Origin of the sequence: Arthrobacter sp. M4 (assembly GCF_020251205.1) — a bacterium.
Taxonomy (GTDB): Bacteria; Actinomycetota; Actinomycetes; order Actinomycetales; family Micrococcaceae; genus Arthrobacter.
Window position 1 is genome coordinate 1 of the sequence record NZ_JAIWYX010000008.1, and the last position, 114,280, is coordinate 114,280.

At 63.4% G+C, this 114,280-nt stretch carries 105 protein-coding genes and 2 pseudogenes (1 of these 107 cut by a window edge); 39 read left to right on the forward strand and 68 right to left on the reverse strand.

Annotated elements, in window-relative coordinates:
- Positions 1–352: 352 nt before the first annotated feature.
- Positions 353–547, reverse strand: coding sequence for a hypothetical protein (locus tag LD110_RS14635; protein ID WP_225499572.1), 195 nt, complete (start codon positions 545–547; stop codon positions 353–355).
- Positions 548–710: 163 nt separating this feature from the next.
- On the opposite strand from LD110_RS14635, the gene LD110_RS23930 reads away from it, so the two are divergent.
- Positions 711–1,517 (forward strand): IclR family transcriptional regulator, encoded by an 807-nt coding sequence (locus tag LD110_RS23930; RefSeq protein WP_225499573.1) that lies wholly within the window; start codon positions 711–713, stop codon positions 1,515–1,517.
- Between the two features lie 88 nt (positions 1,518–1,605).
- Here the strand turns inward: LD110_RS23930 and LD110_RS14645 are convergent, their stop codons facing one another.
- From LD110_RS14645 to LD110_RS14655, 3 genes are read right to left on the reverse strand one after another with little or no spacing between them, the layout of a single operon-like run.
- A complete protein-coding gene (locus LD110_RS14645; protein ID WP_225499574.1) occupies positions 1,606–2,385 on the reverse strand; it encodes a maleylpyruvate isomerase family mycothiol-dependent enzyme in 780 nt (259 codons plus the stop codon).
- A 1-nt stretch (position 2,386) separates the two neighbouring features.
- On the reverse strand, positions 2,387–3,304 hold the full coding sequence (locus tag LD110_RS14650; protein WP_225499575.1) for a fumarylacetoacetate hydrolase family protein: 918 nt from the start codon (positions 3,302–3,304) through the stop codon (positions 2,387–2,389).
- Positions 3,301–4,383, reverse strand: coding sequence for a cupin domain-containing protein (locus LD110_RS14655; protein WP_225499843.1), 1,083 nt, complete (start codon positions 4,381–4,383; stop codon positions 3,301–3,303). Before LD110_RS14655 ends, LD110_RS14650 begins: the two co-directional genes overlap by 4 nt.
- A 388-nt stretch (positions 4,384–4,771) precedes the next feature.
- Between LD110_RS14655 and LD110_RS14660 the strand changes: the two genes are divergently transcribed.
- The 4 genes from LD110_RS14660 to LD110_RS14675 all read left to right on the forward strand — a co-directional run bounded on the left by LD110_RS14660 (position 4,772) and on the right by LD110_RS14675 (position 8,329).
- On the forward strand, positions 4,772–5,473 hold the full coding sequence (locus LD110_RS14660; protein WP_225499576.1) for an alpha/beta fold hydrolase: 702 nt from the start codon (positions 4,772–4,774) through the stop codon (positions 5,471–5,473).
- Between the two features lie 11 nt (positions 5,474–5,484).
- Positions 5,485–6,417 (forward strand): ABC transporter ATP-binding protein, encoded by a 933-nt coding sequence (locus tag LD110_RS14665; protein WP_225499577.1) that lies wholly within the window; start codon positions 5,485–5,487, stop codon positions 6,415–6,417.
- A 3-nt stretch (positions 6,418–6,420) separates the two neighbouring features.
- Positions 6,421–7,668 carry an ABC transporter permease gene (locus tag LD110_RS14670; protein ID WP_225499578.1) on the forward strand — a complete coding sequence of 416 codons (1,248 nt, stop codon included), beginning with the start codon at positions 6,421–6,423 and terminating at the stop codon, positions 7,666–7,668.
- 361 nt (positions 7,669–8,029) lie between these two features.
- A complete protein-coding gene (locus tag LD110_RS14675; protein ID WP_225499579.1) occupies positions 8,030–8,329 on the forward strand; it encodes a hypothetical protein in 300 nt (99 codons plus the stop codon).
- A 182-nt stretch (positions 8,330–8,511) separates the two neighbouring features.
- Here the strand turns inward: LD110_RS14675 and LD110_RS14680 are convergent, their stop codons facing one another.
- The 6 genes and pseudogenes from LD110_RS14680 to LD110_RS14700 all read right to left on the reverse strand — a co-directional run bounded on the left by LD110_RS14680 (position 8,512) and on the right by LD110_RS14700 (position 14,923).
- Positions 8,512–8,721, reverse strand: a complete 210-nt coding sequence (locus tag LD110_RS14680) for a dodecin (protein ID WP_225499580.1) — start codon at positions 8,719–8,721, stop codon at positions 8,512–8,514.
- 618 nt (positions 8,722–9,339) lie between these two features.
- Positions 9,340–10,212: pseudogene (locus LD110_RS24095) on the reverse strand (HNH endonuclease); the annotation flags it as partial.
- A gap of 882 nt (positions 10,213–11,094) precedes the next feature.
- Positions 11,095–12,357, reverse strand: a pseudogene (locus tag LD110_RS24100) (DUF222 domain-containing protein); the annotation flags it as partial.
- A gap of 202 nt (positions 12,358–12,559) precedes the next feature.
- A complete protein-coding gene (locus LD110_RS14690) occupies positions 12,560–12,937 on the reverse strand; it encodes a VOC family protein (RefSeq protein ID WP_225499582.1) in 378 nt (125 codons plus the stop codon).
- Positions 12,938–13,115: 178 nt separating this feature from the next.
- Positions 13,116–13,862, reverse strand: a complete 747-nt coding sequence (locus LD110_RS14695) for a FadR/GntR family transcriptional regulator (protein ID WP_225499583.1) — start codon at positions 13,860–13,862, stop codon at positions 13,116–13,118.
- A 50-nt stretch (positions 13,863–13,912) separates the two neighbouring features.
- Positions 13,913–14,923, reverse strand: a complete 1,011-nt coding sequence (locus tag LD110_RS14700) for an alpha/beta fold hydrolase (RefSeq protein ID WP_225499584.1) — start codon at positions 14,921–14,923, stop codon at positions 13,913–13,915.
- A 140-nt stretch (positions 14,924–15,063) separates the two neighbouring features.
- Between LD110_RS14700 and LD110_RS14705 the strand changes: the two genes are divergently transcribed.
- From LD110_RS14705 to LD110_RS14725, 5 genes are all read left to right on the forward strand, one after another.
- Positions 15,064–16,569 (forward strand): four-carbon acid sugar kinase family protein, encoded by a 1,506-nt coding sequence (locus LD110_RS14705; protein WP_225499585.1) that lies wholly within the window; start codon positions 15,064–15,066, stop codon positions 16,567–16,569.
- 44 nt (positions 16,570–16,613) lie between these two features.
- Positions 16,614–17,513 carry an NAD(P)-dependent oxidoreductase gene (locus LD110_RS14710; RefSeq protein WP_225499586.1) on the forward strand — a complete coding sequence of 300 codons (900 nt, stop codon included), beginning with the start codon at positions 16,614–16,616 and terminating at the stop codon, positions 17,511–17,513.
- Between the two features lie 174 nt (positions 17,514–17,687).
- Positions 17,688–19,154, forward strand: a complete 1,467-nt coding sequence (locus tag LD110_RS14715; RefSeq protein ID WP_225499587.1) for a GntP family transporter — start codon at positions 17,688–17,690, stop codon at positions 19,152–19,154.
- The gene (locus LD110_RS14720; protein ID WP_225499588.1) at positions 19,154–20,017 is read left to right on the forward strand and encodes a class II fructose-bisphosphate aldolase; all 864 of its coding nucleotides are present in this window, start codon (positions 19,154–19,156) and stop codon (positions 20,015–20,017) included. The genes LD110_RS14715 and LD110_RS14720 overlap by 1 nt, the downstream gene beginning before the upstream one ends.
- A gap of 61 nt (positions 20,018–20,078) precedes the next feature.
- Positions 20,079–20,471, forward strand: a complete 393-nt coding sequence (locus tag LD110_RS14725) for a DUF1304 domain-containing protein (protein ID WP_225499589.1) — start codon at positions 20,079–20,081, stop codon at positions 20,469–20,471.
- Positions 20,472–20,486: 15 nt separating this feature from the next.
- Here LD110_RS14725 and LD110_RS14730 read toward each other — a convergent pair whose 3' ends face one another.
- A complete protein-coding gene (locus LD110_RS14730) occupies positions 20,487–21,491 on the reverse strand; it encodes an Lrp/AsnC family transcriptional regulator (RefSeq protein WP_225499590.1) in 1,005 nt (334 codons plus the stop codon).
- 137 nt (positions 21,492–21,628) lie between these two features.
- Here LD110_RS14730 and LD110_RS14735 point away from each other — a divergent pair, with 137 nt between their 5' ends.
- From LD110_RS14735 to LD110_RS14745, 3 genes are all read left to right on the forward strand, one after another.
- The gene (locus LD110_RS14735; protein ID WP_225499591.1) at positions 21,629–23,050 is read left to right on the forward strand and encodes an MFS transporter; all 1,422 of its coding nucleotides are present in this window, start codon (positions 21,629–21,631) and stop codon (positions 23,048–23,050) included.
- Positions 23,047–24,303 carry an amidohydrolase gene (locus tag LD110_RS14740; protein WP_225499592.1) on the forward strand — a complete coding sequence of 419 codons (1,257 nt, stop codon included), beginning with the start codon at positions 23,047–23,049 and terminating at the stop codon, positions 24,301–24,303. The genes LD110_RS14735 and LD110_RS14740 overlap by 4 nt, the downstream gene beginning before the upstream one ends.
- 123 nt (positions 24,304–24,426) lie before the next feature.
- Positions 24,427–25,752 (forward strand): acyltransferase, encoded by a 1,326-nt coding sequence (locus LD110_RS14745; RefSeq protein ID WP_225499593.1) that lies wholly within the window; start codon positions 24,427–24,429, stop codon positions 25,750–25,752.
- A gap of 147 nt (positions 25,753–25,899) precedes the next feature.
- Here LD110_RS14745 and LD110_RS14750 read toward each other — a convergent pair whose 3' ends face one another.
- Positions 25,900–26,238, reverse strand: a complete 339-nt coding sequence (locus LD110_RS14750) for a DUF1508 domain-containing protein (RefSeq protein WP_225499594.1) — start codon at positions 26,236–26,238, stop codon at positions 25,900–25,902.
- 316 nt (positions 26,239–26,554) lie between these two features.
- Between LD110_RS14750 and LD110_RS14755 the strand changes: the two genes are divergently transcribed.
- From LD110_RS14755 to LD110_RS14775, 5 genes are all read left to right on the forward strand, one after another.
- Positions 26,555–26,914 carry a GNAT family N-acetyltransferase gene (locus tag LD110_RS14755; RefSeq protein ID WP_225499595.1) on the forward strand — a complete coding sequence of 120 codons (360 nt, stop codon included), beginning with the start codon at positions 26,555–26,557 and terminating at the stop codon, positions 26,912–26,914.
- Positions 26,915–27,153: 239 nt separating this feature from the next.
- A complete protein-coding gene (locus LD110_RS14760) occupies positions 27,154–27,927 on the forward strand; it encodes an SDR family oxidoreductase (RefSeq protein ID WP_225499596.1) in 774 nt (257 codons plus the stop codon).
- Between the two features lie 2 nt (positions 27,928–27,929).
- Positions 27,930–29,066 (forward strand): L-idonate 5-dehydrogenase, encoded by a 1,137-nt coding sequence (locus LD110_RS14765; protein WP_225499597.1) that lies wholly within the window; start codon positions 27,930–27,932, stop codon positions 29,064–29,066.
- Positions 29,066–29,338 (forward strand): hypothetical protein, encoded by a 273-nt coding sequence (locus tag LD110_RS14770; RefSeq protein WP_225499598.1) that lies wholly within the window; start codon positions 29,066–29,068, stop codon positions 29,336–29,338. The genes LD110_RS14765 and LD110_RS14770 overlap by 1 nt, the downstream gene beginning before the upstream one ends.
- 163 nt (positions 29,339–29,501) lie before the next feature.
- Complete coding sequence (locus LD110_RS14775) at positions 29,502–29,819, forward strand: hypothetical protein (RefSeq protein WP_225499599.1); 318 nt, start codon at positions 29,502–29,504, stop codon at positions 29,817–29,819.
- A gap of 36 nt (positions 29,820–29,855) precedes the next feature.
- Here the strand turns inward: LD110_RS14775 and LD110_RS14780 are convergent, their stop codons facing one another.
- The 10 genes from LD110_RS14780 to LD110_RS14825 form a co-directional block, all read right to left on the reverse strand.
- Positions 29,856–29,996: a hypothetical protein gene (locus LD110_RS14780; protein WP_225499600.1), complete on the reverse strand. Its 141-nt coding sequence runs from the start codon at positions 29,994–29,996 to the stop codon at positions 29,856–29,858.
- Positions 29,983–30,591, reverse strand: a complete 609-nt coding sequence (locus LD110_RS14785) for a TetR/AcrR family transcriptional regulator (RefSeq protein ID WP_225499601.1) — start codon at positions 30,589–30,591, stop codon at positions 29,983–29,985. Before LD110_RS14785 ends, LD110_RS14780 begins: the two co-directional genes overlap by 14 nt.
- A gap of 25 nt (positions 30,592–30,616) precedes the next feature.
- Positions 30,617–31,225, reverse strand: coding sequence for a TetR/AcrR family transcriptional regulator (locus LD110_RS14790; RefSeq protein ID WP_225499602.1), 609 nt, complete (start codon positions 31,223–31,225; stop codon positions 30,617–30,619).
- A gap of 6 nt (positions 31,226–31,231) precedes the next feature.
- On the reverse strand, positions 31,232–32,473 hold the full coding sequence (locus LD110_RS14795) for a pyridoxal phosphate-dependent aminotransferase (protein WP_225499603.1): 1,242 nt from the start codon (positions 32,471–32,473) through the stop codon (positions 31,232–31,234).
- On the reverse strand, positions 32,470–33,267 hold the full coding sequence (locus tag LD110_RS14800) for an SDR family oxidoreductase (RefSeq protein WP_225499604.1): 798 nt from the start codon (positions 33,265–33,267) through the stop codon (positions 32,470–32,472). The genes LD110_RS14795 and LD110_RS14800 overlap by 4 nt, the downstream gene beginning before the upstream one ends.
- 91 nt (positions 33,268–33,358) lie before the next feature.
- Positions 33,359–34,387 carry a biotin-dependent carboxyltransferase family protein gene (locus tag LD110_RS14805; protein WP_225499605.1) on the reverse strand — a complete coding sequence of 343 codons (1,029 nt, stop codon included), beginning with the start codon at positions 34,385–34,387 and terminating at the stop codon, positions 33,359–33,361.
- Positions 34,374–35,168, reverse strand: a complete 795-nt coding sequence (locus LD110_RS14810; protein WP_225499606.1) for a carboxyltransferase domain-containing protein — start codon at positions 35,166–35,168, stop codon at positions 34,374–34,376. Before LD110_RS14810 ends, LD110_RS14805 begins: the two co-directional genes overlap by 14 nt.
- Before the next feature lie 61 nt (positions 35,169–35,229).
- Complete coding sequence (locus tag LD110_RS14815) at positions 35,230–36,033, reverse strand: LamB/YcsF family protein (RefSeq protein ID WP_225499607.1); 804 nt, start codon at positions 36,031–36,033, stop codon at positions 35,230–35,232.
- Between the two features lie 96 nt (positions 36,034–36,129).
- Positions 36,130–37,479, reverse strand: a complete 1,350-nt coding sequence (locus tag LD110_RS14820) for an MFS transporter (protein ID WP_225499608.1) — start codon at positions 37,477–37,479, stop codon at positions 36,130–36,132.
- 50 nt (positions 37,480–37,529) lie between these two features.
- Complete coding sequence (locus tag LD110_RS14825) at positions 37,530–38,162, reverse strand: RraA family protein (protein ID WP_225499609.1); 633 nt, start codon at positions 38,160–38,162, stop codon at positions 37,530–37,532.
- Positions 38,163–38,619: 457 nt separating this feature from the next.
- On the opposite strand from LD110_RS14825, the gene LD110_RS14830 reads away from it, so the two are divergent.
- From LD110_RS14830 to LD110_RS14850, 5 genes are all read left to right on the forward strand, one after another.
- Positions 38,620–39,561 (forward strand): 2-hydroxyacid dehydrogenase, encoded by a 942-nt coding sequence (locus tag LD110_RS14830; RefSeq protein WP_225499610.1) that lies wholly within the window; start codon positions 38,620–38,622, stop codon positions 39,559–39,561.
- A gap of 103 nt (positions 39,562–39,664) precedes the next feature.
- Positions 39,665–39,898 (forward strand): hypothetical protein, encoded by a 234-nt coding sequence (locus LD110_RS14835; protein WP_225499611.1) that lies wholly within the window; start codon positions 39,665–39,667, stop codon positions 39,896–39,898.
- A 190-nt stretch (positions 39,899–40,088) separates the two neighbouring features.
- On the forward strand, positions 40,089–40,376 hold the full coding sequence (locus LD110_RS14840; RefSeq protein WP_225499612.1) for a hypothetical protein: 288 nt from the start codon (positions 40,089–40,091) through the stop codon (positions 40,374–40,376).
- 219 nt (positions 40,377–40,595) lie between these two features.
- Positions 40,596–41,375, forward strand: coding sequence for an SDR family oxidoreductase (locus LD110_RS14845; RefSeq protein WP_225499613.1), 780 nt, complete (start codon positions 40,596–40,598; stop codon positions 41,373–41,375).
- A gap of 9 nt (positions 41,376–41,384) precedes the next feature.
- A complete protein-coding gene (locus LD110_RS14850; RefSeq protein ID WP_225499614.1) occupies positions 41,385–42,212 on the forward strand; it encodes a glycoside hydrolase family 16 protein in 828 nt (275 codons plus the stop codon).
- Here the strand turns inward: LD110_RS14850 and LD110_RS14855 are convergent.
- Complete coding sequence (locus tag LD110_RS14855) at positions 42,185–43,243, reverse strand: FUSC family protein (protein WP_225499844.1); 1,059 nt, start codon at positions 43,241–43,243, stop codon at positions 42,185–42,187. The two genes, LD110_RS14850 and LD110_RS14855, sit on opposite strands and share 28 nt — an antisense overlap.
- 187 nt (positions 43,244–43,430) lie before the next feature.
- Here LD110_RS14855 and LD110_RS14860 point away from each other — a divergent pair, with 187 nt between their 5' ends.
- The gene (locus LD110_RS14860; protein WP_225499615.1) at positions 43,431–46,223 is read left to right on the forward strand and encodes a carboxypeptidase regulatory-like domain-containing protein; all 2,793 of its coding nucleotides are present in this window, start codon (positions 43,431–43,433) and stop codon (positions 46,221–46,223) included.
- A 57-nt stretch (positions 46,224–46,280) separates the two neighbouring features.
- On the opposite strand, the gene LD110_RS14865 is transcribed toward LD110_RS14860, so the two are convergent.
- Together LD110_RS14865 and LD110_RS14870 are read right to left on the reverse strand one after the other, a co-directional pair.
- Positions 46,281–47,324: an NAD(P)-dependent alcohol dehydrogenase gene (locus LD110_RS14865; protein ID WP_225499616.1), complete on the reverse strand. Its 1,044-nt coding sequence runs from the start codon at positions 47,322–47,324 to the stop codon at positions 46,281–46,283.
- Between the two features lie 267 nt (positions 47,325–47,591).
- The gene (locus LD110_RS14870) at positions 47,592–48,290 is read right to left on the reverse strand and encodes a FadR/GntR family transcriptional regulator (protein WP_225499617.1); all 699 of its coding nucleotides are present in this window, start codon (positions 48,288–48,290) and stop codon (positions 47,592–47,594) included.
- Positions 48,291–48,422: 132 nt separating this feature from the next.
- Here LD110_RS14870 and LD110_RS14875 point away from each other — a divergent pair, with 132 nt between their 5' ends.
- Genes LD110_RS14875 through LD110_RS14885 form a run of 3 tightly spaced genes read left to right on the forward strand, consistent with a single transcriptional unit; the run spans position 48,423 to position 52,653 of the window.
- Complete coding sequence (locus LD110_RS14875; protein WP_225499618.1) at positions 48,423–49,817, forward strand: SLC13 family permease; 1,395 nt, start codon at positions 48,423–48,425, stop codon at positions 49,815–49,817.
- A 51-nt stretch (positions 49,818–49,868) separates the two neighbouring features.
- The gene (locus tag LD110_RS14880; RefSeq protein ID WP_225499619.1) at positions 49,869–51,113 is read left to right on the forward strand and encodes a CaiB/BaiF CoA-transferase family protein; all 1,245 of its coding nucleotides are present in this window, start codon (positions 49,869–49,871) and stop codon (positions 51,111–51,113) included.
- Between the two features lies 1 nt (position 51,114).
- Positions 51,115–52,653, forward strand: coding sequence for an acetyl-CoA carboxylase carboxyltransferase subunit alpha/beta (locus LD110_RS14885; RefSeq protein ID WP_225499620.1), 1,539 nt, complete (start codon positions 51,115–51,117; stop codon positions 52,651–52,653).
- A 173-nt stretch (positions 52,654–52,826) separates the two neighbouring features.
- Here the strand turns inward: LD110_RS14885 and LD110_RS14890 are convergent, their stop codons facing one another.
- Complete coding sequence (locus LD110_RS14890; protein WP_225499621.1) at positions 52,827–54,440, reverse strand: MFS transporter; 1,614 nt, start codon at positions 54,438–54,440, stop codon at positions 52,827–52,829.
- Between the two features lie 415 nt (positions 54,441–54,855).
- Here LD110_RS14890 and LD110_RS14895 point away from each other — a divergent pair, with 415 nt between their 5' ends.
- Entirely contained in the window at positions 54,856–56,037 is a 1,182-nt protein-coding gene (locus LD110_RS14895; protein WP_225499622.1) for a Fic family protein, read from the forward strand.
- A gap of 186 nt (positions 56,038–56,223) precedes the next feature.
- Here LD110_RS14895 and LD110_RS14900 read toward each other — a convergent pair whose 3' ends face one another.
- The 7 genes from LD110_RS14900 to LD110_RS14930 form a co-directional block, all read right to left on the reverse strand.
- On the reverse strand, positions 56,224–56,988 hold the full coding sequence (locus tag LD110_RS14900; RefSeq protein WP_225499623.1) for a ThuA domain-containing protein: 765 nt from the start codon (positions 56,986–56,988) through the stop codon (positions 56,224–56,226).
- Positions 56,988–58,103 (reverse strand): Gfo/Idh/MocA family protein, encoded by a 1,116-nt coding sequence (locus LD110_RS14905; protein WP_225499624.1) that lies wholly within the window; start codon positions 58,101–58,103, stop codon positions 56,988–56,990. The genes LD110_RS14900 and LD110_RS14905 overlap by 1 nt, the downstream gene beginning before the upstream one ends.
- A 48-nt stretch (positions 58,104–58,151) precedes the next feature.
- Positions 58,152–59,093 (reverse strand): ABC transporter permease subunit, encoded by a 942-nt coding sequence (locus tag LD110_RS14910; protein ID WP_308012445.1) that lies wholly within the window; start codon positions 59,091–59,093, stop codon positions 58,152–58,154.
- Positions 59,090–60,127, reverse strand: a complete 1,038-nt coding sequence (locus LD110_RS14915) for a carbohydrate ABC transporter permease (protein ID WP_225499625.1) — start codon at positions 60,125–60,127, stop codon at positions 59,090–59,092. Before LD110_RS14915 ends, LD110_RS14910 begins: the two co-directional genes overlap by 4 nt.
- 2 nt (positions 60,128–60,129) lie before the next feature.
- The gene (locus LD110_RS14920; RefSeq protein WP_225499626.1) at positions 60,130–61,521 is read right to left on the reverse strand and encodes an ABC transporter substrate-binding protein; all 1,392 of its coding nucleotides are present in this window, start codon (positions 61,519–61,521) and stop codon (positions 60,130–60,132) included.
- Positions 61,522–61,931: 410 nt separating this feature from the next.
- On the reverse strand, positions 61,932–62,930 hold the full coding sequence (locus LD110_RS14925; protein WP_225499627.1) for a LacI family DNA-binding transcriptional regulator: 999 nt from the start codon (positions 62,928–62,930) through the stop codon (positions 61,932–61,934).
- A gap of 180 nt (positions 62,931–63,110) precedes the next feature.
- Complete coding sequence (locus LD110_RS14930; protein ID WP_225499628.1) at positions 63,111–64,520, reverse strand: PLP-dependent aminotransferase family protein; 1,410 nt, start codon at positions 64,518–64,520, stop codon at positions 63,111–63,113.
- Between LD110_RS14930 and LD110_RS14935 the strand changes: the two genes are divergently transcribed.
- Positions 64,519–65,559 (forward strand): DMT family transporter, encoded by a 1,041-nt coding sequence (locus tag LD110_RS14935; protein ID WP_225499629.1) that lies wholly within the window; start codon positions 64,519–64,521, stop codon positions 65,557–65,559. The genes LD110_RS14930 and LD110_RS14935 overlap by 2 nt on opposite strands.
- A gap of 90 nt (positions 65,560–65,649) precedes the next feature.
- Here the strand turns inward: LD110_RS14935 and LD110_RS14940 are convergent, their stop codons facing one another.
- The 10 genes from LD110_RS14940 to LD110_RS14985 form a co-directional block, all read right to left on the reverse strand.
- A complete protein-coding gene (locus tag LD110_RS14940) occupies positions 65,650–67,008 on the reverse strand; it encodes a hypothetical protein (protein WP_225499630.1) in 1,359 nt (452 codons plus the stop codon).
- A gap of 205 nt (positions 67,009–67,213) precedes the next feature.
- Positions 67,214–67,582 carry a nuclear transport factor 2 family protein gene (locus LD110_RS14945; RefSeq protein WP_225499631.1) on the reverse strand — a complete coding sequence of 123 codons (369 nt, stop codon included), beginning with the start codon at positions 67,580–67,582 and terminating at the stop codon, positions 67,214–67,216.
- Positions 67,583–67,652: 70 nt separating this feature from the next.
- On the reverse strand, positions 67,653–69,068 hold the full coding sequence (locus tag LD110_RS14950) for an MmgE/PrpD family protein (RefSeq protein WP_225499632.1): 1,416 nt from the start codon (positions 69,066–69,068) through the stop codon (positions 67,653–67,655).
- Positions 69,065–69,967 (reverse strand): polysaccharide deacetylase, encoded by a 903-nt coding sequence (locus tag LD110_RS14955; RefSeq protein ID WP_225499633.1) that lies wholly within the window; start codon positions 69,965–69,967, stop codon positions 69,065–69,067. Before LD110_RS14955 ends, LD110_RS14950 begins: the two co-directional genes overlap by 4 nt.
- A complete protein-coding gene (locus LD110_RS14960; RefSeq protein ID WP_225499634.1) occupies positions 69,964–70,905 on the reverse strand; it encodes a polysaccharide deacetylase in 942 nt (313 codons plus the stop codon). Before LD110_RS14960 ends, LD110_RS14955 begins: the two co-directional genes overlap by 4 nt.
- Entirely contained in the window at positions 70,902–71,771 is an 870-nt protein-coding gene (locus LD110_RS14965) for an ABC transporter substrate-binding protein (protein ID WP_225499635.1), read from the reverse strand. The genes LD110_RS14960 and LD110_RS14965 overlap by 4 nt, the downstream gene beginning before the upstream one ends.
- 113 nt (positions 71,772–71,884) lie before the next feature.
- Entirely contained in the window at positions 71,885–72,679 is a 795-nt protein-coding gene (locus tag LD110_RS14970; protein ID WP_308012446.1) for an amino acid ABC transporter ATP-binding protein, read from the reverse strand.
- Positions 72,676–73,596 (reverse strand): amino acid ABC transporter permease, encoded by a 921-nt coding sequence (locus LD110_RS14975; RefSeq protein WP_225499636.1) that lies wholly within the window; start codon positions 73,594–73,596, stop codon positions 72,676–72,678. Before LD110_RS14975 ends, LD110_RS14970 begins: the two co-directional genes overlap by 4 nt.
- Positions 73,597–73,693: 97 nt before the next feature.
- On the reverse strand, positions 73,694–75,136 hold the full coding sequence (argH, locus tag LD110_RS14980; protein WP_225499637.1) for an argininosuccinate lyase: 1,443 nt from the start codon (positions 75,134–75,136) through the stop codon (positions 73,694–73,696).
- Positions 75,137–75,618: 482 nt separating this feature from the next.
- On the reverse strand, positions 75,619–76,695 hold the full coding sequence (locus LD110_RS14985; RefSeq protein WP_225499638.1) for a LacI family DNA-binding transcriptional regulator: 1,077 nt from the start codon (positions 76,693–76,695) through the stop codon (positions 75,619–75,621).
- 526 nt (positions 76,696–77,221) lie between these two features.
- On the opposite strand from LD110_RS14985, the gene LD110_RS14990 reads away from it, so the two are divergent.
- Positions 77,222–77,482, forward strand: coding sequence for a hypothetical protein (locus LD110_RS14990; protein ID WP_225499639.1), 261 nt, complete (start codon positions 77,222–77,224; stop codon positions 77,480–77,482).
- Positions 77,483–77,682: 200 nt separating this feature from the next.
- Here LD110_RS14990 and LD110_RS14995 read toward each other — a convergent pair whose 3' ends face one another.
- Positions 77,683–78,777: a YhcG family protein gene (locus LD110_RS14995; protein ID WP_225499640.1), complete on the reverse strand. Its 1,095-nt coding sequence runs from the start codon at positions 78,775–78,777 to the stop codon at positions 77,683–77,685.
- Positions 78,778–79,173: 396 nt separating this feature from the next.
- On the opposite strand from LD110_RS14995, the gene LD110_RS15000 reads away from it, so the two are divergent.
- Positions 79,174–79,473 carry a DUF4193 domain-containing protein gene (locus tag LD110_RS15000; protein ID WP_225499641.1) on the forward strand — a complete coding sequence of 100 codons (300 nt, stop codon included), beginning with the start codon at positions 79,174–79,176 and terminating at the stop codon, positions 79,471–79,473.
- Here LD110_RS15000 and LD110_RS15005 read toward each other — a convergent pair.
- The 15 genes from LD110_RS15005 to LD110_RS15075 all read right to left on the reverse strand — a co-directional run bounded on the left by LD110_RS15005 (position 79,470) and on the right by LD110_RS15075 (position 95,287).
- Entirely contained in the window at positions 79,470–80,027 is a 558-nt protein-coding gene (locus LD110_RS15005; RefSeq protein ID WP_225499642.1) for a hypothetical protein, read from the reverse strand. The genes LD110_RS15000 and LD110_RS15005 overlap by 4 nt on opposite strands.
- Positions 80,020–81,495: a hypothetical protein gene (locus LD110_RS15010; RefSeq protein WP_225499643.1), complete on the reverse strand. Its 1,476-nt coding sequence runs from the start codon at positions 81,493–81,495 to the stop codon at positions 80,020–80,022. Before LD110_RS15010 ends, LD110_RS15005 begins: the two co-directional genes overlap by 8 nt.
- Positions 81,496–81,527: 32 nt before the next feature.
- Entirely contained in the window at positions 81,528–81,818 is a 291-nt protein-coding gene (locus tag LD110_RS15015) for a hypothetical protein (RefSeq protein WP_225499644.1), read from the reverse strand.
- Positions 81,811–82,611, reverse strand: a complete 801-nt coding sequence (locus LD110_RS15020) for an ABC transporter ATP-binding protein (RefSeq protein ID WP_225499645.1) — start codon at positions 82,609–82,611, stop codon at positions 81,811–81,813. The genes LD110_RS15015 and LD110_RS15020 overlap by 8 nt, the downstream gene beginning before the upstream one ends.
- Before the next feature lie 22 nt (positions 82,612–82,633).
- Positions 82,634–82,879, reverse strand: coding sequence for a hypothetical protein (locus LD110_RS15025; protein WP_225499646.1), 246 nt, complete (start codon positions 82,877–82,879; stop codon positions 82,634–82,636).
- A 98-nt stretch (positions 82,880–82,977) separates the two neighbouring features.
- Positions 82,978–84,615: a GEVED domain-containing protein gene (locus tag LD110_RS15030; protein ID WP_225499647.1), complete on the reverse strand. Its 1,638-nt coding sequence runs from the start codon at positions 84,613–84,615 to the stop codon at positions 82,978–82,980.
- A 294-nt stretch (positions 84,616–84,909) separates the two neighbouring features.
- Complete coding sequence (locus LD110_RS15035) at positions 84,910–85,866, reverse strand: DUF4862 family protein (protein WP_225499648.1); 957 nt, start codon at positions 85,864–85,866, stop codon at positions 84,910–84,912.
- A gap of 300 nt (positions 85,867–86,166) precedes the next feature.
- A complete protein-coding gene (locus LD110_RS15040) occupies positions 86,167–87,264 on the reverse strand; it encodes a sugar kinase (protein ID WP_225499649.1) in 1,098 nt (365 codons plus the stop codon).
- Positions 87,261–87,935 (reverse strand): bifunctional 4-hydroxy-2-oxoglutarate aldolase/2-dehydro-3-deoxy-phosphogluconate aldolase, encoded by a 675-nt coding sequence (locus tag LD110_RS15045; protein ID WP_225499650.1) that lies wholly within the window; start codon positions 87,933–87,935, stop codon positions 87,261–87,263. Before LD110_RS15045 ends, LD110_RS15040 begins: the two co-directional genes overlap by 4 nt.
- A gap of 88 nt (positions 87,936–88,023) precedes the next feature.
- On the reverse strand, positions 88,024–89,418 hold the full coding sequence (locus LD110_RS15050; RefSeq protein ID WP_225499651.1) for an MFS transporter: 1,395 nt from the start codon (positions 89,416–89,418) through the stop codon (positions 88,024–88,026).
- An 82-nt stretch (positions 89,419–89,500) separates the two neighbouring features.
- Entirely contained in the window at positions 89,501–90,553 is a 1,053-nt protein-coding gene (locus LD110_RS15055; protein WP_225499652.1) for an NAD(P)-dependent alcohol dehydrogenase, read from the reverse strand.
- Positions 90,550–92,097 (reverse strand): mannitol dehydrogenase family protein, encoded by a 1,548-nt coding sequence (locus LD110_RS15060; RefSeq protein ID WP_225499653.1) that lies wholly within the window; start codon positions 92,095–92,097, stop codon positions 90,550–90,552. The genes LD110_RS15055 and LD110_RS15060 overlap by 4 nt, the downstream gene beginning before the upstream one ends.
- Before the next feature lie 3 nt (positions 92,098–92,100).
- The gene (manD, locus tag LD110_RS15065) at positions 92,101–93,318 is read right to left on the reverse strand and encodes a D-mannonate dehydratase ManD (protein ID WP_225499654.1); all 1,218 of its coding nucleotides are present in this window, start codon (positions 93,316–93,318) and stop codon (positions 92,101–92,103) included.
- Positions 93,315–94,295: a 2-hydroxyacid dehydrogenase gene (locus tag LD110_RS15070; RefSeq protein ID WP_225499655.1), complete on the reverse strand. Its 981-nt coding sequence runs from the start codon at positions 94,293–94,295 to the stop codon at positions 93,315–93,317. Before LD110_RS15070 ends, manD begins: the two co-directional genes overlap by 4 nt.
- Positions 94,292–95,287 carry a LacI family DNA-binding transcriptional regulator gene (locus LD110_RS15075; RefSeq protein WP_225499656.1) on the reverse strand — a complete coding sequence of 332 codons (996 nt, stop codon included), beginning with the start codon at positions 95,285–95,287 and terminating at the stop codon, positions 94,292–94,294. Before LD110_RS15075 ends, LD110_RS15070 begins: the two co-directional genes overlap by 4 nt.
- Before the next feature lie 226 nt (positions 95,288–95,513).
- Here LD110_RS15075 and LD110_RS15080 point away from each other — a divergent pair, with 226 nt between their 5' ends.
- Together LD110_RS15080 and ggt are read left to right on the forward strand one after the other, a co-directional pair.
- Complete coding sequence (locus tag LD110_RS15080; RefSeq protein ID WP_225499657.1) at positions 95,514–96,854, forward strand: MFS transporter; 1,341 nt, start codon at positions 95,514–95,516, stop codon at positions 96,852–96,854.
- A 117-nt stretch (positions 96,855–96,971) separates the two neighbouring features.
- Entirely contained in the window at positions 96,972–98,795 is a 1,824-nt protein-coding gene (gene ggt / locus LD110_RS15085) for a gamma-glutamyltransferase (RefSeq protein ID WP_225499658.1), read from the forward strand.
- Positions 98,796–98,889: 94 nt separating this feature from the next.
- On the opposite strand, the gene ligD is transcribed toward ggt, so the two are convergent.
- Complete coding sequence (gene ligD, locus LD110_RS15090) at positions 98,890–102,159, reverse strand: non-homologous end-joining DNA ligase (protein ID WP_225499659.1); 3,270 nt, start codon at positions 102,157–102,159, stop codon at positions 98,890–98,892.
- A gap of 39 nt (positions 102,160–102,198) precedes the next feature.
- Here ligD and LD110_RS15095 point away from each other — a divergent pair, with 39 nt between their 5' ends.
- Complete coding sequence (locus LD110_RS15095; protein WP_225499660.1) at positions 102,199–103,218, forward strand: Ku protein; 1,020 nt, start codon at positions 102,199–102,201, stop codon at positions 103,216–103,218.
- A 266-nt stretch (positions 103,219–103,484) separates the two neighbouring features.
- Here the strand turns inward: LD110_RS15095 and LD110_RS15100 are convergent, their stop codons facing one another.
- A complete protein-coding gene (locus LD110_RS15100; RefSeq protein ID WP_225499661.1) occupies positions 103,485–103,751 on the reverse strand; it encodes a Rho termination factor N-terminal domain-containing protein in 267 nt (88 codons plus the stop codon).
- Between the two features lie 108 nt (positions 103,752–103,859).
- Here LD110_RS15100 and LD110_RS15105 point away from each other — a divergent pair, with 108 nt between their 5' ends.
- Positions 103,860–104,180, forward strand: a complete 321-nt coding sequence (locus LD110_RS15105; RefSeq protein ID WP_225499662.1) for a hypothetical protein — start codon at positions 103,860–103,862, stop codon at positions 104,178–104,180.
- 18 nt (positions 104,181–104,198) lie between these two features.
- On the opposite strand, the gene LD110_RS15110 is transcribed toward LD110_RS15105, so the two are convergent.
- A complete protein-coding gene (locus tag LD110_RS15110) occupies positions 104,199–104,375 on the reverse strand; it encodes a CsbD family protein (protein ID WP_225499847.1) in 177 nt (58 codons plus the stop codon).
- Positions 104,376–104,648: 273 nt separating this feature from the next.
- On the opposite strand from LD110_RS15110, the gene LD110_RS15115 reads away from it, so the two are divergent.
- Together LD110_RS15115 and LD110_RS15120 are read left to right on the forward strand one after the other, a co-directional pair.
- Entirely contained in the window at positions 104,649–105,128 is a 480-nt protein-coding gene (locus LD110_RS15115) for a Dps family protein (protein WP_225499663.1), read from the forward strand.
- A 9-nt stretch (positions 105,129–105,137) separates the two neighbouring features.
- A complete protein-coding gene (locus LD110_RS15120; RefSeq protein WP_225499664.1) occupies positions 105,138–106,088 on the forward strand; it encodes a DNA topoisomerase IB in 951 nt (316 codons plus the stop codon).
- Positions 106,089–106,236: 148 nt separating this feature from the next.
- Here the strand turns inward: LD110_RS15120 and LD110_RS15125 are convergent, their stop codons facing one another.
- The 6 genes from LD110_RS15125 to LD110_RS15150 form a co-directional block, all read right to left on the reverse strand.
- The gene (locus LD110_RS15125) at positions 106,237–106,512 is read right to left on the reverse strand and encodes an HPr family phosphocarrier protein (protein WP_225499665.1); all 276 of its coding nucleotides are present in this window, start codon (positions 106,510–106,512) and stop codon (positions 106,237–106,239) included.
- A 32-nt stretch (positions 106,513–106,544) separates the two neighbouring features.
- Complete coding sequence (gene ptsP / locus LD110_RS15130; protein ID WP_225499666.1) at positions 106,545–108,263, reverse strand: phosphoenolpyruvate--protein phosphotransferase; 1,719 nt, start codon at positions 108,261–108,263, stop codon at positions 106,545–106,547.
- Between the two features lie 23 nt (positions 108,264–108,286).
- A complete protein-coding gene (locus LD110_RS15135) occupies positions 108,287–110,380 on the reverse strand; it encodes a fructose-specific PTS transporter subunit EIIC (RefSeq protein ID WP_225499667.1) in 2,094 nt (697 codons plus the stop codon).
- Positions 110,381–110,382: 2 nt separating this feature from the next.
- Complete coding sequence (locus LD110_RS15140) at positions 110,383–111,369, reverse strand: 1-phosphofructokinase family hexose kinase (RefSeq protein ID WP_225499668.1); 987 nt, start codon at positions 111,367–111,369, stop codon at positions 110,383–110,385.
- Complete coding sequence (locus LD110_RS15145; RefSeq protein ID WP_225499669.1) at positions 111,366–112,157, reverse strand: DeoR/GlpR family DNA-binding transcription regulator; 792 nt, start codon at positions 112,155–112,157, stop codon at positions 111,366–111,368. Before LD110_RS15145 ends, LD110_RS15140 begins: the two co-directional genes overlap by 4 nt.
- Positions 112,158–112,507: 350 nt before the next feature.
- Positions 112,508–112,714: a DUF6458 family protein gene (locus tag LD110_RS15150; protein WP_225499874.1), complete on the reverse strand. Its 207-nt coding sequence runs from the start codon at positions 112,712–112,714 to the stop codon at positions 112,508–112,510.
- 166 nt (positions 112,715–112,880) lie between these two features.
- Between LD110_RS15150 and LD110_RS15155 the strand changes: the two genes are divergently transcribed.
- Both LD110_RS15155 and LD110_RS15160 read left to right on the forward strand, forming a co-directional pair.
- Positions 112,881–113,498 carry an alpha/beta hydrolase gene (locus LD110_RS15155; protein WP_225499670.1) on the forward strand — a complete coding sequence of 206 codons (618 nt, stop codon included), beginning with the start codon at positions 112,881–112,883 and terminating at the stop codon, positions 113,496–113,498.
- 232 nt (positions 113,499–113,730) lie between these two features.
- Positions 113,731–114,280, forward strand: the 5' portion of a protein-coding gene (locus LD110_RS15160; RefSeq protein WP_225499671.1) for a LacI family DNA-binding transcriptional regulator. The gene runs 503 nt beyond the window's last position; only the first 550 of its 1,053 coding nucleotides appear in the window; it begins with the start codon at positions 113,731–113,733; its stop codon lies off the right edge, out of view.

The following is a 114,280-nucleotide window of genomic DNA, read 5'->3' on the forward strand; positions in this document are numbered from 1 at the left end:
ACTCGAGTCACGCCGCGTCCGAACCTGGACCAGACTCCGGCAGCAATCGAGACGACAGCCGCTTGGGACGGCGCCCGCGGCTAGGCGCTGGACTCGAGTCACGCCGCGTCCGAACCTGGACCAGACTCCGGCAGCAATCGAGACGACAGCCGCTTGGGACGGCGCCCGTGGCTAGGCGACCGCTTAAAACGGCGCCCGCGGCTAGGCGCTGGACTCGCGTCAGGCCGCGTCCCAACCTGGACCTTGGCCCCGGCAGAAATCGAGACGACAGCCGCTTAAGACGGCGCCCGAAAACAAAGGGAAGGCCTCGCCGGTATATGGCGGGGCCTTCCCTTTCTGTGGGTTTGCGTTCCTAGCGCGTGTCCTGGTTTTCCTTTTCCCTGTCCTGGCTCTCCCGGTGGCGGGCGATAAATGTCCAGAACCTGGCGTCGTCGGTCTTGGACCACACAGTACGCTCATCAGGTTCGGTGTCGCGACGACCCTCGGTCTTCCTCTCGGTATCCTTGCGGTACCACCGACGGTAGTCCTCGTACGATCCGTAGCACATAACAGACCTCCTAACGGTCTCCCACCCGTTAATCGTCCCCCTAACGGCGGCGTAAGTCGATGGGCCAGCGGTGCTTTGCGTCGATGGCCGCGGTCAGGCCACGGATGGCTGGGCCTGATGCCCTTCTGCGCCCGGCGGCGGAGAGGGGCGCTAAGATTCTGCTGTGCAGAAGTTCCAGATCGTCAAGAAACCCACGTATGCGATCGAATCCGTGGACAACGCCCTGCAACTGATCCTGCTGCTCCAGGAGAGGGAGGTAATCCGCGTCAATGAGGCTGCCGAGCGGCTCGGTGTGGTTCCTTCGACGGCGCACCGGCTGCTTGCGACCCTGGTTTACCGCGGCTTCGCCATCCAGGACGAATCCCGCCGCTACACGGCAGGGCCTTCCCTTCGCGGAACCCCAAAGCAGGGCAGGCTGCAGGATGTTGCCGCCGCGGCCATACCGCACATGGAATCCCTCTCAGCTGCCGTGGGAGAAACGGTCAACCTGGTAGCTCGCTTTGGGACTAGCGTGCGCTTCCTGGCGGGCGTCGAGTCCTCCCAGATCCTTCGCGTGGGCAACCGAACGGGCACGGTACTGCCCGCTCGGCTGTCTTCCGGCGGCAAGGCAATCCTCGCCACGTTCAGCGACGAGGCCCTCCGACAGCTGTACACCGGCCGCGGCGCCCAGCTGTCGGGCGACCTGCTCGGTCCAGACGAGTTCGATTCCCTGCAAGCCGAAATCGCAGTCATCCGGAAGAACGGCTACGCCATGAACATCGGGCGCACGGAGTCGGACATCGCCGCAATTGGCTGTGCCGTGAGGAGCGTGGGAGGAGCGGCTCCGCAGGCGTGGCTGGCAGTCTCGATCAGTGCACCTCGCTCACGCTCCGCGGATCTCGAACGCGCCGAGACCGCCGCGCTGCTTCGAAGCTGCTGCGAGGCGGTTTCAGCGGCCTTGGAAGCCGGCAACTTGGCGGCTCCGCAATAGTTTCTTCAGGGCAGAATCGGGGCTTGTGGGTGTGGGTCGGTTCGTTCCTTCGGGATTCCGCGCACCCAGCTCCGTTCAAGCGCGTCGCCTAGATCCAGCGCGGTGGCGTCGGCACTCCAGCCGGGCTGCCGTCGTCGAGCGTTACCGTCAGCGGTGCGCCGGGCTCTTCACCCTTGCCAGAAGTCCAGCGGCCAGATGCCCAACGGACGACGGCGGCAAGCGGCCCCGCGATGACCGTCACCCCAGGCCTGGGCTCAGCCAAGGTGAAGCCGCCTTCGCCGTCGTGAACCCGAAGTGCCAGCGCTGCTGCGTCTCCGCGTGATTCCCAAGCACCCCAAATGTCGCCGAGAATTCGACGCAGGACCTCCGCAGGGATGTCCGCGAAGCGCGCACCATTGTTGAGGTCGACGGCGTGGAGCCATACCTCACGCGTCCGCATCCACACCGTCTCGGACACCGGCACCGTGCGGCCCTGTGCTGTCCGGACCAACTCGCCCCAACGCTCTGCTGGCAGGTCGCGCCACTCAACCGAGAGATGGATGGCGGAGTGGTCGAACAAGTTCTGCAGCGCGATGGCCGGCAGCGTGGCGCCGAAATCGATTTCCTGGTTCCGTGCCCCGGGCGACGCATACATGGGGTTCTCCACACCCGTGGCGGCCCATTCGACGAGTCGGGCGATGGCCCGGGCGTTGTAGCCCACGTGCGCTATGACGTGCCGGCGCGTCCACCCGGGCAGCAGCGATTGATCGTCGAGGTCCGCATAGGACAGCTCGCCGAGTTTCCGCGCGAAGAACGCGGTACCGCGCCGTGCGGTGAGGAGTCCCGCGGCCACCACGGGATCTTCGACGAGGTCGTGGCGGGCAACCATGTCAGGCCGTCCCGCCGGAAGCGGCCGCGGAAAGCTCGACGCCGGCAGGAACCACGGCGGGCAGTTCGGCTTGGGCACGGGCAACGTTGCGCAGTTCGCCAATGCCTTCAATCGCGACCGTCACCGTCTGACCATCCGTGATGTACACCTCGGGTGTCCGGGCGCGGCCCACGCCACCCGTCGTTCCGGTGAGGATGAGGTCGCCCGGGTTGAGCGTGATCATCTCCGAGATATAGGAGACGAGGTACTCGGGACCGTGCACCAGGTCCCCGATGGAACCGTGCTGCATCTCCTGACCTTCCACGGTGGTGGTGATCGTGGCGTTGCGGTCCAGTTCGTCCGGGGTCACCATCACCGGACCCACAGGAGTGGATGCTTCCCAGACCTTGCCCTGCAACCATTCCTTGGTGCGGAATTGGTACGAGCGCATTGAGATATCGTTCGCCACCGTGTAGCCGGCGATGTACTGTGCGGCTTCGTCTTCTGAGACGCGGCGGGCACGCTTGCCCACAACCACTACCAGTTCGGCCTCCCAGTCGATCGCATGGTCCGAGGCAGGCAGTTCGACGTCGTCGTAGGGTCCGGTGAGCGTTTCGGCGAATTTCGCGAAAAGAGTGGGGTACTGCGGGAGGTCGCGCCCCATCTCCTTGATATGGGATGCGTAATTGAGCCCGACGCACAAAACCTTCGACGGCGAGGGGACCACCGGCGCAAGGTCGGCTCCGCTTACGGGGTGCTTGCCGCCGTCGGCCGCTGCCGCGATCTGCTGCCAGTCCTCGACGGCGAGCAGCGCCCCGAGGTCTGCGTAACCCGGAATCTCGGTGAAAGTGCTGCCATCCTGACGCACGGCGACTGTTGTGGCGGGGGCGCCGGCCGGCGAGCCGTCTCCGGACGGCAGTCGGAGGGTGGCGAGCTTCACTTGGTTTCTCCTTCGATGAATGTGCGGTTGAAGTGCAGGCGCTCGAAGATCGGCTGGTCGCCGAACTTGAACAGGTCGAACTGCGTTACTGCCTCAATGGACCACGCGGCCCAGGACGGGACGACGATCATGTCGCCCTTCCCGACGACGGTCCGCTCACCGTTGAGAACGAAAGCGCCTTCGCCCTCAAATACCTGGTAAACGGACGATCCGACTTCGCGGGTGGTTCGGGTCTGGACGCCCGGGCGCAACCGGTGGTATTCGGCGCGGATGGTCGGCATGACGTCCCCGCCCGTGGTCGGGTTGACGTACCGGATGGCCGCGTGGCCCTGCCCCACCGTGGCGGGGTGGCCTTCATCCTCAAGGGCCAGTTGCTCCGTGAGCGCACGGTCTGTGTGCTCCCAGCGGTAGGCGCCGATCGGTGAGTTGACCGTGTTCTCAAGGCGGGACAGCGGGCGCAGGCCAGGATGGCACCACAGACGCTCAGAGCGGGAGATGTCCGGGGTGGCCTCGTCGGTAACCCGCTCGGTGCCAAATTCGAAGAAACCCGCATCCATGCCATGCACGAACGGGATGTCCAAGCCGTCGATCCACGCCATGGGCTGGTCTGTCTCGTTGTGGTGTCCGTGGAAGTTCCAGCCCGGGGTGAGGAGGAAGTCTCCGCGGCTCATGCGGACAGGGTCGCCATTGACCACCGTCCACACGCCTTCGCCCTCAACCACAAAACGGAAAGCGTTCTGGGAGTGACGGTGCTCGGGGGCGACTTCGTGGCCGCCGAGGTACTGGATCGCGGCCCACAGCGTGGGTGTCGCGTAAGGGCGGCCGGCGAGGCCAGGGTTCGCGAGGGCGATCGCCCTGCGCTCGCCGCCGCGCCCCACTGGCACCAGGTCTCCGGCTCGCTCGGCCAGGGGCAACAGCGTGTTCCAGCGCCAAACGTGCGGAACAGCTGCCGGCGTCGGGACCATGGGCATGAGCTCGTCCAGCTGCGTCCACAGCGGGATCATGTTTTCCTTGGCCATGGTGGCATACATCGCCTCGAGCTCAGCAGCTTCCTCCGGTGTGGGGTCGCTTGCCACCATCGCGTTTGTGCCTGCCGCGTGGGCGTTGGCGCCGTGGGAGTTTGTGGCGTTGCCCGCTGCCGTGCGAACGGCGTCCTCCTGAATGCTCATCGTGGCCTCCTTGCCTATTTTCTGGTCCTGTTTCCGGTCGCCAGCCTGACCTGGCAGTTCCCGCGGTGACCGGTAATTGGTGCATTACGCTAGGCACGAAGGTAATGGGGTGCGAGGTTGGGACGACACTGCATTCTGCGTTGCAGAATTCCCGGAGCTGACTCGGCTTGTTTCTGACCTCACCGCACGTGGCCGGCTCATCGACACTTTCGCACCGCAGCGGCTGGGCAGTCATTGTCTGTGTTGGTATTCGGTGTGAGACTTTGAGTGCCGGGGGACGTGCGTGGATGGGAGGACCATGAGCACCTTCGTTCTCGTCCCCGGTGCCGGGGGAATGGGCTGGTACTGGCACTTGCTTGTGCCGGAACTGGAACGCCTTGGGCACGAGGCAATTGCCGTTGACATCCGGGAGGACGATCCGCGACTGGGACTGCCGGAATACGCCGACATTGTTGTTGACGCCATCGGTGACCGGTCCGACGTCGTACTCGTGGGCCAGTCCCTCGGGGCGTTCACCGTTCCGGTGGTTGCCTGGCGAGTCCCAGTGCGGATGATTGTCCTGCTGAATGCAATGATTCCCTTGCCCGGAGAGACGCCTGGCGAATGGTGGGGAGCTACTGGTCAGCCGCAAGCACGTGAGCTCAACGACAAAGAGGACGGGCGAAGTGGTGAGTTTGACGAGGAAGTGCATTTCCTCCACGACGTCCCGCCGGACGTAGTAGCCGCAGGTGCCGGGGAGCAGCGTGAGCCTTCAGATACCCCGTTCGGCCAACCCTGCGAAATGGAGCGTTGGCCAGACGTCCCCACCAAGGTCCTGATTGGACAGGACGATCGATTCTTTCCTTTGGATTTTCAGCGGAGTCAAGCAAAGGAGCGCCTCCGATTGGTGGGTGATGAAATCCGGGGTGGACACTTAGTCGCCCTCAGCAACCCCGTGGAACTTGCTGCCCGGCTGGATGAATATTCGCGCGAATCCGACCCCGGATCCCGCGTCTCCTAGGGGCGACGGCCATGACTTCGAGTGACGAGGCAAGCGAGCCTTTGGTGCACATCAAGAATTTCAAGATGGATTTCGGGGACAAAACGGTAATCCGCGACCTGTCTTTCGACGTCAGAGCGGGAGAGACGTTCGGCTTTTTGGGCAGTAATGGCTCTGGCAAGACCACAACTCTCCGGGCGCTCCTCGGAATCCACCGTCCCACCGGAGGAGTCCTGCACATTGGTGGGAGGAACTTCGAACCCCGTGATGGATCCCGCTTGGGCTACCTCCCTGAGGAAAGGGGCCTCTATAAGAAGGAGAAGGTCCTGGACGTTATGGTCTACTTCGGCAGGCTCAAAGGATTGGCGAAAACACATGCCCGGGCGTGGTCCCTCAACTATCTGGAGCGAGTCGGGCTAACGGACAAGGCAGCGGTCCGTCTGGACAAGCTGTCGAGCGGGCAGCAGCAAAAGATACAACTTGGCGTAACCATCATGAACAACCCCGAACTGCTCATCCTCGATGAGCCCACGAAGGGATTCGACCCCGTCAACCGACGGCTGCTGATGGACATTATCGAGGAGAACAAGGAAGCCGGAGCCACGGTCATTATGGTGACCCACCAGATGGAGGAAGTGGAGAGGCTTTGTGACCGAGTGATCCTCCTCAAGGACGGTGTTTCCCGCGCCTACGGAACCGTCGAAGAAGTTCAGGAACAATTTGGCGGAACCACGTACCGGGTGGCATATAAGGGAACGTTGCCACGATCGCGGCTCTACGACCTGATTCATGAGGGAAACGGCCATGCCGAGCTGTCACCTCGCCCAGGGGCGGACGAAGCGACAGTGCTAGAGGAACTAGTCCGCGCAGGGGTCGCTGTGCGAAGCTTCACCACCGCGCGGGTTTCCCTGGATGAAATCTTCGTCCAGGTCTACGGCGAGCAGCACGAGATCGCGGAGGTTTGAGCGATGGCGCGCCGTACATTTGGGCAGCACAACCTTGGGACCGTAATTGGGTTTGAATTCACCCGGACCATCAAACGACGGGGCTTTGTGATTGCGACCCTCGCGATCCCCGTGATCATCGGAATCGTGTTCTTACTCATCTACGTCAGCAACAGCACCTCTGCGGCTAATGCCAACGCCCAACGAAACGCGTCCATACGGTTCACCTACACGGATGCGTCCGGGATCATCCCCGACCAGATGGCCGCGCTTATCGGTGGGTCCAAAGCACAGGACCCGCAGGCGGCGCTTAACAACGTCAAGGAGGGGCGCAGCGAAGCCTATTTCGCCTACCCAGCCAACCCTGCAAAGGAACCAGTGAAGGTCTATGGCATCGACAAGGGCATCTTCGAGAACGGTAAGTACGAAGCCGTAGCCAAGCAACTTCTCGAACGGGCCGCGCAAGCGCGGATCGACGCACCGCAATTGGCAGCCGCGATGAGCGGAGGCGTCAAGTTCGAATCAGAGGCATTCAAGGACGGACGGGTGTCAGGTGGAATCGGCTCGGTGATTCCGCCGCTTCTATTCCTAGTCATCTTCTACATCAGCATCATTCTGCTCTCCGGCCAGATGCTGAACAGCACCTTGGAGGAAAAGGAAAATCGTGTCACGGAGATGATCCTGACAACCTTGAACCCAACCACCCTGATCGTCGGGAAGATCGTTTCCCTTTTCCTCGTGGGGCTGGTTCAAATGGCGGTGTTCCTAACCCCCTTTGCGTTGGGTTACGCCTTTTTCCGCGACCGAGTTGCCCTCCCTAATGTGGACTTTTCGTCGCTGACGTTCGACGCCGGACGGATGGTGGTGGGAGGACTGCTGCTGCTGGGCGGTTTCACGTTATTCACAGGCACCCTGGTCGCGATCGGAGCGATCATGCCAACTGCAAAGGAAGCAGGTACGGTTTTCGGGCCGTTGATGGCACTAATCTTCATTCCGTTCTACGCAGTAAGCCTGATCATCAGTGACCCCAGTGCACTGATAGTGCAGGTCTTCACGTACTTTCCGCTGTCGGCACCTGTGACGGCCATGCTCCGTAACGGCTTCGGCACCCTTAACCCAGTGGAGGCGGTGATTGTGATCGCCGAGTTATTCATCACCGGGGCCCTTGTTCTGCGCTTGGCCGTGCACTTCTTCAGGTACGGATCCATCGAATACGGACGCAAGCTGTCCATAGCGGGAACTTTCCGGAGGCGGGAATCGGCGGGAAGATAAGGTCTCCCTGGCGACTGTGCCAATGCATAGCCATTTCTTCAGAATTTGTTTACCTGCCCATAGGGCCGCCTTCGCCGTGCCCAATACGCTGATTCCAGACCCCTGTTCCAATTGCCAGAATTTTCGAAGGATGAGATTCAACGATGAAGCGCATCGCACTTTTGAGGGAGCGCGCAAGCGCTTCCGGTTCCGTAGGCCGAACCGGCTCGCACTGCCCGTCGTCGGGCCTTTGGAGCCCCGAATCGGAACCGCAGGCGCTTCACACGTTTTTTGAGGGCCACGTCTTCCCGGCACACAACGGCTCCGCTACAGTTTGGCGGCGTCAGTTTAGTTCCCCGGAAACGCAGTGATGCAGTCACCGATGACCGCGCAGAGAATGATCCCGGGCGCTGCAAGTCACCTCGCCTTCCTCCAACGAGAGGACCTAAGAACTGAACTTGGCGAGCGGCCAGAGATCGCTGCAGAAGAGTTGTCGCCGTCGCAATGGCCTGAATTGAGCCGTGGCGAAGAGGTTTGGATCCATGAGGACGGATGGGGCTTCGACACCGGTCGGGTGGACGAAGTATCCAAGTACCAGGAAATGATCTGGATCGACCTCGCAGGACGTGGACGGCGACTAATCTGCGGCGGTGACCCCGTCCAAATCTGGACTCGCGGATGAGTCCAACCCTCGCAAAAGACAGTGGCCGCGCCTACAGGTGCGGCCACTGCCATTTATTGGTGCTTGGTTCCTGGGTCGTTTGAATTGGAGGGCATTGAATAAACGGTGCGTCCTCGACGGTCTGAGTTCGGAGTGTCGATTTGGCGATCCGCGCTCAGGCTAACTGGCTCAGAGTCGTAACTTCAGCGTTCTAGGCGGAACCCGAGCTTAATAGTGACTTGCCAGTCGGCAACTTCACCGTCCTCCAGATGGCCGCGTATCTCTTTGACTTCGAACCAGTCAAGATGGCGCAGCGTCTTCGAAGCCGCCCCAACGGCATTCTTGATAGCGGCGTCGACACCCTCGGACGAGGTCCCGACAATCTCGGAAATGCTGTATATGTGGTCAGCCATGGTGCTCCTCAAATCGTCGTTGATACTTGGACAGCAGGCCCTCGGGCAGGCCGTGCAAGCAGACTAGCCGACTACACGTGCGGGGACTAGGGCACCACGCAGCAACTTCGATGCTTGCGATTTTGAATTACTGAAAGCTGGCGCGCTTCGAATCTGCGCCCTACTCGTCGTCGGCTTGATGGTGGCTGCGTTTGTCGGCCCGCGCTGGTGCCCGATCGTTAGTGGCGCGTTTCTCGGTGTTTGCTGTGGCGGCTGGTTTTTTGCGCCGGGGCCGGGGCCGGATCGTTTAGTGGCGCGTTTCTCGGCGTTCTGTGGCGGCTGGTTTTTGATCCGGGGCCGACGCCGACGCGGTCAGCAAGCTTTCGCTCCCCCCGTCGGTATTACCTCGCGCATGGTGGCAGGTGCGGTGCCTCAGGAGGTGCGATTTCATCGTCAGGCACGCTTCAGTTTCCTGGTCTCGGTCCTTGTGGGGCGGGGCCGGGTGGGGCGCGTTCGGACTGTGTGCCGCATGTCAGACCGTGGCTGTCCGCGCTGGATGCGCGGTCTTTGTGTTGCCGGGCCGGGGTGGGGACGCGTTGTGGGTGGTGTTGAACCCGTCGGGGCGCGCGTTCGGGGTTCCTATGTCCTTAGGGGTTGGAAGTAGTGGTTTCGTCGGGGTGTTTGGTGGGGGTCGATGTGGGGTGGCGGGATGAACCAGGGTATGCCGGTTTTGACGTGGATGCGCCATTGTTCCTTGTGCATGAGTTTGTGGTGGTGGGAGCACAGCATCACGCCGTTGTCGGTGCTGGTTTTTCCGCCGCGGGACCAGTAGGTGATGTGGTGGGCCTCGCACCAGTGCGCGGGGCGGATGCAGTCCGGGAAGGCGCAGCCCATGTCGCGGGCGGTGATGGCCTTGCGGATGTGCGGCGGGAAGATCCGGCTGGCCCTCCCGATGCCCAGGACCTGGCCCTCGGAGCCCATCAGCACCGGGATGATCTCAGCGTTGCAGGCGATCTTGCGGATCGTGGCGGCGGTGATCGGGCCGGTGAACATCGCCGTCCCAGTGCCTGAACCCAAACCAGTGGCGGCACCCGCACCAATCGCCGTGCCCGAACCAATGGCGGCGCCCAGGCCGCTGGCCGTGCCGCCGGTGGTACGCGTGTCGGTGGCCGTACCCAAGCCAGCGGCTATGCCCGAGCCGGCGCCCGTGCCTTCGGCGGTGTCGGAGAGCGTGCCCGTCCCCAAGCCGCCGGTGGTGCGCGTGTTGGTGGCGGTGCCCAAGCCTCCGGTGGTGCGTGTGCCGGTATTGGATTTGGTGGCGGTGTTCCCGGTGGTGCCGGTGAGGGTGCGGTAGAGGTCGGGGTAGCTGATGGTGACGCTGACCTGCGGGCGGACCCCGCCGTGGGCGGGCAGCTTTCCGGTGGCCAGGGCCAGGGCGCAGGCATCAACAACGGCGTCCAGCGCTTTCTGGGCCTGAGTGCGCCGGTCCAGCACCGGACCGCCACCATCGCCGCGACCCGCCGCGCCGCTCTCGTTGGCTGACGCCGTCACCGCACCGTGCGGGGCGATCGCGGACGGAAGTACGCTGTTCACCCCGGCTGCCTGCCCCTCCCGACCCGCGGAGGCCCGGCCCGCCTCCAGACAGTCCGAGGCATCCCAGCCCGCGGCCGCCGTGTCCGCGGGGGTCCGGTCAGTAGATTCAACGGCCGCCGAAGCCCTGCCAGCGGATGCATGGTCTGCGGATTCGCTCCCCGCGGAAGCTCTGTCCGCCGAATCCCTGCCGGCGGATGCGTGGTCTGTGGATTCAGGGCCCGCCGAAGCCCCGCCGGTGTACGCATGGCCTGTCCATTCGCTCCCCGCGGAAGCACTGCCGCCGGCCGCATGGCCTGTGGATTCGCAGCCCGCGGCCGCTGTGTCCGTGGTGGCCCGGCCCGCGGATTCAAAGGCCGCCGAAGCCCCGCCGGCGGATGCCCGGCCCGTGAATTCAGAGCCCACGGAAGCTGTGTCCGCAGAATCCCTACCGACGGATGCGTGGTCTGTGGATTCAGAACCCGCGGAAGCCCCGCCGGCGGATGCCTGGCCCGTGAATTCAGAGCCCGCGAAAGCTGTGTCCGCCGAAGCCCCGCCCGCTGAAGCTGGGCCCGCGGATTCAAAGCCCGCCGAAGCCCCGCCCGCGGGAGCTGGGCCGGCGGATGCATGGCCGGAACCATCTGCCGCTGCCTGATCCTCTGCCGCAGTGGCTGCCGTGTCCCCGCTCCACGCTTCCTGACCCGCCCAGGCGTTGCCCGCCGCGACCTTCCCCGCCGCGGCCTTCCCCGCCGCGGCCTTCCCCGCCGCGGCCTGGCCGGGCCCGCCGGTGCTGCCGGTGCTGCCGGTGCCGTTCGCGCGGAGTCTGGGATTGGTGGCGGTGCTGATCACGGTGGCAAGGGTTTCGAACTGCTCAGGCGTGGCGAAGATCTCGATGTGCTGCAAACCCCGGTACGACCGGCGCAGGAACCAGCCCTGACGGCGGCGCAGTTCCTCCTCACCAGGCTCGGCACCATCCTGGTCCACCGCATCCACCCAGCGCTGAGCGACACGGTGCACAAAATCCGGGTCGGACTCCGCCGCGGTGCGCGTCAACGCCCGCTCCATCCGGGCCAACAGAGCCGGTTCGGCCACATGCCTGACCTTCTCCAACGCCATGCTCACAGCAGTCGCCGACGCCGAGGGCACCTCCGCCGCGGCCACCGCCCCGGCGAGCTCACCAAGCCGCGCCGGAACCAACTGCCCCGCGATCCCCCGCGAATCCAGCACCGCCCCGGCAAGAGCCAGACGCCGCTTGGCCTCCCTGATCCCAATCCGCAACCGCACCCGCAAAAACTCAGCCGCAGTCCGAAACCCGTCATCCGCCACCACCCTCACCGCAGCAGACACCACCGCAGCAGACACCGGACCCGGCGACGACACCGAGGAAACCGGCCCAGACAGGCCAGGCCCGTCCCCGGAGACCTCCCGCAGCCCCGGTCCGCTGTTTTCTGCCGCGGCCCGGCCCGGGATGTCCCCCGACGGTCCGGCCGCCCGCGAGCCGGAATCATCAGGGCCGTCGGAATTATCAGCGTCCACGGAATCATCAGGGCTTGCGGAATCATCACGGCCGTCGGGATTGCCGGGGCCGTCGGGATTATCGGGGCCGTGGGCCTCGGTCCACCCCGTCCGCCAGCCCGCAGGCGCATCCAGCCTCGACGCAGCCGCCAGCGCCTCCCGCCGGGTCCTGTCCACCGCCTGCGCGGCAACCAACTGCAGGAACTCCACCGACCGGGACAACTCCTCCACCTGCCCGGCGAAATCCGCGGCCGCAAAGACATCAAACACGGCCGCCTCCGCCACAGCCTGCCCCCGAAGCTCCACAGAATCAGCAAGCAACCGCCCAAGCAGCTCAAAACCAACCCCCGAACCAAGCGGCGCGAGATGTCCAGCACCGAAACCGGACCCCACGCCGTCTCCAGCGCCGGACCCTGCCGTACCTTCAGCACCGGAACCAACCCCCAACCCGTCCGGCGCAACCAACCCAGCACCCGAACCCGACGCAAGAACCCCGTCCGCATCCGGAATCCGCGCACCACCCAAACCAGGACCAGAGCCCCGGGAAGAGTCACGCTGCACGAACGGTTCCATGCATCAACCCTCACACCCACACGAACGGATCCCAGCACCCAAAAACCCGTATGTGCGCAAACCCCGCTATGTGCATAACTTCCCAGCGCGTGGACTCGGCTCAGCGACGCTGGAGGACCGACCTGGGGCGATATGGAGATTCACGGGCAGTTCGTTGTGCCGGACAAATCGTGGGTGGCGCGCAAACCGGCACATCATGGGATCAGGGCTCGAGTCGCCTGCGCAGTAGGCAGAATTCGTTGCCCTCAGGGTCGGCCAGGACGTGCCATTGTTCGTCGCCGGTCTGCCCGACATCGGCGGGCCGGGCGCCCAGGGCGAGCAACCGTTCCAGCTCGGCGTCCTGGTCCCGGTCGACGGGGTTGACGTCGATGTGCAGGGGCAGTCTCCCTGTGCGCGGGTCGTTGCTGGGGCTCAGGATGATGGTGGGCTGAAGGCCGCCGAACCCGGCGTCGGGCGGGCCGATCTCGATGGCACCGTCCTCCCGGTCGAGCTCGACGTAGCCAAGGACGTCGCTCCAGAACCGCGCGAGCAGTTCGGGGTCGGCGCACTTGAGGACCAGTTCGCTGATACGGGAAGTCATGTGACCCAGTGTACGGAGACGCCCGGTACGAATTCAGTCGACATCCGCATCCGCGTGAGATGGCACCGTCCCGCCGGAACCGTAACCATGAACCCCCAACGAGGACACCTCCCGCCTGCCGCCAATGCACCTGCCAGGTCAGACCCGGATCCCCGTCCCTGACCCACCGACGCCGTTCCTATGCGCTTTTTTCGCTTCTTTCCCGCGTTTCTCTAAGCGCAGAAGCCTCGTGCAGCACGTACGACTTCAGATCGTCCAGGGTCTGCTGCATGTGCGCATCCATGGCCGTTCGGGCGCTGACGGCGTTGCGGGATTCCAGTGCCTTCAGAATGGCCGCGTGGTGCCAGATCGCGTGTTCCTGGATGTCGGGAACTTCGGAGGTCTGTGTTCGGCGTGATTCCAGCACCCGGTGCAGCGGCTCAAAAAGTACCGCCACAAAAACGTTGCCCGAGGCGTGCAGGATGATGTCGTGGAAGGCCAGATCAGCCTCTACAAAGGCGGCCACATCGTTGATTTCGTGCGCGGACCGCATGCGATCAACGCGGCTGCGCAACGCTGCCAGGTCGTCGTCGGACACCCGCTCTGCGGCCAGTTCGCAGGCTCCCACTTCCAGCATCCGGCGCAGTTCGATCAGCTGAATCGCGGCTGCGGCGTCGTTGGTGCCTTCAGATGCCGCCCGGAGGACGGCCTCCAGGGAAGCCCAACGATTAAGTGGGTTGACGAAGGTTCCGCGGCCGCGCTCCACACTGAGGATGCGCTGGGCTTCCAGCGTCTTCATGGCTTCCCGCACGGTCATGCGGCTTACCTCATGCCGCGCGCTGAGTTCGAGTTCGCCGGGCACTACAGTTCCCGGCGGGAACTCCCCGGCGACGATCCGGTCCAGCAACTCATCAGCGACGACGCCGACCAGCGATTTGCGTGCCATCGTAAACGTTCTCCCTTGGTAACCGCCGTCGCCCCTTCGCGGCCGCGGCTTTAGATGTCTGACATCTTACGCGTCGCGGCGCCTGATTGACTCCAAAATTCCACAAGTGCTGCCGCGCAGGCCGCTGGCTGTTCCCAGTGAACGCTGTGTCCGGATTCGGGGATTGCGGCCAGCCGCCGCGACGGCGCGGCCGAAACGAAATCACGAACCTGATCGGGAGTCCGAACTTTGTCGCCGGTCCCCACCAGCACCAGCAGTGGCGCCTGGACCCGAGCGGGCAAATCAGCGGGGACGCCCTCCATCGCGGCCAGCCCGCTGGGCCCCAGCACGCTGAATGGCACCTCGAAGCCACGGCTGAGCAGTCGCCGGTCGTCCGGGGAGAGGGTGCCGTACCAGGCATCCATGCAGCGGTTTTTGGTGTCGTCGTCGACGAATCCCTGCGTGAGCTGGTGAAGCAGCATCGACCGGAAATTCTCGTTTGGGGGAGCGGGCACCATGCCCACCAGCGTCAAGGTCTCGACGACATCTGGGAAATTAGCGGCAATCGTCAAGGCAACACTTCCGCCTAAAGAATGGCCAACCAGGTGCACGCGGCCCGCGGCCTGTGCCCTCATGGAACCGACGACGGCGGCAGCGGCGGTTTCGAGCGTCCAACGGAAGCCCGCGGGGAGTTCATCGGAGACGTGATAGCCGGGCAGCGAGCAAATCCAAACTTCGGATCCGCGGGCTGTAAGCACGTCCGCAAGTGGCCTCCAATAGAGAGGGTCTGACGCCCAGCCATGGAGGAGTACAACGGGCGTGAGTTTCGCGCGCCGGCCGGCCGGAGGCTGTTCAACGAACGACGACGGTCCGTCGGCAGCCGCGGTGTCCGTCGCCCTTGGCGCGTCGTGCGAACCAGAACCAGTTGGAGCAGGAGGACCTGCCGCCGTCGGTACCTCAGCCATTGAGTCAGAAAGTTGCGCGCTTGGAACTGTCCCGGCAGGCCGCAAAACGTCCACGTGAACCATCGGAATGGCGCCGTCGTCCGCGTCGGAGCCAAAGTCGGGAGCGTGTTCTGGCATGGGCCCAGCGTAAGCCGGGCCCCGCACAAAAGGACGTGTTGCACCTTGCCGGGAGCTGTGTCACACTAATGGAAATGTTAGATGTCTGACATCTTACAAATCGAAGCCAGCAACAGAGATTTCCCACGATGGAGTGCCCCGTGATCCTTGAAGCCGACGTTCTGTCCGCCTTTCCCGCGGAAGTCCGGATCCCCGCCCAGCTGGTTGCCGACGCTGTAACAGCGTCCTCGGCAGAATCGCCTCGCATCCTGGTGGTCCTGGACGACGATCCCACCGGTACCCAGTCGGTCGCCAACCTGCCGGTGCTGACCCGCTGGGATGTCCAGGACTTCGAGTGGGCCTTCACGCACATCGCTGAGAGCCAGTCCAAGCCGGCCGTTTACGTTCTCACGAACACCCGCAGCCTGGACCCGGCAGAAGCCGCAGACCGCAATGAAGAGGTCGTCCGCAACGCCCTCGCCGCCGCCGGCGACAGCGTCCGCCTCGGATTCGTCAGCCGGAGCGACTCCACACTCCGCGGTCACTACCCCCTGGAACCGGACGTCATCGCAGCAACCGTGGCGGACGTTACCGGCGAGGCGACTGACGGCGTCGTTATTGTTCCCGCGTTTCCCGACGCCGGTCGCGTCACCATCGGCGGTGTCCACTACATGCGCGGCACGGGCGAGAGCGCTGGATCCCTGATCCCGGTCGCCGAGACCGAGTTCGCCAAGGATGCCAGCTTCGGTTTCGCCAACTCAGTGATGGCGGAATACGTGCAGGAGAAGTCCCAGGGACGCTTCACCGCTGACTCCGTTATTGTCCTGGACCTCAACGTCATTCGCGCGGCTGGTCCGGACGGAGACCCGGCGGTTTCCGCAAAGGCCATCGCGGACGCAATCGAAGGGGCAACAAACTCCACCCCGATCGTGGCCGACATCGTCACTGAAAACGACTTTCGCGCCCTGGCCCTTGGCCTTGAGGAAGCGGAGCGTCGCGGCAAGAAGCTGCTCTACCGCGTGGGTCCGCCGTTCGTCCGTGGTCGGATCGGCCAGGAAATCCGCGACGCCCTGACCGGTGAAGAGGCTTACGAAGGCAACAACCCCTCCACAGCAGGCGGACTGATCGTCGTCGGATCCCACGTCGGCCTCACGACCCGGCAGTTGAACGTCCTCACCGCGGAACACAGCTCCGCCAACATCATCGAAATCGACGTCGAAAGGCTGCTGACGGACAGCGCCGCGGGTGACAGCGGAGCGGACGCCTACATCGACACTGTGGTTGCCGCCGTCGTCGACGCCCTCAAGGGTGGCGACGTAATCGTCCACACCAGCCGCCTGCTGATCAAGACCGACGACGCCGCCGAAAGCCTGCGGATCGCCCGTACCGTGTCTGCCGCCGTCGTCGCGGTGGTGAACCGCACGCTGAAGACCTTCCCGCCGCGTTTTGTCATCGCCAAGGGTGGCATCACGTCGTCCGACGTCGCCGCGCATGGCCTAGAAATCCGCCATGGGATCGTCCGCGGGCCGATGCTTCCCGGCATCGTCTCCCTGTGGGAGCCGGTGGATGGCCCCGCCAAGGGCATCCCCTACATCGTTTTCGCGGGCAACGTGGGCGGCGACGAATCCTTGTCCCAGGTGACCCGCAAGCTCAGCGCCACCTTCTAGACCCTTCCTGAACCCCTAACAGTAGTAATTCAACGGAGAACGCCATGACCACCAACTACACCGTCACTGTCCTGGGACTCGGAGCCATGGGCCTGCCCATGGCCACCCGCCTGGCCACCGAGCTCAACGTCCACGGCTTCGACATCGCCGCAGAGCGCATGGACCTGGCTGCAAAGTCCGGCGTCCGCACCTTCGATTCCGCTCGTGAAGCCACCCAGGACACCGACGCGCTGCTCCTCGCCGTGCGCAATGGCGAACAGCTCAACGACGTCCTTTTCGGCGAGAACGGTGTTGCCACTGTCCTCAAGCCAGGTTCCGTGGTGATCCTCACCAGCACCGTCGGTACTGAGGCGATCCCCGCCACCGTGGCGAAGCTCGCGGAATTCGGCGTGTCCTTGGTGGACGCTCCACTGTCCGGCGGTCCCAAGCGCGCCGGTGAGGGCGACCTGCTGATCGTGGTCGGCGCTGAGCCCGTTGCCTTGGAAACCGCCCGCCCGGTCCTGGAACTGCTGGCCTCCACCCTGAGCATCGTCGGCGACAAGCCGGGCGACGGCCAAGCGCTCAAGACCGTCAACCAGCTCCTGTGCGGTGTGCACATCGCTGCCGCTGCCGAGGCAATGGCCCTGGCCGACGCCCTCGGCCTGGACCAGGCCAAGACTCTTGCCGCCCTTGAGGCCGGTGCAGCTGGATCGTTTATGCTGTCCAACCGCGGCCCGCGCATCCTCGAGGCGTACACCGAAGACGGCGCCGAGGTTCTCAGCCGCCTGGACATCTTCGTCAAGGACATGGGCATCGTTGGGAAGGCTACCCGCGCAGCTGGCCTGGCCGCTCCTGTTGCTGCTGCAGCCGAGCAGCTCTACCTGTTGGGCCAGGCGCAGGGCCTCGCGGCTGCGGACGACTCTGCCGTCATCAAGGTCGTCGCACCCACCAAGCGCACCGCTTAATTCAAGTTTGTGTACAGCTCCGTCCCCTAAAGCCGCCGTGTAACGGCACGCTCTGTACACAAACTCCCAGACATCCCCCCAAGAAAGACCGCGACGACGGCGGTCCCGTTCCCGCCGTCGTCGCGCCCTCCAGCTGGTTTTCCCTAAACTGGTATGTCAAAGGAGACTCTCCACATGATCCCCCTTCTCAATACGCTGGCGGTTAGTGCCGCCGACGCGCCTGCCATCAAGCCGGCGGTAGAGCTCGGCACGCCGTTGCTGCTCGCTATCGCCGCCGCAGGCATCGCGCTGCTGTTGGTGCTGATCATCCGCTTCAAGGTCCAAGCTTTTGTTGCCCTGCTCGCCACCAGCATCCTGGTTGGCGTCGCTGCGCAGATCCCGCTTAAGGACATCTTCACGGTTGTCACCAACGGAGTGGGCAGCACCATGGGCAAGGTTGCGCTGCTCATTGCCCTGGGCGCCATCCTCGGCCGCATGATCGAGGTTTCCGGCGGTGTGCAGTCGCTGGCCACGCACTTCACGGAGAAACTCGGCGCCAAGAGGGTTGCGATTGCGCTGACCGCCGTCGGCTTCCTTGTCGCCATCCCCGTGTTCTTTGAAGTCGGCGTTATTGTGCTGGTGCCGATCGTCTACGCTTTCGCGAAGATCGCCAACGTGCACCCCGTGAAGTTCGGCCTGCCCATGGCCGGCATCATGCTGTCCATCCACGTGGCCGTCCCGCCGCACCCGGGCATCGTTGCCGGCGCCGGCGTGTTCGGCGCGGACATTGGGCTCATCACGCTCATCTCCCTGCTGATTTGCGTCCCGCTCGGCTTCCTGTCCTACTGGGTGGCCAGCATCATGAACCGCAAGGACTACGAACTCCTCCCCGGCATCAAAGCCCAGGTGGACGAATTCGGTTCGAAGTCCCTGATCCACGCAGGCCACGTCGGTCCCGGCGCTGCAACCATCGCTCCGCCGCGTCCGGGCCTGATCATCTTCCTGATCGCAGCCCCGATCGTACAGATCCTCCTCGGCACCATCGGAACGCTCACCCTTGACAAGAAGGACTTCTGGTACGGCGTCGCATCGTTCGTCGGCAACCCGTTCTTCGCGCTCCTGGTGGCTGTAACGCTGTCCTTCTTCCTGCTTGCTGTCCGTCGCCGCTGGTCCATGAAGGAAACCGGGGAGATCTTTGAGGATGCCCTGCCGCCGATCGCTTCCATCCTGATGGTCGTCGCCTCGGGTGGCGTGTTTGGTGAAGTCCTCCGCACGTCGGGCATCGGCGCCGCACTGTCCACCACCCTGGACAGCCTTGGCCTCCCGATCATCGTGCTCGGCTTCATCATCTCCCTGGCCCTCCGTGCCGCCCAGGGCTCCGCGACGGTCGCCATCGTCACGACGACGGGCCTGCTCACGTCCGCGGTCAGCGCCGGCGGCTACACTCCTGCGCAGATCGCAGTGATCGTCATCGCCATCGGCTTCGGCTCGCTGGGTCTTTCCCACGTCACTGACGCAGGCTTCTGGACCGTGGTCCGTTACTACGGCCTCACCGTCTCAGACGGCCTCAAGACCTGGACTGTCCTCACCACCATCCTCGGCCTGGCCGGCTTCGTGCTGACCTACGTCGCTTGGATCCTGGTGGGAGGTTTGGCCCACTAATGCGCGCCAAACTCGACGAACTGGTCACCTCTGCCCTCAGGCAGGGATCCGCGGTTCCGGCCTTCACCTGCTACGACTTCACCACTGCCTTGGCCGTGGTGGCCGCTGCGGAGGAGGCTGGCCGGAGCGTGATCCTGCTGGTTGCCCCGAAGACCGCCGCTACTCCCAGCGGCCTGCGCCTGATTGCGGCGCTCCGGGCACTCGCCCACGACGCTTCCGTTCCGGTCTGCGTGCAGCTGGACCACGCTTCGGACCTGGCGGTCATCGTGGACTCCGTTGCCGTAGGAGCGGACGCGGTCCTGGTGGACGGCTCAAGCCTGCCGTTCGAGGACAACATCGCCCTGGTGCGGGCGGCCCGGGCGACCTTGGACGCCAAAGGCTTTCCCGGCGTCGTATTTGAAGCGGAACTGGGCGGCCTGGCTGGCGACGAGGACCGGGCATTCGCGTCCGATTCCGCCGGGCATGACGCCGCTGGCCTCACCGATTCATCCCAGGTTGAGGAGTTCGTTGTCCGCACCGGCGCGCAGCTCCTGGCTGTTGCCGTCGGGAATGTCCATGGCAAGTACAAGGGGGAGCCGCGGCTCCGCTGGGATGTCCTGCAGGACATCGCGGTACGCACTCGGATCCCGCTGGTGCTGCACGGTGCTTCCGGCATCCCGGCCGACGAGCTGGTGAAGGCTGCATCAATGAACGTGGGCAAGGTGAACTTCAACACCGAACTGCGCACGGGCATCCTAGCCACACTGGAGGCTGAAACCGCTTCCCACCGGGCCGACGGAGAGAACCTTCAGGGATTGCTCGGCCGCTGGACCTCGTCGGCGTCCGCGTTCGCCGGAACCACGCTGCAGACACTCAGCCGCTAGGCGCCACTCAGCCGCTGCGGTGCTCAACAGAACTGTCATACAGGGAGGCTAGGATCAGCTTATGGTCCTGGCCTCCCTGCTTTTTGCGTCCATTGCGGCGCTACTGCACGTTTACATCTTCACCATGGAGTCGCTGACCTGGACGCGGCCGGCAACATGGAAACGCTTCGGCGTCGCCAGCCAGAACGACGCCGAGACCACCCGTCCGCTGGCCTACAACCAGGGCTTTTACAACCTGTTCCTGGCGGTTGGCGCCTTTGTGGGGATCGTCATGGTGGCGGTAGGGCGGCCGATGATCGGCTGGACACTCGTGTTCAGCTGCTGCGGTTCCATGCTCCTCGCCGCTTTGGTCCTGGCCGCCAGCGGCCGCAAGTACCTCCGCCCCGCAGCCATTCAGGGTACGACGCCGTTGATCGCCGTCGTACTTGGCCTCCTGGCCGTAGGGCTGGGTTAGCATCGGGAGCCCATCCTAGTGACCCTCCCTCCACAGCGGCAGCGGGACTACATCGACCGTCCGGCCATCCTTGTCCAACAAATGACCAAGCCGCTTATAGGTCCGGACTACTGCCTGGCGTGAGAGTACGGTGCTGCCCGGTGCCCTTGCCGCCAATTCCCGTTCATGGGCCTGGACTTCCAGATAGTTGCGAACCCATAGGGTCACCAGCAGGTTGTGGGGGCCCAAAACTTGTGCGCTTACCCGGCAACTAGGCAGCGCCGCGAAATACTGACCAATGGAATCGACATGGGTGGCCGGAACGTTGAGGCTCAAGGTGACCTCGCGCAGACCCCGTTGCGCCGCAGCTGACGTGTCACACCGCATCGTTATGTAGCCGGCGCCGAGGAATCGTTCCACCCGCCGTCGTGCTGTCTGGGGCGAGACGCCGCACGCCGCACCCAACTCCGCCCAGCTGGCCCGGCCATCCTTGGCTAATTCCTCGAGGAGGGCGGCATCCAGCCGGTCCGGTGAATAGGCAGGCGGCGAGGGTATTGGGGGTTTGGCCATAAGCCTTGCCCGGGCGGGCTCCAGCGTGCCGCTGCGCCAATCGGATGCCTGGCGGTAGAGCTCCGTGACGAAGACAACCTCCCTTCGGGTCACGCCGGGTAGCTCCGCAAACGAGCCGGTCACAATTGCCATCAGGTCTTCATGGGTGGAGGCGAAGCAGTCCACGAACAGGTCATGCTGACCGGACACCAAGGAGACGGTTCCGAAAGCCGGCTCGGCGCAGAGACGTTGGATCAGCGCGTCTTGTTCGGCAGGCGTTGACTGCAGGTTGATAAAAGCAGACCAGCCCGCACTGAGATATCGCGGTCCGGGAGCCGGGGTGATCCACGCCAGGCCCTGCTCCGCAAGCGAGCTCCAACGCCTAACAACGGTAGGTGCGGACAGCTCGAGGACGTCCCCTATTCGGGACCAGTCCGCCCTCGGATTGATCTGGAGGGCATTTACGATTTCGAGATCCAATTCAGAGATCATGGCAGATTCTTTCAAAATTCTGAGTATGAATGTGGATTTTGGTGAAAAACGGCCGGTCCACGTTGCCGCGTCCTAACGTGATTCCCGTCACTTCCGAAGTGAACTGTCCCGAATCACTCCAAGTCTCAAGGAAGCATATGGCCAACAAAACAGCCCCACCGGCCACCGAAGCCCTCACTCGCCGAACGATCACCGGCATGATCGTTGCCATGGCCCTGGTGGAAGCCCTCAGCGGCGTCACCCAGGGGTACCTCAACCCGATTCTGCCCGCCTTGGGCCCGGTTTTCGCCATCGACGATCCAACCATCAACGGCATCTTCCTGATTTCCAACGTCAGTTTTGCGGTGCTCACCCCGATCATCTCCCGGTTTGGCGACAGCTATGGATACCGGTTAGTCCTTCGGTGGTCCACGGCCGTAGTCGCACTTGGCGTCACCCTGATGGCACTCTGGCCTTCCCTGTGGACCGTGACGCTTGGCGTGGTGATGCTGACCTGCGTTGTTGGGTTCATTCCGCTCATGATGGGGATCCTGCGGGTAACTGACCCCACCAGCACCCGCAGGGGAGTGAGCGCCATGATCGGGATGCTGATGATTACGGTCGGCGTTGGTGGCTTGCTTGCCGGCATCGTTGGGGTCAATGACCCTACGCTCGGTTTTTGGGTAGCGGTGCCCTTCGCCGCTGCGGCCCTGGTTTGCTCCTTCATCCTGCCCGACGCCGGCTCGCCCACGCATGAGCGGATCGCGCTTGCGCCGCTGATTGCCTGTTCCCTTGGCCTGGTCGGCTTTGTTGTGGCGCTTTCCATGGGGCCCGAATGGGGTTGGCTGGATGCGCGCACTTTGGGCTCAGGATTGGCCGGACTTGGGTTGCTGGCCTATTGGGTGCGCCTGGATGCCTCCGAGGCACGAGGGGGGAAGCGGTTCATGGACCTACGCCTGCTAGCCAACCCCCGAATCCGCGCAGTCTCACTCGCCACGTTCTTCTTCGGCTTCGCCTCCATCAGCTACTTCGGTACGAACGGCATCTTCCTGCATGCCGACCCAGAGACAACGGGCTACGGATTCGGCCTTGGGTCATTCATGATCGCGGTGGTTCTCGCCGTGGCGTCCGTAGTTTCACTGGCTTCCTCCTTGCTGACTACGCGAGCCCTGAGCATGTTGGGGGAGCGGGTCACGCTGATCCTGGCGGGCACCCTACTGGCGGCCGGTTTCGTTGTGATGATCGCGGCGCACGCGTCCCTGGTTGGGTACTGCCTTGGTTTCGCGCTCTTCAACGTGAGCCTGGGCATGTATCAGGCCGGAACCCGCGCGCTCTCGGTGGAAGGCGTGCCGTTGGAAGAGACCTCGACTGCGGCTGGGCTCAACGAACTGGCACTGTCAGTGGGCATCGCCCTGGGCGCAGCCGTCGTCAAGCTCATTTCTTCCTCGTCCGTGGCGGCCGGACACATTAGCGAGGGCGGACTCACCGCCATCTGGATCGCTCTCGCCGTAGGCGCGCTCATCGCTGCAGGCGCTGCTTCCCGCTACCCAAAGTTCAATGCAGATCAGGTGATCGTATGAAGGCCACGGCTCCCGGGGTGTCGGACTCGATGGCGGCATCGGCCAGCGCAGAGGCCCGTCCAAACCGGGTCACGCCCCAAGGTCCCTGCACGGGAGGCAACCTCGATGACCGAGTCGGCGCCGCCGTCGAACGCTGGGAAGGAGACATCCTTCGCTTGAGCCATGCCATCCACGCCGATCCGGAACTCAGCGGCGAGGAGTTCCGGGCAGCAAAGCGGGTCACCGCGTTGCTGAAGGGTGCGGGCTTCAGGTTCGACGACGGCCAGCCGGTCCTGCCGGCGTCGTTCAGCGCGCGCTTCGGGACGGGTGAGCTGGTAGTGGCGTTCTGTGTTGAGTACGACGCGCTCCCTGTTATCGGGCACGCCTGTGGACACAACGTTAATGCGGCGTCGGCGGTTGGTGCCGCCCTGGCGCTTGCAGCAGTGGCCGACGACGTTGGCGTTACGGTCAAGGTCCTCGGAACTCCGGCGGAAGAATCAACCGGCGGCAAAGTGGAGCTTATCAAGGAGGGCTACTTTGGGGATGTGTCGCTGGCGGTGATGGCACACGCCGCGGCGGAAGATGTCATCGGCGGGTCGTCGTTGGCAATGAGTATGTGGGACGTGCTCTTCGAGGGCCAGGCTGCCCATGCCGCCGCGGCACCCGAGGAGGGCGTCAACGCCTTGGATGGGCTAGTTGTCGCACAAACCGCTATCGCGCTGGCACGTCAGCAACTGCCAGCAGGGTCGGTGGTGTCCTTGATAGTCAAGGAGGGAGGGAGCGCCGTCAATGTCATACCCGATCGGGCACAGGCCAGTGTGGAAATGCGGGCACCCAGCATCACGAACCTACGGGTGATCCAAGAGCGAGTTCGACGCTGCCTTGAGGCGGGAGCGCATGCGAGTCGCAGCGCACTGACCATCACGCCGTCCGGCAACGACTACGCCGAACTGCGACAGGACCCATTCCTCTCGGAGGCGTACCGGCGCGCAATGGCTCTGAGGGGACGGGTGGTGGTTTTCGACGACAAGCCAGTGGCCTCGACGGATATGGGCAATGTCTCCCAACTGGTTCCGAGCATCCACCCAGCGTTGGGGTACGACGTTGGCGGCGCCGCCCACCATACGGCAATGTTCGCTGCCTACGGCGCTTCAGCTTCGGCAGACCGCGCCGTTCTGGACGGCGCGTTCGGACTTGCGATGGCAGCTGTCGCTGCAGCCATGGATCCTCATCAACGCTCGCGACTGCTTTCGTCGGCCGGTCCTGAATACTGAGGGAGGCTTGGAGGTTCCCCGCCAGACCCACCCGCCCGGACCCGCTGGCCCGGGCGGGTCGAGCGGCGCAAAATGGAGTCAGCAGGCGGCACACCGGCCGCCGTGCGTCGGTGGGGGAACGGAATGGAGAGCCGAAGGCACATAGGGTTCGTCGCAAGGACCAGGGCGCATGGCACAAGTGCCGATTCCGCGGTTGCGTCACCGTCCGCGGAAAAATACACCAGTGTGCCGCGGGACGTGGCCATCGACTTTGCGCGATTCATCTGCCTCGCGTTGGTGGTGGTGGGCCATTGCATGATGATGAGCCCGGTCCTGAATCCTGATGGAACAGTGACCACAGAAAACACGCTCGCACTGCAGCCCTGGTTTGTGCCGGTGATCTGGATTGTGATGGTCATGCCGCTGTTCTTCGTGATGGGCGGTGTCACGGGACTGCAATCCTGGCGGCGCCTGCGCGCACGAGGGGGAACCGGCATCGAATTCGCCCAACTGCGCCTCCTTCGTCTCATTCGCCCGGCCACAGCGCTCCTCACGTGTATGTTCCTGGGCCTGTGGGCCGCACGGCTTCTCGGGGTGGACCAGCAGGTCATCCAGCTAATGGCCAGCGGGGCGGGTATGCCGCTGTGGTTCCTCGCGGCCTATCTGACTGCCCAGTTGGCGGTCCCCGTTCTGGCCCGGCTCCACGATCGCGCGCCCTGGCTGACTTTGGGCGCGCTTGTAGCGGCCGTGATTGCCGTGGACTGCTTCCGCGGGGCGTTCCCAACATTGGCCTTCATCAACCTTGTTTTCGTGTGGTGCGCAGTCCAACAGCTTGGGTTTCTTCTTGCCGACGGTGCTGCGGACCGGCTCAGTCGAACCCAGTTGGTGGCGGTTGTGGCCGGAAGCAACCTGGTCCTGGGCGTCGTGACCGGCCTTGACCTCTACACGGGCAACATGCTGGTGAACCTGAATCCTCCCAACCTTTGCTTGTTCCTTCTGGGGATTTCCCAGGCAGCGACGTTGCAATTGCTTCGGCCCGGGATGGAGTGGCTGATGTCCGTTCAGTGGATCCAGGCGATGGTGTCGGTGTCAGGGCGAAGGGCAATGACCATCTACCTGTGGCATTTGCCTCTTTTGGTTGCCTTGTCCGGTGTCCTGCTACTGACGGATTTCCCGAAGCCGGCTGCCACTACCGCTGGATGGTGGTGGGCGCGGCCGCTGGTCCTCATCGCCGTGATCGGGTTGCTGATACCCGTCCTTGCTGTATTCGGGAGGCTTGAGGACCGGCCGATCGCGGGTCCGCACAGCAGACGCCGGCCTGGCGCCGCGGTGGTGACTGCCGTCGTCGTGGTTTTTGTCCCGGTAGTGGATGCCGCGCTGAACGGACTGACGCTTGGTCTGCTGGGCGGGGGAGCGGTGTGCTTCGCCCTCGCCGTGCTGTTGTTGGGGCGCGTTCCCGCGAGGGCGTGACGTTCCTTCCCACTTACTGGTTTGCAGACGGAACCCCGAACGTACGGAAAGCCCTGAAGCCGGGCTTGGCTACTGCCCGCCGAAGGCAATAACTGGGCATGGGCGTCGTGGCTCCATTGTGTGCGTGTGGCTGGTGCGGCTGGCGGCTTAGGCCACTCCGCTCCACTGGGGAGTGCGAGGATGGCGGACCGGCTTCAAACGCGTGTGGAAATCGTTCGGCGCAGCGCACTGATCCTTCTCAAGCGTTCGGGCAGGTAGCTGACGGGGTGCCGGCAAGGGCGCAGCCGGTTGAACTGCGGTTGCCTTCGGACAGAGGTCGGTGATCAGGCCCATGCCTGCGTACTCACGCACTGCGCTGATCCCTGCGACTGCCGCGGCCTTGTCGGGGAACGCCATGGAGAGCGCCACCACGGTCCCGTCGGGAGCCTTGAGTCGGAATCGGAAACTCGCGTCAACGTCAACAAACAATTCAAACGTGCCGGCCATGCTGTCCTCCCGATCTGGCGGCACGTCCTAGGTGGCGCCTCTGCCTACGAAGCGGCCACGGACTGCGGCAATGCGGTCCGTCCCGCTGGATGGGTGGTACTGAACACTTGATGAAGAGTCTTTCGCAATGAGGTCACATGCCGCTAGACCTATTGCGTAACCCCTTTGTAAAAACCTTGCAACGGCGTGCGCCCGCGTCGGGTGGGCGGGCCGGAGTGGCGTGCTCCTGTGGCGTCGGGCCGGTTGAAGGACTGACCGACTTCCGCCTGGATGAGTCGCCATTGCAACGGTCCGTTTTAAGTGCAAGGCTCGATCCATGACTGAGTTCACGGTACGCGACGATGCTGAGCCCTTCAGCGCGAATATCACCACAGTCAGGAACGACAAGTTCCATCGCTATGAGTTGCGCGTGAACGGCGAACTGGCAGTCTATTCGCAATTTATGGATCGGCCAGGGCACATCGACTTCATCCATACCGTGACCGCTGAGAAGTTCAAGGGGCGGGGCTTGGCGAAGATCCTGGCCCACTTCGCCTTGGACGATGTGATCGCCGCGGGCAAGCGGATCATTCCGCACTGCCCGTTCATGGCGTCCTATCTCCACAAGCATGAGGGCTACGAGCTCTCCGTTGACTGGCCGGCGGAGCCCCCGGAGGGTGAACCGGGCAACGAATAGCATCTCAAGGCAAAATGCCCTGCGCCGCCGGACCCCGGTGGCGCAGGGTTTTTTACGTCTCCTGAGCCCAGCGTTCCATTTTGGCTGAGCGTGCATCAGCTCCTCAAAACTGTGAATTTTGAATCAAATGAGAAAAGATTCTTGATTTCTCTCCGTCCCGCTTCTACGCTTGAAACAAAGCCTTTCGACCCCCGCAGTGAGGCATTGCCGCCTCGGTGAATCCGATGAAAGAAGTGCAGATGGAGACCAACCCTTTTGACCTGACGGGCCGCACGGCGCTCGTCACGGGCTCAAGCCGAGGCATCGGGCAGGCGCTCGCCGCGGGGCTTGCCGCCGCCGGTGCCAAAGTAGTCCTACACGGTCTTGACCCCAGCCGGCTGGAACTGAGCCGCAAAGCGCTCGCGGAACGCTTCGGCGATGACAGGATCGCCGCCGTCGCCTTCGACATCACGGATGAACCGTCGGTTTCGCTCGGAGTGGCGGAGGCCGAAGAGAAGGCTGGGCCGGTGGACATCCTGGTCAACAACGCCGGAATCCAGCACCGCGTACCCCTTCTTGACTTGGCGGTTGAGGACTGGAATCGAGTCATCTCCACAGACCTCACCAGCGCTTTCTTGGTCGGTAGGGAAGTTGCCCGACGTATGCTCCCGCGTGGCCGGGGAAAGATCATCAACATTGGATCCGTGCAATCGGACCTCGCCCGGCCCACTATTGGCGCCTACACGGCTGCCAAAGGTGGACTACGCAACCTCACGCGAGCCATGGCCGCAGAATGGGCCGGTTCTGGTCTGCAAATTAACGCCGTAGCCCCCGGTTACATTCACACAGAAATGACGCAGGCCCTGGTGGATGATGTGGAATTCAATTCCTGGATCTGCAAGCGGACCCCTGCCGGTCGCTGGGGAACAGTCGATGACCTTACAGGCCCTGTTCAGTGGCTGGCATCCGAGGCTTCTGCGTACGTGAACGGACAGACCATCTTCATTGATGGCGGAATGACGGCGGTGGTCTGACGATGAGTGACTCAGTCTCAACCAAGGCTGGCGAAGACACCCACAGGCACCTAAGCCCGGCAGAAGCCAGCACTGAAACTGTGGCCGACGCCGGGGCAGCCCTCGTAGTCCACGGAGTGGGCGACCTCCGGCTGGACCCGATCGAGCTCGGGACCCCGGAACCCGACCAGGCCGTCGTCGAAATTGCCTACGGCGGCATCTGCGGCTCCGACCTGCACTACTGGCTCCATGGAGCAGCCGGGGAGTCGATCCTTCGGCAGCCTTTGGTCCTCGGCCACGAAGTGGTGGGAACGGTCAAAGTGGCCGCCGCCAACGGAACCGGCCCCGCTGCGGGCACTAGAGTGGCCGTCCATCCCGCCACTCCCGGCGGCACGGGAGCCCGCTATCCGGAGGACCGACCCAACCTTTCCCCGGGATGCACCTACTTGGGCAGCGCCGCACGGTTTCCCCACACCCAGGGTGCCTTCAGCCAGTTGGCTGTCCTGCCCGTGAGGATGCTGCGGCATCTGCCGCCAGGACTCTCACTCCGGACAGCCGCCCTCGCCGAACCCGCAAGCGTGGCGTGGCACGCGGTGGCCCGAGCCGGTGACGTCAAGGGCAAGCGCGCACTGGTGATCGGCAGCGGACCGATCGGTTGCCTCATCGTCGCCGTCCTGAAGCGGGCGGGAGCATCGGAAATCGTAGCCGTGGACGTCCACGAAGAACCGCTGGAGATTGCCCGGAAAGTCGGTGCCACCCGCACAATCCTGGCAGCGGACGCCGAGGCGATTGCCGCCGTCGAAGCCGATGTCACCCTTGAATCCTCCGGAAACTACCGGGGCCTGGACTCCGCCCTCCGGGGCACCATGCGCGGTGGGAAAGTGGTGATGGTGGGGCTCCTGCCTAGCGGTGAACAGCCTGTGGCTATCTCCCTCGCCATCACGCGGGAACTGGAACTCCTGGGCTCCTTCCGTTTCAACTCCGAGTTGGACGAGGTCCTAGAGGCGTTCGCGGACGGCAGCCTGCTCGTTGACCCAGTTATCACCCACGAGTATCCCTTCAGCGAATCCCTGGAAGCTTTCAACACCGCCAAGGACTCCCGGCTCTCCGGCAAAGTCCTGATTTCCTTCAATTCCGGAACAAGCACAGGAGCAAACTGATGTTGCGGACCAGGCCAGAAACGATCACCCGTCCCGCGCAACGGCTCACCGCGGAAACCGGCACCCACTGCCCCCTGAGCGGGTTGTGGGCACCGAACGGCGAGGAGGCCGCGCCCGCCAACGTCCTGGAAGGCAGCATAATGCCCACGTACCGGAGCGACCGCGTTCAATGGACCCTGCTGAAGCCGTTCAGGGGGCTTGTGGGTTCACAGCTCGGCAGTGGTTCGCAGCTCGGCAGTGGTTCGCAGGCTGACTTTGGTTTACAGGGCTGAGCAGCGGCCTCGGCGGCAGCGCGCGGATTTTAGTTCCCGGGACAGCAGCTCCCGACGACGGCCACCCACCATTGAGCGTCGGCTCGCCGAGGCCCGCACGTCGCGGGCGCGCATAGCCAGCGACATTCGGACCCTGCTTGTTCGCAGGAACGAAGCAACGGCGATGGCACTGGCAGACCGTGTGTCTGTCGGCGCCATCGCCTCTGCTGCGGGAATCAAGGCCGCGGATGTCAAGCGCGTCGGCAGCAGCTACACGGAGTTCGATTTCTCCGGGACACCCCATCGCGTTCACTTGGCCCGGCTGGCGGATATCGCCGCCGCGCTGAAGGAAGCCCTGGAGGAACGGGAACGGGCTGAAGAGCAGCTTCGCGTGGACGTTGAAGAAGCCCTCAGCAGCGGCCAATGCGATCTGTTTCGGGTCGCCGCCGTGGTGGCAGTCACCGCAGAACGTGTCCGCGAACTCCTGCGACGGGCATCCTAACAGCCTGCTCTTGCTGTTTGAGTGGCTCCGCGGCCCTTAGCCGTCGCCGTTACGGTCGACGGCGGGGCTGCCGCCGTGGCTTTGCGCGGGATGGTGGCGTTCCGCCGTGGCTTTGCGCGGGACGGTGACGTCCCGCTGGCGGTGACGTTCCGCCGTCGTACTCTTACGCGCTCTCAACCTCTGCGGACGCGAGCCTGGCACGGTCCTCGCTCCAGCCTGACAAGGCTCCCTTGAGGGCGGAGACCAGGCGCGTGGTGGCTTGGTCCTTGTTCAGGCCGACTGTGTTGATGAGGTCGAGGATTTCGCGGGGGTCGAAGAGGATGTTCCACAGGAACATGGCTTCGTCGCCGAGGGGCTCAAGCCCGAGTTCCTCGCAGGTCTCGCGTAGGGGACGTTCCAGGGCGTCGGCCTGCACTGTGATGTAGAAAGCCCCCTGGCGAAGGCGCTTCAGGTAGCCCTCGCCGGAGCGGGTGTAGAGCATGGCGCCGCCGTGGCGAACCACAAGCTCCACCCACTTCCGGCTCACGGCCTCGAGGAGGACGAGGCCCGAAGACTCTTGCTTAAGGCTGAAGTCGCGTAGTTTCTCGCCGACTCCAAAGCGGTATTCGGAGAGGACTTCCTCCACGGAGGCGAAGTGTCGGTAAGCGGTAGCCGTGGAGATCTCGGCCTGCTTGGCGATGTCCGTCATGCTGATCGGACCACGCCGGGCTGCAAACAGCTGCCCCGCGGCTTTGACGAGTTGTCTGCGGTTGCGCTGTGTGTCACTACGCATGATTCGGCACCCTTTCGTTACCTCCCTAGCTTAGGTCCTTACGCGGTGCCCACCCTTTGAGGGCCCCCATGAAGGTACGCGTGAGGCGATCGGAGACCTGGTCCGGCGTGAGTCCGACGCTGTGGATGACGTCGAAAATTTCGCGGGGGTCGAAGAAGACATTCCAAAGGAAGAGCGCCTCATCGCCAAGCGGCCCGGTCCCCAGTTCCTGTAATGCCTCGTCCAAGGGACGCCGCAAGGCCTCAGCCTGGACGGTGAGGTAGTAGGCGCCGTCTCGAATGCGGGCAAGATAACCTTCGGCAGAGCGCGTGTGGATCATGGAACCTCCATGCCTGACCACCAATCGCACCCACTTGCCGCACACCAGCTTCAGAAGCTCAATCCCACTGGCGCCCTGCACCTTGCTGAAGGACAGGAGCTCCAGGCCCACCTCATAGCGGTAGGCCGCCAGCACTTCTTCGACGGATGCAAAGTGCCGGTAGGCGGTAGCCGTCGAGATTCCTGCCTCCGCGGCGACCTCTGCCATGGTGGCGGTGCCGCCGGCTCCAAAAAGGCGGCCGGCGGCACTGACAAGAAGCGAGCGGTTCCGCTGGGTATCTATTCGCAGGCCGGAAGCCGGGTCCGCGAGCTGCATCCGGAGTTACCTCAGGGCCGCTAGGCCAGCGGCAAGCCTCTCCACGCCGAGAGAGATCGCTTCGGCGCTTGCCGCGTAGGACAAGCGGAGGTGGTTCTCGCCGTTGCGGCCAAACTCGCTGCCGGGACGGACCGCAACACCAAAGTCGCGCAGGTGGGCCACCATCTCAGCCGCGGGCATATCGACGTCGTACTTCGGGAAAAGGTAGAACGCACCTTCAGGCGAGCTGACCGTCAGGCCGGGAATCCGGTTGAGGCCTGCGACCATGAGCTCGCGGCGGGCGGCATAGGAAGCGTGCATGCGTTCGATGTCCGGTCCGCAGGTCATAAGGGCGGTGAGCGCGGCCAGCTGGACTGCGGTGTTCATGGAGCCGTTGAAGGTGTTGTGTACCCTGGCAGCCGCCTTGATGACCTCGGAGGGACCCCACAGGTAGCCGACGCGCCAGCCGGTCATGGCATAGCTCTTGGAGAAGGTCTGGCAGTAGATGGTCCGGCCGGCGAGACCCGGAATCTCGAGTGCTGAGACGAAGGGCTCGGGCGTGTAGACGAGGTCGCTGTAGGCCTCGTCGGAGAGCACCAAGGTTTTGGTTCCCGCTACGAGGTCGGCCAAAGCCTCCAGCTCGCGCCGCGAGTGGACGATGCCCGTGGGGTTGGATGGGTTGCAGAAGACGAAAAGCTTGGCGTCCTGCAGCGCATCAGCCAATGCCTCGAGGTCCCAGTGCAGGTCTTCGGCGAGGGGTACGGGCACGATCGTGCCCCCGGCCATGCTCACCAGATCCGCATAGAGGGAGTACGTAGGGTCCGGTATGACCACTTTGTCTCCGGGGTTCACGATGCCGAGGATGGCGGCGGATAGTCCCGCGGTTCCGCCTTGGGTGATGAGCACGTCGCTGGAGCTGGCAACCCCGCCGAGGAGCTGGCCGATACGGGCAGCCAGCTCCTTACGGAGCTCAAGCTCGCCGAGCAACGGCGAGTAATGGGTGTGGCCCTCTTCGAGGGCCTTCGCCGCAGCGGCCCGGACCTGGGCCGGAGTGTCGAAATCCGGCTCGCCCATGGCCAAGGACACCAGGTCCCCCTTGGACTGGGGTTGCTGGACCCGGAGCGAGGTGCGCAATACGCGCTGTACGGCTTCGGACGGCTGGAAGCCGTTGACTACTGCGGTGGCGGATTCGAGGGTCATGGTTGTCCTGCTTTGGCTGGTTGGATGGTGGGCGATGGTGCCAGGCGAGTAGAGGCGTCGGGGTTTCATTGTTCCGGCCGATCCTCGGCGGGAGCGCCGGCCCACCTGCTGATTTCAAGGTCTCCGGACGTGTCCCGCTGCACGGTTGGGGCGATCACGAGTTCCTGGACCACGGTGCGCTGTGGCAGGGTGGCCACCAAATGGATGGCCCGGGCTACGTCCTCGGGTTGGACCATGTTCTCGCGTTCTTCCTGGCGCGGCGGCCGCGCCCTGTTGTCCAGTATTGGTGTGGCTGTTTCACCGGGAAGGATGGTGACGGCGCGGAGGCCGTCATTGCGGAACGTGTTGTGGAGGTAGGTCATGAAGTTGCGGACGGCTGCCTTGGCGGCCCCGTACGCGGCGCCACCCAGAAGGTTGGGGTTGACGGCAGCCAGGGAGGAAACCGTGATGATCGTTCCGGTTTTCCGGCCGAGCATGTCCGGCAATACGGTCTGGGTCAGGAGGTAGACTGCGTTGAGGTTGACGTCCAGGACGTTGTTCCATTCCTCCTGGCTGATCCAGCGGACGTTGAGGACCTTGCTTGAGCTGCCTGCGTTGTTCACCAGGATGTCCACGGGGCCCAAGGTGGAGCGCACCCATTCGACCAGTCCCTCGACGTCCTCTTTCGAGGAGATGTCGGCCGGCTTTGCGTAGGCGCGGCCGCCGTTGGCGGTGATTTCTGCTGACACTTCTTCCAGGACGTCACCGCGCCGTCCCACCAGTACGACGGCGGCACCCTCCTTGGCGAGGAGCGCTGCGGTGGAGCGTCCCATGCCTGTGCCGGCCCCGGTGATGACCGCTACTTTTCCTTCAAGAAGTCCCATGTTTCCGTTCCTTAGTGCGTGACACAAGCATCACATATGCGAAAAGTTTCTCATTTGAGACTCGTGGGAGTCAAGTCTTTGCCGGGGAGGATCAGGCTGCGGCCGACTGTGGCGCGGTGCTGGCCTGCAAGGGAAGACCAACCGCGGCGAAGAGGTTTCCCACCCGTTCTTCCAACGCCATCAGGCGCTGTTGCTCTTCGCGGTGGGTCTGGACGGCGTGCTGATGAGTGACCCATCGGAAGCGCATCTTTTGACCCGGACAGGCCTGGCCGAGCATGGGCAGGCAGGCCTTGGTGGCAAACGCGACGATGGGGTAGCCGGCCGTGAGGGTCCGGTACCTGCCCAGGATGATCAGCTCGTCACCGTGCGGAATCTCGAAGGCCCCGATAGGAACGCCATGGGACACGATTTCGCCCAGGCCCTTGGGGTGGACCACCGGGCCGTCGAGCCTAAGGCCCACATGGTTCGACGTCGGCGTCACGGTGTATTCCCGGGTGGCGAGCAGTTCCCTGATCCCCTCCGCGGCATCGGTTTCCGGCCCCTCTACGATGTCAACAGTCCAGGGCCCGGGACTGAAGGCTGGCACCGGGACTGGCAGCCGGAAGAGAGGCTGCGTTAGGTAGGGGTGCTCAAAGCCTGTGTAGGCAGTCCGCAGCTCAAGGGCCTGGCCAGCGGCGATCACCTGAGGGAAACCCATGCGGGCTTCAGGCGCTGCGCTGCCCATAAACAGGTCCGTGGACAGCGAACCGTTGAAAGCCAGATAGTTACGCATGCCATTCCTGGCGTTGGCGATGACCACGCGAGCCTTGGACGGAACACACACCGGCTCCCACAGCCGGACCGGCTCTCCGTTGACGGTCACGTCTGCCGGGGCGCCGGTCACGGATATCAGCACAGGGGCCTGCGGTGTGAAGGCGAATCGGCCGCCCATGATTTCGATGGTGGTGGCCGACCGGTGGTTTCCCACCAGGATGTTGGCCAGGGCGGCGGAGTGCTGATCGGCCGCTCCACCGCAGGGCACGCCCATGAATTCAGAGTGTTCGCGGCCCAGATCCTGGAAGGTGGATAGCCAGCCGTGTTCCGTAACCTTGATCGCCACCGTCTGCTCAGACTGCGCCATGGGAAGTCCCTTCATCGCTCGGGTCCACCACGTCCCGTGCATTGGCTGCCCTCAGGAATTGGCCCTCAAGTAGAGCCCATTCACTTTCCGGGACCACCTTGAAGTGAACCTTGTCTCCCGGTTTGTACGAGGTGGCAGGGTCTTCGTGGATGTCGCAGATCGTCAGTGGCGTGCGGCCAATGACCTTCCAGCCCGTGGGCCCGGGGAAGGGCTGGATGATGGCGTTTGTCCCGGCCACCATGACGGAGCCGCTGGCCACATTGGTCCGTGGCTCCTTGCACCTGCTGACCTGCCCGGGAAACTGGACGGTTCCCATCATGGGTGCCATAGCGGAGGCCAGCAGGTTGATGGACAGCTCCGATGCTTCCAGCCGGCCCAAGACCTCTTCCGGCCTGATGCCCAGCTCGGCGGCGACATCGCCAAGATCGGGTGCGAATTCATCGTTGACCACCATGGGGATGACGAACTGCGTGAAGTCCCCATCTGCTTGATGCCCGTCTAGTCCAAGTCCTGCCACCGCCAGCCGGATGGTCTGGGCTAACTGCTCGTGGCTGACTGCCAGGCAATCAAACTCCACGAGCAGTGAGTCGACTCCCGCAACCACATCCTGCAGCCCATAAGGTCGCACTTCGAGCAGGATCTCGCGCAGCCTCCGGCTGCCGGCCTGGCGCTCCTCAGCGCTCCCCGCAGCCACACTCACCATGAGTGCTGAGTCTCCAAAAGGGATGGCCTTGATGTCCGGTGGTGTTCGCCGTTGCTGGGGCGCTGCGTGGGTGCTCATTGTCCTTGGTTCTTTGTCTTCTCGCGGCCCTTGCATCGGGGCCGGGGCGTAGCAACTGGGATCAGACTGACGCCAGGCGCGCCTTTTCCGCAAGGACTTCCTGGAGCCCTGTTGCCTCGATTCCGGCCTTGTCCAAGGCTGCCCGCAGAGCCGTGCCGTTTTCCAGCACCTGCGGGTGGTCGCCATGGAGAAGGACGACGTCGGCGTCGTGGCCGAGCGGGACCACCTTGCCGGTGACGGCGCGAACCGTGCCTTCAGTGACAACCTGGACTACTCGACGCCCGATTTCCTCAGGGTCGTGAAGGAGCGCGCCCTCGGTGTTGCGCGAGACGGGCATGCCGTCTTCACCGTAGCCGCGGTCGGCTAGGAATACATAGCCCACCTGGAGTCCACGCTTGCGGGACTCTTCGGCGAGGAGGCCTTGCTGGCAGATCACAATGTAGGAGGGATCGTAGGCTGCCACCGCATCGGTAATGGCGCGGGCATGCTTGGCATCTGTCTGGGCGATGCTGCCCATGCGGCCGTGCGGAGCCACGTGGCTGATCTTGCCGCCGTGGATGCGCGCGAAGGCATCCAGTGCGCCGATCTGGTACAGCACGTCGGTGCGGATTTCCTCTTCGCTGGCTTCGATGAGGCGTCGACCGAAGCCCACAAGGTCCGGGTAGCCCGGGTGTGCGCCAAGTTCAATGCCACGCTCGACGCAGGACTTGACGGTGGCGTCCATGACTCGGGGGTCGCCGGCGTGGAATCCGCAGGCGATGTTGGAGGAGGTGACGAGGCCGAGCAGCGCTTCGTCGTCGCCGATTGTGTAGTTTCCGTAGCTTTCGCCGAGGTCGGCAACGACGGCGACTTTGTTGATGCCCAAGGTGACTCCCGATGTTTCGTGTTTGGTGACTTGCTGTTCGACGACGGCGGCTGGCTCGCAGTGGCCGGCCGGCCGCCGTCGTCGGGGGCTATTTGATTAGTGGGTCTGCAGGGGCTGGCCCTTGGTTTCCCTCAGGAAGAACACGGACGCCAGCGTGATGATCGCGGTGCCGATCGAGGCATACGCAGGGACCATGCTGTTACCGGTTGCCTTGATAATTTCCGTCATGACCAGCGGAGCACTGCCGCCGAAAATGATGGTGCTGAGGCTGAAGCCGATGCTGTAAGCGCTGTAGCGGACAGTGGTGGGAAACATTTCGGTGAGGACTGTGTGCACAACGGCCGCGTGGCCGGAGAATGCGATCGCCATGACCACGGTGGCGATGCACGCCAGGAGCATGTTGCCGGTGGTGATCATCGCGAACATCGGGTACGAAACGGCTGCCATGAGGATGGCGGACAGGGCCAGGACCGGCTTGCGGCCGATTCGGTCGGACAGGCGGGCCATCAGCGGGATGGAGATGATGATGGCCACGAGGCTGAAGGCGGTAACCGTCAGGGCCTGCAGCATGCTGAAGTTGTTGCCGCTGCCGAGCTGGGTCTTCAGGTAGGTGGGCATGTAAGCGAACAGCAGGTAGTAGCCGGGGCCGTTGACCGCGGGCAGGAAAATGGTTAGCGCGATGGCCTTCAGGTGGCGCTTGGACGTGAAGACCGTGCGCAGCGGGTTCCGCTCCACCTCTTTGCGCTCGCGAAGAGCTGCAAAGTGCGGGGTGTCTTCCATCTTGGAACGGATGTAGAAGCCGATGTAACCCAGGGGGACAGCGAACAGGAACGGAATGCGCCAAGCCCACGATTCCATGGTGGCGTCGCCAAGCGTGGTGATGAGGAGCGCGGAGAAGGCGCTGCCGAAGAGCAGTGCGCAGAAGGAACCGACTGCGATGAAGCTCATGGAGTAGTTGCGGTGGCGGTTGTGGGCGTATTCGCCCACGAACGCCATGGCACCCGCAACTTCGCCACCGGCGGAGAAGCCCTGGAGGATGCGCAGGAGGATCAGGATGGTCGGCGCCGCCCAGCTGATAACGCTCGACGACGGGATGAGGCCGATGGCGGCGGTGGCGCCGGAGATGAGCAACAGGAGCATGGCCAGCAGGTTCTTGCGTCCGAGCTTGTCACCCAGGTAGCCACAAATGACACTGCCGAATGGCCGGGCGAGGAAGCTCACAAGGAAGCCGACGTTGGTCAGGAGCAGGGATCCAAGGTCCTTGGATCCCATGATGTTGATGGCCAGGTACGTGGTCAGGAGGCCGTAGATACCGTAGTCGTACCACTCCACGAAGGAGCCCATGGTGCCGGCGAGTGTAGCCTTGCGCACCACTTTGCCGTCGGCGGTGACGACCTTGACTTGCGCGGTGTTCAGTTCCACTGATTCCGTCGATTGGTTAGTCATGGTGGGTTCTCTCAGTTTAGGTCCCGTAGTTGGGGGAAGGGATTGGGGGCTTAGGAGTATTCGCGGGTGATTTCTGCGGTCATCTCGGCTTCGTGGATTGCCACGGCCTTGACGGCTTCAAGGATTTCTTCGGCGCGGGCCTGGGGGATGATGACCACGCCGTCGTCGTCGGCTGCCACGATGTCGCCGGGAGCGCAGACAATGCCGCCGATTGCCACCGGTTCGCCGATGACTCCGGGTCCGTTCTTGAACGGGCCCGCCGGGGTGGTACCGCGCGCAAAGACCGGGAACTTGATCTCGGAGATGGTTGCGCGGTCCCGGACATAACCATCGATGACGGCGCCTGTAGCCCCGGCTGCCGCAAAGCGCTGCGAGAGCTGTTCGCCAATCAATGCCCTGTGCTCGTGGCCGAATCCGTTGATGACGATGACGTCTCCGGGCTCGATGTAGTTCAGGGACTCGATGACTGCTGCGTTGTCGCCGGCTGCACCCAGCACAGTCAGTGCTGATCCGACGCAGTGGGCGCCCGCCCACACCGGATTGATGTGGCCATCGACGAGGCCCAGACGTTCCATGGCGTCCCCAATGTGTGCCACCGGAAACTGCTCGAACGCCTGCACCAGTTCGCGCGGGGGCCGCGTCCATGGAGCCTTGCGGACGGTGAGTTCGAGGGTTGTTGCCATTTGTTCCACCTTTGGTTGGTCCAGGCTTCCCGCTGCCGGGATTGCCTTGAGACGTCAATCACATATGAGAAAAGTTTCGCGTTTCTTCCCTTCAGAGTCAATACCAATCTGTTTCAAGGATGTAAAAGATGTGCGGGACTCGTTGTTTCCGTGTGTCTTAGGGGATTTCTGGGAGCCTTGCGACGCTATAGACGTAGAGAATCTCTTCTCATTCGCGAACCATGTCTCAGTCTGGTGGGTCAGTTCGCTCGGTTTCGGTTCGATTCGCGGAAGGGCTCGCGCGACCCTTGACGGCCGATAAAGAATGAGAAAAGATTCTCATATCTTCATAGCCCTCCACACCCCTGCCGGAAGTCTGTGTTCAGATCGGTCCCCTAGAAAGCGCAGTCCCCGAAAGCGCGTCTTAGGGGCTGCCGATTGTTCACAAACTCGCCGCTCCGGCAACGAAAGGCTTCCCATGCAACTCGTCCACACCGTCACCTTTCCCGACCGGGAACTGCTCGACCGGCTCCAGCCGCTGCCGGCTTCACTCCGGCCCGCAATCTGGGATCTCCGCTCCACACCGCAGGGGACGGAGCTTCACGAAATCGACGCCGTCATCCTGCCCTACCTGAACGCGGGGGAGGTCCTCGGCGCACTCGGCACGGTGCCTAACCTCAAATTCGTGCAGGCACAGTCCACCGGCTATGACGGCATTGCAGAGGCGGCAGGTTCGGAGGCAGGCGTGGCCAATGCGGCAGGCGTACACGCGGCCGCGACGGCGGAACTCGCCGTGGGACTGATTCTCGCCAAGCTGCGCGGCATCGACGTCGCTGCCAGGGACCAACTGTCCGGCGCCTGGCGGCCCGAACGCCGGAAGTCTCTGGCCGACCGGAACGTGCTCCTGGTTGGCGTCGGCGGAATCGGCCATGAAATTGCCAAGCGGCTGGAACCATTCGAAGTCCAGCTGACCAGGGTTGGCAGTACGGCGCGGCGCGACGAATTCGGCGATGTCCATGCCGCCTCTGAACTGGCTGAACTCGCGGCCACGCACGACGTTCTGGTGACGGTGACTCCGCTGAGCGACGCGACGCACAACTTGATCAACGCCGAGGTCCTCGGGGCCCTGCCCGATGGTGCGCTGGTGGTGAACGTTGGGCGCGGCCCGGTGGTGGACACCACGGCTCTGACTGCGGAGGTGGTCTCCGGCCGCCTGCATTGCGCGCTCGACGTCGTTGATCCGGAACCGCTGCCGGCCGACCATCCGCTCTGGCTGGCCCCGAACGCGCTGATCACGCCGCACGTGGGTGGCAACGCCTCCGCTTTTGAGCCGCGGATCCGGAAGTTGCTGGCACGGCAGCTCGAAGCCCTCGCCGAAGGCCGCAAGCCGGACAATCTGGTTCAGACCGGCCCGTTCTAACCACAACTCCGCCAGCCACCAGCAGCAAGGAACACGACGTGTCAACGGATGAACCGCCCGCCCCAATGGCCACATGGCGGCCTACTAGGAAGGCCACAGCGGCATGAAGTGGGCCCGAAGCACCATAGACGGCCGGGACTGGAACGTTGTGGACTTCAGCCGGCTGCACCCTGAGCGGCTTCGGAGAAACCGACGGGAACTCGTCTGCGTGGCCTGCGGTGCACCCGCGTTCTTCCGTTCTGCCTCGGGGACTCGGCCGCCCACCTTCGGTGCCCACCACCGGGAGGGCTGCGTTGCCGTTGCTCCCGCATGGTCTGTGTTCCGCTACCTCCAGTAGGTCAGCCCGACGGCGGTGCCCCCTTGGCGGGGCACCGCCGTCGTGTCAGGGAGCCGACTCAGGTGCAGGCGCAGGGTCCACCTTCGAGGTGCCACGTGGAGCAAAGACCGCCGACTAAAAATGTCAGACCGTCCCCATAGGCTCGAAGTGATCGGAAAGCTCACAGCGTTCAGGGGAAGGGGGAGGTTTAATGACTGTTGGGCCGTTCATTGACGGTGAGGACGCGTGGGTTCCCGCCGAGCAGTTCAAGGATCGGGAAGACTCTCTCCTGCTGGGCACGGTGGGCCTTCCGCTCGCTTCCGTTCTCACCGCAGATGGCGCCCTGCAAGTGGCACAGACCGCGGACCGTCTCATCGCCTGGGCCACAGCTATGAAACTGCGCGCCCTGGCCCGGGTCGAGGGCCATCGGCGAAGAACTGAACACCGACGAGACCCTGCGGCGCCGCGGAAACCAGCCGAGACGGTTCGGCGGGAATGAGGCGCATGGACCTATGCCCACACGTCCCCTAACGGCCACCTCACCTGGCGCTCACCGCGTGGCCGGGTCTATAGCACCGAACCCAGTGATTTCGGCGTGCCCGCCTACTCGCAGGAGCCCGAGCCACCTCCGTTCTAGGGTGATCCTGCGTCGATCCGGAGCAATATTGCCCGCGCAACCTTGCCACCAAATGCCATCTCGCGGGCATAGTCTGGCCCCATGACGACTCTTGCCAATGAACGCACGGCTCTGGTCACCGGTGCCACGGCAGGCCTGGGGGCCGAGTTCGCTCGCCAACTCGCGCAGGACGGACATCACTTGGTCTTGGTGGCACGGGATGAAGAGCGGCTGCGGAACACTGCCGAGGTGTTGGAGCGGGATTTCAGCATTTCTGCCGAAGTGCTGTCAGCCGACCTGACCACCGACGACGGCGTGGCGGCTGTGGCAAATCGGCTGCGGGATGCGTCGCGACCGGTTGATGTTCTGGTCAACAACGCTGGCATCGGTTTGCTGAAGTCGTTTGAGAAGAACGAGCTGGAAGAGGAGAGGCGCCACCTGAGGCTGCACGTCCAAACGCCCATGGAGTTGTGCCATGCGGCGCTGGAAGTGATGCTGGCGCGGCACACGGGCAGGATCATCAACGTGGCCAGTGTTGCGGCATTCGCCAACCGCGGCAGTTACTCGGCGGCCAAGGCCTGGCAGGTTACCTTCAGTCGCTGGGCCAACACGGCCTATGGGCGCTCCGGAGTGCAGGTGACGGCGGTATGCCCCGGTTTCACGCACACCGAATTCCACGAGCGGATGGGCATGGACAAAACCGTGGCTCCACGATTCCTGTGGCTGACTGCTGAACGCGTGGTGCGCGAAGGGCTGGAAGACAATGCCCGCGGAAAAGCCGTCTCCATCCCAACCAAGCGTTACAAGGTGATCTCGGCCCTCTCGCGGATCATGCCAGCCCGGCTGACATCAGGCCCGCCGAGGCGGCCAGCCAAGCAGTAGGTGGCGGCTTTGGCGAATGAACGCACCGACGACGGCGGCCCGCTCCGTTCTGTGGGCGGCGCCCAGTTCGAGCTTGAATTCAAGGACGAGTTCGATGAGGGAATACTGAGCGACGAGCGATGGGTGGACCAATACCTCCCTCAGTGGACCACACCCGAGCGCTCTGAAGCCCGGTACGACTTCGACAATGGCCTTCGCCTCCGAATCGATGTTGACCAACTTGCGTGGCGGGAGGATGAGGGGCCGATGCGCGTCTCCAACATCCAGACGGGGACGTTTTCCGGACCGCTGGGTTCCCGGCTCGGCACGCACCGGCACACGGAAGGCCTCACTGTAAGAACCCCCGTGCCGGTCCGGCGCCTCTGGCTACCCGCCAGAGAAGGTTTGGTGGAAGCGACGCTTCAGGCAAGCCATGATCCGCATTGCATGCTGGCCATCTGGTTGGTCGGCTTTGAAGAGACGTCGCCAGCGGATTCCGGCGAAATCTGCATCGCCGAGCTTTTCGGCCAAGCCATGGGACACAACGCGTCAACTGTTCGGCTGGGAGTGAAAGCGATCAATGATCCGCGACTCCATACCGACGTGGTGGACCTGAATGTGCCGTTCGATGCGAGGGACTCCCACAGCTATGGCGCGGCCTGGAACGCTGATGAAGTGCACTTCCTCGTTGACGGCCAGGTCGTCCGAACTGTGCAGCAGGGCATTGCCTACCCACTTCAGCTCATGATCGGGCTCTTCGAATTCCCAGTTACCCCGACGCGTCACGGTGATGTTTATCCGAAAACCGCCTTGGTCCGCGCAGTTCGCGGCTACCGCCGTCGGGCTGAAAAGAACTGACGCGCGGGCAGCCGCACCGCTACAACCACCAGGATCCCGATCCCGGCACCCACAAACGTCTCCACTGCCCGGTCAACAATTAGAGGGCCCGGCTGTGCCGGCGCGGCGAGTTGCGTCATGAGCAGGATAACCGGCGTGAAGAACACCATCGCCCAGCCATAGTGCCGCGCCATAAACAGTTCCGTGGGGAACTGGAAAGCTATCACCATCAGGGCCAGGACGGTTGTGGTGTGGTCGGGAACCAACTGCAGCGGAGACAGGGGCCAAGGAAAAAGTACGACGGCGACAATCGCCAAGCCGAGGAATGTCCCCACGATGCGGTGGATACCCCGGTGGACGCGAGTTACGGTGTCTGGCGCTGCCAGCGGTACGGCGGCCGCCGCCATGGCCCAGTGCGGGTGGACGCTTCCGGACAAAACGCCGATGGCCCCGGCTGCGCCGACCGCAATGACGTACCTGGAAGCGTGAATCAAGATATCGGCTCGGCGACGGCTTGCTGCAGCTCGCAGCTTCCAGAGCGGGACGCTCCGCCACCGCCTCGACCGAAGCCATCCGGCAAAGCCCACAAGGAGGGAAAAGGCAGCCGACGCCGCAGCAATCAACACGGCTTGGTAGGCAGGAATCGCCACGGGGACCGACGCGCAGGCACCCAAGGCCAGGATTCCGAAGAATGGACCTCCGGGCTTGAGCCTCACGCGGTCGGAGAACCATGAACCAACACCGGCCAACAACGCTTCCACGGCTACAAGGCCCCACGAGCCGATGTGGTTGACGGACAGCGTAACCCCCACGCTGACCCCGCCCAGCAGCAGGAGCGCACCCTGCAGCTGGTGCAGCAGGCGGAGCTGGTGTGGCTCGGTGCGGCCGTACATTCCCGTGAGGCCGCCGAACACTGCGTAGATCAGCAGCTCAGGCCGCCCCAGAACCAGGAGTGCCACACCCGGCACCGCCACACTAATGCCCACTCGCAATGCGGATATGCGGTCCTTATTGGCTGGTCCCAAGGTATGAAGCGCCCGGGCATGCGCCATGGCTGAGGACACGCTAAATCACCACCAAGGAAGGAATCGGTAATTCGGAAATTATCAGACGGGCCTATTTGTAACGAATGCTGGCGTCAAACAAGGACATTGTTAGCGTGCCCTAGAATGTCCAAGGTTGTAGAAACAATCAATGGGGGTGCGGCTACGGCCGCCGTGAATGAAAGGCGGCGGCGTAATGCGCACCGCGATTTTACGTGTCCTGTCCATGGCATTGGCAGGACTTTTAGTCGTTCTCGGTATCGGCCCGGGCCCGGCAAATGCCTATGAACCTCCGTTGGCGTACGTGGAAGGTTCTGTTAGTGCGCCACCCGGAACAAGATTGGAACTGCTGAGGGCTGAGCTCACGATGCTCCAGGCAACGTCAGTCACTGCTTCGGCGGCCGTAGGCGCTGATGGTCGATTCCGCATTCCATTCCGCGGCCAGACCCATGGCAACGTTCGCATTGTTGGCGGCGACACCGGCTTGGCGAATACGTGGTACGGCAATTCGGCCAAGCAGGAGGAAGCGGCAACAATTCCTTTGTATGGTCACGGAATTCGGGACATCAATGTGGCAATGGCGCCAGGCGGATCAATTTCCGGCAAAGTAACGCTCGCCCCTGGTAGCGGTACTGACATGTGGACCGTGTTGGCCCAGAGCACGTTCACCAACCCCAGCGGGGTACAGTCGGTCGCAACTACCGCCACCGCTACCCTTGCTTCGGATGGCTCCTACTCCATCAAGGGGCTGGCCGCGAATGGCTACAAAGTGAGCCTCGTTCACCGCTACGGAGGTTGGACCGACGCCTGGTACGGCGGCGTTGACGAGTCGTCGGCCACGTCCGTGAGTGTTGGAACCGGGGCCAATGCCACGGGCATCAACATCGTTGTCAACAAGGCCACTATTTCCGGGACCGTCAGTTTTGCCGCTGGCGTCACCCCTGAAGGTGGCCGCGTGACGGCACACTCGGTCACTGGGCATGCCCTCGCGACGGGCTTCTTTGGACCTGATGGTACGTTCACGATTCCGCGCGTTCCATCCGGGCAGGTCAAACTGTCGTTTGGAACCAATTATGCTTCCCAGCTCCCGGAGTCGATTTGGTATCCGCAGGCGGGTTCGCAGGCGGGGGCCGAGGTCCTGACGCTTGCACCGAATGAGTCAAGGACCGGTGTTGTCCTGCAGATGCAGGCCTCGGGTGCCGTGACAGGCACGGTGACCGGCGCAACCGGGCCAGTGAACGTGGATTTGCTGGATTCTGCGGGTGGCGTGGTCCGGTCGACAACGTCCGATGGCGCAGGGGCCTACTCGCTGACAAGGTTGGCCGCGGGAGCGTTCAACGTCCGCTTCGGCTTTGATGGAATATCGGCAACCTCGCCACAGGCCGTGCCTCAGTACTACCCTGGCGTCCCTGAGAACCTGGGCCAATCTGCGGCTGGAGCGGTCACGGTCAACGCAGGGGGAACCTCCTCCGGCATCGACGCCCAAATGACGCCCGGGGGCAGCATCAGCGGCACAATCCTCAATGATGACGGCGGAACAGAGCCGTGGCTTTCCGTGAGCGCGATCTCCGTCAATGGCTCTGTCACGGAACGTCGGGCCGTGACGGATGGGGCGGGGCGTTTCACGATTTCGAGGCTGGCGGACGGCGACTACATCCTGGAAACCAACACCAATCCCCAAAGTTCGCACATGATTTCCTATGGTCGCATCTATTCGGGCAACGTCCGCGATAGGCAGCAGGCGTCGACGATCTCTATCCACAGCGGGCAATCTGCGGACGCCGGCACACTGTCCTACGCCACCGCCGGAAAGACCGCGTCGCCGTCGTCGGGCACGTTTGTGGCGGTTACGCCCACCCGCATCCTGGATACGCGCAATACGCCCGGCAACGTCTCGGCCGGCATCAACCAGCCGGTGCAGGTCGCTGGCGTGGCAGGAATCCCGGCGGATGCCTCCGCAGTTGCCCTTAACCTGACCGTCACCCAGCCCACGGCATACGGTTTCGTGGCCGCCTTCCCTTTCGGAAAGCCGAATCCATCGACGTCCAATGTCAACTACAGCGCCAACCAGACCGTTCCGAACTATGTTGTGGTTCCGGTCAAGGACGGCAAGATCATGCTCGGCAACGAGGGTTTCGGGTCCGCGCAGCTGATCGCCGACGTCGCAGGCTACTTCACGGGCGGGCTGCCCATCAGTAGTGGCGCATACCAGGCAGTGGCGCCGTTCCGGGCAGGCGACAGCAGGGTCAACAACGGCGGAACACCTGGCGGGCAGGAATTCGATGTCCAGATCGCCGGGCGTCCGGGGTTGCCGGCCGAAGTCGGCGCGGTGGTAGTCAACATCACCGCGGCACGGACCACCTTCAACAACGAACCCAGCGGCTTCGGATACCTGACAGCCTACGAAACCGGTACACAACGTCCCGGCACGTCCAACCTGAACTACGACTACGCGGCGGGCGACATCCCGAACCTCGCCATTGTTCCAGTGAGCGCCGACGGCAGGATCACCATAGCCAACACCTCCGCCAAGCACGTCGGCATCGTGGTGGATGTGATGGGCTACTTCCTCAAGGGTGCCGCGGCAACACCGGGCTCCTTCCAATCAATGGAGCCCAAGCGGTTCCTCGATACTAGGTCGAACCCCGCTGCCGTTGCCGGCGGGCAAGATGTCACCGTTGCCGTGTCCGGCGTCGACGGCGTCCCCGCAGGAGCGCGGGCGGTGATGGTCAATCTCACCGCCACGCAACCGTCGTCGTACGGTTTCCTAACGGCCTACCCGACGGGACAATCCGTTCCGAACGCGTCCAACGTGAATTACTCCAAGGACCAAACCGTCGCGAACTTCGCAGTGGTGCCCATTGGAGCGGACGGGAAGATCACTATCCACAACACGTCCTCGGGCTCAGTCCAGGTAATCGTGGACGTGATGGGCTACATCCGCGGTTACGACTGCGGGACGGCTGGGGCGGGCGCCCGCCCCTTATGACAAAGAGGGTTCCTCCGGCACTCGCCGGGGGAACCCTCTTTGGAATTGCGCGGTTAGTTAGTTCATCGTGGACGTGTCGATCACGAAGCGGTAGCGCACGTCCGAGGAGAGCACGCGCTCGTAGGCTTCGTTGATCTTGTCCGCCGGGATGACCTCGATCTCTGCACCGATGCCGTGTTCCGCGCAGAAGTCCAGCATTTCCTGGGTTTCGCGGATGCCACCGATTGCGGAGCCGGCGAACGAGCGGCGGCCCAGAATGAGGCTGAACTCGTGGAGCGGCAATGGCTCGGCGGGAGCGCCTACGTTGACCAAGGCGCCGTCCACTGTCAGCAGGGACAGGTAGGCGTCCAGGTTGATCGGGGCGGACACCGTATTGATGATCAGGTCGAAGGTTCCGGCCAGGTCCTGGAAGGTCTCTTCCTCGCTGGTTGCCCGGTAGTGGTCGGCGCCGAGTCGCAGCCCGTCTTCCATCTTCTTGAGCGACTGGGAAAGCACGGTTACCTCGGCACCCAGGGCGTGGGCGAACTTGACGGCCATGTGGCCCAGTCCGCCAAGCCCGACGACGGCCACCTGCTTGCCGGGTGCGGCGCCCCAGTGCCGCAATGGTGAGTAGGTGGTGATACCCGCACACAGCAGGGGAGCGGCGACGTCGAGTTTCAGGCCGTCCGGGATGGTGACCACGAAGTCCTCGTTCACCACCACGTGCGTGGTGTAGCCGCCCTGGGTAATGGTGCCGTCACGGTCCACGGCGCCGTACGTTCCGACGTTGCCCTTGAGGCAGTACTGTTCTTCGCCCTTGAGGCAGTTGGCGCACTCGCGGCAGGAGTTCACCATGCAGCCGACGCCAACACGATCGCCGACCGCGTGCCTGGTCACCTCGGAGCCAACCTCCGTGACGATGCCGGCGATCTCGTGGCCGGGCGCCAACGGGTAGGTCTGCGGACCCCAGTCTCCGCGGACGGTGTGGATGTCAGAGTGGCAGATTCCGGCGAACTTGATGTCGATCAGGACGTCGTGTGGGCCGACGTCGCGGCGCTGGACAGTAGTGGGGATCAGGGGCTCAGTGGCAGAGGGAGCGGCGTAGGCGTTAACAGTCAGCATGTTTCTCCAGTAGTAAGTGCCTAGTGAGTGGTTGGGCTAGTCATTTAGCCGGGGCCAATTGTGTAAGTCCGAGGCTGGCGGGTGAATTCCCGAGTCTGACTCCGTTTTCCACGCATTCCACCTTACGGGTGAGCCAAGACATGTGGGAGGCCCTGTCAGTACTAGGTTCGTCAGGGTCACCTTAGGGTGAGGGGCTCGAGCCCAGCCGAGACGCCCAGGGCCACCGCGGTCCAGTGCCTGTATCGACGGTCCAGTGTTCCGAAGGGCCTACTTGAGCAGGGCGACGTCGGAGACGAGCTCTATGTGGGCGAGCATTGCTTCCGCGGCGGCGTCCGCATCCTGTTTACGAATGGCCTCGGCGATCTTCCGGTGCGATGCCAGGGATTGCTCTGGCCTGCCGGGTTGTCCCAGCGACTCCATGCGCGTTTCGAGGATCATCTCCGCAATAAATGCCATCAGTTGGGCAAGCACGGAGGAGTGCGCGGCCGTTGTGACAGCCTGGTGGAACAGTTCGTCGCCGCGGGCTCCTCGGTCGCCGCTGCCAATTTCTTCGGCCATCACATCAAGGGCCGAATCGATGGCCTCCAAATCCTGGTCAGTGCGCCTCAGGGCGGCCAGGGACGCCAACTTCACTTCAAGGGTGCTTCGCGCTTCGACGATGTCCGGGAGGCGGCTTTGGTGTTCGCGCAGCCCCTTGATCACTGATGCCACGCTCGGCCGGCGGGCCAGTACTGCGCCGGTTCCGTGCTGCACGTCGATCACGCCCAATACTTCCAGGGCAACCAAGGCCTGCGCGAGGGTTGCGCGGGACACCCCCAGCCGCTCGGCAAGGTCACGTTCGGCGGGGAGGAGATCTCCGGGTCCCAGCTTGGCGGTTTCGATGTACGCCAATAGTTGTTCCACCAGTTGCTCGTAGAGCCGCGGCCGTGAAACTCGGGCAAGTCCTTGCTGCACTGTCTTCTCCACGTGAACCCCATCCGTCGACTTGGTGAATCCAAGAATACAACTAAGGCGTATTGACAGACACACTCACTGTCTAAGAGGCTAGTCCAGTGAGCCAGTTGCTCACGTCACACTTTGACCCTAGGAGGACCAACGATGTCCGCTCCTGTTTTGTCGATATTGATTTTGGCGGCCATGTTTCTGCTCGCCACCGTCCTCCCCCTGAATATGGGGGCGCTCGCCTTCGTCGGTGCCTTCCTTTTGGGCAGTGTCGTCCTCGGAATGTCCACCACGGAAATCCTTGCCAACTTCCCCGGCGGACTGTTCCTCACCATCGTGGGCGTCACCTACCTCTTCGCGATAGCGCAGAACAACGGCACCATCGACCTCTTGGTCCGCGGGGCCGTCAAGCTCGTCGGCAGTCGCGTAGCCCTGATTCCGTGGATCATGTTCGCCATCACGGCAGTCATCACCTCAGTGGGCGCCTTGTCTCCCGCCGCCGTCGCGATCATCGCTCCCATCGCCCTGAGTTTCGCCGGCAAGTACAAAATCAGCCCGCTGCTCATGGGCATGATGGTCATCCACGGCGCCCAGGCGGGCGGGTTTTCGCCCATCGCGGTCTATGGAGTCACAGTCAACAGCATCGTTGCCAAGACTGACCTCGCCTTCAGCCCCACAGCGCTCTTCCTCTCCAGCCTGCTGTTCAACGCACTGATTGCCGTGGTGCTGTTTGTTGTCCTCGGAGGGCGGAAATTGGCCTCCTCCCGGGTCAGCTCCTTTGTGGAACAGGTGGCTGAAGCCCGGATGGCGGTGAGCGTCGGTACTCGTGTTGGCACTCGCGTTGGCACTGCGGGCGGCGGCTCCGACGTCGCATTCAAAGGGTCTGGCTCCGGCATGTACGGACCGCGTGATCCCGCAGGCGACGGCGTCGCCGCCACCAAGAATCGTGCCGAACGTATGCCGCAGTTGGTCACTATTGCAGGCCTGATCGCCCTGGCTGTGGTGGCTCTAGGGCTCAAGATGGACATCGGGTTCGTGTCCATCACCATCGCCATTGTGCTGGCACTTGTTTCGCCCAAGGCCCAGAAAGGCGCCATCAACAAGATCAGCTGGTCCACCGTGCTGCTGATCTGCGGAATGCTCACCTTTGTGGGCGTCCTTGAGGAAGCCGGCACCATCAAGTTCGTCTCCAACGGAGTGGCGGGACTGGGCATGCCCCTCGTGGCGGCGCTCTTGATCTGCTATATCGGAGCGGTAGTTTCTGCTTTCGCATCCTCCACAGCCATCCTCGCCGCCCTCATCCCGTTGGCCGTGCCGTTCCTCTCCTCAGGTGAGATCGGCGCCACGGGCGTTATCTGCGCACTGGCCGTAGCCGCCACGATCGTGGACGTGTCACCTTTCTCCACCAATGGAGCCCTGGTCCTGGCCAATGCGCCTGAGGACGTGGACAAGGACAAGTTCTACAAGAAAATCCTTGCCTACAGCGGGATCGTCACCGTGGCCGGACCGCTCCTCGGCTGGCTGGTGATGGTGGTCCCCGGCTGGCTGTAGCAAGCCGCTTTGCCCGTACTGACATACAACACAGAAGGGGGTTTCAATCCCATGGGTAAAACATCAAAGGGACAGCGCGCCGGCGCTTTAGGCGGACCTCTTTCCGGCCACCTAGTGGTGGACCTGAGCCGCGCCCTGGCCGGCCCCCATGCCGGAATGATGCTGGGCGATCTCGGCGCCCGGGTGATCAAGGTGGAGAGTCCGGGAACCGGCGACGACACCCGCGGATGGGGACCGCCTTTCGTCGGTCCCGAGGACGAGCCACAGGCCACCTACTTCCTTTCCTGCAACCGGAACAAGGAATCCATCGCCTTGGACCTCAAGAGCATCGACGGAAAGGCGACCCTCACCAGCCTCCTTGAGAGGGCCGACGTCGTGATCGAGAATTTCCGCCCGGGAGTCATGGACCGTCTGGGCTTCTCGCCCGCGGCAATGCACAAGCTCAACCCGAGACTGGTTGTCCTATCCATCACCGGCTTCGGACACGACGGCCCCGAAAGCCATCGCAGCGGTTATGACCAGATCCTGCAGGGCGAGGCTGGCCTCATGTCCCTCACCGGCTCTGGACCGGACGACCCACAGAGGGTCGGTGTTCCCATCGCCGACCTGCTCTCCGGAATGAACGGCGCGTTTGGCGTGCTGGCCGCCCTGGTCGAACGGGAGCGCACCGGGCAAGGCCAGCTCGTCCGCACCTCGCTCCTGGCCTCCCTGATCTCGGTCCACGCCTTCCAAGGCACGCGGACCACCGTGGCCGGCGAGGTGCCACGCGCCCAAGGAAACCACCACCCGTCCATTGCGCCCTACGGCCTCTTCCGTTGTCGCGACGGCAGCGTCCAGATCAGCGTCGGGAGCGAGAAGTTATGGGCGGCCTTCGCCGCAGCTTTTGACCTCGACGCCGGCGCCTCCGAATTCGCAAGCAACGCCGACCGGGTGCGGAACCGGCAAAAAGTGATTGACGCCGTCGAGAACGCTTTTTGGAACTACCGCGCCGCTGAGCTGCTGGAGAAACTGAACGACGCCGGCATCCCGGCGGGCAAGGTCCGCACCTTGGATGAGGTGTATGAGTGGGATCAGTTGCTCTCGCAGGGGTTGAAGGTCGACGTCGACCATCCGTTGCTCGGCACAGTCACCTTGCCGGGGCCTCCCTTGAGGTTCTTCGCGGGGGACGATTCAGTCGAAACCACACCAACAGAGCACTCTGCACCGCCGATGCTCGATGCGGACGGCGACTCAATCCGGGAATGGCTGGGCATGGATGTCGATGCTTCCGCTTCGGCTGTCAGGAGGGCCAGCTAGCATGCCCACGCAGGAAAAAACCCGGCATCTGGACGCCGTCGAGCTTCTCAGTGCCGTGTTGGATCTGGGGTCCTTCGCACGCTGGGACGCTCCGCCCGAGCAGCCGCCGCACAGTGGGGACTATGCCCGCGACCTGGACGCTGCCCGCGGGAAAAGCGGCCAAGATGAATCCGTCATCACGGGAACAGGGCTGATTCGGGGCCATCGCGTAGCCGTGATCGTCAGCGAGTTCAACTTCCTAGCCGGTTCGATTGGCCACGCCGCCGCACAACGGATTGTGCAGGCCATGGAAAGCGCCACCGCCGAAGGCCTCCCGTTGTTGGCCGGGACCGCGTCCGGCGGGACCCGGATGCAGGAGGGGACACCCGCGTTCCTCTCCATGGTGAAGATCACCGGAGCCGTGCGGGCCCACCGACAAGCCGGGCTTCCATACCTTGTGTACCTGAGGCATCCCACCACCGGGGGAGTCATGGCGTCCTGGGGGTCCTTGGGGCACATCAACGTGGCCGAGCCCGGGGCCCTGCTGGGATTCCTGGGGCCGCGCGTGTACCAGGCCCTGCATGGGGAGCCCTTTCCGGAAGGTGTCCAAGTAGCGGAGAACCTGTTCGCGAAGGGGCTGGTGGATGCCGTGGTGGAACCGTCCGAGCTGCCGGAACTGGTGGACCGGGCCCTGCGGATTCTGATGCCAACGACGGCGGGACCAACCGAGCCGCCGTCGACTCTCACCACGCTGCCGTCCCCGGCTGACGCCTGGACATCGATCCGCATCTCCCGCAATCCGCGGCGACCGGACCTCCGGCATCTCCTCCGCTACGGAGCCGACGATGCCCTTCCCCTCAACGGAACCGGGCAGGGCGAGAAGGATCCCGGGCTCCTACTGGCGCTCGCTCGATTCGGCGGACAGTCCTGCATTGTCTTGGGCCACGCCCGGCCGTTACGCAAGGACGGCGTGGAAATGGGTCCGGGCTCGTTGAGGGAAGCCCGGCGCGGAATGCGGCTTGCTGAAGAGCTGCGGCTGCCTTTGCTGACGGTTATTGATACCGCGGGTGCTGCGTTGTCCAGGGAATCCGAGGAAGGTGGGCTGGCGGGAGAGATCGCCCGTTCTCTGTACGAATTGATCGGCCTGCGCTCGCCGTCAGTGTCTGTTCTCCTCGGCCAAGGGGCCGGCGGTGGGGCGCTGGCGCTCCTGCCCGCGGACAGGACAATTGCTGCGCATCATGCCTGGCTGTCTCCGCTGCCCCCTGAGGGTGCAAGTGCGATTGTCCACAGAACACCGGAATTCGCAGCCGCCATGGCGCAGGCTCAGGGCGTGAATGTCGCGGGGTTGCACGCCTGCGGGCTGGTGGACCATGTGGTGGAGGAACTGGGGAGCCTGCCCGGTTCGCCTAGCGGCGGGGTTGGGAACGCTGCGCTGGAACCGGTCGAATTTTCCCGCAGGATGGCGCGGGCCATCGAGTATGAGTTGGGAACCCTGACGCACCGCCCCGTGGAGCGCCTACTGGCCGAGCGGTTCAGAAAGTTCCGTTCGCTGGGGGTGTGACGTTGTTCGGGTCGCCGGAACGTCACCGGGTCGCCGGAATGTGACCAGACCGCCGGAACGCTGCCGGACCGCCGGAACGCTGCCGGACCGCTGCCGGACCGCCGGACCGTTTCGGCGATCTCAGCGCGTTCCGGCGACCGTGGAACGTTCCGGCGACCGTGGAACGTTCCGGTCTAGGCCTTGGCGAGTTCCGGCTCGCGGGAGTCGACGGCGTCAGGTGCCAGGGCGTCGTCGAACGGCATTTCGTCCAGATCGATCAGCGGGTTTTCGTCCTGCGTGGCCACCAGCTCGCGGGCCTCGGCCTGGGTGTCCACGCTCGGCATGGATCCGGGCAGAGGCCGCTGGGCGGATTCGCGCAGGAAGTAGATGGCGACTGCGCCCACTACGGACGTGGCCATCAGGTAGTACGCCGGGGTCATGTCGTCTCCGGTGGCCTCGATCAGGCCTTGGACGATGAACGGCGTGGTGCCGCCGAAGATCGCCACGGAGAAGTTGTAGGCGATGCCCATGGCGCCGTACCGGCTGGACGTGGGGAACAGCGCCGGCAGGGCCGAGGCGAGGTTGGCAACGTAGAACGTCACCGGGAAGGCCACGAGGGAGAGGCCGGCAAGCGTGGACCAGACGTCGCCCATTCCGATGAGAGCGAACGCCGGGACCGCGAACAGGATGGTGCTGCCAGCGCCGATCCACAGCACAGGGCGGCGGCCGATCCGATCAGAGAGCTTGCCCGTCAGCGGAATGCAGAGCGACATCACCACCAGCACCGGAATGGTCAGCAGAGTGCCGTGAACGGGATCGTAGCCCTTGGAATCCGTGAGATAGGTGGGCATGTAGGACGTGAGGGCGTAGCCGACCGTGTTGGCGGCAGCGGCCAGGATCATGGCCAGCAGGATCTGGCGCCAGTAGGCCTTCACGATGCCAATCGGGCCCTTGGCCACGGCCTCGTCGTTGGCAGCGGCGTCGGCGGCAACGGCTTCCTGCGCGTCAAGGGTAGCTTGGAACTGCGGGGATTCCTCGATCTTGTTCCGGAAGTAGATAGCGATAAGGCCGAGTGGGCCGGCGATCAGGAACGGCAGCCTCCAGCCCCATTCCTCCATGGCAGCCTGTCCAAACAGCAGCTGTAGCACGGACACCAGGGCAGCGCCCATGGCGAAGCCGATGTATGAGCCCATGTCCAGGAAACTGGCGAAGAAGCCACGGCGCTTGTCCGGCGCGTACTCGCTCACAAACGTGGTGGCGCCTGCGTACTCACCGCCAGTGGAGAAGCCCTGGACGAGCTTCAGGAGTACCAGCAGCGCGGCGGCCCAGATGCCGATCTGCGCGTAGCCGGGCAGAAGTCCGACGGCGAAGGTGCTTGCCGCCATCAGCATCAGCGTCGCTGCGAGCACCTTCTGCCGGCCTACCTTGTCGCCGAGCCAACCGAAGACGACGCCGCCCAGCGGGCGGGCGATGAAGGTTGCGGCGAAGGTGCCGAGCAGGAAGAGTGTCTGAACTGATTTGTCGGCTTCCGGCAGAAAGACCGGACCCATGGTGGTGATGAGGTAGCCGAACACGCCAACGTCGTACCACTCCATCGTGTTGCCAACGATGGTGCCGCCAACCGCTTTCTTGAGCATCGGCTTGTCCACGACATTGACGTCGGAAACCTTGAGCCTGCGGCGTCCGAGGAGCTTGTTTTTCCGGATCCTTCCCGGGGCGGGGGCGCCCACCGGGTTGGGCACCTCGTTAGGTCCGACGGCGTTGATCACGCCGGTCGGAGAGTCGGTCGAGCTTTGGTCTGTGGGCATTTGGGCTTCTCCTGTGGAGGTCATTTGCTTGCGACTTCTAGCTGCCCCGCTCCGGGCAGGCCATCAACTTTACGGGACTTGAGGAGTTATCCACAGCCGGAACCTTCGATTTGCATGATTTCTGGGGGCTTTTTGGTGCGAATTACGAGACCTGTTGATCGCCTTGCATCTCAGTGCTGACGCGGAAACTGGGCGGCAGCCAGGACGCGTGTCAAAAAAACTTTGTGAAGGGCGCCACGGGTGGGCGTTTCGGAGCCGATATTGGGGTGCGCGGGTCCTGTTGTGACTGCAGGCGGCCAAACTGGGAGCTAGGCGATCTTCTCGATTGATTCACTCGTCGAGAACACAAAGGACTAATTTTCTCAGTTCATCAAATTATGAGAAAATTGGATTCGGATCTTCTCAAGGAGGACACATGCACGCTTCCGCATGGCCCGCAATCTCATACGAGTCACGTCCGTGGGATGCCGATCCTATTCAAGGCGCTTCACGGAGGCAGAGGCTGCTCTCCCGCGGTCCGTATGAGGCCGCCGTTCTGCCTGAAATTGCCAGCCTAGAACCGCACATCGATTTGCGCTTGCAGGCAATTGTGGAGACGGCCACATTGGAAATGGTTCGCTTTGATGCGGAGTTGGGCCATAACTCGGCTCCGTTTGCAGCCTTGCTGCTGAGAACGGAATCGGCCTCAAGTTCCCAGATTGAGAATCTAACCGCAAGCGCCGGGAAGATCGCCCTGGCACAGTTGGGCGACACGAGCAGCACCAATGCGGCACTTATCGCCTCAAACGTACGTGCCATCCAAGCGGCCATCGAGCTATCTGAGGACTTGTCGATAGCGAACATCGCCCGGATGCATCACGCGTTGCTGAACACCTCCGATGAAAATATTGCTGGTGAATACAGAGACAGGCAGGTCTGGATCCGGGGCAATTCCCCGCACGCGGCTGAATTTGTACCACCGCACCAAGACAGGGTCCCCCCGGCCATGGCGGATTTGGTTGACTTCATGCGTCGGGATGACATTCCCGCGTTGACGCAGGCCGCCATTGCGCACGCCCAATTTGAGACCATCCACCCCTTCGCAGACGGTAACGGACGTACTGGACGGGCCATTGTCAGCGCACTGCTCAGGGCTAAGGGAGTGGCTGAGAAGGTTACTATCCCGGTCTCGTCCGGGCTGCTGACTGATACGCGGGCCTACTTTGACGCCCTGGGGGATTATCGGGACGGAAATGTCCTTCCCATAGTGGAACTGTTCGCGGAGTCGGCAATCCGTGCCGTGGAGAACGGTCGATTGTTGATTGAGGAGATCCAGGCAGTCCGCGATGACTACTACTCGCGGATCGCCCAGGCCCCCTCAGCGGTGCGCAGTGTCCTCGACCTGCTGCCCCAGGAACCGGCCGTCACTGCTGACATGGTTGCGGAGCACGTTGCGGTTTCTACCGCCACTGCTTATCGGACGCTTGAGCGCCTCGAGTCAGTAGGCATCCTGAAGGCGGCAGGGAAGGTGCGTGGTGTCCGTGTTTGGTTGGCCACCGACATTATTGCGGCTATGGATGCCTTCGCCGAGCGATCCGGACGGCGCCGCAGGCACTAAGCTGCGGCGCCGCCGTCGGGCTCTTGCGTGCCGCACCCTGCGGGCCGACGTCGCCGGATGGCACCGTGCCGAACCTTGCGTGCCGACGGCGCCGGATGGGCACCGTGCCGAACCCTGCGGGCCGACGGCGCCGGACGGCACCGTGCCGAACCCGGCCCGCCGCCGTCGGGCCTTTGACGGCAGAGGCTAGAGCGCCGACTGGTCTGACAGCTCGAACCAGCCGCGAGAGCGATTGCTCACTGACGGAGCCGCGCGGTCCAAGTCGGGCTGGGCCGCCCAGCGGACACCGTTGGCGATGACGCGCTGGATCTGCGGGTGGTGGTACACCGGATATTCCTGGTCGCCGGGGCTGAAGTAGAAAATGCGCCCTTTGCCGCGGGTGAACGTCACGCCGGAGCGGAACACCTCACCGCCGGTGAACGAGCTGATGAAGATCAAGTCGTCCGGGTCCGGGATGTCGAACAGTTCGCCGTACATTTCCTGTTCAGGGATGATGATGGGGCTGTCTACGCCTTCGGCGATGGGATGGGACGGCTTGACTGTCCACACCAGCTCGCGTTCGCCCTCGTTGCGCCAATCCAGCGAGCAACTGGTGCCCAGCAGCTTTGTGAAAATCTTCGCAAAGTGCCCGGAGTGGAGGACGATGAGCCCCATTCCGCCGAGCACTTGCCGCTGGATGCGTTCGACGACGGCGTCACTCACCTGGTCGTGGGCCTTGTGGCCCCACCAGAGCAGGACGTCGGTGCGTGCGAGGGTTTCCTCGTCAAGGCCGTGCTCATTGTTGGTGGCCAGGGTCGCCGTAGAGATGTCCGCGTCGGGGTAGTGGCTGCGAAGGCCCGCTGCGATGGCGCCATGGATACCGTCCGGGTAGATCTCGTCGATGTGGGGCGGATCGTTGAGGGCCTCGTGCACACCCTCGTTCCAGACCAGGATGTTGAGTTGTTCCGTCATTAGAGCCTTACCTCCCGCTGTTCGCGCGCCGACAAGTAGCACGCATCGATAATCTGGGCGCGATATAGTGCCTGCGACCCGTCATGCTCGCCCCAAACAGCCTCGCCACCGCGCACTGCCGTCACGAAGTCTTCCACCACCGCATCGTGGGCACGGCCAGGCAACGCCGGCGGAACGTAGTCGGCATTCTCGCCGTCCTTTTCGGTGAAGACCATCAGCTTACCGACGGGAGCGAACGGGGCGCCCTGCACCTTCAGTTCAGCGCCGCCGTCGGTCCCGTAGACCATGAAGTCCAGCAGGTCCTCCGGCTCCCGGTACGTGGCCCACCCGGCCTCGATCAGGAGCGTGGCACCACCCTCAAGACGGAGGAACGCAGAGGCGAAGTCCTCTACCTCGAACGGGTGGCTGGAGGCCATGGCCGTGTAGCGGTTGCCGCCGCCGCGGCCGCGTGGTCCCAGCTCTGAGTGGGTGGTGGCGGATACTGCCACTACCTTCGGTTCGCCCAGTAGGTGCAGGGCGTAGTCGAGTGCGTGGACCCCGATGTCGGCGAGTGGTCCGCCGCCCGCCAGTTCCGGGTTGGTGAACCAGCTGCCCAGCGTCGGAATGCCCTGGCGTCGGAGCCATGAAGCTTTTGCGTAGTACGGACGTCCCAGTGCGCCGTCGTCGATCACCGCCTTGAGCGCCTGGATATCACCGCGGCGGCGATGGTTGAACGCGACGTCCAAGACGCGCCCCGCCTTGCGGGCGGCGTCCACCATGGCTTGGCCTTCGACGGCGTTGCGGGCGATCGGCTTTTCGCTGAGAACATGGATGCCGCGTTCCAGGGCGGCAATCGCGATAGGGGCGTGGAGGAACGTTGGCACGGCAACGCTGATGGCATCCAAGCCGCCGTGGTCCAGCATCTCCTGCCAATCGGCGAAGGCGTTCGGGATGGAATACTCCGCCTGCAGCGAGGTGCGCAGATCTTCCTCCATGCCGGCCAGCGCCATTATGGTGACGCCTTCGAGGGAGCTGTAGGCCTTCAGGTGCTGCTGCCCGGCCCAGCCGATGCCAACGACGCCGACCCTTAGTTCGGCCTGGACCTTATCTAGCCCGGCGGGCTGCTCAATGCTCACGGATGGTTCCTTTTATTGAGTGGTGGTTGGTGCTTCTTGAGTAGGTGTTCAGCCCTTGACCGCGCCTGCCGTCATTCCGGACACGATGCGCTTTTGGCAAACCAGGACCAGGATGACCAGCGGGACGGTGATGATTACCGAAGCGGCGCTGATGGTGCCGAGTGGCTGGTCGAATTCGCTGGTTCCGTTGAAGAACGCGATCGCGACTGGGACCGGCCGTGCAGCGGGTGAAGTTGTGAGCGTGACAGCGAGCAGGAACTCGTTCCATACCGAGATGAACACGAGGATCGCGGTGGTGGCAAGACCTGGCACGGCCAGCGGCAGGATCACTTTGCGGAAGGCCTGAAACGGTGAAGCACCGTCCATGTAGGCGGACTCCTCGAGCTCCCGCGGGATCTCCCGGAAGAACGATGTCAGGGTGTAGATGGCCAACGGCAAAGCAAACGTGAGCTTCGGGATAATGAGCCCCAGCAGCGTGTCGTACAGTCCGATTTCACGCCAGATGGAGAACATTGGCGCCGCGATAGCGATAGCCGGGAAGGTAGTGACGGACAGGATGAGGGCCAGAATGAGCGCCTTCCGGCGCATCTTCAGCCTGGCCAGCGCATAGGCTGCGAACGAGGCGAAGACCAGCGCCACCACGGTGGTGACGACGGCGATAATCGCCGAGTTGCGCAGGGCCAGCAGGAATTCAGCGTTGCTGAACACCGAGAAGTAGTTCTCCAGCGTCGGCTGGCTGGGAAACAGCTCACCCCGCCCAAGGCTGGCACCCTTCTTAAGTGAGGTGTTGATGAGCCAGTAGAAGGGCACCAGCGAGAAGGCCATCACGGCGATGACGAACACCCAAACGAGCGGGTGGAGCCTCGCCTCGCCGCGGAGGCGGCGCTTCTTGGGGCTGACAGTGGGGAACCCTTCCCGGGTGGGACGACGGCGGGAGGCGACTGGCGTCGTCGGGCGCTGACCCTTGTTATGCGTGGTGACGGTGCTCATCGCTCCCCCTTGGCGACGTCGCGGATATTTCCTCCCGCGAAGCGGATGTAGACGATGGAGACCGCCATGACGGTCAAGAAGGTGAGGATGGACAGCGCGGAGCCTTCGCCTACCAGGCGGTTTTCGCGCAGTTGGGTGTAGGCCAGCATGGACATGGTTTCCGTTCCGTTGGCGCCGCGGGTCAGGACGAAGGGCAGATCGAAGACGCGGAGGGCGTCCATGGTCCGGAAGATAGCGGCGAGCACTATCGCCGGGCGCAGTAGTGGCAGGGTGATGTGGACGAACGTTTGCCATTTGCTGGAGCCGTCGAGTTCCGCGGCCTCGTAGGTTTCCCTGGGAATAACCTGCAGGCCGGCAAGGATAATCAGCGCCGCAAAGGGTGTGGTTTTCCAGACATCGGCCAGGACGATCACAGCCATGGCGTAGCCATGTTCGCCCAGCCACACTACGTCGCCGCCCGGGAGGCCAAGCGCCGAGAGCACGTTGGTCACAAGTCCCAGATTGGGCTGGAACATCGTCTCCCAGGTGATGGCGCTGACCACCGTAACGATCGCGTAGGGGAGAAGCACCACCGTTCGCAGCAGGGCCCGTCCTTTGAACGCGAGGTTGAGCAGAACGGCCATTGCCGTGCCAAGGACCAGTTCCAGGGATACCGAGAGCGCCGCGAAAAGGAACGTTTGCCCGAACGCCGCCCACCACGCCGGTCCGGTGAGCGCGTTGATGTAATTGTCGAGTCCGACGAAGCGGGATAGTCCTGCGGTCCGGACGCTGTACTGGTTGAGGGACAGCCAGAGCGCGTAGCCGATGGGCACCGCGGCCACCAGCGCCATCAGGATGAGGGACGGCGCGGTCATCCGGACGGCAAGGCGGCGCTCGGCCCTGTCGCGGGCGTTGGTGCGGCTGTCGCCCGTGCCGCGGCTGCCGAGGCGGCGGGTGCCGGAAGGCCCGACGCCGGCCTGTCCTTGGCCGCGAACGTCACCTTCGGACGGGTCACCGGCCCGGCCTCGGCCCGGAAAGAGTGTCTTTATTGTCATGGCTAGAACGTCGCCTTGGCCGACTTGATCTCTTCGGCCATCTTCTTGACGGCCTCATCTGTGCTCGCGGTTCCGGAGAGGACGGCGTACACGTTCTTGTGGATCGCCTGGGAGATCTGCGGGTAGACGGGGGAAATGGGCCGGGGCTTGGAACCTTTGACGGAGGCCAGCAATTCCTTGGCGAACGGCATCTTGGCAAGGACCTCCGGGTCCGAGTAGGCAGCTTCGTTCACCGGGGCCTGCGAGTAGTCCATGGCCACGTGCTTCTGCCAGTCCGGCGTTGTGGCGAAATTGATGAAGGAAACCGCCGCGCCAGGGTTGGTGGAGTGGGCCGAGATGCCAAGGTTCCAGCCGCCCAGCACGCCACTGGCCTTGGAAGTTCCGTCGAAAGAGGGGAGCGGGGCTACATCAAAAGTGCCTGCCAGTTTGGTGGCGTTCAGGAGCCGGTAGACGTGCGGCCAGTTGCGTTCGTAGCCGAAGGTTCCGGACTCGTAGGCCAAGCGGGTGGCGTCCTCGTTGTAGGTCAGGACGGCGCGGTCGGCCGAGCCCCTCTTGAGGCCTTCCGCCATGAAATCCAGGACCTTGCGGGTCTGCGGCGAGTCGACCTTCACCTCGCCCTTGTCGTCCAAGACTTCCCCGCCTGCGCTGTAAAGAAGCTCGAGGAAGTTCACGGTGAGGCCTTCGTATTGCTTGCCCTGGTAGACGTAGCCGTTCCCCGCCGACTTGGCTGCCTCGGCGTAGAGCTGTGTCCACGTTTCTGGCTTGGCCACTTTGCCCTTGGCGTAGTAGATCAGGCCTGCATTGGTGAAGAACGGGGAACCCCAGTACCTCTCCTTGTATTTGGTGGTTTCCACGGTGGAGGGAATGAGGCGGTCCTTATTGGATTCGACGAGTTTTGTCTGGTCAAGTAGCCAGCCTTGGGACGCGAACTCCGACGTCCAAATCACGTCCAACATAAAGATGTCGCATTCGGTGGATTTGCCCTCCAGCCGCTGCACGGCTTGGGTTCTGGCCTCGTCCGTGGTGGCGCCAATTTCGGTGTACTTTGCCGTGATTTTCGGGTTTTCTTTACTGAATGCCGCCGCAGTGCCCTTGTAGATGCCGCTGGCATCCTTGCCACCGCAGATGGTCAGGTTTCCCGAAGCATTAGCGCCCGACGTCGGGTCGGCGGCTGCTGCTTTCTCCGCACCCGGGGTGGCTGCACCGCCGCCACAGGCGCTGAGTAGCAGGGTGGCTGCCAAGGCGGTCGCGGCGACTGTGAGCGGGCGGCCGCGGCGAGCGGCGCTGGCGAGGGGGCGACCGCGATCGGCGACTGTGAGCGGGCGGCCATGGCGGGCGGCGCTGGTGAGGGGGTGGCCATGGCGAGCAGCGTCCAGCAATTGAGTGATGTCCAAAGTAGCTCCTTTGGTGGTCTAGGGATCGCGAGGCAGCGTTGGGGGGCGAGCTTATCCACCACGCGATGTGGCTTCGTTGCCTGAGAGTGCTTCCTTACACGGAGGGTTTGGAATCGATTCCAAATTGAAGGTAAGAGTCTGCTTTGTTCATGTTGGAATCGATTCCATAGAAGTGTGACAGCCGCCACGCGGAGGTGTCAACCTTCTCCGGAAAAGATTGTCGGAGCCTTCCTGGAACGAATCGGGACAGCGCCATCGAAGTTTGTTGCAACAACTAGTCGCACAAGATTCGGAACCAGTCCCAGCAAATCGCGAAGACCCTATGACTTCATTTCTCGGCCTATCCGACGAGCTTGTCTAACGCGACGTGGAGAACGCCTAACCCGCAGGATCACCGAGACTTGCTGTACTCACGCCCTCGTCGAATCGCGTATGACCAGTTCATGCGGCAGGAAAACGCGGCCGCGGCGGTGGGCACCGGGGACCGTCATCCGTTCCAGGAGAGAATCGAAGGCCAAGCGGCCCATCTCGTAGGCCGGCTGCCTGATGGTTGTCAGTTCCGGAACGCACATTTCCGCCTGCACCGAATCGTCGAAACCCGCAACGGCAATGTCGTCGGGGACCCTGAGGCCCGCGTCGGTAATTTCGCGGACGCAGCCTGCAGCGACGATATCGTTGCCGCAGAATATGGCGTCGGGAAGTGTGTCCGTATCTAAGAGCTTTTTGGTGAGCCGGCGTCCGGCATGGAAGTCGAAATCTCCTTGGACAAACAGCATCTGCCCTGGTGACAGGCCGGCATCGGCGAGAGCCTGTCGAAAGCCTGACTCGCGGAGGCGGCCAGAACGAGCAGCTTGGAAGCCGAGCATCGCCAAGCGTCGGGCTCCAGTTGCAATCAAATGCCGAGTGATATCGAACGCGGCCTGGCGGTCATCTATGGAGACGCCGAAGGCCGCCTCGGAGCCGGTTATTTCGCAGACTTGGACCACGCTGAGTTGCTCAGCCAGCGCCTCGACTTCCTGGTCTGGCATCGTGGGCGAAAACAGTACCAGGCCGTCCACTGAGCCGTTCCGGAGCATGTCCACCAGCTGCTGCTCCCGTTCCAGGTCGCCGGACGTTGGTGCAATGAGGCTGACGTAGCCTGACAATGCGGCAGCGTCGCCTACACCGCGGAAGGCTTCACTGATGACAGGCGAGTTCAGGTTTTTGGCCAATGCGAGGATGCGCATAGTTCGGTCGCGGCGTAGGTCCCGGGCGGACGCCAGAGGTCGATAGTTGAGCTGGCGGATTGCGGCTGTGACTTTTTCCTTGCTGGCCTCGCTGACAGCCGGACTTCCGTTGAGGACGCGGGAAACGGTCCCCACGGATACGCCAGCCGTCCTGGCGACATCCTGCACTGTCGCTCGCGCCATTCGGTTTGTCCTTTCGCCGCCAGGAACAGTGTCATTGCCGCTGAGCCTCATCATGAGCGGAGAACTGACCAGCAGTCCTCAGCTTAGCGTTGCGACAAAAGGCCGCCTGCAGAACCTACCGATGCCGGGGCAGCTCAAGTTCCGGCGAGGTGGGGCTGGCACCCACCTCAGGTTCCCTCGCTAGCCGTTGCGCTCGAGAGCCTGGCCGATAACCTTGGCGCCCTCCGGAAAGGCCGCAGGGTTTGCGCCGGCGTAGTTGAGCCTGATGTACGGACCGGCTGGCTCGGCAGGGAACCACTCATTCCCCGGGGCGATGATGACCCGGGAGCTTTCGCAATCGCGGGTGAGCTTGTCGAGGTCCGTTCCATCCGGCAGCCGTAGCCAAAGGTTCAATCCGCCCTTAGGAACGGTGGTGATGTGGGCCTGTGGTGCGTGCTCGCGGAGGCTGCTTGCCAGGAGATCCCGGCGTGACTGGAGCTGGTGGCGGAGACCGCGCAAGTGAGTCTGCCAACCGGGCTGCGTGACGACGTCGAGCGCTGCCGCTTGGAGGACGCCGCTGACGTACATCATCTCAGCCGCTCTTTCGGCCAGGATGCGCTCGCGGGCGGGGCCGCGGGCAATAATCCCAGCGACGCGTATGGCTGGGGACACGCTCTTCGTCAGTGACCGGATATAGATCACATGGCCTGAACTGTCGTGGGCAGCAACAGGGTTTGGAGTTGTAGTGATGCCGAAATCGTGGGCCCAGTCGTCCTCAACAAGGAAGGCGCCATGATTGCGCAGAATCTCCAGGACCTGCTCGGCCCGCTGGGCTGACCATTGGGCCCCGGTCGGGTTGGCGTAGTTCGGTTGCGCATAAAACATCCTTGCCCCGGTTTCCTCAAAGGCCCGCGACAGCTCTTCGGGATCCGGGCCTTCCGGGCCGCTGGGTACCGGGATGAGGCGGACTCCAGCCTGCGCGGCTGCAAGGATGGCGCCCCAATAGGTGGGTGATTCCACCAGCAACGGCTGTCCGTTTCCTACCAAAGCCCTGAAGATCGAGCTCAATCCGCCCTGGCTTCCTGGCACAACGATTACGTCGCTGGGTGTTGGCGGGGTTACCCCGACGGGCGTGGAGGCACCTAATTCATGAACAAACCAGGACTGCAACTCCGGAATCCCGGCTGCCGGAGGCCTGGACAGCGCCGCATCACTGCGCGCAGCCCGCGTCAACGCTGCCCGAATGAGCCGCTCGGGCAATAGTTCGCGGTCGGGGTACCCCGCGTGGAAGGCGAGGACATCGTTCGGTGTGCTGCGCATTGTCGCGGAGGCTACACGAACGGAACCTTGTGGCGACCGCAGCGCAGCAGTCTGCCAGCCGTAGTCCGCCGGCCGGACCATCCGGGCAGCCCGCACGAATGTTCCCACACCCGGCCGACTCTCGATCAGGCCCTGGGCCGTGAGGGTCTGCAGGGCTTTTTGCACCGTGACTGGGCTGGCCTGGTACTCGGCAACGAGTGACCGCGTGGAGGGCAGCCGTGCTCCCGGGGCCGCGCCTGAAATCCACTCCTTCAGTCGCACCACAATCCGCGAACTGCTATCGTTATTCATGAAAGATAATAATAGCGCTACTGTAATAGTTCGCCCAGCGATACCGGATGTTGCCCGCAGCGGCTTGGGTTGGGGTCTTGTTGGAGTAGCGGCCTTCTCCTTTACCATTCCGTTCACCCGCGTCGCCGTTGAGGGCCTGTCGCCGCTATTCATCGGGTCGTCCCGCGCAGTCGTCGCGGCATTGCTCGCCACTTGCGCCCTTGCCGTCACCAGGCAGCGCCTTCCCCGCGGAATGCAGTGGGCTCGACTGGCCGTTGTCGCTGGAGGGATCGTTGTTGGCTTCCCGCTTCTCACTTCGTTCGCCCTCACGGCCGCTTCGGCGAGTCACGGCGCCGTCGTCATCGCTTTGCTTCCCGCAGCGACGGCGACGGCGGCAGTCCTGCGTGGCAGGGAGCGGCCTTCCGTGGCGTTTTGGTGGGCGACAGCTGTTGGCGCTCTCGCAGCGATCGGATTTGCTTTTGCCCAGTCTGGCGGTTTCGGCCAGCTGCACTGGGCCGATCTCTTTCTTCTTGTCGCAGTTGCGGTGTGCGCCATTGGCTACGCGGAAGGAGGTCTGTTGGCTCGCGAACTAGGAGCGTGGCAGACCGTTTCGTGGGCGCTCGTCCTCGCATCGCCTCTAATGGTCCTATTGACCGCCGTCGCAATTGCCGAGCACCCGCCGGCTGGTACGCAAGTGCAGTGGGCTGCACTTGCGTACCTTGGCACCGTCAGTGCATTCCTGGGTTTCTTCGCCTGGTACCGAGGCCTCGCTATCGGACCCATGGCGAAGGTCAGCCAGATCCAACTCATCCAGCCCGTGCTGACCATCTGCTGGGCAGGTCTCCTGCTGGGGGAAGACCTGACCCGGCTGACCATCATCGGCGGCGTCGCCGTCGTTCTTTCGGCCGCTATTGCGGTCCGAATCCGGATACGCCCGCCCGGGTCGGCGCCAAACCCTGATTCGACTAACCAAGTGTTAGTTCTTCACCCAGAAAGGACCGCCCCGTGTACATCCCAGCCCAATGGACTCACTTCCCGAGGCAAGAGAGACCGCCGCTGATGTGGCGCGGGCCAACGCGGAGAGGTGCACAACCGTCCTAGGGCCGTGCCGTCGGCCAACGTTGCAGACTGGGCGAAGGGATGCTCACGATCAACGTCCCCCAAGGTCGAACGGGTCTCCTGAAGAGCCAATAACTGCCAAATAGCCCCCCGAAGCGAGCTTGGTGGGGAAGGTGATTGTTCTTTTCGTCTTCGACTCGGCAGTGTCAATCTCAGTGACCGTGCCCTCGCCGCCCCTGGATACGAAAACCGATTCCCCATCCTGAGTTGCAGCGATAAACCGTGCCTCGGCTTTCTTGCTGTCCTGCCCGGCAACCGGCCCTGCTTTGAGGGGTTCCAAGGCCACGGTGGACTTTTTCCCGTCGTAGAGGCCGGTGTCACTACTCCGGTCGATCATGATCAAATTGTCGCTTCCGTCCTGGGTGAGGACGACGGTTGCGAATCGTGAGGTCACGGCAGCGCGGGTTGCGATTCCCTGCCCTAATGGCGTGAGGGCCGTCTTTCCCTCCGTTACTGAACCGGACATCAGATAGGCAGGTATCTTGTCCCAAGCCGCACCCTTGTCCACGCGCCCCGCTTGGGATCCAATGAACGTCTTGCCGTCGGGTGCCATCCGTGGACGATAACTCTGCCCGATTCCTGCTTGGTAGCTGGCGGCGGCAGATTCCCCGAAGCCGTCAGCGGTCAAAGGAATGGTTTCGACGCCGGTGTGCAGCGTTGATCCGATGACGTCGCCTGTTTGGCTCATGAGGGGACCGTGCGGGTAGGCCCCCAGAGGAGTGGAGCTGTGGAGCTTTGGAGTGGGGTTCCCCGAGGTGATGTCTGAAACGAGGTAAGCATCCAGCATTCCTCCTGAAGACACAACGAGCCTCAACGGATCTCCAGCGAGAAACGTGTGCATCTCCTCAACACCTGTTTTGCCCGTGGTTGCCAGGGTTACCTCATTGATGGGCAAGGAGACGGTCCACGCACCGTTATTCTCAAGGTCAACAAGCGTCACCTCCTGCACGGTCGATGCGTCGAAATCTGAACCCACGGCAATGTAGCGTGCATTCTTGTCAGTTGCTATCCATCCAGCACGCTCCCACTTCCCCTTGGGATTAGGGATGTTGAAGCTGCGCCCAATTTTGGGTTTGCCATCTCCATCGACTTCCAGAATTTCCAGGCTTGGTTTTGACTCGTTGACGAAGGCGAGGCGCCCTTGGCCGAGTTGGATGGAGCCGGCGTGGACACCGAGGTCGATGCCCTTGATTGCGCCGGTTTGATTCCCGTCCACCACGTTGTTCACGTAGAGCGCATGCTCTTTAGGGTCGGCGGTCAGGAGCCATTGTTTGGTAGTCGTGGAGTCGTCCGCCGCCTTGGAGGATGATTCGACGGCGGCACAGCCGCCGAGCATGAAGGTGGCCGGGAGAAAGACTGCCAGGGCAACGCGGGGAAAGCTGTAACGCATGGGTCTCCATCGATAAAGGGATCTGATGGAGTGAGCTTATCAATAATGATTCTCATTAAGCATTCAGCGGTGGCACTAGGCACAATGGCGCCTTCGCGGCAGAGGGCACTGGTCAGGGATGTCCTCGCAAATCCAGCCGCCCCCGCTACGCCCGGGGGTGCTTTCGGCGCAAGGGGTCTTCGTATGCAACCGCTGCGAACCCGGCTCAGGTGAGCTGCGAGAACATGTCATTCCCGCTCGCGGTCGACGTTGCCACCTGCTGCAGGACATCCCAGTGCTCCACGATTTTGCCTTCGTCATTGAATCGGAAGATGTCCACCCCCGCGGATTGCAGCGGCTTGTAGTGCGAGTGGACCGCGACAAAGTCACCTTCCGCGATCACACGGTGAACCTCGACGTCGACCGCTCCAAACTGTGCGAAGAAGTCCTTCACGGCCTGGCGGCCATCGGCAACCAGGGGATTGTGCTGCTTGTAGTCCTCCACGATGAGATCGTCGAAGGCCGCCGCGTCGCCGGCGCGGAAGGCTTCGAAGAGCCTGGCCACTGTCTCCTTGTTCGCTTCGATGGATGCCATGGGAGTCCTCCTGTCGAGCAGTGAATGTGGCTCAAAGGCTACGCGCGGTGGGTATGGCCAACAAGGGGATTCAGACCAATAACTCGGCCTCTGAGCTAGCCACAAGCATTTCCTGCAAACGGGAGATATCCGGCAGAACGTCCAAGCCCAAGACCGTGCGGACAATTCCCTCGGCGTTCCCATCACCCACACGTGGGCTCGCCAAGCCAACGAATTTGCCGATGGTCTCCTGGTCGCTGAGCCTGTTCGTCGAAGCACCGCGCGCTCGGACCGCCTGGAGCGAGTAGCTGCCCGAATCCGTCATCACCGTCACAAACGGTTCGGCCGCGCCGCCGTGCTGGTTGGGGTCAACCTCCAGGACGATCCGCTCCATCAACTCGGCCACGCGAAGGTCAGTGCGCCCGCCGACGGTGATGTCCTCCAACCCCACGCCTCCGCGAAGCAGTGCCGTGGCTAGGGCAAACTGCATGCTGAGCTGAGCCGACACCAGCGAGGACACGACCGCTTTTCCGCACATGTCCCTGATCAGTGCGCTGGTCCGGACCGTCACCGAATGTATGGCTGACGCCTCAATGTCGTGGAGGCGACGGAGTTCCAGGACCGCATCGATGGCCGAGTGGGTACTCCGGCAGGTGGCGTACGGCTTGATCGATGCCCTCTCCACCTGCCATTCCTTGCCGAGCGTCCCGTACAGCGCCGCTTCGTCACTGAGCCGCGCGCCGTCGTCGGACCTTCCGCCATACAGGTTCAGGAAGCCGCCCCACGGCGCCGAGAACAGGTCTGCGGGGCCAGTGAAACCGGAGCGGGCGAGCAGTGCGGAGTTCAGTCCGGCTTCAGCCGCGCGGCCAACATGCATGCGCTTGGACATGGCGCCGTCGCCGATGAACGCCCAGGTTCCGCCCGTGAAGGAACCGGCCAGTCCGATTGCCGAGGTCAGCCGCTGGTCGTCGAGACCCAACACGATCCCTGCGGCCGCGGCAGCCCCAAAGGTGCCGCAGACTCCGGTGGAGTGCCAGCCCAGGTTGTTGACGGCGTCGTACCCGCCCAGCGCGTTCTGGACCCGTCGCGCCAGTTCATAGCCTCCGACGACGGCGTGCAGCAGCCGCGCGCCGCTCACCGGCTTCTCGCTCAGGGAAGCCGCCGCCAGGGCGGCGGGGAGAACGACGGCGCCGGAGTGGTCGCAGCCACCCGAATCGTCCAGTTCGAAGGCATGACTCGCGACGCCGTTGATAAACGCGGCCGCAAGGGGAGGGGCCGACGCCGGCGATCCCCAGAGCACGGCGCTAACCGACGCTGTGCCGTACCCCGCCGCCATCGCCTCCCGGCTGATTGCGACTTCGCGGGATGCGGCTCCGGCGATGCCCGCGCCGAGCGTGTCCAAGATATGGATTCGGGCCCGATGGCGCACGGATTCTGGGATCTCGTCCGGAATGAGGGACGTGATGAATTCGGAGAAGATTCCGGATGCCGTCTGCAGGTGGTTCATGCGCCTTTGCCTGTGGTTGCGGTGGTGAGTGCGTGGAAGATCTCGGCTGGGTGGCCGGGAGCGTTTGACTGTCCGTAGCCACGCCACCAGCTGGCAACGTCGCCGCACGTAGCGATCCAGACGTCGTCGCAGCTCAGGACATGGTCCAGGAACTCCCGGAGCAGTCCGATCCGGCCCGGCGTCGCGATCAGTTCGGGGTGGACGGTCAGGACAAAGCACAGTCCCTCCGCCCGGTAGGCCTCGAACTCGATCAGCCAGTTGCTGAGTACCTCGCGGCTGGAAGCGATCCGGGGGCTGCCTTTGGGGATGGGCGGATCAAGGTTGAAGACGAAGTACGGGAAATCGTCCAACTCGTGGTGCCGGGGGATTTCAACCAGTTCAGCGGCACGGCCGGCGTGAAAATGCGGAAGATCATCGCCGTGCCACGAAGACGACCACGTGAAGCCTTCATCGAGTAACGCCAACGGCAAACCGTGAGCGTAGGAGCCGCGCCCTGCACGGAAGCCTGTGGGTTGGACGCCCAGCAGTGATTCGAAGGCGGACTGGCCCCGTCGGATCGCCTCCAGCTGCCCTTCCGCGCCCAAGTTGCTGAAATCCTCAAGCGCCCAGCCCATGTTGCCAAGCTCGTGGCCTTCGGCGGCAATCGCTTCGACCTGTCGCGGATAGGCCTCTGCATTGCGGCCGGGAATGAACCAGGTGGCCCGGATCCCGGTTCGGTCCAGTTCAGCGAGGAGCCGGTCCACACCGCGCGTGGCGCCATACTGCCCGACGGACAGGCTTTTGGCGCGATCGACGGCGTCTGGCGCTGCGGCAAGGACGGCCAGTTCCGCCTCGAAGGACACCGTGAGGATGAACGCGCTGCGCTTGCCGTCCGGCCACAGTGACGTTTGTTCGCTCACAGGGCCCCCTCGGTGCGTGTGGCGGCAGGACTTTGCCGCCACCAATCCGCAACGTTCCGGCACGTAGCGAACCAGACGTCGTCGAACGATTTCATGTGTTCAATCCAGCGGTCCAGCAGCACTGCGCGTCCGGGCCTGCCAACCACCTTGGGATGGAAGATCGTGGTCAGGCAGAGGCCTTCCGCGTAATAGCCGTCGAACTCGCGGGTCCAGTTATCCAGGGTTAACTCATAGCTCGCAATGCGGTCACCGCCGGACGGCCAATCCGGGTTGGTCGTGTAGGCCAGGGAGGCATAGTCGTCCATATCCGAGCGGGCCGGGATCTCCACCAGGCGAGCGGCTCGCCCAAGCCGCGTGCCGCCGTCGTAATTCAGCGCGCCGCCGTCGTACTTCTCACCGAGCGGCTGGGAGGCGGGGTGGAAGTACGGCCGGTCGTCGCCCCGCATGGAACTGGAGTATTCGAACCCCAGCTCCGCCAGGAGCGCCGGCGTCTCCGGGCGCCAGTCGCCGGACGGTGTGCGGAAGCCGACGGCGGTGGTGCCCAGGACGTCGTGGAAGATGCGTTGGCTGGTGGTGATGACCTCGCGCTGTTGCTCGAGGGTCAAGTCCCAGTACTTCTCGTGCTTGTAACCGTGGTGCGCCACCTCGTGGCCCGCGTCAACGATCTTGCGGCACTGCTCCGGCCACGTCTCCACTACCCAAGCGGGCGTGAAGAACGTGGCTGGCACGGCGTGCCGTTCCAGGAGCCGCAGGATACGGTCCAGGGCTCGGAATGGGCCGTAGGCGCCCTGGCTGAAGTACTCGGGGCGGTCCCAAATGGTGCCTTTGAGCATGGCGTCCCCGGTGGGGCCGTCCAGGTCGAAGGCCAGCGCGACGGCGGCCCGCTTGCCGTGCGGCCAGGCCGCCGTCGCATTTGCGTTTGGATCAGGGAAGGTCACTTGACTCCGTTGACTTCCGCGTCCATGGCACCGTAGCCCAGACCCCACTTGTCCAGGATCTTCTGGTAGTCGCCGTTGGCCTTGATCTTGGTGAGCGCGTCCTTGATGGCGTTGGTCAGCTGCGTGCTGTTCATTTTCACCAGGATGCCGAAGGGCTTGGCGGGCAGCGGGTCCAGGACAGGCTGGTACTTGCCGGGCTCGGTCTTGGCGAAGTACGCCAGGTTCTCTGCACCCTGGGCGGCAAGGTCCACGCGGCCCTGCTCGATCTGGAGACGGGCGGCGGCGCCGGAATCGGTGGCCAGGATGGTGATTTCCGGGAGGCCCTTGTCCACGCAAAGGGTCTTGCTCAGGGACTTGACCTGCTCGAAGTAGTCGGTCTTCCCGCTCACAGCGAGCTTCTTGCCGCAGGCATCGCTCTGCTTGGTGAACTCAGCGGCCCGGCTTCCTGAGGTGTACAGCCGACCCTGCGACTTGAAGTAGTCCACGAAGTCCGCGGTCTTCTGCCGCTCCAGCGTGTCCGAAATCCCGGACATCACCACGTCCACGCGGCCAGTCTGGACAGAGTTGATCAGCTGGTCGAACGGCGACTCGACCACTTCAATCTGGATGCCGAGGACCTCGCCGAGCTTTTGCTGCAGATCAATGTCGACGCCGGCAAGCTTCTTGTCGCTGTCCCGGAACTCCATGGGTGGGAAGTCGGGGGACAGGCCGATGCGCAGCTTGCCGGCACTCTTGATTTCCTGCGGCAGCCCGGTCTGGGCGGAAGCTTCCGGTGCAGCGGCCGTTCCGCTGACACAGCCGGTAAGTGCCAAGCTTGCGACGGCGGCCAGCGCGCCCAGGCGGGCGGCGTTCTTGAGGTTCTTCATGAATGGCTCCAAGGGATGTTCGGGGGACTATTCGGGGGAGTATTCGGGGGATGAGTCGGAATTATTGGGGGGATGAGTCGGAATTATTGGGGGTGATGAGTGGGGGAGGGCGGCTAAAGGACGCGGCTCAGGAACGCCTTGGTGCGCTCGTGCTGGGGATTGCCCAGGACCTCCGCGGGAGGACCGATCTCAACGATCTGACCGTTGTGCATGAACGCCACGCGGTCTGCCACTTCCTTGGCGAAGCCAATCTCGTGGGTCACCACAATCATGGTGAGGCCGGAGCGGGCCAGGTCCTTCATGACGTCCAGGACCTCGCCCACCAGCTCGGGGTCCAGAGCCGAGGTGGGCTCGTCGAAGAGGATGAGCTCAGGCTTCATCGCCAGGGCCCGGGCGATCGCGACGCGTTGCTGCTGCCCGCCGGAGAGCTGGCGCGGATAGGAGTTCTCGCGGCCGGCCAGGCCAACCCGGGCCAAAAGTTCGGAAGCGTGGCGCTTGGCTTCCGTGGCCCTCTCCTTCTTGACCAACACCGGACCTTCGATGATGTTCTCCAGGACCGTCATGTGCGGGAACAAGTTGAAGCGTTGGAACACCATGCCAATGTGCTGCCTCTGCCGGGCCGCTTCCTTGTCGGAAAGCTCGTGGAGGCTGTTTCCTACCTGCCGGTAGCCAACTACGTTTCCGCCAACCCAGATCCGCCCATTGGATACTGTCTCCAGGTGGTTGATGCAGCGAAGAAACGTGCTCTTCCCGGAGCCGGAGGCGCCCAGCAGGCAGACTACTTCTCCGGCGTTGACCTCCAGGTTGATTCCTTTAAGGACCTCGTTGGGGCCGAAGCTCTTGTGGACGTTTTCCGCCCTGACCAGCGCCGTACCCGTCGGCGTGGTGCTTGCCGCTACTGGACTCATGAGAAGGCCTTTCTGTTGGTGCCGAAGATGCCCAACAGCCGCTGGAACGGAGTCGGAGGGAGCTGCTTGCTGGAGGAACCCTTGGCGAAGAATCTCTCCAGGTAGTACTGACCAATGCTGAGGAGCGAGACGGCGCCCAGATACCAGACGGCACAGACGATGAGCAGCTCCATGATCCGGTTGTTCACGTAGTAGATGTGCTGGGCCTCGGACAGAATCTCACTCACGCCAATGGCGGAGGCGAGAGAGGTGGTCTTCAGCATGCCGATCACTTCATTCCCAACTGGCGGGATGATGACGCGCATGGCTTGGGGGAGGACGATCCGCCGCATGGCCTGGAGGCGGGTCATGCCCACCGCCTGCGCTGCCTCGGTCTGACCCTCGTCCACGGAGAGGATTCCGCTGCGGACAACTTCCGAGGTGTAGGCACCCTGGTTGAGGCCGAGTCCGATCGACGCCGCAACAAATGGCGTCAGGATGTCGATCATGCGCCCCTGGAAAATTCCCGGGATTCCTATGTAAGGGAAGATCAGCGCCAGGTTGAACCACATCAGCAATTGCAGATAGACAGGCGTCCCGCGGAATACCCAGATGTAAAGCCAAGCAACTCCGGAAGTAACCGGGTTCTTCGATAGGCGCATGATCGCGCTGACCACGCCCAGCACGAGGCCGATCACCATGGCGACGATCGTGAGGACGATGGCCACTCCGATGCCCTGGATCAGGACGGGGACGGTTAGGTACTGCTGGACGGTTGGCCAATCGATCTGAGCCCGGGAGAAGGAGACCCCCAGCCAGACCAGCAGGAGAACCACGGCTCCAGCGCCCACCCAGCGGCCGATGTGGCGGCGCGGAACGATCTTCAATTCGGGCGACTCCGCTGCCCTGGCGACGCGTGGTTCGGTTTCAGTGTTCATGGCTGTTCTCGGTTCATGGGCTGTACTCGTTCCTGGGCAGTTCTTGGAGAGTGGAGGGTTTTCATGCACGGATTTTCGATCATGCCCCAAATCACTTCTACTTTGTGCCTGTAGGGGCAACTCGCAGCCCCTTGTAGTCGGCGGTCCAGGTCTTAACCTGGTCGAGGTTCGCCCGGAAACGTACAAGTTGCTCGGCAACACGGTCCGGTGCGGTTCCGCCGAAGCCGGAGTGCGCTGACAGCGCGGCTTCTATCGTCAACACTGACTTCACTTCGGGGGTGAGGCGGGCGTCTACGGCGGCCAGTTGCTCGTCGCTGAGGTCGCCGTAGTCGAGGCTGTTGGCTTCGCAGAATCGGACCAGCGCACCGGAAACGTCATGCGCCTCGCTGAACGGGATGCCTTGGCGCGCAAGCCAATCGGCCACCTCTGTGGCTAGGGTGAATCCCGCCGTCGCTTGCCGGGTTGTTTCCTCAACATTGACGGCGAAGGTGCGTACCAGCCCGCTCAGCGCGGGAAGCGCCACCTCAAGGGTCTCGACGGCGTCAATCACCGCGTTCTTGTCCTCCGCCAGGTCGCGGTTATAGGCGAGCGGCAGGGACTTGACGGCGGCCATGAGCCCCATCAGGTCGCCGAGGACGCGACCCGACTTCCCCCGCGTAAGCTCTGCGATATCCGGGTTCTTCTTCTGGGGCATGATCGAGCTTCCCGTGCAATAGGCGTCGTCCATTCGGATCCAGCGGAACTGCTGCGAAGCCCAGGAAATGATCTCCTCACAGAGCCGGGAGATGTCGATCAGCGTGAGCGAGCAGACAAAAAGGAACTCGATGGCGGCGTCGCGGCTTCCGACGGCGTCGATGGAGTTCTCCGCGCTTGCCTCGTATCCCTGTTCCACGGCCGCGAGTTCGGGCCTTAGTGCGAATGTGGACCCCGCCAGCGCTGCGGCGCCCAACGGGGACACCGCTGCCCTTCGGTCCCAATCCTGGAGCCGGTGCAGGTCGCGGAGGAGGGGCTGGGCGTGTGCCAGGAGCTGGTGTCCGAACACCACGGGCTGTGCCGATTGCAGGTGGGTGAAGCCTGGGACAGGAGTGTTGAGGTGTTGGCTTGCCTGGTCCGCGAGTGCTTCGGCCAATTCCGCAACCAGAGATGCCACAGTCCGCGCTTTGTCCCGCATATAGAGGCGAAGGTCGTTAGCCGCCTGGTCATTGCGGGATCGCCCCGCCCTGATTTTTCCGCCGTGCGGGCCCATACGTTCGATGAGAACCCGTTCAAGGAAGGTGTGGACGTCTTCATCCGCTTCCTGCGGCTGGACGGCTCCGCAAGCAATGTCCCCGGCGATCGCGCTCAGGGTACTAAGGAAGTCCTGCAACTCATCATCGTTGATAAGGCCAGCGCGGTGGAGCTCCTTGACGTGGGCCCGTGATCCGTGAAGGTCGTAGGGGGCCATGGCGAAGTACCTAGGGTCGGAGCGGGAGAAGCGCGACAGCTCAGGGCTTGACGTTCCGGCGAAGCGTCCGCCCCACAGCTTGGTCTGTTCCGTCATGAATCAAAACTCCTAGATCTGACACTATTTCGGTGTCATTCAATGCAACCAAAGTATTTTTCTAGTAAACCAGCAGGGAATGCGAAAGCATTGCGAATCAGCCATTTGGAAACAAGCAGTTTACAAAACGTATTCGCTCGAGAAACACAGCGGCGACGCGGAGGATTCCGGAGCCATCGGATCACGAGAGACCGGTATCTTGTGAATCAAGACGCTACCGGAGACCGGTGTCTCTGGCAATGTTTTTTTGATTCTCCCCTGAAGAAGTTCCGAATCGGGGCTCGGGAAAGGCTCAGCTGTGTGGTTGGTCTCTCCACCGCTCCGCGAGATGGCAGTTGATGCCAATGTTGCGCGAAAACATTGGCATCAACTGCCAAGTCGGGCGGGAGCGGGGTGCGGCGGGAGCGGGGTGCGGAGAGGGCGGGGGCGGGGTTCGGCGGGGGCGGGCGGGACCGAGTGCCTTGCCCTGAGCGAGGCGACGGTTAGCGCCAGGTGTGGGGGAGACTCAGCTCTGCCACCGACTCCCGCTCAGCGAAGGATGCGGGCAGGAGATGATCCCGGGCTTCCGGGCCTTCGCCGGCGATCCGGGAGATGAGGACTTCAGCGGCGCGTGAGCCCATCTGGTAGGCGGGCAAAGAAACCGCTGAAATTGGTGGCGCGCTAACTGTCATCCAATCGGCGTCGTCCAGGCAGACCAATGAAACATCGTCGGGAACGCGTAGACCCATGTCCCTTATGGCCTGGAAAGCCGGCAAGGCGAGCCGGCTGTAGGACGTGATCAGGGCCGTTGGCCTGTCTGCTTCCGTAGAGCCAAGAAGGGACGTTACCGTTCCGTGGATTTGCTCTGGGAGGAGAACTCCGGACACCAGGACGTACTCCAAGCCCGATGCTGCTGATTCATCCTTGATGGCACGGACACGGTCCTCGATGGTGGAGATGGGCAGCGGATGTCCGGCTTCCAGCTCTTGCGGAGTCTTGGTGGTGGCAGAGACAAACGCGATCTTTCGGTGGCCGTGATTGGCCAGGTGAGTAACAACCGCGCGGCAATCGGAATAGCAGTCGGTACCCACCCAGTCGGCCTCAACCCCATCTGGTCGGCGATCAAACAGCACGAGCGGACGGTCCATGCGGACAACGTCCAAGAGATGCGCCGAGTCGCTCCGGGTGGCAGAGGCGACAATGAGTCCATCCACGCGTTTGTCAAGGAACACTTGGACGGCCGCCCGCTCCGCCTCCACGTTCTCATCCGTGTTGGCCAGTATGACGTCGAAGCCCAACTTCTTGGCGGTGTCCGCGATCCCTCGGACGGCCTTGGAGAAATGGGGATTCTCAATGTCGCTCACCACCACGCCGATGGTGTGTGACCGCCCAGAGCTGACGCTTCGCGCGAGGGCGTTTCCCCTGTATCCCAGGGTTTCGGCGGCCGCAGCCACCATCGCCACCAGATCCGGGCTGACGGAACCGTACCCGCCCAAGGCGCGTGCCGCCGTCGAACGTGACACGCCGGCGAGGCGCGCAACATCCAAAAGGCTGGCCGCCCGGCGTGTTCGTGGTTCCATAAACTAAAATCTACAACAATTCTTCCAAGAGCCGGATGAATTCATTTCGTAGGATTTCGTGACACCGGTATCACGGATTGCTGCGGATTCTCAGTAGGCTGGGTTAGCTTCAGTTGTGGATGCGCATCCCCCTGGCACTGCAAATGCCATCCCTTACGGTTGGTTCGGCTGCCAATACCTCTTCGAAAGGGGCCGACGTCCTTCGGTTGGTGTGGACCATCCACCACAATTGCTCGTGGGGATTCCAGACGATGGTGGGCTCAGCGGCGCCGTCTTCGATGGGGTCGCGGAAGAGCGGGGAGGTTTTTTGGTTGGGGCGGGAAGCGAAAAGGTCGCGTGCGGTAACTCTGTGAACGCTAACATGGGCGAGAATAACCCTAGGAACGAGGGTTTCAAGGTGTCAATGGGATTGGTGCTCCTGCCGCGCACTGGCGGGGGAACGACAATCTCAGTTCGTACTAAAGACAAGGACTGGCCGCGGACCTAAGATGGAAATCCCTTCGTTTCAACGCAGAAAGGAAGAACTATGGCCGAGCAGATCCCTGGAGAGGGCATCAATCCGGAGGTTGCAAGCCACTTGACGGAGTCCATGGAGACGCCGCAGGTTCCTGAGCCCGCCACGCTTGCCATGGCCCTGGGGCAGCCGCAAGGACAGAAATGGCCTGACGGCTACGGAAAGAACAAGCACCCGCGTGAGCGCTCCGCAAGCCACGGCCGGATGGGCCAGGCCGCCGCAGTCAACGCCGTGCACCGGACTGGCCGCCCGCAGATGCCGCACTCCTCCTGATTCAATAACGTCAACAAACTCTGAAACCGGCCCGGGATCCCCGGGCCGGTTTGGTTTGGATACCACCGCCGAGGCCCGCTAATGGGCCAGACCGAAGGCTTGTCCTTCGCAATCGCAGAAGGCCGCCCACCGCAAGCGTCGGGAAATCGGAGTCAAGGGTCGGTCACGTGGATCAACGACGCGTGCGGGCCAGCCGATTGCTAGGTAAGCTGCTCCGCTTCCAGGCTTTCTCCTGTGGACCGCGGATATCCGGCGTTTGTTGCAGTGTCCGGCTCCACCCAGTCAAGGGCATTGATGATGTGTCCTTCGTTGGGTAGGGCCCGCTGCTCTGCAGGCGGAAGTTTGTCATAGGTGTAGGCGGCGACGGCCATGGGCGAGGTGGAGCGGCCCAAACTGTACCGGACGCTGCGGTCGTTCTTCGTGCCGCAGATCAGGATGCCGACGGTTTCATTGTGATGCTCGCGGCGGAGGACGTCGTCGACCAGGGCTACGTAGAAATTGAGTTTGCCAGCCCACTCGGGCTGGAAGCGGCCAGTCTTAAGTTCGATGACCACGTAGCGGAGCTGTTCGACATGGAAGAAGAGCAGGTCAACGTAGTAGTCGTCGCCGTCGACGTCGAAGTGTACTTGCCGGCCGACAAAGGCGAACCCGGGTCCGAGTTCCTGCAGGGTTTCGGTGATCCTGTTGGTCAGGGCGTTCTCGAGATCTCGTTCGATCACTTCGCCGGACAGGCCCAGGAACTCGAAGTTATACGGATCCTTGGCCATTTGCTGGGCCAGTTCGGACTCCGGGGCGGCAAGCTGGCTGGTGAAGTTCGATGGCGCCGCGCCGGTGCGTTCCATCGAGCGGTTCATCATCATGTTCAGCAGAACGTTCCGGGACCAGCCGTACTGCACTGCCGCAGCCGCGTACCACTCCCGCTCCTCGGGGGTCGTGGACTTGTCTAGAATTGTTCGAATGTGGCCCCACGGTAAATGTGCCACAACCTGTGGCACATTTGCTTCGGCCTCCCATGCGCGCACCATGGCCGTCATGTACTGCAGATTTCGGGCGGACAGACCGGTCATGTCCGGAAACGCTATCCGGAGGTCGGCGGCGAGCCGGTTGATGACACCGCTGCCCCAACCCTGCCTGTCCTGGCGGGCCAGAATGTCTTTCCCGAGTGACCAGTAGAGTTCGATGGCCAGTTTGTTGACGGTTCTTTGCGCCTGGATCCTTGCGCCCTTAACCCGCGTCTTCAGTGACTCCAGCAACTCCGGATAGTCGGCCGGCAGGTCGATTTCTGAAGAGGTCATGGCTCTACCCTATCGATTTCCAATTGCGCCACAGGCTGTGGCGCAATTAGAAGCGCTATCTCAGTTAGGTGGAGGTGTGGCGGCCAGATCCCAGGAAGCTCCGTCCAGGCTGGGTCATGAATCACACCATAGTTGGAAGAATTGTGCTGTTCCTTACCGCGATTAACCGTCTAGGTGGTGAAAAGCGCGGAATCTAGCGGTCACCGATTTGGGATCTAGGTGGTGGAACCCTAAAAATAGGTGGTGGACTCCATCGGTCTAGGTGCTGCTACCGCCGTCCGCGACGTCGGATCGGCTGCCCGCGCTGGAGCCAATTTGCGCGTTCAGGGAATTTTCAGGGACATGCTGTACGTTGCATAGCCGACATTCCCATCCAAGAAAGAGGAATCACTAGAAGTGGCCACTGATTACGACGAGCTGCGCACCGACGTCAAGGAGAACCAGGAACAGTCCCTCCAGGCACTGCAATCCGCCAGCGCTCCTACAGCTAAGAGCGTCGTCCTGGAACTCGACGAAGCTGACGGCTTGGACAGTGACGGTCCCGGCGGCGAGATCGTTGCCGAAGAGCTGATCGTCCACGTCATTCCGCAGGCCAGCGACGAGTTCACCTGCTACTCCTGCTTCCTGGTCCGCCACCGCTCGCAGATCGCACGGGAAAAGGACGGCGTTGCCTACTGCGTGGAGTGCGAGGGCTAAGGAGTCCCTCGATCTTGAGGAGTGGGGGACCTCAGTGCCTGCCTTAGGGCCGCGCCGTCCCCCACACTCCGGAACAGTAGGGTCAAGTGCCCTAAACCAATGGCCGTTGCGGTCCACACCTGCAATGGCCACGAGGCAAATCCAGGCAACAGGACAAGCGGCAGCAACAGTGCCGAGGCCGGTCCCGCCACAGTCACCGTGATGTCCCGCACGGCCGGCAACGGCTCCCTGGTCAACCGGAACCTGCCGTTGGTGGCACTAAAGCTGGCTGCCGCCGTCGGGCTTATTAGCCGGTAAGCGGCCACGTGGCCGATTTCGTGTACGACGACGGAGGCCAGGAACAGCGCGACGGCTGAACAGAGCAGGGCGATGACTCTGGCATCCGCCGCATAGGCGGCCGCCCAAGCGGTGGCCGTTGCGGTCGCCGGCAGCCACACGAAGCGAGACAGGACCTTGACGACGGTCATGGTGGCTGACCACAAACCGTGAGGTAGCACTACCTCCACGTGCCCAGGCCGGACTGCCATCCGGAACAGCCGCAGGAAATCAGCCATCCTGCGAGACGCGATAAACGGTGGACGCCAGGGCTCCGGCAAGTACGAGGAGCATCATGCTGGTGATGATGACGTCCCCCAAGTAGGGCGCGTCGCCAAAAAGCGCCCCCAGCTTCGGACCTGTCCAGCGCGCTACTGCCAACGAAGCCGCATATATCAGGAAGACCGTGAATCCCGTGGCCCCGCTGGCCAGCGGCTGTTCGGTACTGAACGGGACCAGGATTCCGCCGATGGACGCTGCGCACCACGCGATGGCGGCATCCCCGAGCAATTGCGGTAGTTGCTCCAAGGTCAGCAGTCCAAACCCGAAAAGTACCCCTGCAAAGGCCGAGCCGATGGTCAACGAGATGACCGCGCTGGCCACAAGCTTAGGCCCAGCCCACGCAGTGCGGGACCCATAAAGATGACGTTGGAGCCAGTGGGTCTTGGCAGTAAGGCCGTATGACTGCAAGCCCAGGATGAACGGAGCCGTGGCCAGGCCCGGCGCCAGGGTGAACGCCACCACCCCATAGCCTTCGTGCTTCGACAGGAGGACGAGCCCGGCCAGGGCGACCGTGATGAGCAGTAGCAGGACCATAAACTGTTGGCTTCGGAGGAGCTGCACAGCGTCCACATAAGCGGCAGTAGCGAAGCGCTGGCGCGGCAACGAGGCGTTGGCAAAGGTGCGAAGGGTGGAATCAGCTTGGTTGTCGAAATCCCGTCGCGCCGCCGTCAGGATCAGAACTAAGGGCACAACCAGCCACAGGAGTATCAGCGCGTAGTCTGTCCACCCGGCCGACGAAGCGCTCCACAATAGCGCCAGGCTCCGGGCCCAGACCCGGTGGGGGGCCAAGTCCCTTAGGCCGTTGGCGTGGTCAGCCATGCTGGAAGGTATGGGCAGGACGTCGGTCCACACCAGGGCGATCGTCAGTCCAAAGCAGGTGGTACCCGCGAACGACACGGCGTAGTACCGCGGCAACCTTAGAAACCGTCGGTACACGTAGCGAAGGCACTGAAACAAAGCCAGGACTAACAATTGGCTGCCCGCCGTAAACAGGACCAGAGCCGCTGACGCTGCAAGGGCTTGGCCCCACTGGGTACTGTTGCGCCACAAAGCTGCGTACGACGGGAGCGTCAGGCACAAGGCAAGCACGGCTGACACCGCGAGGATGGGTAATTGCAGGCCAAGCAGCACCGCACCGCGCGATGCCGGAAGAAGTTCAAGAACAGTAGCTAACGAATTCTTCGCCGGTGCCAACATCGAAAACAAGGCCGTGAGAAAGGCGACAGTCAAGAATGAACCGGCCATCATGAAGGACAGCGTGCCAGCCGTCATGACGGGCGCTTGATCTTCGGTCTGTCCGTTGGACATCACAGCAAGAAGCGTTCCGAAGGCCAAGGCTGCCGCAAGAGCCGCAGCGGCGAACCATCTAATTGCAGTAGGGGAGAGCCGCAATTGTTTGGCCGTTTCCCGCGTCCAGGCAGTCATAGAACTGCGGGCGATCGTGGCGGAGGCTGGCATTATTCGTGTTCCGGCGTGTGGTTTTTCTTATCGCTAAGGGCAGCAGCGATTCCACAGATCGCGGCAGTTGCAGCCACAATGAGCAGCAGACCGGTGGAATTGGGCTGGAATTCCACGGCCAATGCGTCATTTTCTGATCCTGGCGTAGCTGAGAAAATCCCGGGAAGGTCCGCGGTGGAACCCGTCACTATTGCCGTCACGATGGTGGCAACACTCATAATGAATGCCAGGGCTGCCCCTGCCAGAACGCCGCCAAATATTGCCCCAAATACTTTTGTAGCCTTATTCATTGTTCATCTCCTTCGCGGGTCCAGAACGGAGTGCGGCGTGCAGGTGCCGCCTGCGTTGCTCCTGCTGTTCAGTCAGTTTGGTGACGTGTAGGAAGACGGCCTCAAGCGTCTCCGCCGAGCCATATTCTTCTTTCAGCGCCGCAGGGCTCCCCAGCGCTATTTGGGCGCCTTGGTGCAGGATCATCACTTGATCGCAGTCCCGTTCGGCACGCAGCATGTCGTGGGTGGCGATCAAAACGGAGCCGCCTGATCCGGTGAAGACAGCTATGAGTTCCCGCAGCACCGCAGCAGCCTCAGGGTCCAGCCCGCGGAAGGGCTCGTCAAGGATCAGGAGCGACGGCTTGTGCATTACGGCTGCGATCAACTGGAGCTTGCGCTTCATCCCGTGCGAATACTCGCTGATGGAGCGCGTCAAAGCTGGTGTCAGCCCCAGCGCTTCGGCCAGCTGGGCAGCCTCGGCCCCATCACTTCGCCTCCTGATCCTGTGATGCAGTTCAAGGTATTCCCTGCCGGTCAACGAGAGCGGCAAAGGCAGATCGTCCGGCGCAAAGCCGAGGAAGACGCGGGATTTCTTGTCCTCAATAGGAAACCCGCTGACTGTGACCAGACCCTGGCTCGCCTCTAGAAGGCCGGTCAGGATATGCAACGTGGTGGATTTGCCTGACCCGTTAGGGCCGAGGAGACCAAAGACTTGTCCCGGAACCACATCGAAGGATATGTCCCGGACGGCTTTTACAGCCCCAAAGTCTTTGCTGATCCCCTCGACCCTGCAGGTGAAATGCTCAGATTTCAAGATGTCACTTCTTCAGGAATGGCTACCGTGCGCAGTAAAGCTTCCAGGTGCCGCCGGACTGCCAGCTCGGCATATCGAACGCCGGCCATGCACCCCTCTGCTGGCAGTACCAGAACCAAGCCGCAACGAATCCGAAAGCGATAATGACCGCGATGGGAATAACGATCAACAGCGGTGCGATGTCGTTGTTGCGGCGGCTCATCATGTTGTTTGAGGTTTCCTGCAGCAAACCGGGAACGGTGAGCAGCATTAGTGCGAGCTTTTGCATTTCATCTCCTTTGTTTGATTTCTTATTGGCGCTAATTACTGACTTGGGAGAAGATCCCTCCCTTTTGAAGCCACCGCGGGCAGACGGTTTCTCCAAACTCACAAAACTGGTGGATTTGCGGGGCGCCTCGACCTACGCCAGCGGGTCATTCCGACGGCCGTGGCCCCGGCGAGCGCCAAAATCAGCGCTGCGGGCAGGAACGCAAGGGATGCTCCGGTGGAGGCCAAGGCCGCAGGGATCACTGCATCGTCGCCGGGAGTGACTGCTTTGATAGCTGGCCCCGGCACAGGATCGCCAGCGTTTGGACTGTCTGGACCGGCCGGAGGCGTCACGTCCAGGGGACCGGGTTGAGGGATGCCCGGCGCGGCCGGCGCTGGCCCAGTACCCGGCGCGGAACCCGGCCCACCCGGCCCGGAACCCGGCCCACCCGGCCCGGTCGGCGCCGGAGGCGCGGCGGGCGCCGTGGTGATGACCAATCGGTAGTCCTCGACTTCGCCGGAATCCGCGGGTCCCGTGGGAGATTCAACCTGGCTGGCGTTGTACCCGACTCGGAAACGGGCGAATGTTGCGCCCGCAATTGGGGCAAGGCCAGACCACGTCAGCGACGCACCGGTAGCACCGCCCGCAAACGGTGCGCACGTCCGTTCGGCGAGGTCGAACGTTCCGTTAATATCGGCGTCGACCCAGCCGCAGACTGTGCCCGCTTTGCTGGCCCCGGCTAGGGCGACGGTCGTCGAGTAGCCGCTGTTGGAGGTAGTAAGCGGGGGCAGCGTGACGCCGTCGTCGCCGTCGTCGCCGCTTGCAGTGGGACCCGAGCTGGGCGAGACTGCGCCGTTGGCCACAGATGCGTTGTCTTCGCTAACCGCGCTACCCAACGTGACATCGGAGAGGACCGCCCGGGCGGCGTTGCCGCCGTCGTACGACGCCGGGGCGTCACCGAAGTCCTCAGGCGCGGACGCGAGCAAGGTGAAGCCGTCAATATTCTTCCCGCGATCCAGGACTGGATCGATGGGCGCTGCGGGAACAGCCGGTGTTGCTTGGGTGCGCATGGCGCCAACGTTGAATGTCAGCGAACTAGTGACGCCGTTCAGTTGAACGGATCCACAAGCGGAAGTCGCAGCAGCGGGGTAGGCGAGCGGTGGCCCGTCCTGCTGGTTAGTGTCGCAGCGGTATCCCGTGCTGTGGTTTACCGCCGTGATGGTTTTGGCGCCCAGCACGGCCAGATTTCCGCCGCTCAGCTTGGAAATGCCTACTCCGGGGCTTGCCAGAGTCAAGACCGCGTGGAGTTGCGTCTGGGCTGTGATGGTTGTTCCGGTGTTCCGGCCGACGCTCGCGCCAAGGCCCGCGACAGTGAGGATCGGGTTCCGGACTGGCTGGCTGAACTGGACGGTGATGGTCCCCAGTCCTTCGCAGGGTCCGACGTCGGGACAGTTGTTGAGTGCGTCCGTCCGGAAGGCGGTGGCCTCCGCTGTGGCCGGCAAACCAGGCGTGTAGTCACCAGGAACGTAGCCACGGTTGCCCAGTTGGGTGGCACCCGCAACGGTTGTAAGCCCGGTGGTGGCGTACGTGGTTGTAAGCGCCGAGCCGGGCATGGCCATGGCGGCAGTGCCACCACCCGATGTCGCGGGCGAAACCGGCACTTCATAGGCAACTGCCGGCGCCACGATCCCCAAGGCTGCCACGCCCAGTGCGAGTGACGCCGACCCCAGCCGCAGGACGATAGTTCTGGCTTTCATGCTCCCCTTTCAAAGCTTCATGCCGGAGGGGAGTGCCTTACTTGGAACAAAGGCCAGCGAGCCCCTCCTGCTGCGACAGTAGGGGCTCGGATTTGGGGAACTTTGCCGAGGGTTTGCGGTCTAGGTGGTAAAAACCGCGGAATCTAGGGCCTGTGGATTTTGCGTCTAGGTGGTGAAAGCCCGAATCTAGGTGGTGGAGTCAGCGCGTCTAGGTGCTGCCACGGCGCTGGTTGCGGCCTGGGCGGCGTCGAGTGTCAGGTCGTGGACGGCGTCGAGTGTCAGGTCCTGGACGGCCTAGAGTGTCAGGTCCTGGACGGCCTCGAGCGACCGCCTCAAGGGCAGTAGTCGGGCTTCCAAATCGACTTCGCCGGGGACTGCGGCAACCTTGACTCCCGAATAGAGCAGCTTCGGGCCGGCGGCGTCGAGAGTCCGGGAGATGGACTCGAGTGTCATCAGGGAGTCCGATGCTGTTCCGGCTTCCGTTCCGTGAACAGGGACATGGACATCCGCAAATGCACCGCCGTACACGGTGGACACGCCCGAAGCTCCGGAGAACATCACACCCAGGAGGTCGGAAGCCTCAGCAATCTCGCTGACGTGCTGCACCGGACCCTCCGGACCACGGGCCTCGATGGCGGATCGGCCCCAGTTCACGGTGAGGCCCAATCGTGTTCTTGTACCGGCGTTGACTTGCTGGACCGCCGCGATTTCCTCCTGGAGGCTTAGGAATCCCTTTTGGCTTTGCCCGGCTGGCAGCCCGGCGTCGCAATGCTCGATCGCCAGCGCAACGCCATTCCAGTTCCAGGACGCGATCTCCGCAAGGGAGGAGGCAAAACTCTCGGCAGAGGAACTGGCGCCGTGCCGGTTAGGCGCGGAGTGGAGTTCGACGGCGGTAACGGCGTCTGGGCCGATTGCCGAGCGGATTCGCTGGACGTCGCCGAAGAGGCCTTCGATATCCCGGACAGCCTGGGCCCTGGAGTGCTGGTCGTCTGATGCCAGGCCATAGAGCGGATTGGTGGCCACCCGCTGAGCGGTGCCCGGGATCGCCGTGACCACAGATCGCCAGGAAGGTTCCAGCAGCGACAACAGGTGATCAAGTCCCGAAGGGTGGAGGGTGCCGGTCCACGGCAGTTCGAGGCCGTCGATCAATGGTTCGGATCGAAGCAGCTCATACCACCGTGCTTCGGCTGCGGCGTCGGAGGCCAACTGGGGAGGGGCGGCGGCGTAGGCGCCGGCAATTAGGTGCGTCATTGGCATTCTTTAAATCATACTTATTAGTGATTATTGGAGGTAGCGAAAGACTGTCCAGGGGCCTTTGAGGAGGGCGCACCATGACCTGTGGCTGGCTGCGAAGAAGGGCGTGCGGCAGCCCGTGCCAAGTTTGAATACAGCTGGCTGACCGCAACCTAGGCATTGGAGCTTCCCGCGATGGCGCTCCCGCCACTGGGGGTCCAGGGCGCCGAATTCCGTTGCCTCCCAGTCAATGCCATCGGCAAGGCTGACGGCTCGCTTCATGGCGATTCTCTGTGAATTTCGCTGGACATAGGCCTGCTAGCGCAGCACGGGTTCCCTGGAGTCGAGCAGGGAGAGCTCGCTCCGGCGAGGGAATCCCTCCCAATCCCCGGGAACCAGGCAGGCGAAGGCGCCGGTTCGAACGGCCGTCTCCAGCCGCCGTCGGGTATCAAGGCCGGAAACCAGTTCAGCTAGGTAGCCAGCGACAAAAGCGTCACCAGCGCCGACGGTGTCTACTACGTCCACCGCGACGGCGGCCTGCCGGTACAACTCGCCGTCGATCATTGCGACGGCGCCCTCACCGCCGAGCTTTATCACCACCTGGGTGGGACCCATGGCAGCGATCCGCCGGGCGAGCCCTTCGGCGAGGCCGCCGTCTAACCCCTTATCGCCGTCGAACCCGGTACCCTCGTGGAACCCGGTACCGCCGTGGAACCCGGTACCGCCGTGGAATCCGGTACCGCCGTCGAACCCCGTATCGCCGTCGAACCCGGTACCGCCGTCGAAGGCCAAACCGCCGACGGCGATGGCCGCCTCGTCGACTCCGGCAAACACTATGTCTGCGACCGGAATGATGTCCCGGTACGACCGCCCTGCATCCTCGGACGACCAGAGGTTGGCGCGGTAGTTGAGGTCGAAGGAGACCGGAACGCCGGCCGCGCGGGCAGTTGCCACGGCGTAGCGGAGCGTGGCCTCGGCCTGCGTCGACAGAGCGGGCGTGATGCCGCTGACGTGCAGCAGCGCCGCCCCGGCGATGAGGGCTTCATCGACGTCGGCCGGTGAGATTCGCGATCCAGCACTGTCCCGCCGGTAGTAGCTGACGCGCTGGATGGCGGGCGTGCGACGCTCCTTGATCATCAGCCCGGTTGGGGCAGAAGGGTCGACGGCGGCACGTACCTCGACCCCTTCGGCGCGGATTTCCCGGATCACCAACTGACCGAGCGCGTCGTCGCCGACGCGGCTGCACCAGACCGCCTGGACGCCGAGGCGCTGGAGCCCGATGGCCATATTGGATTCGGAACCGCCGATTCCCAGGCCCAGGCTGGAAGCGTGTGACAGCGGACCGGGCTGGTCAGCCCGCATGAGTGCCATGGTCTCGCCAAAGGTGAGGACGTATGGCTGGGAGGGGATGCTCATCGCGAGCCTGCCTCGTCAACCAGGCCTCGCACGCGCCGAGCCCGCTCGGTGAGGGTCCTGAGGCTTCCACCCTTGAATGCATCGCCGAGGAGCGGTCCGCCCAGGCTAACGGCCAAGGCACCCGCCCGGATCCAGCCGGGCACGTCGTCGATTTCCACACCGCCGGACGGAATGACCTGGATGTCCGGAAACGGGCCACGCAGCTGCGATACATAGCCCGGGCCCACCGTGGAGGCAGGGAAGACCTTGACGGCGGTGGCACCGAGCCTCCAGCCGGAGTGTAGTTCGGTGGGCGTGAGACCGCCCGGGAACACCGGGACTCCACGCTGGGTGCAGACCGTGACAATCTCCGGATCTGTGACAGGGGTGACGATGTAGGCGGCACCAAGATCGAGCGCGGTCACCGCCTCGCCAACTGTGGTTACCGTACCGACACCCAGTTCCACGGCGTCCCCGAACCGCTGCCGTAGGCGGGGAAGCTCCTCCCACACACCTGGCGTGCTGAGCGTTAGCTCGATGCTCAGGACACCGCCGTCGCGCAGGGCGTCGATCACGGGAGAGTAGTCCATGGCGTGTTGTGCCCTTAAGACGGCGACAACCCGAGTCTGGCTAAGGATCGCGGAGGGAGCGGGGCGGGTAGGCGCGGCCGTCGGATCTTCTGTGCGGAGCATGGCTTTCCTTGGATAGTTGCTGCGTAGGGACGGGCGCCGCGGCCTTGAAGGGAGACCGGGCGCCCGCCGCTTTTCTGGGGTCGGCTGGTTACTGGGATTCGACGGCGGCGAGGTCGCCGTCTGTGGCCCGAGAAGCTACCGCGCTGGCAGGAAAGGGGTCGTGGCTTGCGTCCCGCTCTGCGGTGAGGTCGCGATTCACGGTCTCCGGTGACATGCGCGTTGCGATGAAGCTGATGAGCATGGTCACGGACATGTAGATCGCCACCGGAATCCAGGAGTTGCTGAACATGCCCAGCAGTCCGGCGCAGATCATGGGTGCCACACCGCCACCGATGATTGATGAAAACTCGCGGCCAAGGGTGACCCCGGCGTAGCGGTAGCGGCTTCCGAAGACCTCGGGGAAGTAGCTCATGTGGACACCCACCACGCCCTGGCAGGCCAGGACGAAGCCGGTGACGATCACCAGGACAATCGCAACAGGCGAACCCGTGGTCAGCAGCATGAACGCCGGGGCCGGGAAGAGCACCAGTGCGCCAGTAATCAGGGAAACAACCCGACGGCGGCCAATCTTGTCCGAGAGCGTGCCGAAGCCGATGGCTGCCACGCCGCCGCACAGCGAACCGATGAGGAGCACCTGCGGAATGAACTTGGGGTCCGTGCCCACAACGGTGATGAGGTAGGAAGCCATAAACACCTGGATGGTGTAGGACTGCGTGCTGACGCCGAGGTTCATCAGGATGACGCGCAGGACGTTGGCCTTGCCGTACTTGGCCACTTCCTTAAGCGGCGCCGGAGGGGCGGTGCGGACCTGCTTGATCTCCTCAAAGACGGGGGACTCATCCAGTTTGCGCCGGATCACCAGGGCGGCAATGGTGACAAAGATGCTGGAGAGGAAAACGAGGCGCCAGCCCCAGGTCATCATGTCATTCGGCGCCAGGGCCTGGGCCGCGATCCAGACAAGCGCTCCCAAGGCTGTACCGGCGGCTGCGCCCACCATGATCAGGGACGCGAGCCGTCCACGCGTTCCAGGAGCGGCAGATTCGGTCAGAAGCGTTGCGCCACCTGACTGTTCCGCACCCGCGCCGAAGCCCTGGGCCGCGCGGCAGACGCACAGCAGGACGGGCGCAAACAGTCCAATCTGCTCATAGGTTGGAAGGAGCCCAATAAATAGGGTTGCGCCGCCCATCAACAGCAGGGTGACCACCAGGATCCACTTACGGCCAAGCCTGTCGCCGTAGTGGGAGAAGAAGATGCCACCCAGCGGCCGGAACAGGAAGCCGACTGCGAAAGTGGTGAAGCTGGCCAACAGTGCCGTGGCCGGATCGACGTTGGGGAAGAAGAGCTTGCTGAAGACCAGGGCCGACGCCGTGCCGTAGATGACAAAGTCGTAGAGCTCCAGGGTGGTGCCGATAAGGCCTGCGACGGCGGCCTTCCGGACTTTGCGCTGGTCCACCGGGGTTGGCGGAAGTGCTGCAGTGGTCATGTCCATACTCCTTTGAATGGATGTCTGCGTGGGTGGTTGTTGCGAACGGTGGCGCAGGGGCCTGTGTTGCGCTGGAACTGAGCTAGTAGGTGATCAGGACCTTCAGGTTGGTGGGGTTGGTTACTGGTGCTGTGAGGGCGGAGGCCGCATCGGATAGTGGGTAGGTGCTGGTGATGATGGACCGCAGGTCCGCCTTCCCGGATGAGGCGAGCTCTATCGCCGTCGGGAACGCGTGGGCGTAGCGGAACGCCGTCACGAGGTCGATTTCGTATCGCTGGAGGAAACCCAGCGGGATGCCGTCAACCGTCGGCTTGGCCTGTCCAACCACGGTGGCCCTGGCAGCAGGGGCCAGCGTGAGGATGCCGTCGGCCAAGGCCCTGGTGTTGCCGGAGCATTCGATCAGCCGGTCCATAGCTGAGATGTCAAGCGCGGTGGTGGCGGTGTTGATGGTCCGGGTTGCGCCGAAGCGTGCCGCGGCAGCGAGGCGATCGTCGTTGACGTCAGTCACGATGATCTCCGCGGCACCGCGGGCTGCTGCCACTTGCGCAACAAGCAGCCCGATGGGCCCGGCGCCGGTGACGAGCACCCTGTGTCCTGGCTGGACTTGGGCGCGTTCAACTGCCCAGACCGCCACGGCCAGCGGTTCGATCGCCGCTCCGATCTCCGGAGGCACACTGTCCGGCAGTTCATGAAGCGCGACGTCGGGAACCACCACGTGCCGGGCGAACAGTCCGTCGGTGGGCGGGGAGCCGAAGCAGGTACCGGTGGCGCAAACGTTGTAGCGGCCGGACAGGCAGCTTGCGCACTTGCCGCAGGGAAGCGCCGGTTCAATCACGACGGCGGTGCCCGGGGCAAGGTGCGATTCCTCGCCTGCCGCAATAACCACGCCGGCCCCTTCGTGGCCGAGGACGGTGGGTTGACGGAGGATGTTGGTGCCGTTGCGGCCGTCGGCGAAGTAATGCATGTCCGAGCCGCAGATGCCGCCAGAACGCATCTCAACGAGGACGTCATGTGGGCCGAGCTGGCTGAGGGATTTGTGTTCGATACGAAGGTCGCCGGCTCCGTGAAGGACAGCGGCTTCAGTGGTCGCCGGCAGCTTGCCGGAACTGGTAGGGGAGAGGGTTTGGGTACTCATAGTGTGCCCTGTGCTGTTTGGAGGGATGGAGTTTGGAGGTTAGGGAGGGAAGGGCCTGCCTTGCCGCTGGCCTCGGCGATCGCCGCCAACGGGCCATGCGTGTGCAGGACGTCGATCAATTCACCCGTGCGATTGGTGAATTCAGCTCGCTCGGCCAGTTCCTCGCCGAGGAGATGGTGCTCGGCCAGCACCTTATGCGCCAGTTCGTGGCCCGAACGGGACTCATTGGCGAGCCTCGACAGCAGCTTCCTGGCAGGATCCTCCATGGCGTCGGCGTGGACGCCCGGACGGAAGCCATTGATGGGCGCAATGCAGCTGAGGTACGCCGCGGTGGTGAGGGCCAGGAGCTGAGGGACGCGGCCGTCGTCGAGCATTTGCAGTGCTGGCAACGGGATCCGCTGCCTGAGTTTCACGGAACCGTCCGAACCCACCTGGCTGGTGCGGTGACCTAGGGCCGAGTTCCGCCAGCGGGAGAATAGTTGCTCCTCGTAGGCGTTGACGTCCACGGAGGACGGGACGCTAACGCTGGGCAGGTACTCCTCCCGCAGGACCGAGCGGGCGGCGGCCTCGATGGCAGGGATGGTCACGGAGTCCGGGATGGTCGCCGCACCGGACAGCGCACCAAGGTAGGCGATCAGCGAGTGTGTGCCGTTCAGCAGCCGTACCTTGAGCTGCTCGTAGCCAGCCACTTCGTTGGAAAACACGGCCCCGCCGACTTCCCATGCGGGCCGGCCCGCGATGAAGTTGTCCTCCACAATCCACATGCTGAATGGTTCCGCCGGGACTGGGACCAGATCCCTGTAGCCGCGGTGTTCGGCAACGAGTCGCCGGTAGTGGTCCGTGGTCGCAGGGACGATCCTATCCACCATCGACGACGGGAACGTCACGTGGGTGTCAATCCATGCCAGCGTTTCCGTTGCCTCGGCAGCCGGCAGGCGGGAAGCGAATTCCCTGACCAGGCGTTGGGTGTGGTGGCCGTTGTCGGCGAGGTTATCGCAGCTGAGGATCGTTATGGGCTCTGAGTGCGTGCGGGCACGCTCCTGGAGACCACGGACCATCTGGCCAATGGATGTCCTCGGCGCTTCCCGGTGGACGAGGTCGTGCTGCACGTTGGGGTCCGTGAGGTTCAGCGAACCTGTGGCAGGTGAGTAGGTGTAGCCGTTTTCGGTCACGGTGAGCGAGACGATGCGCGTGGAGGCAGCGCCAATCGCTTCGCGAAGCTTTTCGGGCTGGTGTGCTGCTGTAAACGCGTCGGTGTGGACGCGCGGGACGCTGAACGACGAGCCCTCTGGGGAGATCTCGACCACTGTGTACAGCATGTCCTGCTCTTGCATGGCATCAGTGATCCTCGAGGAACGGCTGGAGACACCGATGATGCCCCAGTCACCACCCTGCGCTGCGACGGCTTTGTCCGTATAAACAGCCTGGTGTGCTCGGTGGAAATTGCCGAAGCCGAGGTGGACAATGCCGGGGGCCGGCGCTGTGGTTCGGCGCAGGATTCCGGGAGTCTTGGCCGTCAGCGGTGGAGTGCTAGGTGTGGCCATGGTTCACCAGTCCTTCATGGAGCCATCCAGCTCCCGTGCGATCGGCAGGTAAGCCTGCGTGTACGGGAATTGGGCAGCGGCTTCTTCGTCAACTTCCACGCCCAGGCCGGGTTCGTCGCCCGGGTGGAGGTAACCGTCGTCGAACCTGAAACTGGAACGGAAGACCTCGGAGACCAGAGGGTCGTAGCCCATGTACTCCTGAATGGCGAAGTTGCTGGTGGCCAAGCCGAGGTGGAGGGACGCGGAAAGGTTGATGGGGGAGACGTCCGAGGGGCCGTGTGGGGCGCCCTTGATTTGGTAGACCTCGGCAAGGGCCAGGATCTTGCGCACGTGGGAGATGCCACCTGCGTGCACAACCGCTGTACGGATGAAATCAATGAGCCGTTCAGTGAGGAGGTACTCGCAATCCCAGATGGTGTTGAAAACTTCGCCGATGGCCAGCGGGATAGTGGTCTGCTGGCGCAGCGTCCTCAAGAGCCGCTGGTTCTCGGCAGGGGTGACATCTTCCAGCCAGAACAGGTCCACGTCTTCCAGTGACCGGGCCAATCGGGCCGCTTCCGTGGGGTTGAGGCGGTGGTGGACGTCGTGGAGGAGTTTCAGCTCCGGCCCCACATGCTCGCGGACGGCGGACAGGACCTTAGGCGCGTGGCGCAGGTACGCCGACGTGTCCCAGTCCTCCTCCACAGGCCCGGCGCCTCGGCCGGCCGGTTCGTAACTGGCGGCGCCGCGGGTAACCCCATACACCTTGTCCAGCCCCGGCACACCGGACTGGGCGCGCACCGCGCGGAAACCCTGTTCTCGGCGCTTATCAATGGAATCCAGCAACTCAGGAAGGTCCCAGCCCGTGGCATGGGTATACGTGAGGATCTTGTCACGGGCGGCGCCGCCGAGGAGTTGGTAGACCGGGACGCCCAGGGCCTTACCCTTGATGTCCCACAGTGCCAGGTCCACCGCGCCGATTGCCGCCATGGTCACCGGACCGCGCCGCCAATAGGCTCCGCGGTAGAAGTACTGCCATGTATCTTCGATCCGGTCGGCATCCCGGCCCAGGAGGGCGGGGGCCAGATGGTCGCGGAGGTAACTTGCTACGGAAAGTTCGCGCCCGTTCAGCGTGGCGTCACCCCAACCGACCACGCCGTCGTCGGTGGTTATCTTGAGCGTGACGAAGTTGCGGCTAGGGCTGGTGATCAGGACGTCTACATCGACGATTTTTCGGGTCATCGGGGAATCACTACGTTCTTCAGCGGTTTGTTCAAGGACAGGCGGGTGATGTTTTCAGCGATCTCCCGGGCGCGGTTGCGGAAGGTTTCCGCGGTGACGCCGGAAGAGTGCGGGGTCATGATGATGTTGTCCAGCCGCCCGAATGGCAGCGTGGACGGTTCGCCCCGGCCGTCGGTGGCCGGGTACTGATACCAGACGTCGACGGCGGCACCCGCGATGCGCCGGTCCTTGAGGGCCTCGTACAGGGCGGCTTCGTGTACGACGGGTCCGCGGGCAACGTTGACCAAGAGCCCGTCCGGGCCAAGATCGTCGAGTTCGGCGGCGCCAATAATGCTGGTGGTTTCCTCGCTGAGCGGGATGCTGACCACCAGGATGTCTGATTCGCTCAACGCTTCGCCGAGCCGATCGGTGGTACCGGACCAGCGCAGGCTATTCGCGCCGGCGTCGACGTTTCCACTGCGCGTGATCGAAATCCCCTCTGCGCCGAACGCCTGAAGCAGTCGCCAGGCGGCGCTGCCGATGTGGCCGAATCCGAGGAAGGTGACCACTGCGCCGCGCAGGGTTTCCGGCTGCCGGATTGACTGGGTGTAAACGGAAGAGGACCAAATTCCGGTCCGCAGGGCGGCGTCCTGGCCGAGGAGATTCCGGCGGAGGGCTACCAGAACCGTGGCGATGTGTTCAGCGATGGAGCTCTCGTGGTGGAAGGTGTTGGCGACTACTACGCCTGCTGGCAAAGCTGCCGCGTCGATGCCGTCGTAACCGGCGCCCGCTACGTGAACCAGGCGCAGGTTGCTGGCCGCTGCCCCCATGGCTTCAGTGAATTTGGGTCCGACGTAGACATCGGCGTCCTTGAGGTCCGTGAGGACGGAGTGTTCATTCCAGCTGTCGTGCCACGACGTGACGGCTCCTTCCGGAAGTGCGGCCTCGAACGTGGAGCGGTGCGGCATCAGGTTGGGGTCTGCGATGACGATTCTCATGATTTCTTTCCCTGGAGGGCTTGGTCTGCGGTGCGGGCAGCGAAGGTGGATCCACGCACGATGAGTTGGGAGCTGAGGTGTACGGCCTCGGTGGCGATCGGTTTTCCGGCCATCTGTTCCAGGAGGAGTTCCAGGCCGAGGGCGCCGCTTCGGTCTATGGGGACTCGGACTGACGTAAGCCCGGGCTCGGCGGCTGCAGCAATGTCCAGATCGTCGATGCCCACCACGCTGATGTCCTCTGGGCAGTGGTAGCCGAGGGTCCGGGCCCCGGCCAGCATGCCGATCGCGACGAGGTCGTTGTACGCGATCACTGCCGTGGCGCCGCTGGCGACCACTGACGCTGCGGCCGCCAATCCGCCGTCGACCGTTGCATTTTGGTTTCCCACAGTGACCAGCTCGATGCCCCATTCCGTGCAGAACTGGGTCACCGCCGCGAGTCGCTGGCCATTAGCCCACGACGACGCCGGGCCGGGGATGTAGGCGAGCTTGCGGTGGCCGAGGGCGTAGAGGTGTTCGATGGCCTGGCGGAGGCCTTCGCCTGCTTCCATCAGCACACGTGCCGCGTGTTCGGCCTCGCCGTTGATGACTACCAGTGGAGCGTTGCCGGCGAGTTCGTGGATCTGTTCGGAGGGGAGGCGTGGCGAGCAGAGGATGATGCCGTCCACGCCGGTGGAGAAGGACTCCAGATGGGCGCGCTCGCGGGAGGAGGACTCGGCCGTGTCCGCGAGGACCATGCGGTGGCGACCGTGCCAGGCCTGGCCTTGGATGGCCTTGATGAGTGCAGCGAAGACCGCGTTGGCGACATCCGGGACGATGACGCCGAAGGTGCGGCTGCCTGTGACACCGGGGACTTCATAGCCGAGCTGCTCGGCTGCAGCCATGACTTTCTGCCGCGTCTCGGCTGCAAGCCGGCCCGGGTCTCCGAATGCCCGTGACGCCGTGGCCAGGGACACCCCGGCCAGCTTGGCGACATCCGTGAGTTTTGCCGACATCAGTCCTCCAGTTGCTTCGTTGAAACTCTTGCTTTAGCCAGTATGGAAAAGTTTGTACAAGCTTGTCAAGAGTTTTCATGGGCTTGTATGGGAGGGCCGTCTACACGGCAGACGTTCGCATGAAATCCTCCAAAGAGTGCCGGCCTGCGGGCGGACCGAGCACGCGGACGCTAGCCTCTCATCTCCAAATCCCTCATCATCAGAGAGGAGACCTATAGGAGTGACTATGGAAGTCACAAGGAACATCACTGAGGAACCGATCGAGGGTTCCGCCGCATTCAAGCGCCGCTTTATGCAGAGGATGGTCTTTGTCCTAGCCGGCGGAATGTTCCTGGATGGCTACATCCTGGGGATCGTCGGCCCAGTGGCTGGCACTATGACTGCCGATCTGGGCCTCTCTACGTTTTGGGAGGGGTTGATCGCCGCAGGCCCGCTCTTCGGGATCCTGTTCGGGTCCCCGATCGGTGGCTGGGCCGGTGACAAGTTTGGCCGCAAACCTCTGTTCATGATGGACATGGGCCTGTTCGTCATCGCTTCGGGGATGCAGTTCTTCGTTTACTCGCCGGAACTTCTCTTTGTTGTGCGGCTAATGATGGGCATTGCCATCGGTGTGGAGTACTCGGTCGGCTGGCCGCTGATGTCCGAGTTCGCCCCGGCACGTCTGCGTGGGCGGCTTATGGGTGTGACGCTCGTAGCGTGGTACAGCGGTTTTATGCTCGCTTTCCTGTTCGGATACATCCTGGACCATGCCACCGACCTGGGTTGGCGCACCATCCTGGGCACGAGCACCGTTATGGCGGTGGTCTTGTTCGTTGCCCGGTTCGGCTTGCCTGAGTCACCGCGCTGGCTCTGGAACCAGGGGCGCAGGACCGATGCCCGGAGAGTCGCTCGCCGATACATGGAAAGTTCGCACGAAATAGTCGACGTCGAACATGAGGATACGGAGAAGGGTACCTTCGGGATGTTGTTCTCGCGGCGGTACTGGCGGTCCACTCTGTTCGTCTCGATGTTCTGGTTCTGTGGCGTTGCACCTTACTTCGCCATTGCCACGTTTGCCGACAGCGTGCTGGAGAAGTACGGACTTGGCGGCGGACTGGCCGGCGGTGTAGGCCTGTCCGCAGTCGCCCTCGCCGCGGTTATTATCACTGTCCTTCTGGTCGACAAGGCCGGCCGGAGGGTCCTGACCGTTCCCCCGCAGTGGTTGTGCACCATAGTGCTTGCCGTCATCGGTCTCTGGGCAGGAGCACCGCCGGTCGCTGTGCTGGCCCTTTTCCTTGCATTCTCGTTCTTCAACGCGATGTACAACACCCTGACCGGCATTTATCCGGCCGAAGTTTTCCCCACCGAAATCCGGGGAATCGGCACCGGATTCGCTGCCGCCGTGAGCCGCGTTGGGGCGGGCCTGGGTACCTTCCTCCTGCCATGGTCGATGGTGAATCTTGGCCCCGCGATCTCGATGCTGATCGCGGCGGGCATCGCTCTTGTCGGTGCCGGGATCTCGCAGTGGTTGGCTCCCGAGACAAAGGGTAGGAGCCTCACCGAAACGGCCGCCGGTTTTTCGCACTAGCATGCCGGGCTGTCTGCATTACCGGGCGCCAAGCCACGGACTTCCGTTGAGTCACCCTTGTCCGTGGAGTAGCGTGACCTGCACCACCAACCGCAGTACCCAGACTCGGGAGGAACCATGCCAATTCTGAGACGCCGATTCGCCGCCCTAACAGCGGCGTTCGCTTTAACAGTCACAAGCGGGGCCGTAGCAAGCCCGGCATTTGCAGACCCACGAGAGACAACAAAGACCCCAACGGCCACAGGATTCGGCGGCGCAGTCAGCACCGTAGACCCCGAGGCCTCCGCAGCAGCAATTGAAGTTCTCCGCAACGGAGGCAACGCGGCCGATGCCGCCGTCGCCGCCGCCGCAACGCTCGGCGTTACCGAGCCCTACAGCGCCGGGATCGGCGGAGGCGGGTACTTCGTCTTCTACAACGCCAAAACCGGCAAGGTCAGCACAATCGACGGACGCGAAACCGCCCCGGCAACGATGCCGAGCGACGCATTCATCAACCCGGCAACCGGGGCGCCGTATCCATTCGCCCAGCTCGTCTCCAGCGGTGTGTCCGTGGGCGTCCCCGGAACACCCGCAACATGGGAACGCGCGTTGTCCCGCTGGGGCACTTTGGGCCTTGGCGACGCCCTGAAGCCCGCCATCAAGGTCGCAACCCGCGGCTTTGTGGTGGACGAAACCTTCCGCCAGCAGACGCTCGACAACAAGCAGCGCTTCTCGGCGTTCACCTCCACCAGCAACCTCTTCCTCCCCAACGGTGACGCTCCCGCCGTCGGAAGTGTCTTCCAGAACCACGACCTCGCTGCCACGTACAAGCTGCTTGCCCAGCAGGGCACCCAGGGCTTCTACGCCGGGCCGCTAGCGGCGGAGATTGCGGCCGCTGTTCAAGCGCCGCCCAAGACCGCCGACACGACGCTGCCCGTTTTCCCCGGCCATATGACGACGGCGGACCTCGCCGGATACCGTGCCCTTGACCAGGATCCCACTCACGTCGAATACCGCGACCTGGACGTCTACGGCATGGCGCCATCGAGCAGCGGTGGCACTACGGTGGGCGAATCCCTCAACATCCTAGACACATTCAACCTGTCAGAAATGTCCACACCGTCCGCCCTGCACCACTACCTCGAAGCCAGTGCGCTGGCTTTCGCCGACCGCGGCAAGTACGTGGGCGACCCTGCCTTCGTCAACGTCCCCACCGCCGCGCTGACCGACCCCCTGTTCGGGAAAGAGCGCGCGTGCCAGATCAACCCGACCACCGCGGCGGTGAAGCCCGTCCTCCCAGGTGACGTCACCTCGTTCGACGGCGTGTGCCCGGCTGCCGCTGCAGCGCTCGCCGACGAGAAGGACACCGAAAACATCTCGACGACCAACCTCACCGTGGCCGATAAATGGGGGAACGTGGTTGAGTACACCCTGACGATCGAACAGACCGGCGGATCAGGCATCGTTGTTCCCGGACGCGGGTTCCTGCTCAACAATGAGCTCACCGACTTCTCCGCTGTTCCCAGCGCCACGGATCCGAACAGCATTGCGCCGGGCAAGCGGCCGCGCTCGTCCATGTCGCCCACCATCATCCTGAAGGAAGACAAGCCGTTCCTCGCACTCGGTTCGCCTGGTGGATCTACCATCATCACCACGGTGCTCCAGACGATCGTGAACCGCGTGGATCTGGGGATGAACATCTCCCAGGCGATCGCCGCACCGCGTGCATCCCAGCGGAACACTGTAAAAGTCACTGCGGAGCCGGAGTTCATCGCGGCCTTTGGCAGCCAACTGACCCCATTCGGTCATCAGTTCATGCCATCCGGTGACGCCTTCACATCGGCCGCGCAAATCGGAGCGGCGACGGCAATCGAGTTCAGGCCGGACGGCAGCATGGTCGCCGCGGCTGAGCCCGTGAGGCGCGGAGGCGGCTCGGCGATGGTGGTGAAGCCCTCGCCGTAAGACCGCGAACCCCTCGAGTTTGTGTACAGATCAATCCCCGAATGCAGCGTCAAAACGGGACGAACTGTACACAAACTCGATGGCGGGCCGGGCTCTACTCCACCGAAACCTCGCCTGGCTCCTTGTCCGGACGCCAGCCGCGCCAAACGGGGAAACGCAAACGATCCGAGTCTGTCCAGCTTCCGTAGCTAACTTCACCCACCAGGATCGGCTCAACCCATCGGGCCATTGCGGCGTCCTCCCGCGGCACTTCGTGGAACGGTGAGCCAGGCTGCTCGTGCTGTTCCAGGCGCTCCAGGATCTCCTTTAGCTGCCAGTCTTTGAACCCGGTCCCGACGCGGCCCAGATACCGCAACTTGTCGCCGTCGGGCACGCCCACAAGGAGGGCGCCAATGGTGCCGCGACGCACTCCAGCCCCTGGTCGCCAGCCGCCCACGACCACTTCCTGCATACGCTCCAGCTTGAGCTTGATCCAGGAATGGCTCCGTCGGCCGGGCAAATAGCGGCTGTCCGCCCGCTTCGCCATGACGCCCTCAAGGCCCAGTTCACCGGCGCTCTCCAGGATGTCGTCCAAGGCATGGTCCAGGACAAGGGATTCGTGGACGGGACAGTTCGACGGCGGCAACCGGTCCATGAAGGCTCCCAGGCGCCGGCGGCGCTCGACGAGCGGCAGGTCGCGAAGGTCGGCTGGCGAAGCCCCGGAGTCGAACATCAGGTCGAAGAGCATCAGCCGGACGGGATACAACTTCCGGGCACGCTCGATGTCGCCGGGTTTGACCAGGTTCATGCGCTGCTGGAGTCGTCCAAAACTCGGACGCCCGGAGTGGTCCACAGCCACGATTTCACCGTCAGCCACAAAATCGTGGTCCGGCCAGCAGGACGCGTCGGACAGCTCGGGGTACGTTGCCGTCATCTCGTTTCCATTGCGGCTCATGAGCCGGATGCGGCCCCTGGTTCCCGTAATGATGGCTCGGATGCCGTCCCATTTGAGCTCGTACAACCACGCGCCCTGGCGGTCATCCGTCCCCCGGACGTCCGCGGCGGTGCCGGCCGCCGCCAGCATCGGCGTCACCTTGGGCGCCTGTATCGGTACAGGTTCGACGGCGGCAGCTGGCTTGGGTGCCTTTGCTGCTGCGGCGGCTCCGGCTGGGGAAGTCTCGCGGCCCTCGGCAGCAGCGCCGGCCTTTTCACGCGGGCTGCCGGCGGCTTTTGTGCTGGGTGCGCTTGAGGTGCGTGCCGGAGTTGCGTTGCTCAAGACCGGGCTGCCGGCGGCTTTTGTGCTGGCCGTTGTGTTGGGTGCGCTTGAGGTGCGTGCCGGAGTTGCGTTGCTCAAGACCGGGCTGCCGGCGGCTTTTGTGCTGGGTGCGCTTGAGGTGCGTGCCGGGGTTGCGTTGCTCAAGACCGGGCTGTCGGCGGCTTTTGTGCTGGCCGTTGTGTTGGGTGCGCTTGACGTGCGTGCCGGCGTTGCGTTGCTCAAGACCGGGCTGTCGGCGGCTTTTGTGCTGGCCGTTGTGTTGGGTGCGCTTGAGGTGCGTGCCGGCGTTGCGTTGCTCGAGACCGGGCTGCCGGCGGCTTTTGTGCTGGCCGTTGTGTTGGGTGCGCTTGAGGTGCGTGCCGGCGTCGTTCTGGTCCCGCCTGTGGCGTCGGCCGCCGACGAACCGGTCCCGCCCGATAACCGCCGACCGCCCGGTTGCTCCTTCATCAGATGGATGAGCCACTGGTTGGGAGCGGCGCCACCTGTGTGAATCAGCGCGAACCGTTTGATGCCATGCAAGCCGCCGCCGGGTTGGCCAGTCAAGGTGGCGATGACTTCCTTGCCGTCGCGCCATTTCTCGCATTCGAACGTTCCGCTGTCCCAGATGGACATGGTGCCCGCCCCGTATTCGCCCTTCGGGATAACGCCGGCGAACGTGGCGTACTCCATCGGGTGGTCCTCGGTCTGGACCGCCAGGTTGTTCCGGGCGGGTGTCTCCGGCACGCCACGTGGCAGGGCCCACGACGCCAACACGCCGTTGTGTTCCAACCTGAGGTCCAGATGGTACCGACGCGCGTGGTGTTCCTGGATCACAAAGATGCCGCCCGGCGGCTGCTCATCCCCGGGCTGTGGCTTGGCTCCGGAAGACGCGGGAAAAGGCTCCGGCGTTCGGTCGACGTCGCGCTTTCCCACGTAGGCACTCAGCCGCGGGTCGACGCCGGCCCCAACCCCCTTGGCCGCCGCCGCGCCTTTCGCGGACGCTGCGAGCTGGGTGGCGGAAGCGTCGTCGTCGACGTCACCTCGCTCGCGACCCGTACGGGCGCCGCCGCGGGCTGAACTGCGGGAGCCGCCCTCGCCTGGATCGCCACCATCGCGGTCAGCGTCCGACGGCGGGTGGCCACCCTTCGCTGAACTGCGGGCGCCGCCGTCGCCCGGATCGCCGCCATCGCGGTCAGCGGCCGACGGCGGGCGGCCACCCTTCGCTGAACTGCCGGCCGCCCCGGTGATGGCGCTGAAGGGGTCCTTGCCCTGCTTCACCCGCTTGAGCACTTCCGTGTAGTCCAGGTGCTTGAGCGACGGCGAGAGTAGCTCACGCCACGTCCGCGGAGCTGCCACCGTGGGGTGTGCGCGGCCACGGAGTGAATACGGGACAATCGTGGTTTTGTTGCCGCTGTTTTGGCTCCAATCCACCAGCACCTTGCCGTGCCGAAGGGACTTTTTCTGTTCGCTGACCACCAGATCCGGATGGTCAGCCTCCAGGGAACGGGCGAGCTCGCGGGCGAAGGATGAAACCTGCTCCCAGGGCTGAGTCCCGTCCAGTGGCACGTAGAGGTGGATGCCCTTGCTGCCGCTGGTTACCGGGACTGGATCGAGCCCCATGTCCTGCAGGATTTCGCGGGCGAGCTTGGCCACCTCCACGCATTCGGGCAAACCGGACCCAGGGCCAGGATCCAGATCTAAGACCAGCCTGTCAGGCGGCAGCATACGACCCTCGGCGTCGACCTGCCACTGCGGGACGTGCAACTCCAACGAGGCTATTTGGGCCAGCCACGTGAGAGTGGCGAGGTTGTTGATCAACGGGTACGTATTGGTGCCGTGGCGGTGCTTGATAGTCACACGCGGCACCCATGAGGGGGTGGAGGCGGGGTCCAGGTTCTTTTGGAAGAACATCTCGCCGGGCTCCTCCGCGGTCCCGACACCGTGCACCCATCGCTTGCGGGTGGCTGGCCGGTTGGCCGCGGCGGGGATGAGGAAAGGTGCCACGGCGGCGTAGTAATCCAGGACTTGGGCCTTGGTGGTCCCAGTCTCCGGGTACAACACTTTGTCCAGGTTGGTGATGGTCAGTTCGTGGCCCTCAACATGGACTCGCTCGGCCTGTCTGGTTGCCACCTCTTCACCTCCGCCTGCTTTGTGATGTTGACTTGATGCATGAGGGCCATCTGGAAGGGTTCTATCGCGTTCGGGCTAGTTAATGTACCCGTCAAGCTCTACAGCGCCACCGAGGACCACGATATAGGCCTCCACCAGGTGCACAGTAGGGACGGCGGCCGCATCCGGTACCAGCGAAAGTGCGAGGTCTGCGGTGAAGTTGTGGCTTACGAGGATATCGACAAGGCCTATGAAGAGGAAGGCCGAACCGTCATCCTCACTTCGGAAGAGCTGAAGTCCCTTCCGGAGGAAAGCAGCCGCGAAATTGAAGTGGTGGAGTTCGTTCCCGCCGAGCAGCTGGACCCGCTGACCTATGAGCGGAGCTATTACCTGGAACCGGACTCGGCGTCGCCCAAGGCATATACCTTGCTGCGTCGGACCCTGCAGGACACCGATCGCGTGGCTATTGTTCAGTTCGCACTGCGCCAAAAGACGCGATTGGGCGCACTGCGCGTCCGCGGCGATGTCCTGGTGCTGCAGGGCCTGCTGTGGGCCGATGAAGTACGCGAGGCCAGTTTCCCGTCCCTCGAAGCCAGCGTCACGGTGACGGCCAAGGAGCGCGAAATGTCTGCCGCCCTGGTGGACTCGATGTCGCAGGACTTTGATCCGGAGCACTACACGGACAATTATCAGGCCCAACTCCGGCTGCTCATCGAGGCCAAGCTGGAGAAGGGCGAGTCCCTCGACACCGAGGAAACGTTTGGTGCTCCGGCGGCTGCCGAGGGTGGCGAGGTTATCGACCTCATGGAGGCCCTCAAGCGGAGCCTGGACAAGAAGCGCGCCGGAAAGGGCGCCTCTGCGGAATCGGCAGAAGAGGACGACGGCGGAACGGCCGCCAGCGGGACGCGAAAGACGGCCTCCCGCTCAACGCGGTCAACGTCGTCGCGCTCCGCGGCCAAACCGGCGTCGAAATCTGCTACGTCCGGGTCCAGATCATCGTCACGGAAGACCTCACAACCGGAAGAGGAACCCGAAGCCGAGCGCACTCCTGCCCGCAGGGCTCGCGCTAAGAAGGCGTGAACCCGTCCGGGCCTCACCGTACCGGGGCTCGCGGCAAGGAGGCCTGAACCCGTGCATGCCTCACGGCGTACGGGGGCAGGCTCCACCGTCCGGGCCTCACCGTACGGGTAGCAGGCCTGAGCCGGTCCGGGCCTCACCGTACCGGGGCTCGCGGCAAGGAGGCCTGAACCGGTGCATGCCTCACGGCGTACGGGGTAGCAGGCCTGAGCATGTTCGGTCTGGTGATTCAGCCCGTCCCTCGGCGGCGGAACTCGTTGACCGGGTCCTCAGTGGTGCCGCAGTGCGGAGATGAGTTCCGCCTTCTTTTTTCCGGAATATCCGGTGATTCCGAGTTCCTTGGCGCGCTTCTTGAGCTTGTCCACCGTCCAGTCCTCATAGTCACCGGCCTTGCCGCCTTTTCGGCCTACCTCGCCGCGGCCCCGCTTGGCTGCGGCATTGGAGATCCGGGCTGCTTTTTCCTTTGAAGCGCCGTCGTCTCGCAGTTCTTCGTAAAGTTCCGGGTCCTTGAGGCTCGGGTTCTTCTTGCCGGGCATTTTGTCCTCCAGACGTGGAACGGACCGATATGGAAAGTCTACTTACTATTTAGGTGAATATTGCCAGCGGGGTTCCGGGTGGCGTGTGGCCTGTGCAACGATGCCACTATGAACCAACAACCCCAGTTCCCTACGGAAGGCCATGATGACATGATGGGGTCCCCGGCCACGCGTGAAGATCGCGACATCGCCCGGCGGCGACGCGAAGCGGAGCGCAAGCTCGCAGAACACTACGAACAATCCGAGCATCCCGAGCATGTCCGGCCCGGCCATCAGGAAGAGGCTGGTGCGGGCGAAGCCCCGGAGGGCGCCGGTCAGGAGAACGCCGGGACAGCGGGTGAGGATGCCGGGTTTGGCACTCCATTGGAGGGTCAGCCCGGCGATGCCTCAGTAGGCGATGCTCCTGACCAGGCGTCTGATAGGGACTAAATGTCCAGGGGCTAAGCGTCAGTCCTTCTTGAAGGCGTCCTTGACCTTTTCCCCGGCCTGCTTCAGGTCACCCTTCGCTTGGTCCATCCGACCTTCGTTTTCAAGGCGCTCGTCATCCGTGGCCTTGCCGGCTGCTTCCTTGGCCTTGCCGCCCAGTTTCTCTGCCTGGTTTTCAATCTTGTCGTCCAAACCCATGATCTTCTCCCTTACTACAGGCTCTTGAGGCTTGTTCACGGTGCTTCTGACACTGGCTCGGCTGCTGCCAAGCAGTGACTCAATAGTAAGCACACTTAGTATTGCCGATGCAAGAGGCTCAGCGGTACGCGAGGTGGCATTTAATGCGGATGTTGCGGCTAAACATTGGCATTAAATGCCATCTCGCGGCGGGCTGGATGATCAGTAGGCTTAGCAAAATCCGGTTGTCCGCCGTAGGCTGGTTGTGACCGTCACTGACTGGAAGGGGACACCGTGAAAGCGTCGCAGAAGCTTGCCGACAACCTACAGCAGGTCCTGACCGACCTCATCGAATTGCAGTTGCAGGGCAAGCAGGCACATTGGAACATCGTCGGCCCAAACTTCCGGGACTTACACCTGCAACTGGACGAAGTGGTTGCGGCAGCACGCCAGTTTGCCGATGACACCGCAGAGCGGATGCGGTCCTTGCACGCCCTGCCGGACGGGCGGAGCTCAACCATCACCCACTCCACCAGGCTGGAACAATTCCCGGAGGGACTTACCAGCACCAAGGATGCCGTCAAGCTGATCACCAAGCGCTTGGAGCGCACAGTCCAGACAATTCGCGACGTTCACGATGATGTTGACGCGGAAGATCCCACATCGGCCGACCTGCTGCATGCCATTATCGAGCGACTGGAACAGCTCGCGTGGATGATCAACGCGGAAGTCATGACTCCGAACACGGCTGTCACTGAGCCGGCTGAGGACTGACGGACACCTGTGCCGAGACTAAGGCGCAGCGATCCTGCCGGACCGGGAATCCAGCGCCGGAAGTCCGGCAAGGGATTCAGCTACCGTATGCCGGATGGCACCTTGGCCACGGCAGAGGAACGACGTCGAATCGAGCAACTGGCCATCCCGCCAGCATGGGACGAAGTATGGATCTGCCTCCACGCGAATGGCCACATCCAGGCGGTGGGGGTGGATGCTGCCGGCCGAAGCCAGTACATCTACCATCCACAGTGGCGGCTTCAAAAGGATACGGAGAAGTTCGACAGGGCGGCCCGATTTGGGGCCGCCCTTCCTTCCCTTCGTCGGGCAGTGACCCTTGACCTGCGTGACCCAGCATCGGACCGACGGCGGGCCTTGGCCGCGGCCGTCCGAATGATGGACCTGGGGGCGCTTCGCATCGGCTCGGAGTCGTACGCCAGCCGGAACGGCTCTTATGGCTTGACGACGCTCAGATGCCGTCACGTCGCGGTGGTGGGTGACGTCGTCGAACTGTCCTTTCCGGCCAAAAGCGGCCAGGGTTGGGAGTCCACCGTAAAGGACGCTGAGCTCGCCGAGTACTTGGCCCCGCTTTCCGCGCGCCGGCCCCGGGAGCCTCTGCTGGCCTTTGAGATTGACGGAAAGCTCAGCCCGGTTCGAGCCCAGATGGTCAACGATTATCTGCGTGACCTTGCTGGCGATTCGTATTCTGCCAAGGATTTCAGGACTTGGAAGGGGACAGTGACCGCCGGTCAGGCGCTGGCCGGCCGGGAGCCGGGCAAGGACACGCGCAAGGAAGTGGCAGACGCCATCCGCAGGGTTGCCGAATTGTTGGGCAATACGCCTGCCATCGCGCGAAATTCCTACGTGGATCCGCGCGTTGTGGACGGTTACATCAAAGGTGAACTGGTTGACATTAAAGCAACGGACACAGTCCTGTCTGCATACCTGCTGGAGCGCTAGCCGGCCCGGTCATCGTGGACCAAAAGACACAACAAAAGCGGCTGCCGGTCCAGGCTCATCGCCCGGACCGGCAGCCGCCGTCGTGGTTAAGGCTGAAGCAGCAACTGCCACAGCGACATCCGCCGCGGGGCCGCCGCAAAAGCCGCTATTAGGCGTCGTGGTCTGTTTCGAGGATCTTGACGAGCTTCTCCAGGGCCTCGTCGGCGCCGTCACCATCGGCACGCAGCACCACCACATCGCCGTGCTCGGCACCAAGGCTCATCAGGGACAGGATGCTGGCTGCGTCCATGGCGTCCTCGGCGGGCTCGCCCTGTTTGGCGATGGTGACCTCGAGGTCCAGTTCCCCGGCGGCCTCGGCGAAGATCGCTGCGGGACGGGCATGCAGGCCCACGCGGCTGGCGATGGTAGCGGTACGTTCGGTCATGGTTCGGCTCCTTAGTTGCGTTGCGTTGGTGGTCAGAGTCCCAGTTCGTCCAGAACCGGAAGCTTGTCGCGCACGGCGTGGCGGGCCTCTGCGGCACTCGGGGCCGCGAGGGCGGCGGCGGCGAGTTGCTGCGCCTGTTCCACCGTGACCGTTTTGAGGACGGCGGCGACTCCGGCCAGGGCCCGCGGGCTCATGGAGAGCGTCCCCACTCCCAGGCCAATAAGTACGACGGCGAGTGCCGGGTCCGCGGCTGCCTCTCCGCATACGCCAACCGGCTTGGGCTGGCCGCTGGCATTGCGCGCCGTGGCGGCACCCTGTGCGGTGAGCTTGATGAGCTTCAGGACCGCAGGCTGCCAAGGGTCGTTCAGGGTGGCCAGGGGACCGAGCTGGCGATCTGCCGCCATGGCGTACTGGGTGAGGTCGTTGGTCCCGAGTGAAGCGAACGACACGTGGCTGAGCACAGTGTCCGCTGTCAACGCCGCGGACGGAACTTCCACCATCACGCCCGGGGTCTTGAGCCCGGCGGCCTGGCATAGGTTCGCGAACCGTGCAGCTTCTTCGGCAGTGGAGATCATGGGGGCCATGACCCACACTTCGGCCTCATGCTGGGCCTCGGCAGCGGCGATTGCCTGCAGCTGGCGTTCCAATACCCCCGGGGAGGAATGGTCGGTACGGTAGCCGCGCACGCCGAGTGCCGGGTTCGGCTCGTCGGCGTTGGTGAGGAACGGCAAAGGCTTGTCGGCGCCGGCGTCGAGGGTGCGAACAACCACCTTCTTGCCGGGGAACGCTGCGAACACGGCGCCGTAGGCCGAGACCTGCTCCTCGATTGAGGGTTCCTCGTCGCGGTCCAGGAAGCAGAATTCGGTTCGAAGCAGGCCAACGCCCTCGGCGCCGGCGTCGGCGGCCTTGACCGCGTCAGCGCCGGTGCCCACGTTGGCCAGCAGTGGTATCCGCACTCCGTCGGCGAGGACGTTGTGACCTGTGAACGCGGCCAGGGTGGAGGCCTGGACGGCCCATGCCTCGGCGGCGGCGCGTAGTTCCTCGCCCGGCCAAGTGGTCACTGTGCCGGCTGCGCCGTCCACGTAAACTTCCGTGCCGTCGTCGATCTCGTCCACGCCGGGTGCCGCGACGACGGCGGGGAGCCCCAGTGCCCGGGCCAGGATGGCCGTGTGGGACTGCGGCCCGCCGCTGGACGTGATCAGCGCGACGACCTTATTGGGGTCAAGCGTTGCCGTGTCCGCCGGGGCAAGGTCCTCGGCGGCAAGGATAAAGGGGATGTCCGAGGCCGGGATGCCCGGCGCGGGGAGGCCCCGCAGTTCGGACACGATCCGGGCACGGACGTCCAGGACGTCCGCCACCCGTTCGGCCATGTAACCGCCGAGTGCCTTGAGGGACTCGGCCACGGTGCCCCCGGCTTCCCAGACGGCGCGCTCTGCCGTGCGCGCGCCGCCTGGGGTTTCGGGCTTGAGCAATTTGATGGCGGACTTCACCAGCATGGGGTCAGCGGCCATGAGGGCCGTTGCCTCCAAGACCTCTTTGCCTTCGCCGCTGGCCTTGGCGGCGCGGGCACGCAGTTCCGCCTGGACAGCCTTGGCCGCATCTTTGATGCGTTGGCCCTGCGAGTCCACGGTGGCGTCTGCGGGGATGGCGGCTGTGCCCGGGCCCGCGGGTTCCTGGATCGGTTTGGGCATCTGCCGCACCGGTCCCAGGACCCGACCCGGGGCTACGCCGACTCCGGAAAAGGTCTGCATGGAAAGTACCTCCATCTGCATGCTTACGGCGCTGTCAGGGCAGTTGCTGGAGCAACAGTATCAACGGGCTTGCGTGCTGCCCAGCGCTTCAGGGCGATGAGGAGCAGCGCGGTGACGACGACTCCCACGGCGATCGAGACGAAGAACATCAGCACGTTGCCAATTGCGAAGAAGACGAACGCTCCTCCGTGAGGGGCCTGGGAAGTGACGCCGAAGGCCATCGATATGGCACCGGTTACGGCGCCGCCCACCATGCTGGCGGGGATGACGCGCAGGGGGTCAGCAGCGGCGAATGGGATGGCTCCTTCAGAAATGAAGGAGAGTCCCAGCAGCCAGGCTGCCTTGCCATTTTCGCGTTCAGCCAGGGAGAAGCCCTTCTTGTCCAGCACAGTTGAGGCGAGAGCCATGGCCAGCGGCGGGACCATACCGGCGGCCATAACGGCGGCCATGATCTGCCACGGGGCCTGGTTAGCCGCGCTGCCGGCGCTAAGGCCCGCGACTGCGAAGGAGTAAGCCACCTTGTTGACCGGACCACCGAGGTCGAAGCACATCATGAGGCCGAGGATGATACCTAGGACGACCGCAGCAACCCCGGTCATGCCAGAAAGCCAGTTGTTTAGGAGTGTCATGAGCTGAGCGATCGGCACGCCCAGGAACAGGACCATTGCTCCGGAAGCCACAATCGAAGCTCCAAGCGGGATGATCACCACCGGCATAAGGCCACGAAGCCACCGCGGAGCTTGGAAGCTTCCGATCCAATATGCGATGAGGCCGGCCAAGAGTCCGCCAATAAGACCGCCTAGGAAGCCCGCATTCATAAAGACGGCGACCGCTCCGGCTGTGAAACCGGGGGCGATACCGGGGCGGTCGGCGATGCCGAAGGCGATGTAGCCTGCCAGCGCCGGGACCAGGAAGCCGAAAGCCAAGGCTCCGATCTTGAACAGGACAGAACCGAGGTAAGCGCCCAACGGTCCCGCGGCGTGCGGAGGGTATTCGGTGGGCAAGTTCAGCAGGTTATTGTTTGCCAGGATCTTGTTGGCTGTGTCGCCGAGGGCGATCTCATAGCCACCCAGTAGGAAGCCCAAAGCAATCAGCAGACCGCCTGCAGCCACGAACGGGATCATGTAGGAGACACCCGTGAGAAGCACCCTCTTGAGCTTGTGCCCGATGTGCTCGCCCTTTTCTTCGGCCTGACGCTCGGCGTCTTCCTCGGCACCGAAGTGCGGAACGCGGTGGGCCCTGGGGTCGTCGGCAGCTGCGAGGGCTTCTTGGACCATCTTGTCCGGTTCGTCGATGCCACGCTTCACGGGAGCATTGATGACCGGCTTACCAGCGAAGCGCTCCTTGCCGCGAACATCGACGTCGACTGCGAAGATCACCGCGTCGGCCGCCGCGATCACAGCGGGGTCCAGCGGCTTGGCGCCGGAGGAACCCTGGGTCTCAACCTGCAGGTCCACGCCAACTTCCTTGGCAGCAGCCACAAGGGAGTCCGCCGCCATGTAGGTGTGGGCGATGCCGGTGGGGCAGGCTGTGACTGCGACCAGGCGCTTGGGGCCGGAGGCGCGGTGGGCGCCGTTGCCGGCTGCAGGACTCGGGGCAGCGGCGGTGGCACCGGCGCTTGCTGCGGCGGCTGCGGCCCCTACTGCGACGGGTTCGGCCATTCGCTTTTCGGCCAGGGCGTCGCTGACAAGGTCAACAACTTCCTGCTCGGTGGTGGCTGCGCGCAGCGCGGCCGTGAAGTCCTTCTTGATGAGGGAGCGGGCAAGCTTGGAGAGGAGCTTCAGGTGCTCCTGGTCAGCGCCCTCGGGAGCCGCGATGAAGAAGATGAGATCGGCTGGGCCATCCTTGGCGCCGAAGTCTACCTTTTCGGACAACCGGGCCATGGCAAGGGCCGGCTCGGTGACTGCGTTGGAGCGGCAGTGAGGGATAGCGATGCCACCTGGTACGCCCGTCGCCGTCTTCTGTTCACGGGCGTAGGCGTCGGTAAAGAGGCCTTCGACTTCCGCGGCGCGTCCAGACTCTGCCACGTTGGTGGCAAGGAATCGGATGACGTCCGCGGACGTAGCTCCAAGGTTCTGGTCAAGGGTGACCAGTTGCGTTGTGATGAGCTGGGTCACGTTCAGTCCTTCTGAAGGGCCGTGATAACCACGGCGTCGGGGGTTGTTTGGTGGACTGCCGGCACGGTGGAGCCGGGCAGGGAGGCGGCAGCGGCACCATGGGCCACGGCCTGTCGGAGGCAGTCCTGCGCTGAACCGCCTTGCATGGAGGCCAGCAGGTAGCCGGCCAGGGACGAATCGCCGGCACCGACGGTGCTGACGGCGGTGATCGGCGGATGCGTGGCGAGCCACGCGCCGTCGGCGGTTACAAGGACAGCGCCCTTGGAACCGAGAGTCGCCAGGACGGCCCCCACGCCGCTCTTGACGACGGCGGCAGCGGCTTCGGCGGCAACCGCCGGGTCCGCTTCAAGTTCCTCTGCCGTCCCGACGTCGGAGAGGCCGGCCGCTGCTGCCAGCTCGGCGAGTTCTAAGGCGTTGGGCTTGAGGAGGTCCGGTTTGCCTTCGGTGTCGCCGCTGAGTGCGGCTACTAGCGGGGCTCCGGAAGAATCGATGGCAATCATCGGGGCGTCCCCGCGGTCCTGGCGGTTGCGGAGGCGACGGGCGATGGTGCCATAAAAGTCGGACGGTACTCCGGGCGGAAGGGAACCTGCGAGGACCACCCAGGTGGCGCCGAGCGAGCGTTCCAGCACCAGCCCGATCAGGGCCTCCTGCTGTTCCGCGCTCAATTCGGGGCCGGGCTCGTTGATCTTGGTGGTGACGCCGTCCGGCTCGGTGAGCGTGACGTTGCTGCGGAGCGGGGCGCCGATGGGCAGCGCGGCGTAGGGCACGCCGTCGTCGAGCAGCCCCGCAAGGACGGGGTCGCCATCGCCGCCGGGGAGGACCGCGACGGTCTCCAAACCGGAGGCAACCAGGGCACGTGAAACGTTCACGCCTTTGCCGCCAGACTGCTGGTGCACGGCTGTGGCGCGCTGGACTTCGCCGCGGGCCAGCGGGCCGGGCAGCTCCACTGTGCGGTCGAGGCTCGGATTGGCCGTGAGCGTGACGATCATACGATCACCACGTCCACGCCTGCTTCGGCCAGTGCGGCCGTCAGCTCTTCGGAGGGTTCGCGGTCAGTAATCAAGGTATCGAGATCCTTCAGGGCAGCGAACTGGACGAGGGTTTCCGCGTCCAGCTTGGAAGAATCCGCCAGCGCAATAACCCGTCGGGCGGACTTGACGAAGGCGGCCTTGACGGCAGCCTCCTCGGGATCGGGAGTACTGAGGCCGAAGCCTGCGTGGATGCCGTTGGCGCCGACAAAGGCGATGTCCGGCCGGAGCCGGGACGCAGCCTCCACGGTGGATTGTCCGACGGCAGCCTGGGTGAGGCCGCGAACGCGACCGCCCAGGAGTTGGAGGGAGATGCCGGAGTTGTTGGAGAGCTTGCTTGCAATCGGTAGGGCATTGGTGATGATGACAATCTCGTCATCGTTGGCGGTGGACGCCCGACGCTGTGCCAGAAGGTCGGCCAATGCCTCGGTGGTGGATCCGGCGTCGATGAGGATGCTTCCGGTGGGGTGTTCCGGGATCAAACTGATTGCCGCCTCGGCGATGCGGATCTTCTCGAGTTGGCGCTGGACGGCCCGTTCCAGCACACTTTCTTCCCGCGTGCTCAACCGGTCGGCCGGAACCGCGCCACCGTGGACGCGGCGCAGGCTGCCCGAGGATTCCAGGACTGCCAGGTCGCGCCGGACGGTTTCCGTGGTGATGCTAAACCGCTCGGCCAACTCGTTGACGCTGACCCGACCACGCTCGGCAACGAGGGTGGAGATCAACTGCTGGCGCTCTTCAGCGAACACTTACCCTCCATTGCGTATGTTTCGGGGCGGATACGGACAGTTCACTCAGTGACAGGCATCACATCGAATGTGGAATTGCTTGACTCTATCTTTGTTTATCTGTCGTTGTCAATGGAAAAACCACATAAACACAGATTCGTGACGTGGGTTTGGGTTGATTCAGGGTTCTTGGTGTCGCGCGAGTTCGCTGGAAACTGTCTGCCACGGCTGGAAACTCTCCAGTTCATGCGACGTTTGCGGCTAATTCGACGCCTTGCCCATCTCGTGCACGCTTCCGGCGAAGTCCGGGCAGCAAGATGCCCGGATGGCTGAGGGCCATCCGGGCATTGAGCATTGACGCCTGGTGAGGGCTAGATTTCCCTCTCGCGGTGTTCAACCACGCGATCCGGGCGATGGCTGGCTGCCATGATGAGCGAGATGACCAGGCCAAGCACCCCAACGCCCATCAGGATGTAGCCAATCAGTACTTGGTCGACAAAGGGGATCAGGCCTGGTGCAACGGCCCAGGCCAAGATGGCTCCAACCGCGATCAGTACGATGGATGCTCCGATTCTCATGACTTGCTCCTTTGTTGGGGCAACTGCTTCCTTGTGGGTGGTCTTGTGCTTCACAGGGATGATAAGCCTGCTTATAAACGCAAAGCTACAGGTCCGGTGCGATAAGGACAATGGTGGCCACGCCTGCGGCCGGGTTCCGCGCCCAGGGAGTGGGTAGGCTTGGGCCATGCAAAGCGTCATCTGGTCCAAGCCTGAGGGGGAGCGGGCTGGTACGCCTTTGCTGGTGATGATGCATGGCTACGGAACAGACGAGCAGCGCATGGTCAACCTGTTTCCGCACCTGCCCGGCGAATTCACTTGTGCGGCGCTCCGCGGGCCGATGGATATTGGTGACCACTATGGTTGGTTCCTGCTGGACTACTTCCTCACCAATGACTTCGCCGACGTCATCACCGCCACCAACAAAGTGTTCGCCTGGATCGATACGTACAAAGGCAATCACAGCAGCGTCAGCCTTCTGGGCTATTCGCAGGGGATGGCTATGGCAAGCACGCTTCTCCGCCTGAGGCCTGCGGGTTTCAAGGCAACGGTGGGACTCTCCGGCTTTGTGCTGGACAACGAACTCCTTGCGCTCAGCGAGTCTTTTGATTCCCCGCCAGCGTTCTTCTGGGGGCGGGACAAAGCTGATCCCGTCATCAACGGGGATGCCATTGACCACACCAAAGCCTGGCTGAACGAGCACACAGCCCTCACCGCCCGCACCTACCCCGGGATGGGGCACAGGATTTCGACGACGGAACTCGCCGATGTGTCCACCTTTCTGCGCCATTACGTCTTGAGCTAGTCGAGGGAGCCGCGCCCAAAGGGCACTCGAAAAGGCTTGGGACACTGGTCCGTGGAGGCCCCAGGTGTTCTGCCGGTCATCCCTCACACGTGTTGGGAGTGAGGATTTTGTCACATTTGCGTTGCCTCAAATCCACGCTTGAATGACAAATTTGTAAGCGCTTACACTCTTCTTCGGCGGTTCGGTCCCGGGCCGCTGTGTTCGACAAAAGGAAGGGTTGAGGCCGTGTTGAATGGCTAGGACTCAGCGCGCGACGATCCAGGACGTGGCGGTCCTTTCAGGGCTGTCCATTTGCACCGTGTCACGGGCGTTGCGCAACCTCCCCAACGTGTCCGATCACGCCCACCGGTTAGTGGCCGACGCTGCAGAGAAACTTGGCTACAAGGCCTCTTCTGCCGCGTCACGGCTGGCAGGCGGCACCACTGGAGCCGTGGCGATCATCGCCCCGACTGCCACGGCGTGGTTCTTCGCGCAGGCTGTTGAAGCCGCGGAAGAGGTCTTCGCCGACAGCGGCCTGGACACGATTCTGGTCAGCCTCCGGAACAAGCCGAGCGTCCACCGCAAGGTCTTCTCCGACCTGACCGCTTTGACCCAGCGCGTTGACGGAGTGCTGCTGATCAACGTGGACCTCGACGAAACCGAGATCCAGGCCCTCTCCGCTTCCGATCTTCGCGTGGCGAGCGTCGGCATGCACGATGTACCGTGGGACAACGTAGGCATTGACAACGAAGACGCTGCTTGGCAAGCGACGTCCCACCTCCTTGGCCTCGGACACTGGAACC

Bases quoted from the DNA above. Each gene is read 5' to 3' on its own strand.
- LD110_RS14635 (WP_225499572.1), bottom strand. From the start codon at position 547: ATGTGCTACGGATCGTACGAGGACTACCGTCGGTGGTACCGCAAGGAT.
- LD110_RS14645 (WP_225499574.1), bottom strand. From the start codon at position 2,385: ATGGTTGCCCGCCACGACCTCGTCGAAGATCCCGTGGTGGCCGCGGGA.
- LD110_RS14655 (WP_225499843.1), bottom strand. From the start codon at position 4,383: ATGGTGGCAAGCGACCCCACACCGGAGGAAGCTGCTGAGCTCGAGGCG.
- LD110_RS14660 (WP_225499576.1), top strand. From the start codon at position 4,772: ATGAGCACCTTCGTTCTCGTCCCCGGTGCCGGGGGAATGGGCTGGTAC.
- LD110_RS14665 (WP_225499577.1), top strand. From the start codon at position 5,485: ATGACTTCGAGTGACGAGGCAAGCGAGCCTTTGGTGCACATCAAGAAT.
- LD110_RS14670 (WP_225499578.1), top strand. From the start codon at position 6,421: ATGGCGCGCCGTACATTTGGGCAGCACAACCTTGGGACCGTAATTGGG.
- LD110_RS14675 (WP_225499579.1), top strand. From the start codon at position 8,030: ATGACCGCGCAGAGAATGATCCCGGGCGCTGCAAGTCACCTCGCCTTC.
- LD110_RS14680 (WP_225499580.1), bottom strand. From the start codon at position 8,721: ATGGCTGACCACATATACAGCATTTCCGAGATTGTCGGGACCTCGTCC.
- LD110_RS14690 (WP_225499582.1), bottom strand. From the start codon at position 12,937: ATGACTTCCCGTATCAGCGAACTGGTCCTCAAGTGCGCCGACCCCGAA.
- LD110_RS14695 (WP_225499583.1), bottom strand. From the start codon at position 13,862: ATGGCACGCAAATCGCTGGTCGGCGTCGTCGCTGATGAGTTGCTGGAC.
- LD110_RS14700 (WP_225499584.1), bottom strand. From the start codon at position 14,923: ATGCCAGAACACGCTCCCGACTTTGGCTCCGACGCGGACGACGGCGCC.
- LD110_RS14710 (WP_225499586.1), top strand. From the start codon at position 16,614: ATGACCACCAACTACACCGTCACTGTCCTGGGACTCGGAGCCATGGGC.
- LD110_RS14715 (WP_225499587.1), top strand. From the start codon at position 17,688: ATGATCCCCCTTCTCAATACGCTGGCGGTTAGTGCCGCCGACGCGCCT.
- LD110_RS14720 (WP_225499588.1), top strand. From the start codon at position 19,154: ATGCGCGCCAAACTCGACGAACTGGTCACCTCTGCCCTCAGGCAGGGA.
- LD110_RS14725 (WP_225499589.1), top strand. From the start codon at position 20,079: ATGGTCCTGGCCTCCCTGCTTTTTGCGTCCATTGCGGCGCTACTGCAC.
- LD110_RS14730 (WP_225499590.1), bottom strand. From the start codon at position 21,491: ATGATCTCTGAATTGGATCTCGAAATCGTAAATGCCCTCCAGATCAAT.
- LD110_RS14735 (WP_225499591.1), top strand. From the start codon at position 21,629: ATGGCCAACAAAACAGCCCCACCGGCCACCGAAGCCCTCACTCGCCGA.
- LD110_RS14740 (WP_225499592.1), top strand. From the start codon at position 23,047: ATGAAGGCCACGGCTCCCGGGGTGTCGGACTCGATGGCGGCATCGGCC.
- LD110_RS14745 (WP_225499593.1), top strand. From the start codon at position 24,427: ATGGAGAGCCGAAGGCACATAGGGTTCGTCGCAAGGACCAGGGCGCAT.
- LD110_RS14750 (WP_225499594.1), bottom strand. From the start codon at position 26,238: ATGGCCGGCACGTTTGAATTGTTTGTTGACGTTGACGCGAGTTTCCGA.
- LD110_RS14755 (WP_225499595.1), top strand. From the start codon at position 26,555: ATGACTGAGTTCACGGTACGCGACGATGCTGAGCCCTTCAGCGCGAAT.
- LD110_RS14760 (WP_225499596.1), top strand. From the start codon at position 27,154: ATGGAGACCAACCCTTTTGACCTGACGGGCCGCACGGCGCTCGTCACG.
- LD110_RS14765 (WP_225499597.1), top strand. From the start codon at position 27,930: ATGAGTGACTCAGTCTCAACCAAGGCTGGCGAAGACACCCACAGGCAC.
- LD110_RS14770 (WP_225499598.1), top strand. From the start codon at position 29,066: ATGTTGCGGACCAGGCCAGAAACGATCACCCGTCCCGCGCAACGGCTC.
- LD110_RS14775 (WP_225499599.1), top strand. From the start codon at position 29,502: ATGGCACTGGCAGACCGTGTGTCTGTCGGCGCCATCGCCTCTGCTGCG.
- LD110_RS14785 (WP_225499601.1), bottom strand. From the start codon at position 30,591: ATGCGTAGTGACACACAGCGCAACCGCAGACAACTCGTCAAAGCCGCG.
- LD110_RS14790 (WP_225499602.1), bottom strand. From the start codon at position 31,225: ATGCAGCTCGCGGACCCGGCTTCCGGCCTGCGAATAGATACCCAGCGG.
- LD110_RS14795 (WP_225499603.1), bottom strand. From the start codon at position 32,473: ATGAAACCCCGACGCCTCTACTCGCCTGGCACCATCGCCCACCATCCA.
- LD110_RS14800 (WP_225499604.1), bottom strand. From the start codon at position 33,267: ATGGGACTTCTTGAAGGAAAAGTAGCGGTCATCACCGGGGCCGGCACA.
- LD110_RS14805 (WP_225499605.1), bottom strand. From the start codon at position 34,387: ATGGCGCAGTCTGAGCAGACGGTGGCGATCAAGGTTACGGAACACGGC.
- LD110_RS14810 (WP_225499606.1), bottom strand. From the start codon at position 35,168: ATGAGCACCCACGCAGCGCCCCAGCAACGGCGAACACCACCGGACATC.
- LD110_RS14820 (WP_225499608.1), bottom strand. From the start codon at position 37,479: ATGACTAACCAATCGACGGAATCAGTGGAACTGAACACCGCGCAAGTC.
- LD110_RS14825 (WP_225499609.1), bottom strand. From the start codon at position 38,162: ATGGCAACAACCCTCGAACTCACCGTCCGCAAGGCTCCATGGACGCGG.
- LD110_RS14830 (WP_225499610.1), top strand. From the start codon at position 38,620: ATGCAACTCGTCCACACCGTCACCTTTCCCGACCGGGAACTGCTCGAC.
- LD110_RS14835 (WP_225499611.1), top strand. From the start codon at position 39,665: ATGAAGTGGGCCCGAAGCACCATAGACGGCCGGGACTGGAACGTTGTG.
- LD110_RS14840 (WP_225499612.1), top strand. From the start codon at position 40,089: ATGACTGTTGGGCCGTTCATTGACGGTGAGGACGCGTGGGTTCCCGCC.
- LD110_RS14845 (WP_225499613.1), top strand. From the start codon at position 40,596: ATGACGACTCTTGCCAATGAACGCACGGCTCTGGTCACCGGTGCCACG.
- LD110_RS14855 (WP_225499844.1), bottom strand. From the start codon at position 43,243: ATGGCGCATGCCCGGGCGCTTCATACCTTGGGACCAGCCAATAAGGAC.
- LD110_RS14860 (WP_225499615.1), top strand. From the start codon at position 43,431: ATGCGCACCGCGATTTTACGTGTCCTGTCCATGGCATTGGCAGGACTT.
- LD110_RS14865 (WP_225499616.1), bottom strand. From the start codon at position 47,324: ATGCTGACTGTTAACGCCTACGCCGCTCCCTCTGCCACTGAGCCCCTG.
- LD110_RS14875 (WP_225499618.1), top strand. From the start codon at position 48,423: ATGTCCGCTCCTGTTTTGTCGATATTGATTTTGGCGGCCATGTTTCTG.
- LD110_RS14880 (WP_225499619.1), top strand. From the start codon at position 49,869: ATGGGTAAAACATCAAAGGGACAGCGCGCCGGCGCTTTAGGCGGACCT.
- LD110_RS14885 (WP_225499620.1), top strand. From the start codon at position 51,115: ATGCCCACGCAGGAAAAAACCCGGCATCTGGACGCCGTCGAGCTTCTC.
- LD110_RS14890 (WP_225499621.1), bottom strand. From the start codon at position 54,440: ATGCCCACAGACCAAAGCTCGACCGACTCTCCGACCGGCGTGATCAAC.
- LD110_RS14895 (WP_225499622.1), top strand. From the start codon at position 54,856: ATGCACGCTTCCGCATGGCCCGCAATCTCATACGAGTCACGTCCGTGG.
- LD110_RS14900 (WP_225499623.1), bottom strand. From the start codon at position 56,988: ATGACGGAACAACTCAACATCCTGGTCTGGAACGAGGGTGTGCACGAG.
- LD110_RS14910 (WP_308012445.1), bottom strand. From the start codon at position 59,093: ATGAGCACCGTCACCACGCATAACAAGGGTCAGCGCCCGACGACGCCA.
- LD110_RS14915 (WP_225499625.1), bottom strand. From the start codon at position 60,127: ATGACAATAAAGACACTCTTTCCGGGCCGAGGCCGGGCCGGTGACCCG.
- LD110_RS14925 (WP_225499627.1), bottom strand. From the start codon at position 62,930: ATGGCGCGAGCGACAGTGCAGGATGTCGCCAGGACGGCTGGCGTATCC.
- LD110_RS14935 (WP_225499629.1), top strand. From the start codon at position 64,519: ATGAAAGATAATAATAGCGCTACTGTAATAGTTCGCCCAGCGATACCG.
- LD110_RS14930 (WP_225499628.1), bottom strand. From the start codon at position 64,520: ATGAATAACGATAGCAGTTCGCGGATTGTGGTGCGACTGAAGGAGTGG.
- LD110_RS14940 (WP_225499630.1), bottom strand. From the start codon at position 67,008: ATGCGTTACAGCTTTCCCCGCGTTGCCCTGGCAGTCTTTCTCCCGGCC.
- LD110_RS14945 (WP_225499631.1), bottom strand. From the start codon at position 67,582: ATGGCATCCATCGAAGCGAACAAGGAGACAGTGGCCAGGCTCTTCGAA.
- LD110_RS14950 (WP_225499632.1), bottom strand. From the start codon at position 69,068: ATGAACCACCTGCAGACGGCATCCGGAATCTTCTCCGAATTCATCACG.
- LD110_RS14965 (WP_225499635.1), bottom strand. From the start codon at position 71,771: ATGAAGAACCTCAAGAACGCCGCCCGCCTGGGCGCGCTGGCCGCCGTC.
- LD110_RS14970 (WP_308012446.1), bottom strand. From the start codon at position 72,679: ATGAGTCCAGTAGCGGCAAGCACCACGCCGACGGGTACGGCGCTGGTC.
- LD110_RS14975 (WP_225499636.1), bottom strand. From the start codon at position 73,596: ATGAACACTGAAACCGAACCACGCGTCGCCAGGGCAGCGGAGTCGCCC.
- argH (WP_225499637.1), bottom strand. From the start codon at position 75,136: ATGACGGAACAGACCAAGCTGTGGGGCGGACGCTTCGCCGGAACGTCA.
- LD110_RS14985 (WP_225499638.1), bottom strand. From the start codon at position 76,695: ATGGAACCACGAACACGCCGGGCGGCCAGCCTTTTGGATGTTGCGCGC.
- LD110_RS14990 (WP_225499639.1), top strand. From the start codon at position 77,222: ATGGCCGAGCAGATCCCTGGAGAGGGCATCAATCCGGAGGTTGCAAGC.
- LD110_RS14995 (WP_225499640.1), bottom strand. From the start codon at position 78,777: ATGACCTCTTCAGAAATCGACCTGCCGGCCGACTATCCGGAGTTGCTG.
- LD110_RS15005 (WP_225499642.1), bottom strand. From the start codon at position 80,027: ATGGCTGATTTCCTGCGGCTGTTCCGGATGGCAGTCCGGCCTGGGCAC.
- LD110_RS15010 (WP_225499643.1), bottom strand. From the start codon at position 81,495: ATGACTGCCTGGACGCGGGAAACGGCCAAACAATTGCGGCTCTCCCCT.
- LD110_RS15015 (WP_225499644.1), bottom strand. From the start codon at position 81,818: ATGAATAAGGCTACAAAAGTATTTGGGGCAATATTTGGCGGCGTTCTG.
- LD110_RS15025 (WP_225499646.1), bottom strand. From the start codon at position 82,879: ATGCAAAAGCTCGCACTAATGCTGCTCACCGTTCCCGGTTTGCTGCAG.
- LD110_RS15030 (WP_225499647.1), bottom strand. From the start codon at position 84,615: ATGAAAGCCAGAACTATCGTCCTGCGGCTGGGGTCGGCGTCACTCGCA.
- LD110_RS15035 (WP_225499648.1), bottom strand. From the start codon at position 85,866: ATGACGCACCTAATTGCCGGCGCCTACGCCGCCGCCCCTCCCCAGTTG.
- LD110_RS15040 (WP_225499649.1), bottom strand. From the start codon at position 87,264: ATGAGCATCCCCTCCCAGCCATACGTCCTCACCTTTGGCGAGACCATG.
- LD110_RS15045 (WP_225499650.1), bottom strand. From the start codon at position 87,935: ATGCTCCGCACAGAAGATCCGACGGCCGCGCCTACCCGCCCCGCTCCC.
- LD110_RS15050 (WP_225499651.1), bottom strand. From the start codon at position 89,418: ATGACCACTGCAGCACTTCCGCCAACCCCGGTGGACCAGCGCAAAGTC.
- LD110_RS15055 (WP_225499652.1), bottom strand. From the start codon at position 90,553: ATGAGTACCCAAACCCTCTCCCCTACCAGTTCCGGCAAGCTGCCGGCG.
- LD110_RS15060 (WP_225499653.1), bottom strand. From the start codon at position 92,097: ATGGCCACACCTAGCACTCCACCGCTGACGGCCAAGACTCCCGGAATC.
- manD (WP_225499654.1), bottom strand. From the start codon at position 93,318: ATGACCCGAAAAATCGTCGATGTAGACGTCCTGATCACCAGCCCTAGC.
- LD110_RS15070 (WP_225499655.1), bottom strand. From the start codon at position 94,295: ATGAGAATCGTCATCGCAGACCCCAACCTGATGCCGCACCGCTCCACG.
- LD110_RS15075 (WP_225499656.1), bottom strand. From the start codon at position 95,287: ATGTCGGCAAAACTCACGGATGTCGCCAAGCTGGCCGGGGTGTCCCTG.
- LD110_RS15080 (WP_225499657.1), top strand. From the start codon at position 95,514: ATGGAAGTCACAAGGAACATCACTGAGGAACCGATCGAGGGTTCCGCC.
- ggt (WP_225499658.1), top strand. From the start codon at position 96,972: ATGCCAATTCTGAGACGCCGATTCGCCGCCCTAACAGCGGCGTTCGCT.
- LD110_RS15095 (WP_225499660.1), top strand. From the start codon at position 102,199: ATGAGGGCCATCTGGAAGGGTTCTATCGCGTTCGGGCTAGTTAATGTA.
- LD110_RS15100 (WP_225499661.1), bottom strand. From the start codon at position 103,751: ATGCCCGGCAAGAAGAACCCGAGCCTCAAGGACCCGGAACTTTACGAA.
- LD110_RS15105 (WP_225499662.1), top strand. From the start codon at position 103,860: ATGAACCAACAACCCCAGTTCCCTACGGAAGGCCATGATGACATGATG.
- LD110_RS15110 (WP_225499847.1), bottom strand. From the start codon at position 104,375: ATGGGTTTGGACGACAAGATTGAAAACCAGGCAGAGAAACTGGGCGGC.
- LD110_RS15125 (WP_225499665.1), bottom strand. From the start codon at position 106,512: ATGACCGAACGTACCGCTACCATCGCCAGCCGCGTGGGCCTGCATGCC.
- ptsP (WP_225499666.1), bottom strand. From the start codon at position 108,263: ATGCAGACCTTTTCCGGAGTCGGCGTAGCCCCGGGTCGGGTCCTGGGA.
- LD110_RS15140 (WP_225499668.1), bottom strand. From the start codon at position 111,369: ATGATCGTCACGCTCACGGCCAATCCGAGCCTCGACCGCACAGTGGAG.
- LD110_RS15150 (WP_225499874.1), bottom strand. From the start codon at position 112,714: ATGAGAATCGGAGCATCCATCGTACTGATCGCGGTTGGAGCCATCTTG.
- LD110_RS15155 (WP_225499670.1), top strand. From the start codon at position 112,881: ATGCAAAGCGTCATCTGGTCCAAGCCTGAGGGGGAGCGGGCTGGTACG.